Source organism: Streptomyces sp. NRRL S-1022 (assembly GCF_000720135.1).
Lineage (GTDB): Bacteria > Actinomycetota > Actinomycetes > Streptomycetales > Streptomycetaceae > Streptomyces.
This window is the reverse complement of sequence record NZ_JOIU01000003.1, coordinates 1-112,931: the sequence shown is the minus strand read 5'-3', so window position 1 is coordinate 112,931 and position 112,931 is coordinate 1. Positions and strand designations below refer to the sequence as shown.

General features: G+C 72.1%; 102 protein-coding genes, 2 tRNA genes, 1 pseudogene and 1 riboswitch (1 of these 106 running past the window's edge). Of the genes and pseudogenes, 46 read left to right on the top strand and 59 right to left on the bottom strand.

Going from position 1 to position 112,931, the window contains the following annotated elements:
* A protein-coding gene (locus tag IG05_RS0103945; protein WP_030339125.1) for a SpoIIE family protein phosphatase crosses the window boundary here: on the top strand, positions 1-1,739 show its 3' portion. 616 nt of this gene lie to the left of the window's left edge; 1,739 of the gene's 2,355 nt are visible here — the last part of the coding sequence; the start codon falls outside the window, past its left edge; the stop codon is at positions 1,737-1,739.
* Positions 1,740-1,851: 112 nt separating this feature from the next.
* Here the strand turns inward: IG05_RS0103945 and IG05_RS47640 are convergent, their stop codons facing one another.
* The 4 genes from IG05_RS47640 to IG05_RS0103925 all read right to left on the bottom strand — a co-directional run bounded on the left by IG05_RS47640 (position 1,852) and on the right by IG05_RS0103925 (position 6,701).
* A complete protein-coding gene (locus tag IG05_RS47640; protein ID WP_030339123.1) occupies positions 1,852-2,109 on the bottom strand; it encodes a hypothetical protein in 258 nt (85 codons plus the stop codon).
* Between the two features lie 148 nt (positions 2,110-2,257).
* Positions 2,258-3,265, bottom strand: coding sequence for a serine/threonine-protein kinase (locus IG05_RS0103935; protein WP_030339122.1), 1,008 nt, complete (start codon positions 3,263-3,265; stop codon positions 2,258-2,260).
* 123 nt (positions 3,266-3,388) lie between these two features.
* Positions 3,389-5,809 (bottom strand): endopeptidase La, encoded by a 2,421-nt coding sequence (gene lon / locus IG05_RS0103930; RefSeq protein ID WP_030339121.1) that lies wholly within the window; start codon positions 5,807-5,809, stop codon positions 3,389-3,391.
* 103 nt (positions 5,810-5,912) lie between these two features.
* On the bottom strand, positions 5,913-6,701 hold the full coding sequence (locus IG05_RS0103925; protein ID WP_030339120.1) for a rhomboid-like protein: 789 nt from the start codon (positions 6,699-6,701) through the stop codon (positions 5,913-5,915).
* Positions 6,702-6,897: 196 nt separating this feature from the next.
* Between IG05_RS0103925 and IG05_RS0103920 the strand changes: the two genes are divergently transcribed.
* The 4 genes from IG05_RS0103920 to IG05_RS0103905 all read left to right on the top strand — a co-directional run bounded on the left by IG05_RS0103920 (position 6,898) and on the right by IG05_RS0103905 (position 13,655).
* A complete protein-coding gene (locus tag IG05_RS0103920) occupies positions 6,898-7,575 on the top strand; it encodes a spermidine synthase (RefSeq protein ID WP_030339119.1) in 678 nt (225 codons plus the stop codon).
* Between the two features lie 112 nt (positions 7,576-7,687).
* Positions 7,688-8,428, top strand: a complete 741-nt coding sequence (locus IG05_RS0103915) for a response regulator transcription factor (RefSeq protein ID WP_030339118.1) — start codon at positions 7,688-7,690, stop codon at positions 8,426-8,428.
* Positions 8,425-9,549, top strand: coding sequence for a HAMP domain-containing sensor histidine kinase (locus IG05_RS0103910; protein WP_030339116.1), 1,125 nt, complete (start codon positions 8,425-8,427; stop codon positions 9,547-9,549). Before IG05_RS0103915 ends, IG05_RS0103910 begins: the two co-directional genes overlap by 4 nt.
* Before the next feature lie 302 nt (positions 9,550-9,851).
* Positions 9,852-13,655, top strand: a complete 3,804-nt coding sequence (locus tag IG05_RS0103905) for a multifunctional oxoglutarate decarboxylase/oxoglutarate dehydrogenase thiamine pyrophosphate-binding subunit/dihydrolipoyllysine-residue succinyltransferase subunit (protein ID WP_030339113.1) — start codon at positions 9,852-9,854, stop codon at positions 13,653-13,655.
* Between the two features lie 597 nt (positions 13,656-14,252).
* Here IG05_RS0103905 and IG05_RS0103900 read toward each other — a convergent pair.
* The gene (locus tag IG05_RS0103900) at positions 14,253-14,432 is read right to left on the bottom strand and encodes a DUF6104 family protein (protein ID WP_030049542.1); all 180 of its coding nucleotides are present in this window, start codon (positions 14,430-14,432) and stop codon (positions 14,253-14,255) included.
* Positions 14,433-14,653: 221 nt separating this feature from the next.
* On the opposite strand from IG05_RS0103900, the gene IG05_RS0103895 reads away from it, so the two are divergent.
* Together IG05_RS0103895 and IG05_RS0103890 are read left to right on the top strand one after the other, a co-directional pair.
* Positions 14,654-15,664: a DUF4097 family beta strand repeat-containing protein gene (locus tag IG05_RS0103895; protein WP_030339109.1), complete on the top strand. Its 1,011-nt coding sequence runs from the start codon at positions 14,654-14,656 to the stop codon at positions 15,662-15,664.
* 1 nt (position 15,665) lies between these two features.
* Positions 15,666-16,697 carry a PadR family transcriptional regulator gene (locus tag IG05_RS0103890; protein WP_030339107.1) on the top strand — a complete coding sequence of 344 codons (1,032 nt, stop codon included), beginning with the start codon at positions 15,666-15,668 and terminating at the stop codon, positions 16,695-16,697.
* A gap of 180 nt (positions 16,698-16,877) precedes the next feature.
* Here IG05_RS0103890 and IG05_RS0103885 read toward each other — a convergent pair whose 3' ends face one another.
* The 4 genes from IG05_RS0103885 to IG05_RS0103870 form a co-directional block, all read right to left on the bottom strand.
* On the bottom strand, positions 16,878-17,447 hold the full coding sequence (locus IG05_RS0103885) for a Clp protease N-terminal domain-containing protein (protein ID WP_030339105.1): 570 nt from the start codon (positions 17,445-17,447) through the stop codon (positions 16,878-16,880).
* Positions 17,447-17,656 (bottom strand): helix-turn-helix domain-containing protein, encoded by a 210-nt coding sequence (locus IG05_RS0103880; protein ID WP_030339104.1) that lies wholly within the window; start codon positions 17,654-17,656, stop codon positions 17,447-17,449. The genes IG05_RS0103885 and IG05_RS0103880 overlap by 1 nt, the downstream gene beginning before the upstream one ends.
* Positions 17,657-17,770: 114 nt before the next feature.
* On the bottom strand, positions 17,771-18,736 hold the full coding sequence (locus IG05_RS0103875) for a zinc-binding dehydrogenase (protein WP_030339101.1): 966 nt from the start codon (positions 18,734-18,736) through the stop codon (positions 17,771-17,773).
* 196 nt (positions 18,737-18,932) lie between these two features.
* The gene (locus IG05_RS0103870; RefSeq protein ID WP_030339099.1) at positions 18,933-20,156 is read right to left on the bottom strand and encodes an NAD(P)-dependent malic enzyme; all 1,224 of its coding nucleotides are present in this window, start codon (positions 20,154-20,156) and stop codon (positions 18,933-18,935) included.
* Between the two features lie 565 nt (positions 20,157-20,721).
* Here IG05_RS0103870 and IG05_RS0103865 point away from each other — a divergent pair.
* Genes IG05_RS0103865 through IG05_RS0103855 form a run of 3 tightly spaced genes read left to right on the top strand, consistent with a single transcriptional unit; the run spans position 20,722 to position 23,460 of the window.
* On the top strand, positions 20,722-21,681 hold the full coding sequence (locus IG05_RS0103865) for an ABC transporter substrate-binding protein (RefSeq protein WP_030339096.1): 960 nt from the start codon (positions 20,722-20,724) through the stop codon (positions 21,679-21,681).
* 37 nt (positions 21,682-21,718) lie between these two features.
* Entirely contained in the window at positions 21,719-22,657 is a 939-nt protein-coding gene (locus tag IG05_RS0103860; protein WP_030339094.1) for an amino acid ABC transporter permease, read from the top strand.
* Positions 22,654-23,460 carry an amino acid ABC transporter ATP-binding protein gene (locus tag IG05_RS0103855; protein ID WP_324604985.1) on the top strand — a complete coding sequence of 269 codons (807 nt, stop codon included), beginning with the start codon at positions 22,654-22,656 and terminating at the stop codon, positions 23,458-23,460. The genes IG05_RS0103860 and IG05_RS0103855 overlap by 4 nt, the downstream gene beginning before the upstream one ends.
* 95 nt (positions 23,461-23,555) lie before the next feature.
* On the opposite strand, the gene IG05_RS0103850 is transcribed toward IG05_RS0103855, so the two are convergent.
* Positions 23,556-24,314: a class I SAM-dependent methyltransferase gene (locus IG05_RS0103850; RefSeq protein ID WP_030339089.1), complete on the bottom strand. Its 759-nt coding sequence runs from the start codon at positions 24,312-24,314 to the stop codon at positions 23,556-23,558.
* 100 nt (positions 24,315-24,414) lie between these two features.
* On the opposite strand from IG05_RS0103850, the gene IG05_RS0103845 reads away from it, so the two are divergent.
* A complete protein-coding gene (locus IG05_RS0103845; RefSeq protein ID WP_030339087.1) occupies positions 24,415-25,044 on the top strand; it encodes a CGNR zinc finger domain-containing protein in 630 nt (209 codons plus the stop codon).
* Here the strand turns inward: IG05_RS0103845 and sodX are convergent.
* Entirely contained in the window at positions 24,948-25,382 is a 435-nt protein-coding gene (sodX, locus tag IG05_RS0103840) for a nickel-type superoxide dismutase maturation protease (RefSeq protein WP_037812952.1), read from the bottom strand. The genes IG05_RS0103845 and sodX overlap by 97 nt on opposite strands.
* 145 nt (positions 25,383-25,527) lie before the next feature.
* On the opposite strand from sodX, the gene sodN reads away from it, so the two are divergent.
* The 4 genes and pseudogenes from sodN to IG05_RS0103820 all read left to right on the top strand — a co-directional run.
* On the top strand, positions 25,528-25,923 hold the full coding sequence (gene sodN, locus IG05_RS0103835) for a superoxide dismutase, Ni (protein WP_030339082.1): 396 nt from the start codon (positions 25,528-25,530) through the stop codon (positions 25,921-25,923).
* Positions 25,924-26,093: 170 nt separating this feature from the next.
* Positions 26,094-26,495, top strand: coding sequence for a helix-turn-helix transcriptional regulator (locus tag IG05_RS0103830; RefSeq protein ID WP_030339080.1), 402 nt, complete (start codon positions 26,094-26,096; stop codon positions 26,493-26,495).
* 34 nt (positions 26,496-26,529) lie between these two features.
* Positions 26,530-26,946 (top strand): VOC family protein, encoded by a 417-nt coding sequence (locus tag IG05_RS0103825; protein WP_030339078.1) that lies wholly within the window; start codon positions 26,530-26,532, stop codon positions 26,944-26,946.
* 63 nt (positions 26,947-27,009) lie between these two features.
* A pseudogene (locus IG05_RS0103820) lies at positions 27,010-27,498 on the top strand (VOC family protein); the annotation flags it as partial.
* Between the two features lie 28 nt (positions 27,499-27,526).
* Here IG05_RS0103820 and IG05_RS0103815 read toward each other — a convergent pair.
* From IG05_RS0103815 to IG05_RS0103795, 5 genes are all read right to left on the bottom strand, one after another.
* On the bottom strand, positions 27,527-27,859 hold the full coding sequence (locus IG05_RS0103815; protein ID WP_030339074.1) for a DUF952 domain-containing protein: 333 nt from the start codon (positions 27,857-27,859) through the stop codon (positions 27,527-27,529).
* 9 nt (positions 27,860-27,868) lie between these two features.
* A complete protein-coding gene (locus IG05_RS0103810) occupies positions 27,869-28,144 on the bottom strand; it encodes a hypothetical protein (RefSeq protein ID WP_030339072.1) in 276 nt (91 codons plus the stop codon).
* Between the two features lie 26 nt (positions 28,145-28,170).
* Entirely contained in the window at positions 28,171-28,755 is a 585-nt protein-coding gene (locus IG05_RS0103805) for a dihydrofolate reductase family protein (protein WP_030339070.1), read from the bottom strand.
* Between the two features lie 329 nt (positions 28,756-29,084).
* On the bottom strand, positions 29,085-30,227 hold the full coding sequence (locus tag IG05_RS0103800) for a family 2 encapsulin nanocompartment cargo protein polyprenyl transferase (RefSeq protein WP_030339068.1): 1,143 nt from the start codon (positions 30,225-30,227) through the stop codon (positions 29,085-29,087).
* A 112-nt stretch (positions 30,228-30,339) separates the two neighbouring features.
* Positions 30,340-31,746 (bottom strand): family 2B encapsulin nanocompartment shell protein, encoded by a 1,407-nt coding sequence (locus IG05_RS0103795; protein WP_030339066.1) that lies wholly within the window; start codon positions 31,744-31,746, stop codon positions 30,340-30,342.
* Between the two features lie 316 nt (positions 31,747-32,062).
* Here IG05_RS0103795 and IG05_RS0103790 point away from each other — a divergent pair, with 316 nt between their 5' ends.
* Together IG05_RS0103790 and IG05_RS0103785 are read left to right on the top strand one after the other, a co-directional pair.
* The gene (locus IG05_RS0103790; protein WP_030339065.1) at positions 32,063-32,656 is read left to right on the top strand and encodes an N-acetylmuramoyl-L-alanine amidase; all 594 of its coding nucleotides are present in this window, start codon (positions 32,063-32,065) and stop codon (positions 32,654-32,656) included.
* Positions 32,657-32,723: 67 nt separating this feature from the next.
* On the top strand, positions 32,724-33,644 hold the full coding sequence (locus IG05_RS0103785; RefSeq protein ID WP_030339062.1) for a 1-aminocyclopropane-1-carboxylate deaminase/D-cysteine desulfhydrase: 921 nt from the start codon (positions 32,724-32,726) through the stop codon (positions 33,642-33,644).
* A gap of 16 nt (positions 33,645-33,660) precedes the next feature.
* On the opposite strand, the gene IG05_RS0103780 is transcribed toward IG05_RS0103785, so the two are convergent.
* Complete coding sequence (locus tag IG05_RS0103780; RefSeq protein WP_030339060.1) at positions 33,661-35,244, bottom strand: Na+/H+ antiporter; 1,584 nt, start codon at positions 35,242-35,244, stop codon at positions 33,661-33,663.
* Between the two features lie 61 nt (positions 35,245-35,305).
* Between IG05_RS0103780 and IG05_RS0103775 the strand changes: the two genes are divergently transcribed.
* The 3 genes from IG05_RS0103775 (at position 35,306) to IG05_RS0103765 (ending at position 37,405) form a co-directional block, all read left to right on the top strand.
* A complete protein-coding gene (locus IG05_RS0103775) occupies positions 35,306-35,566 on the top strand; it encodes a UBP-type zinc finger domain-containing protein (RefSeq protein ID WP_030339058.1) in 261 nt (86 codons plus the stop codon).
* Positions 35,567-35,858: 292 nt separating this feature from the next.
* On the top strand, positions 35,859-36,275 hold the full coding sequence (locus tag IG05_RS0103770) for an anti-sigma regulatory factor (RefSeq protein ID WP_009190566.1): 417 nt from the start codon (positions 35,859-35,861) through the stop codon (positions 36,273-36,275).
* 17 nt (positions 36,276-36,292) lie between these two features.
* Positions 36,293-37,405 carry an RNA polymerase sigma factor SigF gene (locus tag IG05_RS0103765; protein WP_234335758.1) on the top strand — a complete coding sequence of 371 codons (1,113 nt, stop codon included), beginning with the start codon at positions 36,293-36,295 and terminating at the stop codon, positions 37,403-37,405.
* 3 nt (positions 37,406-37,408) lie between these two features.
* Here the strand turns inward: IG05_RS0103765 and IG05_RS0103760 are convergent, their stop codons facing one another.
* A complete protein-coding gene (locus IG05_RS0103760) occupies positions 37,409-37,861 on the bottom strand; it encodes a hypothetical protein (RefSeq protein WP_030339054.1) in 453 nt (150 codons plus the stop codon).
* A gap of 136 nt (positions 37,862-37,997) precedes the next feature.
* Here IG05_RS0103760 and IG05_RS0103755 point away from each other — a divergent pair, with 136 nt between their 5' ends.
* Both IG05_RS0103755 and IG05_RS0103750 read left to right on the top strand, forming a co-directional pair.
* Positions 37,998-38,966, top strand: coding sequence for a diacylglycerol/lipid kinase family protein (locus tag IG05_RS0103755; protein ID WP_030339052.1), 969 nt, complete (start codon positions 37,998-38,000; stop codon positions 38,964-38,966).
* Positions 38,967-39,287: 321 nt separating this feature from the next.
* Positions 39,288-39,545 carry a WhiB family transcriptional regulator gene (locus IG05_RS0103750; RefSeq protein WP_003992873.1) on the top strand — a complete coding sequence of 86 codons (258 nt, stop codon included), beginning with the start codon at positions 39,288-39,290 and terminating at the stop codon, positions 39,543-39,545.
* A gap of 161 nt (positions 39,546-39,706) precedes the next feature.
* Here IG05_RS0103750 and IG05_RS0103745 read toward each other — a convergent pair whose 3' ends face one another.
* Complete coding sequence (locus IG05_RS0103745) at positions 39,707-41,182, bottom strand: sensor histidine kinase (protein ID WP_078893880.1); 1,476 nt, start codon at positions 41,180-41,182, stop codon at positions 39,707-39,709.
* Positions 41,183-41,728: 546 nt separating this feature from the next.
* On the opposite strand from IG05_RS0103745, the gene nagB reads away from it, so the two are divergent.
* The 6 genes from nagB (at position 41,729) to IG05_RS0103715 (ending at position 49,533) form a co-directional block, all read left to right on the top strand.
* Positions 41,729-42,514, top strand: coding sequence for a glucosamine-6-phosphate deaminase (gene nagB / locus IG05_RS0103740; protein ID WP_030339048.1), 786 nt, complete (start codon positions 41,729-41,731; stop codon positions 42,512-42,514).
* Positions 42,515-42,714: 200 nt separating this feature from the next.
* Positions 42,715-43,476, top strand: a complete 762-nt coding sequence (locus IG05_RS0103735; protein WP_030339046.1) for a GntR family transcriptional regulator — start codon at positions 42,715-42,717, stop codon at positions 43,474-43,476.
* Positions 43,477-43,599: 123 nt separating this feature from the next.
* The gene (locus tag IG05_RS0103730) at positions 43,600-43,863 is read left to right on the top strand and encodes a DUF3311 domain-containing protein (RefSeq protein WP_030339044.1); all 264 of its coding nucleotides are present in this window, start codon (positions 43,600-43,602) and stop codon (positions 43,861-43,863) included.
* The gene (mctP, locus tag IG05_RS0103725; protein WP_030339042.1) at positions 43,860-45,488 is read left to right on the top strand and encodes a monocarboxylate uptake permease MctP; all 1,629 of its coding nucleotides are present in this window, start codon (positions 43,860-43,862) and stop codon (positions 45,486-45,488) included. Before IG05_RS0103730 ends, mctP begins: the two co-directional genes overlap by 4 nt.
* A gap of 400 nt (positions 45,489-45,888) precedes the next feature.
* Positions 45,889-46,023: riboswitch (cobalamin riboswitch) on the top strand.
* A gap of 127 nt (positions 46,024-46,150) precedes the next feature.
* Entirely contained in the window at positions 46,151-48,520 is a 2,370-nt protein-coding gene (locus tag IG05_RS0103720; RefSeq protein ID WP_030339040.1) for a ribonucleoside-diphosphate reductase subunit alpha, read from the top strand.
* Positions 48,520-49,533, top strand: a complete 1,014-nt coding sequence (locus tag IG05_RS0103715; protein ID WP_030339038.1) for a ribonucleotide-diphosphate reductase subunit beta — start codon at positions 48,520-48,522, stop codon at positions 49,531-49,533. The genes IG05_RS0103720 and IG05_RS0103715 overlap by 1 nt, the downstream gene beginning before the upstream one ends.
* Before the next feature lie 99 nt (positions 49,534-49,632).
* Here the strand turns inward: IG05_RS0103715 and IG05_RS0103710 are convergent, their stop codons facing one another.
* A complete protein-coding gene (locus IG05_RS0103710; RefSeq protein WP_234335757.1) occupies positions 49,633-49,842 on the bottom strand; it encodes a hypothetical protein in 210 nt (69 codons plus the stop codon).
* A 93-nt stretch (positions 49,843-49,935) separates the two neighbouring features.
* Between IG05_RS0103710 and IG05_RS0103705 the strand changes: the two genes are divergently transcribed.
* On the top strand, positions 49,936-50,898 hold the full coding sequence (locus IG05_RS0103705) for a GlxA family transcriptional regulator (protein ID WP_030339034.1): 963 nt from the start codon (positions 49,936-49,938) through the stop codon (positions 50,896-50,898).
* Between the two features lie 19 nt (positions 50,899-50,917).
* On the opposite strand, the gene IG05_RS0103700 is transcribed toward IG05_RS0103705, so the two are convergent.
* The 10 genes from IG05_RS0103700 to IG05_RS0103655 all read right to left on the bottom strand — a co-directional run bounded on the left by IG05_RS0103700 (position 50,918) and on the right by IG05_RS0103655 (position 60,920).
* A complete protein-coding gene (locus IG05_RS0103700; RefSeq protein WP_030339032.1) occupies positions 50,918-52,297 on the bottom strand; it encodes a cytochrome P450 in 1,380 nt (459 codons plus the stop codon).
* Positions 52,294-53,379: an epi-isozizaene synthase gene (gene cyc1, locus IG05_RS0103695; RefSeq protein ID WP_030339030.1), complete on the bottom strand. Its 1,086-nt coding sequence runs from the start codon at positions 53,377-53,379 to the stop codon at positions 52,294-52,296. Before cyc1 ends, IG05_RS0103700 begins: the two co-directional genes overlap by 4 nt.
* Positions 53,380-53,670: 291 nt before the next feature.
* Positions 53,671-54,321 (bottom strand): peptide deformylase, encoded by a 651-nt coding sequence (gene def / locus IG05_RS0103690; protein WP_030339028.1) that lies wholly within the window; start codon positions 54,319-54,321, stop codon positions 53,671-53,673.
* Positions 54,322-54,385: 64 nt separating this feature from the next.
* Positions 54,386-55,366, bottom strand: a complete 981-nt coding sequence (locus IG05_RS0103685) for a hypothetical protein (protein ID WP_030339026.1) — start codon at positions 55,364-55,366, stop codon at positions 54,386-54,388.
* Between the two features lie 99 nt (positions 55,367-55,465).
* Positions 55,466-56,749, bottom strand: coding sequence for an HD-GYP domain-containing protein (locus tag IG05_RS0103680; protein WP_030339024.1), 1,284 nt, complete (start codon positions 56,747-56,749; stop codon positions 55,466-55,468).
* On the bottom strand, positions 56,746-58,050 hold the full coding sequence (locus tag IG05_RS0103675; RefSeq protein WP_030339022.1) for an HD-GYP domain-containing protein: 1,305 nt from the start codon (positions 58,048-58,050) through the stop codon (positions 56,746-56,748). Before IG05_RS0103675 ends, IG05_RS0103680 begins: the two co-directional genes overlap by 4 nt.
* 163 nt (positions 58,051-58,213) lie before the next feature.
* Positions 58,214-58,525 (bottom strand): mycothiol system anti-sigma-R factor, encoded by a 312-nt coding sequence (rsrA, locus tag IG05_RS0103670; RefSeq protein ID WP_030339020.1) that lies wholly within the window; start codon positions 58,523-58,525, stop codon positions 58,214-58,216.
* A complete protein-coding gene (gene sigR, locus IG05_RS0103665; protein ID WP_030339019.1) occupies positions 58,522-59,217 on the bottom strand; it encodes an RNA polymerase sigma factor SigR in 696 nt (231 codons plus the stop codon). Before sigR ends, rsrA begins: the two co-directional genes overlap by 4 nt.
* A gap of 256 nt (positions 59,218-59,473) precedes the next feature.
* Positions 59,474-60,103 carry an alpha/beta family hydrolase gene (locus IG05_RS0103660; RefSeq protein WP_030339017.1) on the bottom strand — a complete coding sequence of 210 codons (630 nt, stop codon included), beginning with the start codon at positions 60,101-60,103 and terminating at the stop codon, positions 59,474-59,476.
* A 1-nt stretch (position 60,104) separates the two neighbouring features.
* Positions 60,105-60,920, bottom strand: coding sequence for an SOS response-associated peptidase (locus IG05_RS0103655; RefSeq protein WP_030339016.1), 816 nt, complete (start codon positions 60,918-60,920; stop codon positions 60,105-60,107).
* Positions 60,921-60,970: 50 nt separating this feature from the next.
* Here IG05_RS0103655 and IG05_RS0103650 point away from each other — a divergent pair, with 50 nt between their 5' ends.
* From IG05_RS0103650 to IG05_RS0103635, 4 genes are all read left to right on the top strand, one after another.
* Entirely contained in the window at positions 60,971-61,693 is a 723-nt protein-coding gene (locus IG05_RS0103650; RefSeq protein WP_030339014.1) for a M50 family metallopeptidase, read from the top strand.
* Between the two features lie 28 nt (positions 61,694-61,721).
* Entirely contained in the window at positions 61,722-63,038 is a 1,317-nt protein-coding gene (gene aroA / locus IG05_RS0103645) for a 3-phosphoshikimate 1-carboxyvinyltransferase (protein WP_030339012.1), read from the top strand.
* 11 nt (positions 63,039-63,049) lie between these two features.
* Positions 63,050-64,060: a ribosome small subunit-dependent GTPase A gene (rsgA, locus tag IG05_RS0103640; RefSeq protein ID WP_030339011.1), complete on the top strand. Its 1,011-nt coding sequence runs from the start codon at positions 63,050-63,052 to the stop codon at positions 64,058-64,060.
* 85 nt (positions 64,061-64,145) lie between these two features.
* Positions 64,146-64,469 (top strand): DMT family transporter, encoded by a 324-nt coding sequence (locus tag IG05_RS0103635; RefSeq protein WP_030339009.1) that lies wholly within the window; start codon positions 64,146-64,148, stop codon positions 64,467-64,469.
* Positions 64,470-64,536: 67 nt separating this feature from the next.
* Here IG05_RS0103635 and IG05_RS0103630 read toward each other — a convergent pair whose 3' ends face one another.
* Positions 64,537-65,142 (bottom strand): TetR/AcrR family transcriptional regulator, encoded by a 606-nt coding sequence (locus tag IG05_RS0103630; protein ID WP_030339007.1) that lies wholly within the window; start codon positions 65,140-65,142, stop codon positions 64,537-64,539.
* 157 nt (positions 65,143-65,299) lie between these two features.
* On the opposite strand from IG05_RS0103630, the gene hisN reads away from it, so the two are divergent.
* On the top strand, positions 65,300-66,100 hold the full coding sequence (gene hisN / locus IG05_RS0103625) for a histidinol-phosphatase (protein WP_030339006.1): 801 nt from the start codon (positions 65,300-65,302) through the stop codon (positions 66,098-66,100).
* A 146-nt stretch (positions 66,101-66,246) separates the two neighbouring features.
* Entirely contained in the window at positions 66,247-66,642 is a 396-nt protein-coding gene (locus tag IG05_RS0103620) for a cyclic nucleotide-binding/CBS domain-containing protein (protein ID WP_030339004.1), read from the top strand.
* A gap of 67 nt (positions 66,643-66,709) precedes the next feature.
* On the opposite strand, the gene IG05_RS0103615 is transcribed toward IG05_RS0103620, so the two are convergent.
* Positions 66,710-68,164 (bottom strand): catalase, encoded by a 1,455-nt coding sequence (locus IG05_RS0103615; RefSeq protein WP_030339002.1) that lies wholly within the window; start codon positions 68,162-68,164, stop codon positions 66,710-66,712.
* A gap of 145 nt (positions 68,165-68,309) precedes the next feature.
* Between IG05_RS0103615 and IG05_RS0103610 the strand changes: the two genes are divergently transcribed.
* A complete protein-coding gene (locus IG05_RS0103610) occupies positions 68,310-68,726 on the top strand; it encodes a Fur family transcriptional regulator (protein ID WP_030339000.1) in 417 nt (138 codons plus the stop codon).
* A gap of 141 nt (positions 68,727-68,867) precedes the next feature.
* Here the strand turns inward: IG05_RS0103610 and IG05_RS0103605 are convergent.
* The 4 genes from IG05_RS0103605 to IG05_RS0103590 all read right to left on the bottom strand — a co-directional run bounded on the left by IG05_RS0103605 (position 68,868) and on the right by IG05_RS0103590 (position 74,004).
* Positions 68,868-68,941 (bottom strand) — tRNA-Met (locus IG05_RS0103605).
* Positions 68,942-69,000: 59 nt separating this feature from the next.
* Complete coding sequence (locus tag IG05_RS0103600) at positions 69,001-70,815, bottom strand: tetratricopeptide repeat protein (RefSeq protein WP_199808241.1); 1,815 nt, start codon at positions 70,813-70,815, stop codon at positions 69,001-69,003.
* A gap of 209 nt (positions 70,816-71,024) precedes the next feature.
* Positions 71,025-71,098: transfer RNA gene (locus IG05_RS0103595), tRNA-Met, on the bottom strand.
* A gap of 41 nt (positions 71,099-71,139) precedes the next feature.
* Complete coding sequence (locus tag IG05_RS0103590) at positions 71,140-74,004, bottom strand: UPF0182 family protein (RefSeq protein WP_234335762.1); 2,865 nt, start codon at positions 74,002-74,004, stop codon at positions 71,140-71,142.
* Between the two features lie 164 nt (positions 74,005-74,168).
* Here IG05_RS0103590 and IG05_RS0103585 point away from each other — a divergent pair, with 164 nt between their 5' ends.
* The gene (locus IG05_RS0103585) at positions 74,169-74,711 is read left to right on the top strand and encodes a PPA1309 family protein (protein WP_030338986.1); all 543 of its coding nucleotides are present in this window, start codon (positions 74,169-74,171) and stop codon (positions 74,709-74,711) included.
* Between the two features lie 72 nt (positions 74,712-74,783).
* Here IG05_RS0103585 and IG05_RS0103580 read toward each other — a convergent pair whose 3' ends face one another.
* From IG05_RS0103580 to IG05_RS0103565, 4 genes are all read right to left on the bottom strand, one after another.
* Positions 74,784-75,881, bottom strand: a complete 1,098-nt coding sequence (locus IG05_RS0103580) for a PDZ domain-containing protein (protein ID WP_030338982.1) — start codon at positions 75,879-75,881, stop codon at positions 74,784-74,786.
* 50 nt (positions 75,882-75,931) lie between these two features.
* Positions 75,932-76,105 (bottom strand): hypothetical protein, encoded by a 174-nt coding sequence (locus tag IG05_RS48255; protein WP_199808239.1) that lies wholly within the window; start codon positions 76,103-76,105, stop codon positions 75,932-75,934.
* 139 nt (positions 76,106-76,244) lie between these two features.
* Entirely contained in the window at positions 76,245-76,706 is a 462-nt protein-coding gene (locus IG05_RS0103570; RefSeq protein WP_030338981.1) for a molybdenum cofactor biosynthesis protein MoaE, read from the bottom strand.
* 123 nt (positions 76,707-76,829) lie between these two features.
* Positions 76,830-77,939: an SDR family oxidoreductase gene (locus IG05_RS0103565; protein WP_030338980.1), complete on the bottom strand. Its 1,110-nt coding sequence runs from the start codon at positions 77,937-77,939 to the stop codon at positions 76,830-76,832.
* 192 nt (positions 77,940-78,131) lie between these two features.
* Here IG05_RS0103565 and IG05_RS0103560 point away from each other — a divergent pair, with 192 nt between their 5' ends.
* Both IG05_RS0103560 and IG05_RS0103555 read left to right on the top strand, forming a co-directional pair.
* Complete coding sequence (locus tag IG05_RS0103560; protein WP_030338979.1) at positions 78,132-79,577, top strand: zinc-dependent metalloprotease; 1,446 nt, start codon at positions 78,132-78,134, stop codon at positions 79,575-79,577.
* A complete protein-coding gene (locus IG05_RS0103555; protein ID WP_030338976.1) occupies positions 79,574-80,095 on the top strand; it encodes an NUDIX hydrolase in 522 nt (173 codons plus the stop codon). The genes IG05_RS0103560 and IG05_RS0103555 overlap by 4 nt, the downstream gene beginning before the upstream one ends.
* A 60-nt stretch (positions 80,096-80,155) precedes the next feature.
* On the opposite strand, the gene IG05_RS0103550 is transcribed toward IG05_RS0103555, so the two are convergent.
* The 4 genes from IG05_RS0103550 to IG05_RS0103535 all read right to left on the bottom strand — a co-directional run bounded on the left by IG05_RS0103550 (position 80,156) and on the right by IG05_RS0103535 (position 84,053).
* Complete coding sequence (locus IG05_RS0103550; RefSeq protein ID WP_030338974.1) at positions 80,156-80,911, bottom strand: AIM24 family protein; 756 nt, start codon at positions 80,909-80,911, stop codon at positions 80,156-80,158.
* 17 nt (positions 80,912-80,928) lie between these two features.
* Positions 80,929-81,609 carry an AIM24 family protein gene (locus IG05_RS0103545; RefSeq protein ID WP_030338972.1) on the bottom strand — a complete coding sequence of 227 codons (681 nt, stop codon included), beginning with the start codon at positions 81,607-81,609 and terminating at the stop codon, positions 80,929-80,931.
* Between the two features lie 11 nt (positions 81,610-81,620).
* A complete protein-coding gene (locus IG05_RS0103540) occupies positions 81,621-83,300 on the bottom strand; it encodes a TerD family protein (protein WP_030338970.1) in 1,680 nt (559 codons plus the stop codon).
* A 147-nt stretch (positions 83,301-83,447) separates the two neighbouring features.
* The gene (locus IG05_RS0103535; RefSeq protein ID WP_063760067.1) at positions 83,448-84,053 is read right to left on the bottom strand and encodes a M48 family metallopeptidase; all 606 of its coding nucleotides are present in this window, start codon (positions 84,051-84,053) and stop codon (positions 83,448-83,450) included.
* Positions 84,054-84,372: 319 nt separating this feature from the next.
* Here IG05_RS0103535 and IG05_RS0103525 point away from each other — a divergent pair, with 319 nt between their 5' ends.
* Genes IG05_RS0103525 through IG05_RS0103515 form a run of 3 tightly spaced genes read left to right on the top strand, consistent with a single transcriptional unit; the run spans position 84,373 to position 87,484 of the window.
* Positions 84,373-85,587: a TOMM precursor leader peptide-binding protein gene (locus tag IG05_RS0103525; RefSeq protein WP_030338967.1), complete on the top strand. Its 1,215-nt coding sequence runs from the start codon at positions 84,373-84,375 to the stop codon at positions 85,585-85,587.
* Entirely contained in the window at positions 85,580-87,034 is a 1,455-nt protein-coding gene (locus IG05_RS0103520; protein ID WP_030338965.1) for an ABC1 kinase family protein, read from the top strand. The genes IG05_RS0103525 and IG05_RS0103520 overlap by 8 nt, the downstream gene beginning before the upstream one ends.
* A gap of 42 nt (positions 87,035-87,076) precedes the next feature.
* Positions 87,077-87,484: a HEAT repeat domain-containing protein gene (locus IG05_RS0103515; RefSeq protein WP_107051281.1), complete on the top strand. Its 408-nt coding sequence runs from the start codon at positions 87,077-87,079 to the stop codon at positions 87,482-87,484.
* Positions 87,485-87,544: 60 nt separating this feature from the next.
* Here IG05_RS0103515 and IG05_RS46640 read toward each other — a convergent pair whose 3' ends face one another.
* From IG05_RS46640 to IG05_RS0103490, 5 genes are all read right to left on the bottom strand, one after another.
* On the bottom strand, positions 87,545-87,757 hold the full coding sequence (locus IG05_RS46640; RefSeq protein WP_030338962.1) for a hypothetical protein: 213 nt from the start codon (positions 87,755-87,757) through the stop codon (positions 87,545-87,547).
* Positions 87,758-87,892: 135 nt separating this feature from the next.
* Complete coding sequence (locus IG05_RS0103505; protein ID WP_030338960.1) at positions 87,893-88,216, bottom strand: hypothetical protein; 324 nt, start codon at positions 88,214-88,216, stop codon at positions 87,893-87,895.
* Positions 88,213-88,581 (bottom strand): WhiB family transcriptional regulator, encoded by a 369-nt coding sequence (locus IG05_RS0103500; protein ID WP_030338959.1) that lies wholly within the window; start codon positions 88,579-88,581, stop codon positions 88,213-88,215. The genes IG05_RS0103505 and IG05_RS0103500 overlap by 4 nt, the downstream gene beginning before the upstream one ends.
* A 174-nt stretch (positions 88,582-88,755) precedes the next feature.
* Positions 88,756-89,079 carry a hypothetical protein gene (locus IG05_RS0103495; RefSeq protein ID WP_030338958.1) on the bottom strand — a complete coding sequence of 108 codons (324 nt, stop codon included), beginning with the start codon at positions 89,077-89,079 and terminating at the stop codon, positions 88,756-88,758.
* Between the two features lie 164 nt (positions 89,080-89,243).
* On the bottom strand, positions 89,244-91,466 hold the full coding sequence (locus tag IG05_RS0103490) for an ATP-dependent DNA helicase UvrD2 (RefSeq protein ID WP_420707557.1): 2,223 nt from the start codon (positions 91,464-91,466) through the stop codon (positions 89,244-89,246).
* A 234-nt stretch (positions 91,467-91,700) separates the two neighbouring features.
* On the opposite strand from IG05_RS0103490, the gene IG05_RS0103485 reads away from it, so the two are divergent.
* Positions 91,701-91,943, top strand: coding sequence for a mycoredoxin (locus IG05_RS0103485; protein ID WP_030338954.1), 243 nt, complete (start codon positions 91,701-91,703; stop codon positions 91,941-91,943).
* A gap of 64 nt (positions 91,944-92,007) precedes the next feature.
* Here IG05_RS0103485 and nudC read toward each other — a convergent pair whose 3' ends face one another.
* The 5 genes from nudC to IG05_RS0103460 all read right to left on the bottom strand — a co-directional run bounded on the left by nudC (position 92,008) and on the right by IG05_RS0103460 (position 102,404).
* Positions 92,008-92,955: an NAD(+) diphosphatase gene (nudC, locus tag IG05_RS0103480; protein ID WP_030338952.1), complete on the bottom strand. Its 948-nt coding sequence runs from the start codon at positions 92,953-92,955 to the stop codon at positions 92,008-92,010.
* A gap of 155 nt (positions 92,956-93,110) precedes the next feature.
* Complete coding sequence (locus tag IG05_RS0103475) at positions 93,111-94,514, bottom strand: dipeptidase (protein ID WP_030338950.1); 1,404 nt, start codon at positions 94,512-94,514, stop codon at positions 93,111-93,113.
* A 53-nt stretch (positions 94,515-94,567) separates the two neighbouring features.
* Positions 94,568-98,284, bottom strand: coding sequence for an ATP-dependent helicase (locus IG05_RS0103470; protein ID WP_037812865.1), 3,717 nt, complete (start codon positions 98,282-98,284; stop codon positions 94,568-94,570).
* A gap of 113 nt (positions 98,285-98,397) precedes the next feature.
* Positions 98,398-101,760 (bottom strand): ATP-dependent helicase, encoded by a 3,363-nt coding sequence (locus IG05_RS0103465; protein WP_078893874.1) that lies wholly within the window; start codon positions 101,758-101,760, stop codon positions 98,398-98,400.
* Positions 101,761-102,017: 257 nt separating this feature from the next.
* The gene (locus tag IG05_RS0103460; RefSeq protein ID WP_030338944.1) at positions 102,018-102,404 is read right to left on the bottom strand and encodes an MGMT family protein; all 387 of its coding nucleotides are present in this window, start codon (positions 102,402-102,404) and stop codon (positions 102,018-102,020) included.
* Positions 102,405-102,605: 201 nt separating this feature from the next.
* Here IG05_RS0103460 and IG05_RS0103455 point away from each other — a divergent pair, with 201 nt between their 5' ends.
* The 3 genes from IG05_RS0103455 (at position 102,606) to IG05_RS0103445 (ending at position 108,876) form a co-directional block, all read left to right on the top strand.
* Positions 102,606-105,533 carry a lysylphosphatidylglycerol synthetase family protein gene (locus IG05_RS0103455; protein ID WP_234335756.1) on the top strand — a complete coding sequence of 976 codons (2,928 nt, stop codon included), beginning with the start codon at positions 102,606-102,608 and terminating at the stop codon, positions 105,531-105,533.
* 78 nt (positions 105,534-105,611) lie between these two features.
* The gene (locus IG05_RS0103450) at positions 105,612-107,159 is read left to right on the top strand and encodes an alpha/beta hydrolase (RefSeq protein ID WP_030338941.1); all 1,548 of its coding nucleotides are present in this window, start codon (positions 105,612-105,614) and stop codon (positions 107,157-107,159) included.
* Positions 107,160-107,316: 157 nt separating this feature from the next.
* Positions 107,317-108,876, top strand: coding sequence for an alpha/beta hydrolase (locus IG05_RS0103445; RefSeq protein ID WP_030338939.1), 1,560 nt, complete (start codon positions 107,317-107,319; stop codon positions 108,874-108,876).
* Between the two features lie 121 nt (positions 108,877-108,997).
* Here the strand turns inward: IG05_RS0103445 and IG05_RS0103440 are convergent, their stop codons facing one another.
* The 5 genes from IG05_RS0103440 to IG05_RS0103420 all read right to left on the bottom strand — a co-directional run bounded on the left by IG05_RS0103440 (position 108,998) and on the right by IG05_RS0103420 (position 112,743).
* On the bottom strand, positions 108,998-110,233 hold the full coding sequence (locus IG05_RS0103440; protein ID WP_030338937.1) for a tyrosine-type recombinase/integrase: 1,236 nt from the start codon (positions 110,231-110,233) through the stop codon (positions 108,998-109,000).
* Positions 110,233-110,436, bottom strand: coding sequence for a helix-turn-helix transcriptional regulator (locus IG05_RS0103435; RefSeq protein WP_030338936.1), 204 nt, complete (start codon positions 110,434-110,436; stop codon positions 110,233-110,235). Before IG05_RS0103435 ends, IG05_RS0103440 begins: the two co-directional genes overlap by 1 nt.
* Before the next feature lie 2 nt (positions 110,437-110,438).
* The gene (gene repSA, locus IG05_RS0103430; RefSeq protein ID WP_420707559.1) at positions 110,439-111,788 is read right to left on the bottom strand and encodes a replication initiator protein RepSA; all 1,350 of its coding nucleotides are present in this window, start codon (positions 111,786-111,788) and stop codon (positions 110,439-110,441) included.
* A complete protein-coding gene (locus IG05_RS0103425) occupies positions 111,785-112,336 on the bottom strand; it encodes a GGDEF domain-containing protein (protein WP_030338933.1) in 552 nt (183 codons plus the stop codon). Before IG05_RS0103425 ends, repSA begins: the two co-directional genes overlap by 4 nt.
* Before the next feature lie 95 nt (positions 112,337-112,431).
* Entirely contained in the window at positions 112,432-112,743 is a 312-nt protein-coding gene (locus tag IG05_RS0103420) for a hypothetical protein (protein ID WP_030338931.1), read from the bottom strand.
* Positions 112,744-112,931: the final 188 nt, after the last annotated feature.

Here is a 112,931-nt window from a genome sequence, read left to right as displayed (position 1 = left end):
ACGGCCGGGTCCGGGCCGTCTGCCTGTCCGCGCCGCAGCCGTCCCAGGAGACCACCGCACCGCCGCGGCCCCCGGACGGTGCCGGCCCGCCCGCCGGGACACTCGCGGACCAGGCCCGCGCCGCGCAGGAGCTGGGCGAGGTCACGGTCCCCCGGCTGGCCGACGCCATGGCGGTCGACCTGCTCGACACCCCGCGGACCACCGCCGGGGCCGCCGTCCCGGAGCAGGTCGTGCTGCGCCGGGCCGCCCTGCGCGCGGTCCCGGACGGCGACCCGCCCGGCCACGGCACCGGCGTCGGCCAGACCGTCGTCTGCCCGGCCGGCTCGCCGGCCGCCCGCTGCCTGGCGGCGGCCCGCCCGCGGCTGTACGACACGGCGGACCCGGACATCGCCGAGTGGGCGGCGCTGGACCCGGGCGCCGCGTGGCTGCGCGCGTCCGGTGCCCGCTCCCTGCTGGCGGTGCCGCTGCTCGTGCCGGGCGGCACGCTCGGCGTGGCCCTGTTCGGCCGGCACCCGCAGCGGGGGCCCTTCGGCCCGGAGGAGCTGCGGCTCGCCGAGGAGTTCACCGCGAAGGCGGCCGGCGGCATCGAGCAGGCCCACGGCCAGTCCCGGTCCCGCACCACCACCATGGCCCTCCAGCGCAGCCTGCTGCCGCACACCTTGCCCGAGCAGGGGGCGCTGGAGATCGCCACCCGCTACCTGCCGGCCGCGACCCGGGCCGGCGTGGGCGGCGACTGGTTCGACGTGATCCCGCTGTCCGGGGCGCGGGTGGCACTCGTGGTGGGCGATGTGGTGGGCCACGGGATCCGGGCCTCCGCGACCATGGGCCGGCTGCGCACCGCCGTGCGCACCCTGGCCGACGTCGACCTGCCGGCCGACGAGCTGCTCACCCACCTGGACGACCTGGTGCTGCGGCTGGCCGCCGACGAGGGCAGCGCGGACCCGGGCGCCGACACCGCCGGCGGCATCGGCACCACCTGTCTGTACGCCGTCTACGACCCGGTCTCGCGCCGGTGCTCCGTGGCCCGGGCCGGGCACCCGCCGCCCGCCGTGGTGAGCCCGGAGGGCACGGTCCGCTTCCTCGACGTGCCCGCGGGGCCCCCGCTCGGGCTCGGCGGGCTGCCCTTCGAGGCGCTGGAGGCGGAACTGCCCGAGGGCAGCCTGCTGGCGCTGTACACCGACGGGCTGCTGGAGGCCCGCGACCACGACATCGACGTGGCGCTGGACAAGATGTTCGCCGCGCTCGGCCGCCCCGCGCAGTCCCTGGAGTCGGTGTGCGACCGGGTCCTCACCGAGCTGCTCAGCCACCGCCCCGACGACGACATCGCCCTGCTGGTGGCCCGTACCCGGGCCCTGCACGAGGACCTGGTCGCCTCCTGGCAGCTGGACGACCGGCCCAGCGTGGTGGCGCTGGCCCGCCGGTACGCCACCGACCAGCTGTCCGCCTGGGGACTGGACGAGGCCGCGTTCACCACCGAGCTGATGGTCAGCGAGCTGGTCACCAACGCGATCCGCTACGGCCGCCCGCCCATCCGGCTCCGGCTGATCCACCAGGGCACCAAGCTGATCAGCGAGGTCTACGACTCCAGCGGCACCACCCCGCACATGCGCCGGGCCCGGATCTTCGACGAGGGCGGCCGGGGCCTGCTGCTGGTCGCCCAGCTCGCCCAGCGCTGGGGCACCCGGCACGACCGGGTCGGCAAGACGGTGTGGGCGGAGCAGTCGCTGACCGCGCTCTGACCCGGCACCCCGGCCCGGCCCCACCCCGCCCCGCCGCGGACGGCGGCGGGGCGGGGCCGGGGCCTCGGGCGGGCCGGGTGGGTCCGGCACGCCCGGCACGCCCATCACACCGTCAGCAGGAGGAGTAGTAGACGTAGTAGTCGTAGTAGCCGTCGTGGTAACCGTCGTCGTAGTAGTCGTCGTGGTGGTGATGGTCGTGGTGTGCCGGGGCCTGGGCGACCGCCGGCGTCCGGGGCATCGGGGCCGCGCTCGCGGAGACGGCCGGCAGCATCACACCGGCGGCGACCGCACCGGCCGAGACGGCGAGCGCCGCCAGTCGCACGCCCCGCTTCGAGCGTCGGTTCCCGAGGTTGTCGTTGGTGCGCTTCATGGCTTTCTCCTTCTGGTTGCCGGGGCCTTGTCGGTGTCCGGTGGTTCCGGTGCGGCCCGTGCTTCCAGTAGGCCGGAGCGGCACACAGCGGTCATGTTCCGAGGACTCGGGACTTGACGGAGGGCCCCGGCGCGGGAGGATGCGCCGGCTAGCGGGGCGCGCGGAGCACGGGACCGGCCCAGGCGGGCGGCTCGGGCGCGGGCCCGGGTGCCTCGGCCGGGCCCGTCCGCAGCTCCGCGCGCGGGTCCGCGGGCAGCGCGGCCGGCGCCGGCGCGGGGCCCGGCGGGCCGGCCTCGGCGACGGCGCCGCGCAGGGCCGCCACGAACTCCAGACAGGTGCCGTAGCGGTCGTCGGGGATCTTCGCCAGGGCCCGGTGCAGCACCTCGTCGACGCCGGCGGGGACGTCCGGCCGCTCGCCGCCCACCGTGGGCGGCGGGTCGTACTGGTGGGCCCAGAGCAGCTCCAGCTGGTCCGTCCGGCGGAAGGGCGGGGCGCCCGACAGGGTCTCGTGGACCACGCAGGCGAGGCTGTACTGGTCGGACCGGCCGTCCACCGGGCGGCCGGCGATCCGCTCGGGCGCCACGTAGTCCAGCGTGCCGACGAACTCACCGGCCGTGGTGAACCCGGTGAGCGACAGCGACTTCTTCGCCAGCCCGAAGTCGGTGAGGTAGACGTGCTCGGGGTGGTCGCTGTCGATGCCCTTGGCGACCAGCACGTTGCCGGGTTTGACGTCCCGGTGCACCAGGTCGCGGGCGTGGGCCGCGTCGAGCGCGGAGGCCAGCTGGGCGGCGATGCGCAACGCGGCCGGCACCGGGAGCGGGCCCTCGCGGTCGAGCAGGGCGCGCAGGTCGAGGCCGCAGACGAAGCACATGGCGATGTACAGGATCCCGTCGGCCTCGCCGGCCTCGAAGACGGGCACGATGTTGGGGTGGTCGATGGCGGCGGCCACCCGGGACTCCTGGGCGAAGCGGCTGCGGAAGGCCTCGTTGCGGGTGTACTCGGGGGCGAGCAGCTTCAGTGCCACCGTGCGGCCCAGCCGCAGGTCCTTGGCGCAGTAGACGACGGCCATGCCGCCGCGGCCGAGTTCGCGCTCCACCCGGTAGCCCGCGATCTCGGCCCCGATCAGGCCGCAGGCGCGCTCGGCAGGCCGACTCACGTCTGAATTCTACCGAGTGATCCCCTGTCGGGCGGTACGGCGACGGCCCGGGCCTGCCTCACGGGACCCGGGCCTTCGCCCTGCCGTGCCCTGCCCGCGGAGCCCGCCGGCAGGGCACGGCGGTCACGCCGCGGCCGGCACCTCCGGCGCCGCGTCGCTCGTGGCGGGTGTGAGCGCCAGCTCCAGGGCCTGGCGGACGTCGGTCACGGCGTGGACGTCCAGCTTGTCCAGCACCTCGGCCGGGACGTCGTCCAGGTCGGGCTCGTTGCGCTTGGGGATGATCACGGTGGTCACCCCGGCGCGGTGGGCGGCGAGCAGCTTCTGCTTCAGCCCGCCGATCGGCAGCACCCGGCCGGTCAGCGAGACCTCGCCGGTCATGGCGACGTCCGTGCGGACCAGGCGGCCGGAGAGCAGCGAGGCGAGGGCCGTGGTCATCGTGACGCCCGCGCTCGGGCCGTCCTTGGGCACCGCACCCGCCGGGAAGTGGATGTGCACGCCCCGGTCCTTCAGGTCGGCCACCGGCAGCTCCAGTTCGGCGCCGTGGCTGCGCAGGAAGCTCAGCGCGATCTGCGCCGACTCCTTCATCACGTCACCCAGCTGCCCGGTGAGGGTCAGGCCCGCCGCGCCCGTCTCCGGGTCGGCCAGGGACGCCTCCACGAAGAGCACGTCACCGCCGGCGCCGGTGACCGCGAGACCGGTCGCCACACCGGGCACGGCCGTACGGCGCTCGGCCGGGTCCTGGGCGGACTCGGGCACGTGGTGCGGCCGGCCGATCAGGGCGCGCAGATCGCCGCCGGTGACGGTGAACGGCAGCTGCCGGTCGCCCAGTTCGTGCTGGGCGGCGATCTTCCGCAGCAGTCGCGCGATGGACCGCTCCAGAGTGCGCACGCCCGCCTCGCGGGTGTACTCGCCGGCGAGCTTGCGCAGCGCGCTCTCGTCGAGCGTGACCTCGTCCCTGTCCAGGCCGGCCCGCTCCAGCTGGCGCGGGAGCAGGTGGTCGCGGGCGATGACGACCTTCTCGTCCTCGGTGTAGCCGTCCAGGCGGACGATCTCCATACGGTCGGCGAGTGCCTCCGGGATGGCCTCCAGGACGTTGGCGGTGGCGAGGAAGACCACGTCGGACAGGTCCAGCTCGACCTCCAGGTAGTGGTCCCGGAAGGTGTGGTTCTGCGCCGGGTCGAGCACCTCCAGGAGGGCGGCGGCCGGGTCGCCCCGGAAGTCCGAGCCCACCTTGTCGATCTCGTCCAGCAGGACCACCGGGTTCATCGACCCGGCCTCCTTGATCGCGCGCACGATCCGGCCGGGCAGCGCGCCGACGTACGTACGGCGGTGACCGCGGATCTCGGCCTCGTCGCGGACGCCGCCGAGAGCGACCCGGACGAACGTGCGGCCCATGGCGTGCGCGACACTCTCCCCCAGACTGGTCTTTCCGACACCGGGCGGCCCCACCAGGGCGAGTACGGCACCGCCGCGCCGGCCGCCGATGACGCCGAGCCCGCGGCCGGTGCGCCGCTTGCGCACGGCCAGGTACTCGGTGATGCGCTCCTTCACGTCCTCCAGGCCGGCGTGCTCGGCGTCGAGGACCGCCTTGGCGCCCCGGATGTCGTACGCGTCCTCGGTGCGCTCGTTCCACGGCATCTCCAGGACGGTGTCCAGCCAGGTGCGGATCCAGGAGCCCTCGGGTGACTGGTCGGAGGCGCGCTCCAGCTTGTCGACCTCCTTGAGGGCGGCCTCGCGGACCTTCTCCGGCAGGTCGGCGGCCTCGACGCGGGCGCGGTAGTCGTCGGACTCCTCGCCCTCCTTCTCGCCGTTCAGCTCGCGCAACTCCTTGCGGACGGCCTCCAGCTGACGGCGCAGCAGGAACTCGCGCTGCTGCTTGTCGACGCCCTCCTGCACGTCCTTGGCGATGGTCTCGGCCACGTCCTGCTCCGCGAGGTGGTCGCGCAGCTGCTGCGTGGCGAGCCTGAGCCGGGCCACCGGGTCGGCGGTCTCCAGCAGTTCGACCTTCTGCTCGGTGGTGAGGAACGGCGAGTAGCCGGAGTTGTCGGCCAGTGCCGGCACGTCGTCGATGGCCTGGACGCGGTCCACGACCTGCCAGGCGCCCCGCTTCTTCAGCCAGGTGGTGGCGAGCGCCTTGTACTCCTTGACCAGCTCGGCGACCTGGCCCGGCAGCGGCTCCGGGACCTCCTCCTCGACGCGGGCGCCCTCGACCCAGAGCGCGGCGCCCGGGCCGGTGGTGCCGGCGCCGATGCGCACCCGGCTCCGGCCGCGGATCAGGGCCCCCGGGTCACCGTCGGCCAGCCGGCCGACCTGCTCCACCGTGCCGAGGACGCCGGTCCTGGCGTACGTGCCGTCGATGCGCGGCACCAGCAGCACCTTGGGCTTCCCGGGTTCCGAGCGGGCGGCGGCCTGCGCGGCCTCCACCGCGGCCCGTACCTCGGCGTCGCTCAGGTCCAGCGGAACCACCATCCCGGGCAGCACGACCTCGTCGTCGAGCGGCAGCACGGGCAGGGTCAGCGTGAACGCCAGTGACTCAGCAGCCATGATCTCCCCTTAGGCAGTCAACTTGAGCTATGCCGACTCAATGTTCTGGCGGGCCCGAATGTTCCCCAGGGGATGTTCGCCCTGAGCGATCTTTCCGTGTCCGTCAGGCCGGGCGGTGCCGGTGCCGGAGGAACGGCCAGGTCGAGACGCCTATGACCAGGGCGATCAGGTGGCCCCAGTCGGTCAGCGGGTCCGTGTAGGCGAGGAGGTCGGCCAGCAGGACCCCGGCCGTCAGCGCCAGGGCGGCCCGGCGGGGCCAGGGGCGCAGCAGGCCCGCCAGGGCGCCGATGCTGGCGGCCACGCCGAAGCTGATGCCGTAGTCGAGGCGGTGCAGCGAGGTGCCGGGCAGGTGGCCGGCGAGGACGGCGAGGCCCACCGGAACCTCGGTGGCGAGGGTGGCCAGCACGTGCCCGGCCAGGAAGACGCCGGCGGCCCGCACCCCGCCCGTCCGCCGCTCCAGCGCGCCCAGCACCAGCACGAACAGGGCCGCGTACGGCGAGAGGATCCCGCCCGCGATCCACAGCGCGCTCGCCACCAGCACCGTGCCGGGGGCGTGGACCAGGTGGGCCACGTCCGTGCTGGAGGCCTGGTGGAGCGCGTGCACCAGGGCGGGGTCGGCCAGCGCCGCGACCAGGGAGGTGACGGCCAGGACGGCCGCGTAGGCGAAGGTGAACGGGGTGCCGGCCGGGGTGGGCAGCAGGCGCCACAGGCGGGACGGGCGGAAGAGCCGGAGCGGCGGCGGGGCGGGAACGGCGGCGGGGGCCGGGTCCGGGGTGCCGGGGCGCTGGCGGGGCATGCCGTCCAGCAGGCCGGCGAGCACCGGGGGCGGGGCGGCGGCCGTACCGTCCGGGAGGGAGGCGTCCGGCGCCGGGCCCGTCGTGATGCGTTCCACGCTGAGGCGCTCCTTCCGTTCCCGCCCCACCCTTCGTCCTCGGCGTGCCGCTGTCTATGACCGGCGCCACGCGGGAGCCGATTCACGGCAACCTCTCACTCCCCGGGCCGCGTCCGGGCCCGGGCCGGCACCACACGTCCGTGGGTTCATCCGTAATTCCCGTGAACGCCGGGCCCCGTTCCAGCAGGATGGGCTCATGACTGCCGTGTACGACACTCCCGTGGTCCTGGACCGGCGTGACGGCCCGTACGGCGAGGTGGTGCTGCGCCGGCACGGAGCGCTGCTGCAGATCATCGCCAACGGCTGTTTCCTGATGGACACCTCCGACGGCCGCTCGGAGCGGCTGCTGGTCGACGCGGCCGGCGCCGCGCTGGACGGCCGGCCGGCGCCGGCGCTGCTGCTCGGCGGGCTGGGCGTGGGGTTCTCGCTCGCACACGCGGCCGCCGACCCCCGCTGGGGACGGATCACCGTGGTGGAGCGGGAGCCCGCCGTCATCGACTGGCACCGGGACGGCCCGCTGGCCGAGGTGTCGGCGGGCGCGTCGGCCGACCCGCGGACCTCGATCGTGGAAGCGGATCTCGTGACGTACGTCAATGAGACATCCGACACGTTCGACGCGCTGTGCCTCGACGTCGACAACGGCCCCGGCTGGACCGTCACGGAGGGCAACGACAGCCTCTACACACCGGCCGGACTCGCCGCGTGCGCACGGGTGTTGAGGCCCGGCGGGATACTCGCGGTGTGGTCGGCCGAACCCTCTCCGGAATTTGAAGGAAGCTTGCGGAATGCCGGGTTCCAGCAGGTGCGTACCGAAGAGGTGCCCGTTGCCCGGGGCGTTCCGGACGCCGTCCACCTCGGCGTCCGACCTGGATAGCGACAGCGCGGTGTGTCCCCGTAATGTGCTGCCCTGACGCCGATCATTCAAGCGTCAATAGCAGACATGGGATCACCCCACTGATTCCGGAAAGCAACAACAGGGGCGGGCGATGGAGCAGACACACACCTCCCAGAGCGGCGCGGCGACGACCACCCCGGGCGCACAGCGCCGGGTGCTGGTCGTCGAGGACGACCCCACGATCGTCGACGCCATCGCGGCCCGGCTCCGTGCCGAGGGATTTCTGGTGCAGACGGCGGCCGACGGTCCGGCCGCGGTCGACACGGCCGAGGCCTGGCAGCCCGACCTGCTGATCCTCGACATCATGCTGCCCGGCTTCGACGGGCTGGAGGTCTGCCGTCGGGTGCAGGCCCAGCGGCCGGTGCCGGTGCTGATGCTCACCGCGCGGGACGACGAGACGGACATGCTGGTCGGGCTCGGCGTCGGTGCCGACGACTACATGACCAAGCCGTTCTCGATGCGGGAGCTGGCGGCCCGCGTGCACGTGCTGCTGCGCCGGGTGGAGCGGGCCGCGCTGGCCGCCACCACCCCCCGCTCCGGCATACTGCGCCTCGGCGAGCTGGAGATCGACCACGCGCAGCGCAGGGTGCGGGTGAAGTCCGAGGACGTCCACCTCACGCCCACCGAGTTCGACCTGCTGGTGTGCCTGGCGAACACCCCGCGCGCGGTGCTCTCCCGGGAGCAGCTGCTGGCCGAGGTCTGGGACTGGGCGGACGCCTCCGGCACCCGCACGGTCGACAGCCACATCAAGGCGCTGCGGCGGAAGATCGGCGCCGAGCGGATCCGCACCGTGCACGGCGTGGGTTACGCGCTGGAGACACCGAACCCGTGAGCACCGACGGGCGCCAGGCCGCACGGAGGAGCCCCGGGACCCTCGCCGAGGAACCCTGGGGCGGCGTCCGCCCGTTCTCGATCAAGACCAAGCTGGGTGCGCTGGTCGTCATCTCGGTGCTCATCACCACCGGTCTGTCGATCGTCGCGGTGCACACCAAGACGGAGCTGCGCTTCATCACGGTCTTCTCGATGATCGCCACCCTGCTCATCACGCAGTTCGTGGCCCATTCGCTCACCATGCCGCTGGACGAGATGAACGCGGTGGCCCGCTCCATCTCCCAGGGCGACTACACGCGCCGGGTGCTGGAGAACCGCCGGGACGAACTCGGCGACCTGGCCCAGACGATCAACGTCATGGCCGACGAGCTGGAGGCCCAGGACAACCAGCGCAAGGAACTGGTCGCGAACGTCTCGCACGAGCTGCGCACCCCGATCGCCGGACTGCGCGCGGTGCTGGAGAACATCGTCGACGGGGTCACCCAGGCCGACCCGGAGACCATGCGCACCGCTCTGAAGCAGACCGAGCGGCTCGGCCGGCTGGTGGAGACCCTGCTGGACCTGTCCCGGCTGGACAACGGCGTCGTCCCGCTGAAGCTGCGCCGGTTCGAGGTGTGGCCGTACCTGTCGGGCGTGCTGAAGGAGGCCAACATGGTGGCCTCCGCGCGCGCGGGCATGGCCACCGGTTCCGGCAGCCACACGCGCACCGACGTCCACCTGCATCTCGACGTCTCGCCGCCGGAGCTGACCGCGCACGCCGACCCCGAGCGCATCCACCAGGTCGTCGCGAACCTGATCGACAACGCGGTCAAGCACAGCCCGCCGCACGGCCGGGTCACCGTACGGGCGCGGCGCGGGCCGCAGCCGGAGTCGCTGGAGCTGGAGGTCCTGGACGAGGGTCCCGGCATCCCCCGGTCCGAGTGGCACCGGGTGTTCGAGCGGTTCAACCGGGGTGCCGTCACCCGGCCGCACGGCCCGGGCAGCGACGGCGGCACGGGGCTGGGGCTGGCGATCGCCCGGTGGGCGGTGGATCTGCACGGCGGCCGGATCGGTGTGGCCGAATCCGAGCGGGGCTGTCGGATCATCGTCACTCTTCCGGGCCTGACTTCCATGCCAAGTTGACGTAAAGTCCGAACCGGAAGCACAAGATCCACGCCGGTCGCCGCCGCTCGCGCGCAGCCGGACACGTGTGATCGGGGCAGGCCCGCGCCACCCGTCGAACGAAGACGCGCCGGGCCCGGGCCCGCACACCCTCACACAGCCGGAACCACGCTTGTTTCCCGCCATTTCAAGCCCTGAAACAAGATTCTTGATGTGACTTACGCGACGATGACCTTGCCCGACCTGACCTTCCCCGCCCTGGGGGCGTAGCCTTTATTCCCGCTGTCCATCACCTTGTGAAGCGGAAGAGGGCGGTTGCCGCCGTGTCGCCACAGTCCCCCAGTAACTCGAGCATCTCCACCGACGACCAAGCCGGGAAGAACCCCGCTGCCGCGTTCGGTCCGAACGAGTGGCTCGTCGACGAGATCTATCAGCAGTACCTCCAGGACCCGAATTCGGTAGACCGTGCCTGGTGGGACTTCTTCGCCGATTACAAGCCGGGTGCACCTGCCACCCCGGCTCCGGCGGGTACTGCGGCCGCGGGGGCCGCAGAGACCACCACGGCCCCGCAGGCGCAGCCCGCGGCCCCGGCCCCCCAGGCCGCCGCCCCGGCTCCCGCGCAGCCCGCGGCCGCCGCTCCGGCGCCGGCCCCGGCTCCCGCGGCGAAGGCCGCTCCCGCCCCGGCCAAGCCGGCGCAGCCCGCACAGGCGCCCGCTCAGCCCAAGGCGACGGCCGCTCCCGCGGCGCAGGCCCCCGAGGGCCCGGAGCTGATCACGCTGCGCGGCCCGGCCGCCGCCGTCGCCAAGAACATGAACGCCTCCCTGGAACTGCCGACCGCCACCTCGGTCCGCGCCGTCCCGGTGAAGCTGCTGTTCGACAACCGCATCGTCATCAACAACCACCTGAAGCGCGCCCGGGGCGGGAAGATCTCCTTCACGCACCTGATCGGCTTCGCGATGGTGCAGGCCATCAAGGCCATGCCGTCGATGAACTGGTCGTTCGGCGAGAAGGACGGCAAGCCGACCCTCGTCAAGCCGCCGCACGTCAACCTCGGCTTGGCCATCGACCTGGTCAAGCCGAACGGTGACCGCCAGCTCGTCGTGGCCGCCATCAAGAAGGCCGAGACGCTGAACTTCTTCGAGTTCTGGCAGGCCTACGAGGACATCGTCCGCCGCGCCCGCGAGGGCAAGCTGACGATGGACGACTTCACCGGTGTCACGGTCTCGCTGACCAACCCCGGCGGCCTCGGCACCGTCCACTCCGTGCCGCGCCTGATGCCCGGCCAGTCGGTGATCATGGGCGTCGGTTCCATGGACTACCCCGCGGAGTTCCAGGGCACCAGCCAGGACACCCTGAACAAGCTCGGCATCTCCAAGGTCATGACGCTCACGTCGACCTACGACCACCGGGTCATCCAGGGCGCCGCCTCGGGCGAGTTCCTGCGCACCGTCGCGAACCTGCTGCTCGGCGAGAACGGCTTCTACGACGACATCTTCGAGGCCCTGCGGATCCCGTACGAGCCGGTCCGCTGGCTCAAGGACATCGACGCCAGCCACGACGACGACGTCACCAAGGCCGCCCGCGTCTTCGAGCTGATCCACTCCTACCGGGTCCGCGGCCACGTCATGGCCGACACCGACCCGCTGGAGTACAAGCAGCGCAAGCACCCCGACCTGGACATCACCGAGCACGGGCTCACCCTGTGGGACCTGGAGCGCGAGTTCGCCGTCGGCGGCTTCGCCGGCAAGTCGATGATGAAGCTGCGCGACATCCTCGGCGTGCTGCGCGACTCGTACTGCCGCACCACCGGCATCGAGTTCATGCACATCCAGGACCCCAAGCAGCGCAAGTGGATCCAGGACCGCGTGGAGCGCCCGCACTCCAAGATGGAGCGCGAGGAGCAGCTGCGCATCCTGCGCCGCCTGAACGCGGCGGAGGCCTTCGAGACCTTCCTGCAGACGAAGTACGTCGGCCAGAAGCGCTTCTCGCTGGAGGGCGGCGAGTCCGTCATCCCGCTGCTCGACGCGGTGATCGACTCCGCCGCCGAATCGCGGCTCGACGAGGTCGTCATCGGCATGGCCCACCGCGGCCGCCTGAACGTCCTCGCCAACATCGTCGGCAAGTCGTACGCGCAGATCTTCCGCGAGTTCGAGGGCAACCTCGACCCGAAGTCGATGCACGGCTCCGGCGACGTGAAGTACCACCTGGGCGCCGAGGGCACCTTCACCGGCCTGGACGGCGAGCAGATCAAGGTCTCGCTGGCCGCCAACCCGTCCCACCTGGAGACGGTCGACCCGGTCATCGAGGGCATCGCCCGCGCCAAGCAGGACATCATCAACAAGGGCGGCACGGACTTCACGGTCCTGCCCGTCGCGCTGCACGGCGACGCGGCCTTCGCGGGCCAGGGCGTGGTGGCCGAGACCCTGAACATGTCGCAGCTGCGCGGCTACCGCACCGGCGGCACGGTCCACATCGTCATCAACAACCAGGTCGGCTTCACCGCGGCCCCCGAGTCCTCGCGTTCCTCCATGTACGCGACGGACGTGGCCCGCATGATCGAGGCCCCGATCTTCCACGTGAACGGCGACGACCCGGAGGCCGTGGTCCGCGTCGCGCGGCTGGCCTTCGAGTTCCGCCAGGCGTTCAACAAGGACGTGGTGATCGACCTCATCTGCTACCGCCGCCGCGGTCACAACGAGTCGGACAACCCGGCCTTCACCCAGCCGCTGATGTACGACCTGATCGACAAGAAGCGCTCGGTGCGCAAGCTCTACACCGAGTCCCTGATCGGTCGCGGCGACATCACCCTGGAAGAGGCCGAGCAGGCCCTGCAGGACTACCAGGGCCAGCTGGAGAAGGTCTTCACCGAGGTCCGCGAGGCCGTCACGACCCAGCAGGCCACCGGCCCGGTGCCGGACCCGCAGGCCGAGTTCCCGGTCGCCGTGAACACCGCGATCTCCTCGGAGGTCGTCAAGCGCATCGCCGAGTCCCAGGTCAACATCCCGGATTCCTTCCACGTGCACCCGCGTCTGCTGCCCCAGCTGCAGCGCCGGGCGACGATGGTCGAGGACGGCACGATCGACTGGGGCATGGGCGAGACCCTCGCGGTCGGCTCGCTGCTGCTGGAGGGCACCCCGGTCCGGCTGTCCGGCCAGGACTCCCAGCGCGGCACCTTCGGCCAGCGCCACGCGGTCCTCATCGACCGCGAGACGGGCGAGGAGTACACCCCGCTCCAGTACCTCGCCGAGGAGCAGGCGCGCTACAACGTCTACAACTCCCTGCTGTCCGAGTACGCGGTCATGGGCTTCGAGTACGGCTACTCGCTGGCCCGCCCCGACGCGCTCGTGATGTGGGAGGCGCAGTTCGGTGACTTCGTCAACGGCGCCCAGACGGTGGTCGACGAGTACATCTCGGCGGCGGAGCAGAAGTGGGGCCAGACCTCCGGCGTCACCCTGCTGCTGCCGCACGGCTACGAGGGCCAGGGCCCGGACCACTCCTCGGCCCGGGTCGAGCGGTTCCTCCAGCTGTGCGCCCAGAACAACATGACGGTCGCCATGCCGACCCTGCCGTCGAACTACTTCCACCTCCTGCGGTGGCAGGTGCACAACCCGCACCACAAGCCGCTGGTGGTCTTCACCCCGAAGTCGATGCTCCGCCTGAAGGCCGCCGCGTCGAAGACGGAGGAGTTCACCTCGGGTCAGTTCCGTCCCGTCATCGGGGACGCCACGGTGGACCCGGCCGCGGTCCGCAAGGTCGTGTTCGTGGCCGGCAAGCTGTACTACGACCTGGAGGCCGAGCGGCAGAAGCGGGGCCTGACGGACACCGCGATCATCCGCATCGAGCGGCTGTACCCGCTGCCGGGTGCCGAGCTCCAGGCGGAGGTCAACAAGTACCCGAACGCCGAGAAGTACCTGTGGGCGCAGGAGGAGCCGGCGAACCAGGGTGCCTGGCCGTTCATCGCGCTCAACCTGATCGACCACCTGGACCTGGCGGTCGGCGCGGACATCCCGGCCGGCGAGCGGCTGCGGCGCATCTCGCGCCCGCACTCCTCGTCCCCGGCGGTGGGCTCCGCCAAGCGCCACCAGGCGGAGCAGGAGCAGCTGGTCCGTGAGGTGTTCGAGGCGTAAGCCTCCGGCGGTTCGCCAGTGTGAGGGCCCGGTGCCGAGTCTTGCTCGGCACCGGGCCCTTCGCCTGTCCGACGGGACGGCCGAGTAGGTGCGCGGCCGCGGGCCGTCCGTGACCGCTCGCGCCCGCGCGGCGCAGCCGCAGGTCGGTAAAGCCCCGCGCGCCTTTCGGGGCGCTTCAGCCCGGCCTGGAAGCTCCGGTACGGCCGCACCCGCCGGCGGGCCGACAGGGTGCGCGGGTGCCGGCGCCCAGGGTGCGGTGAGGGTCGGCAGGGCGTTCGGGGCGCGGCGCATCAGGCGGGCGGTGGACTCGGGGCGCAGGAACGCGGTGCCCTGCGGGAGCAGCGGGGTCACGCCGTCGGTGTCGCTCCCGACCGTCGAGGAGCAGCGGCCGGTTGGCGTGCCGGTTCGCCGCGGCGCGGGGCGGCGCGTCGCGGACCGCGTGGATGCGTTCGCCGGGCTCGCTGGGGGCCGGTGCGTCCGGACCGGGGCACGGGGAGCGTGCGACGCCCCCGGCCGTGCCGGTGGGGAGGGGAGGATGCGGAGGAGGGGGTCAGCCGGGAGTCACGGCCGACGATCACCTCCGGGGTCCGCCCGCCGTCAGTCGTCGTCCTCGTCGTCGAGCCGCGCGAGCCAGGTGGCCAGGCGCTCCACCGGCACCTCGAAGTCCGGGTTCAGGTCGACGAACGTCCGCAGCTGCTCCGCGAGCCACTCGAAGGTGACCTCCTCCTCGCCACGCCGCTTCTCCAACTCCTCGATACCGCGGTCGGTGAAGTACATAGGGCCACGTCTCCTGCACACATCCGGCAACCGACAACAACAACCAGCGTAAGCGTCCGGCCGGCGCACCCGTGCCCGCCCCGTCCGGCGCCGGCGCACCCGGCAGGAGCGCCCGCGCACCCACCCGAACGGGTCCCTTGACTTCTCCGAACCGCGATATATCGTGTTCTCAGGAGGACGCGATATGGCGTGTCGCGACCGTGCCCGGCCGAGGAGGCCCCATGTCGGAGTGGTCCGTCACCGAATCCCAGAAGCTGACCTTCGACGCCCCCGTGCGCGAGCTCCGGGTCCGCATCGTCAACGGCACGGTGAACGTGGTGGGCACGGACGACCCTGTCGCGCGCCTTGAGGTCTCGGAGCTCGAAGGCCCACCCCTGGTGGTCACCCGGACCCGCTCCACCCTGACCGTGGCCTACGACGACCTGCCCTGGCGGGGTTTCCTCAAGTGGTTCGACCGCAAGGGCTGGCGCCGCAGCGCCGTCGTCTCCCTCGCCGTCCCCGCCGACACCCGCGTGGAGGTCGGCGTGGTCGGCGCCGCCGCGGTCGTCTCCGGCATCCGCGGCCCCGCCGTGATCAAGGGCGTCACCGGCGACACCACGCTGGTCGGCGTCTCCGGTCCGGTCCGCGCGGACACCGTCTCGGGCAACCTGGAGGCCCAGGCGGTCACCGGCGACCTCCGGTTCCAGTCGGTCTCGGGCGACCTCACCGTGGTCGAGGGCTCCGGCACCTCCGTGCGGGCCGACTCCGTCAGCGGCTCCATGATCGTCGACCTGGATCCGGACGGCCCCACGGACATCGGGCTGACCAGTGTCTCGGGCGAGATCGCCGTCCGCCTGCCGCACCCGGCGGACACCAAGGTGGAGGCGAACACCGCGAGCGGCACGATCTCCAACGCCTTCGACGGACTGCGGGTCCACGGCCAGTGGGGCGCGCACAAGGTCACCGGCCGCCTCGGCGCGGGCACCGGCAGGCTGCGCGCCACCACGGTGTCCGGCTCGATCGCCCTGCTGAGCCGCCCGTCGCGGGACGACGAGGACGACACCCCCTGGGACGACACCGCCTGGGAGACCGAGCCCCCGAGGACCCCCGCCCCCGGCGCACCGCACCCGGGCGACCGTCCCCCGGCCGCCCCGCGGGAGAATGCCGTCTCCGGCCAGGACGCCACCGCCGCCGAAGCCCCCGGTACCGGCGGCACCCCGGCCGACGGCACGACCGACAAGAAGGTGCTCTGACATGCCTCCCGTCTTCGCCCACGGCCGCCTCCGCCTGTACCTGCTCAAGCTGCTCGACGAGGCCCCGCGCCACGGCTACGAGGTGATCAGGCTCCTTGAGGAACGCTTCCAGGGCCTCTACGCCCCGTCGGCGGGCACGGTCTACCCCCGCCTGGCCAAGCTGGAGGCGGAGGGCCTGGTCCGGCACACCACCGAGGGCGGTCGCAAGGTGTACGCGATCACGGACGCCGGCCGCGCCGAACTGGCCGACCGCAGCGGCGAGCTGGCCGACCTGGAGCTGGAGATCCGCGAGTCGGTCGCGGAACTGGCCGCCGAGATGAAGGCCGACGTGCGCGGCGCGGCCGGCGACCTGCGCCGCGAGATGCGCGCCGCCGCCTCGGAGGCCCGCCGGGGCGCGAAGACCTCCGCGGACGAGAGCCCCTACGGCGAGTACGTCGAGCTGGGCGACAACGAGGCCTGGAAGGCCGCCAAGGAGGAGATGCGCCGGGTCAAGCAGGAGTGGAAGGAACAGGCGCGGCGCGCCAAGGACGAGAGCCGCCGGGCCCGCGAGGAGGCCGAGCGGGCCCGCCGCCAGGCCCAGGAGGCGCAGGCGCGGGCGCGGGCCCAGGCGCAGGAGGAGGTCCAGCGCATCGCGCGCCGGGTCCAGGACCGCGTCCAGGACCACTTCACGCGCGGCGACTGGCCGAAGGGCGTCCGCGAGGGCCTGACGGAACTGGCCAAGGAGTTCGGCGAGTTCGGCAAGGAGGCCGGCCGGGACTGGGGCTCCCCCCGCACCACCGAGTCCGCCGCCTCCGCGGAGCCGCACTACACCGCTCCGCAGGAGGACTTCGCCGCCGGGTACGAACCCTCCTGGGCCCACGAGGAGGCCACCGGCGACCCGGCCCGCGACCTGGACCGCCTGCTGGACCGCTTCCGCGACGACATCCGCGACGCGGCCCGCGACCACGGAGTCACCCCCACCCAGCTCCACGAGACCCGCCACCACCTCGCCACGGCGGCGGCCCGCATCGCAGCACTCCTCCACGCCCCCTGACCCCAGGCCCCGCCGGCCGACCGGCCGAGCCCACCCGCCCCCTCACCAGCCGACCGAGCCGGGTGGGAAGGGGGCGGGTGGGCGAGCGCCTCGGGGTCCGGGGCGGGGCCCCGGGGCCCCTCCTCCAGCCGACCGGCACGGGTGGACTGGTGGGCAGGATCGGCCGAACGCCCGGAGGGATCACCCCTCGGCCGGCCGGCCCTCCCCGCAGACCCTCGACACCCCCGCGAAGGTCACACCGCTGTCGGCCAGCACCTCCCCCGCCACCCCCGGCACCACGGTGAGCGCCAGCAGCAGGTGCTCGTCGCCGATACTCCGGTCCCGCCGGGCGAGAGCGACCCGCAGCGACCGCTCCAGCACCCCCTTCGCTCCCCGGCTGAACCTCGGCCGGCGCCGGAGCCGCAGCCCCGCACCCTTCCGGTCACCGGACATCGCCCCGACGCCGTGCACCTCCTCCACCCGGGCCACGATCCGGGACACGTCGATCCCCAGCTCCGCCAGCGCATCCGTCTCGGCCCGGGTCAGCCCGGCCCGTCGCCGCGCCTCGCGCAGGGCCCGCCGTACCGCCTCGCGCTCGGGCGGCCCGGCGAGCCCGAGGGCGGCCAGGGCGGACGACCCCCGGCTGCCCTCCCGGTCGAGGAGCGCGAGCAGCAGGTGCTCGGTGTCCACCGAGTCCGATCCGTCCTCCTCCGCGTGGGCGTACGCCCCCTCGACCACCGCCCGGGCGTCCTTCGTGAACCGCTCGAACATCAACGCCTCCCGTACTTCTTGTGCACGGCCTGCCTGCTGACACCGAGCTCCGCGGCGATCTCCTGCCACGACCAGCCCTGATTGCGCGCGCTGCGCACCTGTACCGCCTCCAGCTGCTCCAGCAGCCGGCGCAGTGCGGCCACGGCCCGCAGTCCGACCCGGGGATCCCGGTCACCGGCGCGCTCGGCGAGATCGGTTGCCTCACTCATGCTGTCAATGTAGGTTGACGCTCCTCGGCAGTCAACCCAAGTTGACAAGAAGGCCATGCGAAAGGCGGGCCCGGCACCCGGACCCGCCTCTCGTCCCGGCCTCCGGCCGGCGCCTCAGGAGTTGGTGAGCACGATCTTCCCGAACTGCTCCCCGGACGCGAGCCGCTCGAAGCCCTCGCGGGCCCGGTCCAGCGGCAGCTCCTCGTCGATGACGGGCCGTACCCCCGTCGCGGCGCAGAAGGCGAGCAGGTCCTCCAGCTCGTCCTTGGTGCCCATGGTGGAGCCGACCACCTTCAGCTCCAGGAAGAAGATCCGGGTCAGCTCGGCGTGCGAGGGCCGGTCCCCGCTGGTGGCCCCGGAGATGACGAGCGTGCCCCCGGGCCGCAGGGACTTCACCGAGTGGGACCAGGTGGCCGCGCCCACGGTCTCGATGACGGCGTCCACCCGCTGCGGCAGCCGCGCCCCGGGCTCCACGGCCTCCACCGCTCCGAGCTCCAGGGCCCGCTTCCGCTTGGCCTCGTCCCGGCTGGTGGCGAAGACCCGCAGCCCGGCCGCCTTGCCGAGGACGATCGCGGCCGTGGCGACACCGCCGCCCGCCCCCTGCACGAGGACCGAGTCACCGGGCCGTACCCCGGCGTTGGTGAACAGCATCCGGTACGCCGTCAGCCAGGCGGTGGGCAGACAGGCGGCCTCGGCGAAGGACAGCTCCTTCGGCTTGGGCAGGATGTTCCAGGTCGGCACGGCGACCTGTTCGGCGAAGGTGCCCTGGTAGCGCTCGGTGAGGATGGAGCGCGGCTCGTCGGGTCCGACGCCGTGGCCGGTCTGGCCGATGACGGAGTGCAGGACGACCTCGTTGCCGTCCGCGTCGACACCGGCGGCGTCGCAGCCGAGGATCATCGGCAGCCGGTCCTCGGTGAGGCCGACGCCCCGCAGGGACCAGAGGTCGTGGTGGTTGAGGGAAGCGGCCCGCACGGTGACGGTGCTCCAGCCGGGACGGGCCTCGGGAGCCGGACGCTCCCCCAACTCAAGGCCGGTGAGCGGCTGGTCGCGGTCGATTCGGGCGGCGTAGACAGCGAACATGGTGCCGACGATAGGTGCGCGGCGCAGCCGACGGAACCAGGGCCCCCTGTGACACATGCCCTCTTGCGCAACGGCACCCTTGCGGCGCAGCACTGCCCCGGCGCCCCCGGACGGACGGGCGAACACACGGACGGGCAGGGCGGGCAGGCAAAGGGAAAGGGCCCCGCCCTGACGGACGGGGCCCTTCCGCGCGGCGTCAGCGACGGGCGACACCCTCGGCGCGGGCGGCGGCGGCGACCGCGGCGGTGACCGCGGGAGCGACGCGCTCGTCGAACGGCGAGGGGATCACGTAGTCGGCGGCGAGGTCGTCACCGACCACCGAGGCCAGCGCCTCGGCCGCGGCGATCTTCATCCCCTCGGTGATCCGCGTGGCCCGCACCTGGAGCGCGCCCGCGAAGATCCCGGGGAAGGCCAGCACGTTGTTGATCTGGTTGGGGAAGTCCGAGCGCCCGGTGGCGACGACCGCCGCGTACTTGTGCGCGACGTCCGGGTGCACCTCGGGGTTCGGGTTGGCCATGGCGAACACGAAGGCGCCCTCGGCCATGGAGGCTACGGCCTCCTCGGCGACCGTACCGCCGGAGACGCCGATGAAGACGTCCGCGCCCGCGAGGGCGGCCTCCAGCGAGCCGGTGAGGCCGGCCTTGTTGGTGAATCCGGCCAGCTCGCGCTTGACCGGCGTCAGGTCCTCCCGGTCGGCGGAGACGACGCCCTTGCGGTCCGCCACGGCCACGTCCCCGATGCCGGCCTCGACCAGCATCTTGGCGATGGCCACACCGGCCGCGCCGGCGCCCGAGATGACGGCCCGCAGCTGCCCGATCTCGCGCCGGCTCAGCCGCGCCGCGTTCCGCAGCGCCGCCAGCGTCACGACGGCCGTGCCGTGCTGGTCGTCGTGGAAGACCGGGATGTCCAGGCGCTCCTGGAGCCGGCGCTCGATCTCGAAGCACCGGGGCGCCGAGATGTCCTCCAGGTTCACTCCGCCGAAGGAGGGAGCGAGCCGGACGACGGTCTCGACGATGTCGTCCACGTCGGTGCAGTCGAGCGCGATCGGCACCGCGTCGACGCCGCCGAACTGCTTGAAGAGGATGGCCTTGCCCTCCATCACGGGGAGGGAGGCCTGGGGACCGATGTCCCCGAGTCCGAGCACGGCCGTACCGTCGGTGACGACGGCGACCACGTTGGACTTCCACGTGTAGTCGTTGACCAGCTCCGGCTGTTCCGCGATCGCGGTGCACACGCGAGCGACGCCGGGCGTGTACGCGAGGGAAAGGTCGTCCTTGTCACGGACCGGCACGGTGGCCTGCACGGCCATCTTGCCGCCGCGGTGCAGCGCGAACGCCGGATCGAAGGAATCGAGGGGCTCGGCCCCGCCGTCCTGGTCCGTACCGCTGTCGCTGCGAGGATTGACGATCTCCGCTGCCACTTTGTTTTACCCCTTAGCTATGCATGGTTTGAGGGTCGACCACTCCTGGTGAGGGGTGGGCGGGCACCGCGTACGGCTCGATTGCGGATACGTACGAGCTCATACGCGACGGGCGCGCCGCACACGCGCCCTGAGCCCCGGATGAGGGGTGTAAAGAACCTTCTTACCGGACGGACGGTGCCCGAGACGAGTCCATTAGGTGCAAGGTCACATCCGGGAACGGGCGGGCGACCCGCGGATGACGCGCGGGCGACGGCCCGGAACGGCGCGAATACGCCCAAGGCGGCCCATCGGGCTCGGCGAAGAGATGACCGCATCCTGAGACGCACTGAAGATTTTCCGGCCGGAACGTCGGATTCCCGCAGATGTTCGGCGGTGGCGCACCAGGGATGTACCGACCTGATGCGGTTCGGGGGTCACCCGTTATCCGATTTTGACATAGTGACGCCCCTGAATGGCGTAGTCCGAATGGCAAGATGCCGTAAACCCACGAGGTCGCGACACCCGAAGGTGTGTGTTTCCGTCGACCCATCGGCAACTCTTCCCATCCGCCGGAGGAACCACGATGACCGCAAGCTCCACCCGTCGTACGACCGCAGCGCGCTCCCGTCTGGCCGCGGCCGGTGCGATCGCGGTCGCAGGGGCCCTGCTGCTCACCGGCTGCGGTGACCAGACGAAGGACAAGAACCAGAACTCCGGCAGCGCGTCCACCAGCAGCGCACCGCTCGCCGACAAGCTCCCGCAGGAGATCCGCAGCAAGGGCACGATCAGGGTCGGCTCGGACATCGCGTACGCCCCGGTCGAGTACAAGGACTCCGCCGGCAAGGTCGTCGGACTCGACCCGGACCTGGCGGAGGCCCTGGGCAAGCAGCTCGGCGTGACGTTCGACTTCCAGAACGGCACCTTCGACGGCCTGCTCACCGGTCTGCGCTCGGACCGCTACGACATCGCGATGTCGGCGATGACGGACAACAAGAACCGTCAGCAGGGCGTCGACCCGGACACCGGCAAGAAGGTCGGCGAGGGCGTCGACTTCGTCGACTACCTGACCGCCGGTGTCTCGATCTACACCCGCAAGGGCGACACCAAGGGCATCACCACCTGGGACGACCTCTGCGGCAAGAAGCTCGCCGTCCAGCGCGGCACCACCTCCGAGGACCTGGCCAAGCAGCAGGCCAAGAAGTGTCCGTCCGGCAAGAAGCTCGCCATCGAGGCCTTCGACGACAACCAGCAGGCCCAGACCCGGCTGCGCTCGGGCGGCGCGGACGCCGTGTCCGCCGACTTCCCGGTCGCCGCGTACGCGGTGAAGACGTCCGGCGGCGGCAAGGACTTCGAGATCGTCGGCGACCAGGTCGAGGCGGCCCCGTACGGCATCGCGGTGTCCAAGCAGGAGACGCAGCTGCGCGACGCGCTGCAGGCCGCGATGGACGCGATCATCAAGAGCGGCGAGTACCAGAAGATCCTTGAGAAGTGGGGCGCCCAGGACGGCGCCGTCAAGCAGTCCGTGATCAACGGCGGCAAGTGACCCGCGGCAGCCGAGCGGCCACTGAAAGGCAATACCCGTGACTGACATCGACAAGACGGCAGGGGCCGAGTCCGCGCCCCCGGCCGGCGCGGAGGCCATCAAGGCCATCCCGGTCCGGCACTACGGACGCTACGTCTCCGCCGTCATCGCGATCGCGCTCCTCGTGGCGATCATCTACGCGTTCGGCCAGGGCAGGATCAACTGGCACGCGGTACCGGACTACTTCTTCGACGACCGGATCATGACCGGTGTCGGCAAGACCCTCCTGCTGACCGTGCTCTCGATGGTGATCGGCATCGTCGGCGGCATCGTCCTGGCGGTGATGCGGCTGTCGAAGAACCCGGTGACCTCGTCGATCGCCTGGTTCTACATCTGGTTCTTCCGCGGCACCCCGGTCCTGGTCCAGCTGTTCCTCTGGTTCAACCTGGGCCTGGTCTTCGAGTACATCAACCTGATGCCGTTCTACAAGGACTACTGGTCGAACTTCATGACGCCGCTGCTGACGGCGCTGCTCGGCCTGGGTCTGAACGAGGCGGCATACATGGCCGAGATCTGCCGGGCCGGTCTGCTCGCGGTGGACGAGGGCCAGACCGAGGCGGCCCACGCGCTCGGCATGAGCCACGGCAAGACCCTGCTCCGGGTGGTCATCCCGCAGGCGATGCGCGTGATCGTGCCGCCGACGGGCAACGAAGTGATCAACATGCTGAAGACGACCTCGCTCGTGGCGGCCGTCCAGTATCCCGAGCTGTTCCGCTACGCCCAGGACATCGGCCAGAACTCCGGTGCCCCGGTGGAGATGTACTTCCTCGCCGCGGCCTGGTACCTGATCATGACCTCGGTGCTGAGCGTCGGCCAGTACTACATCGAGCGGTACTACGCCCGCGGTTCCAGCCGTCAGCTGCCGGCCACACCGTGGCAGAAGGTGAAGGCGAACATGCTGTCGCTGGGTCGCCCGAGGGGAGCGGTGGGCGCATGACCGACAAGCTGAGCAAGACGCAGGCCACCCCGGCGAACGGCACCGTCCCGATGGTCAAGGCGGAGGGCGTCCACAAGTCCTTCGGCCACGTCGAGGTGCTCAAGGGCATCGACCTGGAGGTGAAGTCCGGCGAGGTGTTCTGCCTCATCGGCCCCTCCGGCTCCGGCAAGTCGACCTTCCTGCGGTGCATCAACCACCTGGAGAAGATCAACGCCGGGCGGCTGTACGTCGACGGCGAGCTGGTCGGTTACCGCCAGCAGGGCGAGAAGCTGTACGAGCTGCGCGACCGCGAGGTCGCCCTGAAGCGCCGGGACATCGGCATGGTCTTCCAGCGCTTCAACCTGTTCCCGCACATGACGGCCGTGGAGAACGTCATGGAGGCGCCGGTGCAGGTCAAGGGCGTGAACCGGGCGCAGGCCCGGGAGCGGGCCATGCAGCTGCTGGAGCGCGTGGGCCTGGCCGACCGGGCCGGGCACTACCCCTCCCAGCTCTCCGGCGGCCAGCAGCAGCGCGTGGCGATCGCCCGGGCCCTGGCGATGGAGCCGAAGCTGATGCTGTTCGACGAGCCGACCTCGGCCCTGGACCCGGAGCTGGTCGGTGACGTCCTGGACGTCATGCGGGACCTCGCCGAGTCCGGTATGACCATGGTCGTCGTCACCCACGAGATGGGCTTCGCCCGCGAGGTGGGCGACAGCCTGGTGTTCATGGACGACGGTGTGGTGGTGGAATCCGGCCACCCGCGGGACGTCCTGACGAACCCGCAGCACGAACGGACGCAGTCCTTCCTGTCGAAGGTGCTCTGACGCTCCGCACGGCGAAGGGCGGTACGGCTCCCCGTACCGCCCTTCGCCGTGTCACGCGCCGTCCGGACGAGGCCGCCCGTCCCGCCTGCGCGCCCCTACTTGAGGGCGAGCAGCAGGGTGTCGGAGGGCGAGCACCACACCGGCCTGGCCTCGGCGAACCCCTTCTCGCGCAGCACGCGCGCGTGCCAGGCGGCCGGCGGGGTGTCCCCGTCGGCGTGTTCGCCGTAGATCTCGAAGCGGCGGGCGGTCGGCCCGGCGAGGACCGGGTCCTGGGCCGCCAGCCGCCACCACTCGGCCCAGTCCAGGGCGCCGCCCAGCTTGGCCTGATCCATGCGGGCGTGGCGCTGGGCGCGCTCGGCCGCGTTGATCCGGGGCGTGGTGTCGTCGATCATGTGGTCCGCGTTCATGAAGACACCGCCGTCGCGGACCAGCCCCGCGACCTGACCGTAGAGGGCCGCGAGGGGTTCGCTGTGCAGCCAGTGGAGGGCCGTGGCGGTCAGGACGGCGTCGTAGGAGTCGTACGGCAGCTTCGCCGGCCAGTCGGGGTCCGTGAGGTCGGCGGTGACGAGGGTGACGCGGTCGTCGCCCGCGAAGGTGCCGTCCGCGATGGCGAGCAGCGCCGGGTCGAGGTCGACGCCGGTGCTGGTGGCCCCGGGGAAGCGGCGCAGCAGCCGGGCGGTGATGCTGCCGGTGCCGCAGGCGAGGTCGAGCACGCGCGGGGCGGTGCCCACGAGCGCCTCGACCATGTCGAGCATGACCCGGAAGCGTTCCTCGCGGTCCGGCATGTACCACTCCTGCTGCCGGTCCCAGCTCTCCTGCCACGCTGCCCAGTCGGTTCCGGCGGTTGTGGTCATGGAACCCCGACTCCCCTCGGTTCGCGTAATACCCTGGAAGCACGACCGGCTGTTACCCGACCGCAGACACGACGATAATGCGCCTCCGTAAGGACTACAAGTGGAACTGGCCTATTACTCGGATTACGCCGTCCGTCTCGTCAACAGCGAGGAACCGGCCCGGGGCAAGGACATCCTGACCACGGTCGAGGCCGTCCGCGATCTGTTCGGCGACAACGCGTCGGCGGCCCGCCGTGCCACCGACGCCGACGTCACGCGGTTCCGCTCGGTCCGGGCGCGGCTGCGCGGCGTCTTCGAGGCCGCCGACCAGGGCGACGAGACCCTCGCCGTGGACCTGCTGAACTCGCTCCTGCTGGAGTTCCCGGTCAGCCCGCAGATCTCCGGGCACGACCACCGCGACGAGGACGGCCGCCCGCTGTGGCACATGCACCTGGCCGACCACCCGTCCAACGCCACCGCCGGCTACGCGGCGATCGCGGCGATGGGCCTGGCCTTCCACCTCACCGAGTACGGCGTGGACCGACTCGGCCTGTGCCAGGCGCCCCCGTGCCGCAACGCCTACCTGGACACCTCCACCAACCGCTCCCGGCGCTACTGCTCGGACCGCTGCGCGACCCGTGCCAACGTGGCCGCCTACCGGGCCCGCAAACGCCTGGAGGCCGACCGGTCCGGCAGCAGCGGCCTCGCCGCGGAGAACGCCCAGCGCGCCAGCGCGAGCGGCGAGCGCTGACCGGACTTGACCGGCCGGAACCGGAACCACGCCTTCCCCAGGATCAGCTCCTCGGGCACCACCCCGTAGTCCGTGCTGTCGCCGCCGGCGTAGGGGTTGTCCCCGAGCACCCACCAGCCGCCCTCGCGCCGTTCCACGGCCCGCTTGACCACCAGCAGGTCCTGCTGGAACGGATGACGCAGGACCACCACGTCCCCGGGCCTGACCACACCCCCGTACCGCACCAGCAGCTGGTCCCCGTGGTGCAGCGTGGGCACCATCGACGGGCCGGTCACCTCGGCCAGCCCGAAGGGCGCCACGGCCCTCCCCCGCTCGGTCTCCTGCGACAGCTCCGGCATCCCCGGCACCTCCCCGGTCCGTTCCTCCACCAGTCTCAGTCTCACCCTGGACTTTTGTCCTAAGCCCTAGGGGGCACCCGAGAAATCGCCTTCCGCAGGGAGTAATGTCGCACCTGAGAAGACGATCACGAGGAAGGAATGCTCCATGCTTTCCCGCCTGTTTGCCCCCAAGGTCAAGGTCAGCGCCCACTGCGACCTGCCCTGCGGCGTGTACGACCCGGCCCAGGCCCGCATCGAGGCGGAGTCGGTGAAGGCCGTCCAGGAGAAGATGGCCGGCAACGACGACCCCCACTTCCAGGCGCGCGCCACCGTTATCAAGGAGCAGCGCGCGGAGCTGGCCAAGCACCACGTCTCCGTGCTCTGGAGCGACTACTTCAAGGCCCCGCACTTCGAGAAGTACCCGGAGCTGCACCAGCTGGTCAACGACGCCCTGAAGGCCCTCTCGGCCGCCAAGGCGTCCACCGACCCGGCGACGGGCCAGAAGGCGCTGGACTACATCGCCCAGATCGACAAGATCTTCTGGGAGACCAAGAAGGCCTGACCCGACGCCTTGCGGCTTCGAGTGCGGGAGCGGCCCGCCCGGGTGTCCGGGCGGCCCGTTCTCGTTCCCCGGCCGACGTGCCGTGGGCCCGGCCGCTCCGGCCGCGCAGGAGGGCGCGGAGCCCGGAGAACGCCCGGCACCCGCGCCTGGCGCTGTGCGAAGCTGATGCGGTGACCGCCCTGGAGGATCTGAGACGGCTGCTGCGGGTGCGCGACCGCATGGACCGCGAGTACGCCGAGCCGCTCGACATGACCGAGCTGGCCCGCGACGCCCTGATGTCCCCGGGCCACTTCCAGCGCAGCTTCCGCAAGGCGTTCGGGGAGACGCCGTACGGCTACCTGATGACCCGGCGCGTGGAGCGGGCCAAGGTGCTGCTGCGCCGGGGCGATCTGAGCGTGACCGAGGTGTGCCTCGCCGTCGGCTGCACCTCCCTCGGCTCCTTCAGCTCCCGCTTCACCGAGCTGGTCGGCGAGACGCCGAGCGCCTACCGGGCCCGCGACCACGCGGAGAGCGCGGTGATCCCGCCCTGTGTGGCCCGCCGGCTGACCCGGCCGCGGCGGCGCCCGTACTGAGGCGCGGTGCGCCCGCCGGTTCTAGGGTGAGGCCATGGACGTGAAACTCGCGCAGTGCTTCCTCGCCGTGGACGACCACGACAAGGCCATCGCCTTCTACCGCGACGTGCTCGGTCTGGAGATCCGCAACGACGTCGGCTTCGAGGGCATGCGCTGGGTGACCCTGGGCTCCCCGCTCCAGCCGGACGTCGAGATCGTCCTGGAGCCGCCGGACGCGAGCCCGGACGCCTCCCCCGCGGACAAGCAGGCGCTCAACGAACTGCTGGCCAAGGGCCTGCTGCGCGGGGTCATCTTCACCACGCCGGACTGCGACGCGCTGTACGAGCGGGTGCGGGAATCCGGCGGTGACGTCCTCCAGGAGCCGATGGACCAGCCGTACGGGGTCCGCGACTGTGCCTTCCGGGACCCGGCGGGCAACCAGCTCCGCTTCATCGAACGCCCCACCGGCTGAACTCCCCTCCCGCAGTGCCTCCTGCACTCGGCAGGTCGCCACGCTGGCCCGGCAGTTCGGCGCCTGGTGGCGGACCACGGCGACTGGGCCGTACTGCGCTCGCCCGCAGGGCGGTTGTTCTGTGCCGTGCCCTGGCAGGGGGAGGCGGTACGGCCGCCGGTGGTGTCCGGCAGCCGCCTGGACCAGGTGTGCCTCGACATCCCGCCGTCCCGGTACGACGCCGAGTCCGCGTTCTGGGCGGGGCTGACCGGGTGGGAGCAACGGGCCGCCTCCCGGCCGGAGTTCACCGTGCTGCGCCCGCCGGCGGGCCTCCCGGTACGGCTGCTGCTCCAGCGGCTCGGCGAGGAGCGCCCCGCCTCCGCCCGCCTCGACCTCGCCTGCGCGGACATCGCGGCCGTCCGCGCCCGGCACGAGGAGCTGGGCGCCGCGGTCGTGCGCGAGGGCGCCCACTGGACGGTGATGCGCGACCCGGCCGGCGGCACGTACTGCCTGACCGGCCGCGACCCGGAGACGGGCGGACTGCCGGCCGGCGGCGCCCGCACCGCGGGGTAGCCCGCGCGCCGGGGGACCTACGGCCGGGTCACCCCCAGCTCTCCACGTCCACCACGGCCTCGACCGGTACGGGTCCGTACACGTGCGGGAACTCCTCCCCGCCCGGTTCGGCGGACTCGTACTTCACCGGCACGCCGACCCGGGCCGGGTCCACCACCAGGACGACCAGTTCGTCGGGGCCGTCGTAGCCGCCGTAGAGGAAGCCGGCGACGGTCGGGAGCTGGTCACGGGTGGAGAAGTGGATGAAGCCCTCCTCCTGGAGGGTGCGGCCCCGGGTGGACGTCTCATAGGTGCCGCGCTCGCGCGCCGCTTCCCACAGGGAACGCTCGGTGATGTGGAGGATGTACGGAAGTTTCGGCATGCGCCCACGCTACGGCGTCCTCCCGGCCGCAGGCGGCTTCTCCGGGCCGCTGCGCTCCGGCGGGGCCGGCACACCGGCGGCCCGGTCGTCATGGGCGGGCCGGTCGCCGTGAGCGGGCCGGACGTCGTGGGCGGGGCGGCCGGTTGCGTCGTACCTCGCGCAGTCGGGGTTGCGGCACGGGCCGGAGCCCCAGACCGGCACCCAGGCGCCCAGGGTCTTGTGCCGCTTGACGACCGTGTCGACGGGCTGTCCGCAGACGGGACAGGCCTGTGCGTCGCTGTCCATGCCCTCAGGGTAGGCCGGTGCCGGCCTCAGCGCTTCCTGCCGTAGGTGCGCACCACCACGCCGTTGCCGAAGGTGCGCAGGGATTCCAGGGCGAACTCCTTGAGGTCCGGGCCGGTGCCGAACATCGGCATGCCCTTGCCGTAGACCAGGGGGTAGCTCTTGACGACGAGTTCGTCGATCTCGTCGAGCAGTTCTCCGGCGACCTGCGCGCCGCCGCACAGGTAGATGCCGAGCCCGCCGTCCTCCGCCTTCAGGGCGCGGACCCGGCCGGCCAGGTCGTCGGCGATGATCTCGACGTTCGGATCGGGCGAGGCACCGAGGCTGCGGGAGGCGACGTACTCGCGCAGGTGGCCGTAGGGGCTGGTGACGCCCTCCCGCAGGGCCAGCTCGTAGCTGGCCCTGCCCTGGACGACCGTGTCGAACCGCCTGTTCTCCAGGTGGTCGACACCGAGCGCCTTGCGGGCCTGGGTGGGCAGGGTCTCCGGCAGTTCCGCCGCGAGGAAGGCCGAGTACTCCTCGTCCAGGTAGCGGAACATCGCGGAGGCGTCACCGTGCTCGTCGCCGATGAATCCGTCGAGCGAACAGGCGATGACGTACGAGAGCTTGCGCAAGCGGGTCTCTTTCCACGGGACGACGGGGCGGGGAGCGGCCGGGACAGGCACCCAGGTAACCGCTCCGCATGTAGTGGTTCATTTGTAGTACTCCAACTGTCGTGGTGCAAGAGCTGTCCGAGATCTCTTTCCGAAGATCTGTCTCCGGGATCTGCCTCCGGGGTCCGTTGCCGATATCCGTTGCCGGGACTGGTTCGTGACAGGGCGCGGCCCCGCGCACCGTGGAGATGCGCGGGGCCGTCCGACCGGAGCCCCGGGGTCCGTGCGGGGTCAGGAGCCGCACGGGCCGGGGACTCCGGGGTCTGCGCGACCGCCGGAAGAGGCGGCCCTCAGCTGGTGCGTCGGGTGACGAACTCGGCGAGCGCCAGCAGCCCGCCCGCCGCCTCGGGTTCGGGGACCGCGCGGGCCAGCTCCTGCACGGCCCGGGCCATCCGGTCGGCCGCCTCGGCCTGCGCCCAGTCCCGGCCGCCGGCCCGCTCGACCGCCAGCGCGGTCCGCGCGATCTCCCCGGCCGCCGCCTCCCCCTGTAGGTACGGACTCCCGTAGAGGGCGGCGAGCTCGGCCGCCGCCGGGGTGCCGGAGGTCAGCGCCGCCACCACCGGCAGGGACTTCTTGCGGGCGGCGAGATCCGCGCCGGCCGGCTTGCCGGTGTGCCGCGGGTCGCCCCATATGCCGATGACGTCGTCGATCAGCTGGAAGGCGAGGCCGGCCTGGCGGCCGAAGGCGTCCAGCGCGGCCACCTCCTCCTCGCCCGCGCCCGCGTACAGCGCGCCGAGCGCGCAGGCGCAGCCCAGCAGGGCGCCGGTCTTCGCCTCCGCCATGACGAGCACCTCCTCCAGGGTGACCGCCTCCGGTGCGCGCCGCTCCAGGTCCGTGTCGGTGTGCTGGCCCTCGCACAGCTCCACGACACAGGCCGCGAGCCGGGCCGCGGCCGGGGCGGAGGCCGGGTGCGGGTCCTCGGCCAGCAGCCGGAGGGCCAGCGCCTGGAGGGCGTCACCGGCGAGGATCGCGTCGGGTACGCCGAACACGGTCCAGACCGTCGACCGGTGCCGGCGGGTGGTGTCCCGGTCCATCACGTCGTCGTGCACCAGCGTGAAGTTGTGGACCAGCTCGACCGCCGCTGCCGCCCGGACGGCCGCCGTCCGGGCCGCCGGCCCGCCGAGCGCGGCGGCGGCCGCCAGCACCAGCGCCGGCCTGATCGCCTTGCCCGCGTTGCCCGCCGCCGGACTGCCGTCGGCGTGCTGCCAGCCGAAGTGGTACAGCCCGGCCCGGCGCATGGCACCGGGCAGCGACTCCACGGCGGCGCGCAGTTCCGGGTCGACCAGCGCCCGGGTGCGCTCCAGCTGTACCACCGCCTCCTGGGCGTCGAGCGGGCCGCCGGTCTCCGAGGTCCTCTCCCGCGGTTCCTCCGCCGCGCCGGGACGCGGCACACCGGAGGAACGTTCTTCGGTCTCCGTCATGAACTCGGCCATGCCTCCCCCTCGCCGGGTCCGCGGAGGCCGGCGCCGCCGGCCCCGCCGGACGCATACCCCAGGGGCCTACCCGTGCCGGCGGGCGGGGACACGGCCGGTACGTGCGGAGACGTCACCTCCACCGGCCGATCTCGACGTTCTCCAGCACCCCGAGCGCGTCGGGCACCAGGACGGCGGCCGAGTAGTACGCCGTCACCAGGTACTTGATGATGGCCTGTTCGTTGATGCCCATGAAGCGGACCGAAAGGCTCGGCTCGATCTCGTCCGGGATGCCGGACTGCCTGAGGCCGATGACACCCTGGTCGGCCTCGCCGGTACGCATCGCGATGATGGAGGTCGTCCGGGCCTCGCTGACCGGGATCTTGTTGCACGGGTAGATCGGCACCCCGCGCCAGGTGGGGATGCGGTTGCCGGAGATGTCGATGGTCTCCGGGACCAGCCCCCGCTTGTTCAGCTCCCGCCCGATCGCGGCGATCGCACGCGGGTGGGCCAGGAGCAGCTTGGTGCCCCGGCGGCGGCTGAGCAGCTCGTCCAGGTCGTCCGGGCTGGGCACGCCGTCGTGCGGCTGGATCCGCTGGTCGTACTCGCAGTTGCTGAGCAGGCCGAACTCCGGGTTGTTGACCAGCTCGTGCTCCTGGCGCTCCTTCAGCGCCTCGACCGTGAGCCGCAGCTGCTGCTCGGTCTGGTTCATCGGCTGGTTGTACAGGTCGGCCACGCGCGAGTGGATGCGGAGCACGGTCTGGGCGATGCTGAGTTCGTACTCGCGGGGCCGCGGCTCGTAGTCCACGAAGGTGTGCGGGATGTCGGGCTCGCCGGAGTGGCCGGCCGCCAGCTCGACCTCCTTCTCGCCGTACTTGTTGGTCCGCTGCTCGGGGATCGAGCGCAGCTGTTCGAGGTGGGCGCGCAGCGAGTCGGCGCGCTCGGCGACCTGCTCGAAGTCCTGGCGGCTGAGGATCAGCACGGTGGTCGGGGTGTCCGCGCGGACGGTGTACTCCCAGATGGCCTCCGGGTCGAGCAGCGCCTGGTCGCCGAAGTAGGCGCCGTCCGCGAGGACGCCGAGCACCGCGTCGTCGCCGTAGGGCCCCGTGCCGACCTTCTCCACGCGGCCGTGGGCGAGCAGGTAGACCTCGTCCGTCCGGTTGCCGAAGTCGGCGATCACCTCACCGGCCGCGAAGTCGCGCTGCCGGCAGCGCCGGGCCAGCTCCGTCAGCACCTCCTCGTCCCCGTACGACCGCAGGACCGGCAGTTCGCCCAGTTCGGCCGGGATGACCTCCACCTGGTCACCCGTCTTCACGAAGGTGATCCGGCCGTCGCCGACGGCGTAGGTCAGCCGCCTGTTCACCCGGTAGGTACCGCCCTGGACGTCCACCCAGGGAAGCGTGCGCAGCAGCCAGCGGGAGCTGATCTCCTGCATCTGCGGAACGGACTTGGTGGTGGTGGCCAGGTTCCGCGCTGCCGCCGTCCCGAGGGACTGCTGCGGCTTGCCCTGATCCGTGCGGACCTCTTCGCCTACCGACATAAAGAAATGCCTCCCCATGTATGCCCGGTGCCTGATCGCACGGGCACCGGTCGCACCGTCGAGCGTTCCAGCACGCACCGTGAGCGCGCCATAACCCGAAAGAGCGGGAATGGATCATCGGATTACTGGGCACGAAGAGGGATCCCGTTCCGGCCCCCGGTCCCCTCCGGTTGTCCGGATCGGCTCGCACACCGTACGAACGGCGCGTCCCCCGGCGTCCGGCCTCGTTGAACAGGGCGACGTCCGGCCTCGTTGAACAGGGGAGGACACCCGGCCGCGATCAGCGGCCGGACGGTACGGCACGAAGGAGTCGGACATGGCCGCACCCATGTCGGCGAGCGGATTCCTGGACGCGCTCAGGGCTGAGGGCGTCACGGTCGTGGAGGTCGGCGACTGGCGGCACCACAACCGCAATCACAAGGGCCCCTGGGGGCCGGTGCACGGCGTGATGATCCACCACACGGTGACCCGGGGCAGCGCGCGGACGGTGGAGCTGTGCCGCGACGGCTACGAGGACCTGCCGGGGCCGCTGTGCCACGGTGTGATCACCAAGGACGGCACGGTTCACCTGGTCGGCTACGGCCGGGCCAACCACGCCGGGCTCGGCGACGACGAGGTGCTGCGCGCGGTGATCGCGGAGAAGGGGCTGCCCCCGGACAACGAGGCGAACACCGACGGCAACCGGCACTTCTACGGCTTCGAGTGCGAGAACCTCGGCGACGGGCAGGACCCCTGGCCGCCGGAGCAGCTGGAGGCGGTCGAACGGGTCGCCGCGGCGGTGTGCCGGCACCACGGGTGGACGGAGCGGTCGGTCATCGGCCACCGGGAGTGGCAGCCCGGGAAGGTGGATCCACGGGGCTTCACGATGGCGTGGCTGAGGGAACGGGTGCGGGAGCGGCTGAAGGACTAGCGCCTGCGGGGGTGGGCGTCGTACGTCCGCTGCCGGCCCAGCGCGCCCACCGGGCGACAATGGAGCGGTGACCGGACCGGACCCGCTCGACCCCCGCCTGCCCTCCCCGCTGCACGAGGTGCGGGACGGCCGGTTCGAACGCCACGGGCTCCGGCTGCTGCTCAAGCGCGACGACCTCATCCACCCCGACCTCGTCGGCAACAAGTGGCGCAAGCTCGCCCCGAACCTCGCGGCCGCCGACGGCCGCCCGCTGGTCACCTTCGGCGGGGCCTATTCCAACCACCTGCGGGCCACCGCCGCCGCGGGCCGCCTGCTGGGCCTGCCGACCACGGGCGTGGTCCGCGGCCAGGAGCTGGCCGGCCGCCCGCTGAACCCGTCCCTGGCCCGGTGCGCGGCCGACGGCATGCGGCTGCACTTCGTCGACAGATCGACCTACCGGCGCAAGGCCGAGCCGGAGGTCCTGGCCCGGATCCTGCGCGCGGCCGGTGCCGAGGGCGCGTACGTCGTGCCGGAAGGCGGCAGCAACGCCGAGGCGGTCCGCGGCTGCCGCGCCCTCGGCGCGGAACTGCGCGGCCACGCCGACGTCGTCGCGGTCGCCTGCGGCACCGGCGGCACCCTCGCGGGCCTCGCCGCCGGACTGGCGGCCGGCCAGCGCGCGCTGGGCGTACCGGTGCTGAAGGGCGGCTTCCTGGAAGCCGACGTACAGGCACTGCAGGAACGTGCCTTCGGCGCCCGCAGCGGCACCTGGTCCCTGGACGACCGCTTCCACTGCGGGGGTTACGCCCGTACAACCCCGGAACTGGAGCGGTTCGCACAGGACTTCGAGCAGCTCCACGGGCTGCCCGTGGAACGTCTCTATGTCGCCAAGTTGCTGTACGGGCTCGCCGTCCTGGCGCGGGAGGGCGCCTTCGCGCGCGGGACGACGATCGCCGCCGTCGTCACCGGGCGGCCGTTCCCGGAGCCGGGGACGCCAGCCCCGGAACACTGACCTGCCCCCCGGGACGCTAACCGGCCTCCCGGTAGGCCGCCGCCTCCTCCAGGTCCAGGCGTCGCAGCAGCGCGCGCAGCATCTCGTCGTCGATGTGGCGCAGGTCGCGCAGTTTGACGAAGACCTCGCGCTCGGCGCTGATCATCTCGCGGGACAGCCGGCGGTAGGTGTCGTCCACGGACTCGCCGGTGACCGGGTTGACCTGGCCGAGCCGCTCCCAGACGGCGTTGCGGCGGCGCTCCAGGACGTCGCGCAGCCGGTCGGCGAGCGGCGGCGGCAGGGCGTTGCGCTCGTCGGAGAGGAGTTCGTCGAGCCGGGCCTCCGCGGCCCGCGAGGCCTGCGCCTGGGCGTTGGCCTCGGCGAGCGTCTCGGCCTGCCGGTCGCGGCCGGGGAACCGCAGCAGCCGGATCAGCGGCGGCAGCGTCACGCCCTGGACGACGAGGGTGCCGATGACGGTGGTGAAGGTCAGGAAGAGGATCTGGTTGCGGGGGCCGTCAGGCATGCTCGACGGGATGGAGAAGGCGATGGCCAGCGAGACGACCCCGCGCATGCCGGCCCACGCGGTGACCATCGCGCCCCGCCAGGTGGGGTTCTCCTCGCGCTCCCGGATGCGCGCGGAGAGCAGTCTGGGCACGAAGGCGGCGGGATAGACCCAGACGAACCGGGCCACCACCACGACCAGGAAGACGGCGAGGGCGTACCAGGCGGCGGAGGCGCCCTCGTACTGGCCGAGCCGCTTGAGGACGATCGGCAGCTGGAGTCCGATCAGCGCGAACACCGCGGACTCCAGGACGAAGGCGACCATCTTCCACACCGCCTCCTCCTGGAGCCGGGTGGCGAAGTCGACCTCCCACGCGCGGTGGCCGAGGTAGAGGGCGACGACCACGACCGCGAGCACCCCGGAGGCGTGCGCCTGCTCGGCGACCCCGTAGGCGACGAACGGGATCAGCAGCGAGAGCGTGTTCTGCAGCAGGGGCTCGGTCAGGTGCGTGCGCAGCCAGTGCAGGGGCGCCATGAGGACGAGGCCGATGCCGACACCGCCGACCGCTGCGAGCGCGAACTCGCCGATGCCGCCCGCCCAGGTGGCCCCCTCGCCGACGGCGGCGCCGAGGGCCACCTTGTAGGCGGTGATCGCCGTGGCGTCGTTCAGCAGGGACTCGCCCTGGAGGATGGTGGTGATCCGGGAGGGCAGGCCGACCCGGCGCGCGACCGCCGTGGCGGCCACCGCGTCGGGCGGGGCCACCACCGCGCCCAGCACCAGCGCCGCGGGCAGCGACAGCCCGGGTACCAGCAGATAGGCGGCCCAGCCGACCACGACGGTCGCGAAGAGTACGTAGCCCACCGAGAGCAGCGCCACCGGCCGCAGCTGCGCCCGCAGGTCGAGGTAGGAGCTGTCGCTGGCCGAGGTGTACAGCAGCGGGGGCAGCAGCAGCGGCAGGACGACGTGCGGATCGAGGGTGTACGACGGCACCCCGGGGATGTACGAGACCGCCAGTCCGACCGCGACCAGCAGCAGCGGCGCCGGCGCGGGGGTGCGCCGGGCCGCGGCGGCCACCGCGGCACTGCCCGCCACCAGCAACAGCAGGGGCATCACGTCCATGGTCTTCGCCCACCCTCGTGTTCCGCGCGGCCACCCGCACACCCGTCGTAATCTGGCAATCATGAAACAGTGCACGCACGCCGACGCGCTGCCGCACCCGGACCCGGAGCCCCTCGACGAGACCTGCCCGGAGTGCCTGCGCGACGGCACGCACCCGGTACAGCTGCGGCTGTGCCTGACCTGCGGCCACGTCGGCTGCTGCGACTCCTCGCCGGGGCGGCACGCGACGGAGCACCACGCGGTCACCGGCCACCCGGTGATGCGGACCTTCGAGCCCGGCGAGGACTGGCGGTGGTGCTTCGTCGACCACGTGCTCGTCTGAGTGTTCCCGTCCGACCGCGTTCTCGTGTGACACTGCATGCGGCGGCTGCCGCACGACGGTTCGAGCGTTTGACGTCTGGGTACGTCAACCCGGCGCGCGCTCTTCCCTTTTGGGCCCGCAAACCCTCTAGACACGGAGCGTATCCACAGCTTTACTGTGAGTGACGCCAGGGGGTTGGGGTCCCGGGACAGGAACGTTCGGAGCGCGATAGCGTCACCGCTTGAACCACGTACGCGTTACCCCGGGGGGCGACCCTCGGCCCCGTAAAGCTTGTACCACCATGGAGGTGAGGGTGTCCCAGATCGCAGGCGAGCCCGCGGCGAACCAGGACTTCGTGGAAGTCCGGCTGCCGGCTGCGGGTGCCTACCTGTCGGTGCTGCGGACGGCCACGGCCGGTCTCGCGGCCCGCTTGGACTTCACCCTGGACGAGATCGAGGACCTGCGCATCGCCGTGGACGAGGCCTGCGCGATCCTGCTCCAGCAGGCCGTGCCCGGCTCGGTGCTCAGCTGTGTCTTCCGGCTCGTCGACGACTCGCTGGAAGTCACCGTGTCGGCGCCGACCACGGACGGCCACGCCCCCTCGCGGGACACCTTCGCCTGGACCGTGCTGTCGGCCCTGGCGGGCAAGGTCTCGTCCGCCGTCGACGAGGACAAGACGGTGTCGATCAGCCTCTACAAACAGCGTGGCGCCGGCCCCGGGCCGGCGTGAGGAACGGGGACGGGCCGGTGCGGGACGAAGAGCGCGGCACGCGCGAGCTGCCGACCGGGGACGGGGGTGCCCCCTGGTCGAGCAGCGCCGAGACCTCCGGGGCGGGCCCCCGGGAGGGTTCCCGGCGCATGGCGGACGGCATCGACGGCATCCCCGAGCAGGCCAGGCCGCACCCGGAGGACGACTCCGCGCGGGTCGACGGTGACGGTGCCGGAGAGGGCACGCCACCGGAGGCGCGCGACGGCGCCGGTCCCGGCGTCCGAGCGGGGGCCACGGCTCGGGGAAGGGCTACGGGCGGGACGATGAGCGAGCACGAGCGGTACGCCGAGGACGAGGCGCCGGGCGCGGAGGCCGTGCAGGCCGTGCAGCACGGCCCCCAGGACCGCAGCGGGGCACGGGCGAAGTTCGTGGAACTGCGCAAGCTGGACACGGGCAGCGCGGAGTACGCGGAGCTGCGCAACCAGCTGGTCCGTATGCACCTGCCGCTCGTGGAGCACCTGGCGCGCCGGTTCCGCAACCGCGGCGAGCCGCTGGACGACCTCACCCAGGTCGCCACGATCGGTCTGATCAAGTCCGTCGACCGGTTCGACCCCGAGCGCGGGGTGGAGTTCTCCACGTACGCCACCCCGACCGTGGTGGGCGAGATCAAGCGCCACTTCCGCGACAAGGGCTGGGCGGTCCGGGTGCCGCGCCGGCTGCAGGAGCTGCGGCTGTCGCTGACCACCGCCACGGCCGAGCTCTCCCAGCTGCACGGCCGCTCCCCGACGGTCCACGAGCTGGCCGAGAAGCTCGCCATCTCCGAGGAGGAGGTCCTGGAGGGCCTGGAGTCCGCGAACGCGTACTCCACGCTGTCCCTGGACGTCCCCGACACGGACGACGAGTCGCCGGCGGTCGCCGACACCCTGGGCGCCGAGGACGAGGCGCTGGAGGGCGTGGAGTACCGCGAGTCCCTCAAGCCGCTGCTGGAGGACCTCCCGCCGCGCGAGAAGCGGATCCTGCTGCTGCGCTTCTTCGGGAACATGACCCAGTCGCAGATCGCGCAGGAGGTCGGCATCTCGCAGATGCACGTCTCCCGGCTGCTGGCCCGCACACTGGCCCAGCTGCGGGAGAAGCTGCTCGTGGAGGAATGAGCCCTATTCGCCCCGGCCCGGTCCCTTGATCCCGAGGGCCCGGGTGGTCTCGCCGTTGACGAGGAGCACCAGCGCCGCCACGGCGACCACCGCGAGGGCGATACCGGCCGGAATGGCCATGCTGTCGGCCCGGAGCAGGTTGTAGGCCACCGGCAGCGCCATGAGCTGGGTGATCACCGCGGGGCCCCGGCTCCAGCCGCGGCGCAGCAGCAGACCGCGCGCGGCCAGCAGCGGCAGCAGCGCGAGCACGGCCAGGGTGATCCCGAGGGTCACGGCCTGCTGCCGGTCGTCCGGGGTGCCGGTGAGGCCGAGGACCAGCACCCACAGGCCGCCGGCCAGCAGGGCGGTGCCCTCCAGCGCGGCCAGCGCCGCCGCGTACGTCAGCCGGCGCGGGCGCGGTCCCGCGGCTGCGGCGGCTTCGGCGGTGTCCGGGGCGGGGGTCTGCTGACTGCTCACCCCAGCAGGGTAGCCCTCCCCCGCGGGCGCGCCGCCGCGCCCCGCGCCCCCGAGTGTCCAGGCTCACGCCCTGGCCTCTTACCGGATCCCTACCTCGGTCTGGGCCCGATACCCCCCAGTAGGTACGCTGCCATGCATGCGTGCACTCCTCGTGGTCAATCCGGCGGCAACCACCACAAGCGCACGCAGACGCGATGTGCTCATCCACGCGCTGGCGAGCGAGGTGAAACTGGAGGCGGTCACCACCGAGTACCGCGGCCACGCCCGCGACCTCGGCCGGCAGGCGGCGGAGAGCGACGACATCGACCTGGTGGTGGCCCTCGGCGGCGACGGCACGGTCAACGAGGTCGTCAACGGCCTCCTGCACGCCGGTCCCGCCCCGGACCGCCTCCCCGGTCTCGCCGTCGTCCCCGGCGGCTCCACGAACGTCTTCGCCCGCGCCCTGGGGCTGCCCAACGACCCCGTCGAGGCCACCGGCGCACTGCTGGACGCGCTGCGCGAGGGCAGCGAACGGGTCGTCGGCCTGGGGCTGACCTCGGGCACGCCGGGCACCGAGGACGAGGCGGTGCCGGCCCGCTGGTTCACGTTCAACGCCGGGCTCGGGTTCGACGCGGGCGTGGTGGGCCGGGTCGAACAGCAGCGCGAGCGCGGGAAGAAGTCGACGCACGCGCTCTACGTCCGTCAGGTGATCCGGCAGTTCCTCGGCGAGCAGCACCGCCGGCACGGCACGATCACGCTCGAACGGCCCGGCGCGGATCCGGTCGAGGATCTCGTCGTGGCCATAGTCTCGAACACGTCCCCGTGGACGTATCTCGGCAATCGCCCCATGTATACGTCGCCTAAGGCCTCGTTCGACACCGGTATCGACGTACTCGGTCTCAGCCGCCTGTCGAGCGCCGCGGTTGCCCGGTATGGCACCCAGTTGCTCACTTCGTCCCCCGAGCGGGGCCCGCAGGGCAAGCACGCCCTCTCCCTGCACGACCTGGACCAGTTCACCTTGCATTCGAAGGTGCCTCTGCCCCTGCAGATGGACGGTGACCACCTCGGGCTGCGTACGAGCGTGACGTTCACAGGCGTACGCCGTGCACTGCGTGTGATTGTGTGAGCGGAACGGGCGAAAGTCCTTTCACTCGAACGTTTAGGCCAGGATCCACCCCATGGAAGTACGGCTGTGACCTAGTCGACACCGAGGAATCAAAAAAAACTTTCCGGAAGGGGTTGTATCCGCCGCTGAGGTTTGCGAGTCTCTACGTGGCGATCGGGACGGCCCGCAAGACCGGCCTCCACTGATCACCGGAACCCCTCTTCAAACACAGGACCACGCCGGGTGAAGACTCGGCGGTCGGCCCTTCACTTGTTGAGGGATTCGTGAAAGCGTTCACATTCACAAGCAACTTGCACGTAATACCAAGGAGAGGTAGCAGCCATGGACTGGCGTCACAACGCCGTTTGCCGCGAGGAAGACCCCGAGCTCTTCTTCCCCATCGGCAACACCGGTCCTGCGCTGCTGCAGATCGAGGAAGCCAAGGCCGTCTGCCGTCGCTGCCCGGTGATCGAGCAGTGTCTGCAGTGGGCGCTTGAGTCCGGCCAGGACTCCGGCGTCTGGGGTGGTCTCAGCGAGGACGAGCGCCGCGCCATGAAGCGCCGCGCCGCTCGCAACCGGGCTCGTCAGGCCTCCGCCTGACATACCCACCCCTGCTGACAGCCTGAGCTTGGCGGCGCGCACAGCACGTACGCATCTCCCGCCCCCGAGCCGCAGCGCGCAGTACATCAACGAGCATCAGCCTCGGACCAACGGCGGTCCGGGGCTTTTTGCTGTGCCCGCTCCCCCGTCGAAGCGGCGGCTCACTTCTGGGCGCGCACCGGGATGTCGAGGATCACCCGGGTACCCCGCTCGGGCGCCGGCACCATGTCGAACGTGCCGCCCAACTCGCCCTCCACCAGCGTCCGTACGATCTGCAGGCCGAGGTTGCCCGAGCGGTGCGGGTCGAAGTCCGCGGGCAGGCCGACGCCGTCGTCCTGGACGGTGACCAGCAGCCTGGCCTCCTTGGTGGTGCCGCCCCGGACCGCCGAGACCTCGACCGTCCCGGTGTCGCCCTCGCGGAAACCGTGCTCCAGGGCGTTCTGCAGGATCTCGGTGAGGACCATGGACAGCGGGGTGGCGACCTCGGCGTCGAGTATGCCGAACCGTCCGCTGCGCCGGCCGGCCACCTTGCCCGGGGAGATCTCGGCGACCATGGCGAGCACCCGGTCGGCGATGTCGTCGAATTCCACCCGCTCGTCCAGGTTCTGGGACAGCGTCTCGTGGACGATGGCGATGGAGCCGACCCGGCGGACCGCCTCCTCCAGCGCCTCCCGGCCGCGCTCGGACTCGATGCGCCGGGCCTGGAGCCGGAGCAGCGCGGCGACCGTCTGGAGGTTGTTCTTCACCCGGTGGTGGATCTCCCGGATGGTGGCGTCCTTGGTGATCAACTCGCGTTCGCGGCGGCGCAGTTCGGTGACGTCCCGGAGCAGCACCAGCGAACCGATGCGCGTCCCCTTGGGCTTGAGCGGGATGGCGCGGAACTGGATGACGCCGTCGTGGGCCTCGATCTCGAACTCGCGCGGCGCCCAGCCGCTGGCCACCTTGGCGAGCGCCTCGTCCACCGGCCCCCGGGTGGGGGCGAGTTCGGCGGTGGTCCGGCCGAGGTGGTGGCCGACCAGGTCGGCGGCGAGGCCGAGCCGGTGGTAGGCGGACAGGGCGTTCGGCGAGGCGTACTGGACGATGCCGTCCGCGTCCAGCCGGATCAGGCCGTCGCCGACGCGCGGGGAGGCGTCCATGTCGACCTGCTGGTTCGGGAACGGGAAGGAGCCGGCCGCGATCATCTGCGCCAGGTCGGAGGCGCTCTGGAGGTAGGTCAGCTCCAGGCGGCTCGGGGTGCGCACGGTGAGCAGGTTGGTGTTCCGGGCGATCACACCGAGGACGCGGCCCTCACGCCGTACGGGGATGGACTCGACCCGTACGGGGACCTCTTCGCGCCACTCCGGATCGCCCTCGCGCACGATCCGGCCCTCGTCCAGGGCCGCGTCCAGCATGGGCCGCCGGCCGCGTGGGACGAGGTGGCCGACCATGTCGTCCTGGTAGGAGGTCGGGCCGGTGTTGGGCCGCATCTGGGCGACCGAGACGTACCGGGTGCCGTCCCGGGTGGGGACCCAGAGCACCAGGTCGGCGAAGGACAGGTCGGAGAGCAGCTGCCACTCCGAGACCAGCAGGTGCAGCCACTCGAGGTCGGAGTCGTCGAGGGCGGTGTGCTGGCGTACGAGTTCGTTCATGGAGGGCACGTCTGCGAGCGTACCCGGGGCCTCTCGGATGGCCGAAAAACACCCGCGGGCCGCGGCGCCTGGAAGGGACCCTCAACCCTCCCGGCACCGCAGCCCGGAGCATCATCGGCCGCGGGGTGTGCGGTCCCGGTCGGCCGAAGGTCGAGGAGCCGGGGCAGTCAGGGCAGAGAGCGCCGGTTCCTCGATCCGTCTTCCTGTGCGGGGAAGACGGAGGCTTGTCGTACTCGATTGTGGACTAGACCACGAACGCGTGTCCATGGTGCGGAGGCGTCCCGCGCACAGGGAGCGACGGCACGCGATGCCACGCAGCCTAGCCCGCCCGGGTCAGTCATGGGGCCAGATGGTCACGGCAAATTCCGCGAGCGCCGTCGAGGACACGCTCCGTCACCGCCCGGACGCGACGGGAGGGCTCCCACGGCCCCGGAGTTCCCCCGTTCTTCCCTTTCTCTTCCCGTGCATTCCCCCGCTCCCGCAAGGCCGGTTCTGTTAGATTGGTCTAAACCACATGGAGACGCACAGAGCCCACTTCAGAACGGCAGGCCCAGCGTGGAAGTTGTCATCGTTCCGGACGCCGCTGCGGGCGGCGAGCTGATCGCCGAGGCCATGGCCCAGCTGCTGCGACGCAGGCCCGACGCCCTGCTCGGCGTGGCCACCGGCTCCACCCCGCTGCCCGTCTACCAGGCACTGACCGCCAAGGTCCGCGCCGGTGCCGTGGACGCCTCGCGGGCGCGGATAGCGCAGCTCGACGAGTACGTGGGGCTGCCCGCGGAGCACCCCGAGTCCTACCGTTCGGTGCTGCGCCGCGAGGTACTGGAACCGCTCGGGATCGGCATGGACGCGTTCATGGGGCCGGACGGGACGGCCGAGGACGTCCAGGCGGCGTGCGCGGCGTACGACCAGGCGCTCGCCGGGGCCGGCGGGGTCGACCTCCAGCTGCTCGGCATCGGGACCGACGGGCACATCGGGTTCAACGAGCCGTGCTCCTCGCTCGCCTCCCGCACCCGGATCAAGACGCTGACCGAGCAGACCCGGATCGACAACGCCCGCTTCTTCGACGGCGACGTCGAGCAGGTCCCGCACCACGTCATCACCCAGGGCATCGGCACCATCCTGGAGGCCCGCCACCTGGTGCTGCTGGCGACCGGCGAGGGCAAGGCGGACGCGGTCGCCGCGACCGTCGAGGGTCCGGTCGCCGCCGTCTGCCCCGCCTCCGCGCTCCAGCTGCACCCGCACGCCACGGTGGTCGTCGACGAGGCCGCCGCGGCCAAGCTGAGGCTGGCCGACTACTTCCGCCACACCTACGCGCACAAGCCGGAGTGGCAGGGCATCTAGCCCCGGACGGCGCCGCCCGCGGGAGAGCGGGTGGCGCTCACCCTCCTTATGGACTAGACCAGCAGCGGGTGCGACGGTATATAGAGGAGATCACGGAGCGTGCGGGGTGGAGTGCTGGGACGACAACCCGTGCCACGATGTGAGCCGTGGCCGACGGGGATGTCGGTCGCTTTCGGCATCCGGAGCCGGGAAGGCAGAGCATGAGCACCGACGTCAGCAGTGCGGAGAACGAGGCCGGCACCACCCGTACCGCGCGCGTGCCCAAGTACTACCGCTTGAAGAAGCACCTGCTCGACATGACGGAGACCCAGGCGCCGGGCACGCCGGTCCCGCCGGAGCGCACGCTGGCCGCCGAGTTCGACACCTCCCGCACCACCGTGCGCCAGGCCTTGCAGGAGCTGGTGGTGGAGGGCCGGCTGGAACGCATCCAGGGCAAGGGCACCTTCGTGGCCAAGCCCAAGGTCTCCCAGGCCCTCCAGCTCACCTCCTACACCGAGGACATGCGCGCCCAGGGCCTGGAGCCGACCTCGCAGCTGCTGGACATCGGGTACGTCACCGCCGACGACCGGCTCGCCGAGCTGCTCGACATCACCCCCGGCGGGCGCGTGCTGCGCATCGAGCGGCTGCGCATGGCCAACGCCGAGCCGATGGCCATCGAGACCACCCACCTGTCCGCCAAGCGCTTCCCCGCGCTCCGGCGCTCGCTGGCGAAGTACACCTCCCTGTACACCGCGCTCGCCGAGGTCTACGACGTCCACCTCGCCGAGGCCGAGGAGACCATCGAGACCTCGCTGGCCACCCCGCGCGAGGCGGGCCTGCTCGGCACCGACGTGGGCCTGCCGATGCTGATGCTCTCCCGTCACTCGCTGGACCGCGACGGCCAGCCGGTGGAGTGGGTGCGCTCGGTGTACCGCGGTGACCGGTACAAGTTCGTGGCCCGGCTGAAGCGGCCCGCGGAGTAACCGCCGGGCACGTTCGCTGAATCGATATACCGATATACGGACGAGGTCTTCCACTCCCACGACGGCGTCACCTAGATTGCCTGCGCATTACACAGGTGATCAGCGAGGGGACGGAGCCGTGGCATGTCCGAAACGCCTGAAGTGAGACCGCCGGTGGTGACACCGGTCAGGGTGATCATCGCCCTGTGTCTCGTCGCGCCCTTCGTGGCGATGCTGTGGGTCGGCTCGTACGCCAAGACGGATCCCGCGTTCATCGGGATCCCGTTCTTCTACTGGTACCAGATGCTGTGGGTGCTGATCTCGACCGCGCTCACCATGCTGGCGTACCGGCTCTGGCAGCGTGACCAGCGCTCCCGCCGGGGCGCGAACGGGGGTGCGGCGAAGTGAAGGACGGCGTCAACGGCGTCGCGCTCGGCGTCTTCATCTTCTTCTTCCTGGCCGTCACGGTCATGGGCTTCCTGGCCGCGCGCTGGCGCAGGGCCGAGAACGATCAGTCCCTGGACGAGTGGGGTCTGGGCGGCCGGTCCTTCGGCACCTGGATCACCTGGTTCCTGCTCGGCGGCGACCTGTACACGGCGTACACCTTCGTCGCCGTACCGGCGGCGATCTACGCGGCGGGCGCGTCCGGCTTCTTCGCGGTGCCGTACACGATCCTGGTCTACCCGCTGGTCTTCACCTTCCTGCCGCGCCTGTGGTCGGTCTCGCACCGGCACGGGTACGTCACCACCTCCGACTTCGTGCGCGGCCGGTTCGGCTCGAAGGGCCTGTCGCTGGCCGTGGCGGTGACCGGCATCCTGGCGACCATGCCGTACATCGCGCTCCAGCTGGTCGGCATCCAGGCGGTGCTGGACGTGATGGGCATCGGCGGCGGCGAGGACACCAACTGGTTCGTGAAGGACCTGCCGTTGCTCATCGCCTTCGGCGTGCTGGCCGCGTACACGTACTCCTCCGGCCTGCGCGCCCCCGCGCTGATCGCGTTCGTCAAGGACGCGCTGATCTACCTCGTCATCGTGGTGGCGATCATCTACATCCCGATCAAGCTGGGCGGGTTCGACGACATCTTCGCCAAGGCGGGCCACGCGTTCAGCCAGGTCAATCCGGCCACCGGCAAACCGCGCGGCGCGCTGGCGCCGGGGGACGCGAACCAGTGGACGTACGCCACGCTGGCCCTCGGCTCCGCGCTGGCGCTGTTCATGTACCCGCACTCGATCACCGCGACCCTGTCGTCCAAGAGCCGTGAGGTGATCCGCCGCAACACCACGATCCTGCCGCTGTACTCCCTCATGCTGGGTCTGCTGGCCCTGCTGGGCTTCATGGCGATCGCGGCCGGGGTGAAGGTCACCAACGGCCAGCTGGCCATCCCGCAGCTGTTCGAGGACATGTTCCCGGACTGGTTCACCGGCGTGGCCTTCGCGGCGATCGGCATCGGCGCCCTGGTCCCGGCGGCGATCATGTCCATCGCGGCGGCCAACCTCTTCACCCGCAACATCTACAAGGACTTCATCAAGCCCGACGCCACGGCCGAGCAGGAGACCAAGGTCTCCAAGCTGGTCTCGCTGCTGGTGAAGGTCGGCGCGCTGGTCTTCGTCCTCACCATGGACAAGACCGTCGCGATCAACTTCCAGCTGCTGGGCGGCATCTGGATCCTGCAGACCTTCCCGGCCCTGGTCGGCGGCCTGTTCACCCGCTGGTTCCACCGCTGGGCACTGCTCGCCGGCTGGGCGGCCGGCATGATCTACGGCACTCTCGCCGCGTACGGCATCGCCTCGCCCACCCAGAAGCACTTCGGCGGCAACGCCAAGGAGATCCCGGGCATCGGCGAGATCGGCTACATCGGCCTGACGGCGTTCGTCCTGAACGTCGTGGTGACCGTGGTCCTGACCGCCGTCCTGCGGGCCGTGAAGGCCCCCGACGGCATCGACGAGACCAGGCCGGAGGACTACACGGCCGACGCCGGCGACCCCGGGGTGCAGGTGGAGCTGCCGTCGGCCACCGCGGGCAGCACGCACTAGCCCACGTCCCGGCCGGGCGCCCTCCGGAAGTGTCTTCCGGAGGGCGCCCGTTCGCGTCCCGGCAGCCGTCCGGTTCGCGGACCCGCATGCTCACCCACGAGGGTGTCTTCCCGTGCAGGTTCCGGGGAACTCGCGGCGTACGGGTCCGGGCGGCACGGCCTGCTGCTGACGGCAGCAGGGCTCACGGATCCCGCCCCGGGGCGGGCACGGGCAGAGCCGGAACCAGCGGTCGGGCAGGCAGGCGCTGCCCGGCGGGGGCTGGTCAAGGGTGCCGGGCCATCCGCTCCTCGGCCTCGTCCGGGTGCCCCTCCCGCTGAACACGCGCCGTCCGCCGCGCGTCCCGGCAAGCGGCCTCCGACACCGGACCGGCACAACATCTGGGGGTGCCACGAGAACCCGGCACTAGATGTATGCTCGTGATCGCTGTCGCCGCAGGGGAATCCGGTGCGAGTCCGGAACTGTCCCGCAACGGTGTACCTGCGTGCATCCGCACGCCTGTTGAGTCCGAGGACCTGTCGGCAGCGCACCCGGGCGTCCGGTCCGGGTGGGTTCTGTAACGTCCGGGCCTCGTGGAGTGGGCCGGTGGACGCGGCGCCGTGTGCGCTCGTGGCTGCCCCCTGCCCTCCGCCGGGGCCCCCGTGCCGAGCGAGGGAGAGCCCCACGTGACCATCGCGCCAGCCGACCCGGCTTCAGTCAGCGAGCTGGAGACCGACGGTCCCGGTACCGCACTGCTGCGGACCCTGACCGAGCTGACCGCCGACCTGCCCGACGCCGACCCGGGCCGGATCGCCGCCGCCGCGCTGCGCGGCCGGTCCGCCCGGGCCGACGAGGCGGAGCTGCGTGAACTGGCCACGGAGGCGGCCGCCGGCCAGATCTCCGAGGACCCCGCCTACTCGAAGCTGGCCGCCCGGCTGCTGACGCTCACCATCCGGGACGAGGCCGCCTCGCAGGGCGTGACGTCCTTCACCGATTCCCTCACGGTCGGGCACCGCGAGGGTCTCATCGCCGACCGCACCGCCGAGTTCGCGCGGCTGCACGCCGAGCGGCTCGACGCGCTGGTCGACGCCTCCGCCGACGACCGCTTCGGCTACTTCGGCCTGCGCACCCTCTACAGCCGCTACCTGCTGCGCCACCCGATCACCCGCAAGGTGATCGAGACGCCCCAGCACTTCATGCTGCGCGTGGCGAGCGGCCTCGCCGAGGACGACACGACCCGCTCGGTGGACGAAGTCGCGGCCCTGTACGGCCTGATGAGCCGCCTGGACTACCTGCCGTCCTCCCCCACCCTGTTCAACTCCGGCACCCGCCACCCGCAGATGTCGTCCTGCTACCTGCTGGACTCGCCGCTGGACGAGCTGGACTCCATCTACGACCGCTACCACCAGGTGGCCCGGCTGTCGAAGCACGCCGGCGGCATCGGCCTGTCGTACTCCCGGATCCGTTCGCGGGGTTCGCTGATCCGGGGCACGAACGGGCACTCCAACGGCATCGTGCCGTTCCTGAAGACCCTGGACGCGTCCGTGGCCGCGGTGAACCAGGGCGGCCGGCGCAAGGGCGCGGCCGCGGTCTACCTGGAGACCTGGCACTCCGACATCGAGGAGTTCCTGGAGCTGCGGGACAACACCGGCGAGGACGCCCGCCGCACCCACAACCTCAACCTGGCGCACTGGGTCCCGGACGAGTTCATGCGCCGGGTCAACGCCGACGAGCAGTGGTCGCTGTTCTCCCCCGCCGACGTCCCCGAGCTGGTCGACCTGTGGGGCGAGGAGTTCGACGCCGCCTACCGCAAGGCCGAGGCCGCCGGACTGGCCAGGAAGACGCTGCCCGCGCGGGAGCTGTACGGCCGGATGATGCGCACCCTGGCCCAGACCGGCAACGGCTGGATGACCTTCAAGGACGCCGCCAACCGCACCGCCAACCAGACCGCCCTGCCCGGCAACGTCATCCACTCCTCCAACCTCTGCACCGAGATCCTGGAGGTCACCGACGACGGCGAGACGGCCGTCTGCAACCTCGGCTCCATCAACCTCGGCGCCTTCGTGCAGGGCGAGGACATCGACTGGCAGCGCCTGGACGAGACCGTCCGCACGGCCGTCACCTTCCTCGACCGCGTGGTGGACATCAACTTCTACCCCACCGAGCAGGCGGGCCGCTCCAACGCCAAGTGGCGCCCGGTCGGCCTCGGCGCGATGGGCCTGCAGGACGTCTTCTTCAAGCTCCGCCTGCCCTTCGACTCCCCCCAGGCCAAGGCCCTCTCCACGCGGATCGCCGAGCGGATCATGCTCGCCGCCTACGAGGCCTCCACCGACCTCGCCGAACGCAACGGCCCCCTGCCCGCCTGGGAGCAGACCCGTGCCGCCCGCGGAGTCCTCCACCCCGACCACTACGACACCGACCTGGCCTGGCCGGAGCGCTGGGAGGCCCTCCGCGCGCGCATCGCGGAGACCGGCATGCGCAACTCGCTGCTCCTCGCGATCGCGCCGACGGCCACCATCGCGTCCATCGCGGGCGTGTACGAGTGCATCGAGCCGCAGGTCTCCAACCTGTTCAAGCGCGAGACACTCTCCGGCGAGTTCCTCCAGGTCAACTCCTACCTGGTGCAGGACCTGAAGGACCTCGGCGTCTGGGACGCCCGCACCCGCGAGGCCCTGCGTGACGCCAACGGCTCCGTCCAGGACTTCCTCTGGATCCCCGAGGAGGTGCGTGAGCTGTACCGCACGGCCTGGGAGATCCCCCAGCGCGGACTGATCGACATGGCCGCCGCGCGGACCCCGTTCCTGGACCAGGCGCAGTCCCTGAACCTGTTCCTGGAGACGCCGACGATCGGCAAGCTCTCCTCGATGTACGCCTACGCCTGGAAGTCCGGCCTGAAGACGACGTACTACCTGCGCTCGCGCCCCGCGACGCGCATCGCCCGCGCCGCCCAGGGCCAGGCGCAGGCCGCCAAGCCCATCCCCGTGCAGCAGGTCGCCGAGCCCGACGCGATCGCCTGCTCCCTGGAAAACCCCGAGTCCTGCGAGGCCTGCCAGTAATGACCAGCCGAAACACCAACCTGCTCGACCCCGGCTTCGAGTTGACTCTGCGGCCCATGCGCTACCCCGACTTCTACGAGCGCTACCGGGACGCCATCAAGAACACCTGGACCGTCGAGGAGGTCGACCTCCACTCCGACGTCGCCGACCTGGCCAAGCTCACTGCCGAGGAGCAGCACCTCATCGGCCGTCTCGTGGCGTTCTTCGCCACCGGCGACTCGATCGTCGCGAACAACCTGGTGCTCACGCTCTACAAGCACATCAACTCCCCCGAGGCCCGGCTCTACCTCAGCCGGCAGCTCTTCGAGGAAGCCGTCCACGTCCAGTTCTACCTGACCCTGCTGGACACCTACCTGCCCGACCCGGACGACCGTGCCGCCGCCTTCGACGCCGTGGAGAACATCCCCTCCATCCGCGAGAAGGCCGAGTTCTGCTTCAAGTGGATCAACGAGGTCGAGAAGATCGACCGGCTGGAGTCCAGGGCCGACCGCCGCCGCTTCCTGCTCAACCTCATCTGCTTCGCCGCCTGCATCGAGGGACTCTTCTTCTACGGCGCGTTCGCCTACGTCTACTGGTTCCGCAGCCGCGGCCTGCTGCACGGCCTCGCCACCGGCACCAACTGGGTCTTCCGCGACGAGACCATGCACATGAGCTTCGCCTTCGACGTCGTCGACACGGTCCGCAAGGAAGAGCCCGGCCTCTTCGACGACCAGCTCCAGCAGCAGGTCACCGACATGCTCGCCGAAGCCGTCGAGGCCGAGCTGCAGTTCGCCCGCGACCTGTGCGGCGACGGCCTGCCCGGCATGAACACCGACTCCATGCGGCAGTACCTGGAGTGCGTCGCCGACCAGCGCCTCACCCGCCTCGGCTTCGCGCCCGTCTACGGCTCCGAGAACCCCTTCTCCTTCATGGAGCTCCAGGGCGTCCAGGAGCTGACGAACTTCTTCGAGCGCCGTCCGTCGGCGTACCAGGTCGCCGTGGAGGGCACGGTCGACCTGGACGAGGACTTCTGAGCGACCGCCGCCTCCGGCTTCCCGGCGCCGCCTGTCCGTACGGCCTCGACCGTGCGGTACCGGGCGGCGCCGTCCGCTGTGCCGGGGGCTCCGGCGCCGTCAGGCGGGGCGGGCCGTGCCGTGGCGCCTCCCGTGGTGCCGGGCCTCCGGCGCCGGCCCGGTGTGCGGCTCCGGCTGCCGGGCCTGCCTGAGCTGCCGGTCTATGCGCCTGTCGCGCAGGACTCCGAGCGCGGAGGGCAGGACCAGGAGGACCAGGATCCCGAGGGTGGCGAGCATTCCGATCAGGCCTTCGATCTGGTTTCCGTTCATGGACACCACTGTCGCGCCGGACGCTCCTTACCGGCAGTGGCAGGACTGCCGTAGATCCTCGAATTACTGCCACCGAGGAGGCACACTGGCAGCATGCTGAAGAACGTGGCCGCCGTGCTGCTGAACGGGGTGCACCCCTTCGAGCTGGGTGTCGTGTGCGAGGTGTTCGGCATCGACCGCAGCGACGAGGGGCTGCCCGGGTACGACTTCGCCGTGGTGTCGGCGGAGGGCCCCGAGCTGGGCACGCACTGCGGGTTCACCGTGTCCACGCCGTACGGCCTGGAGCGGCTGGAGGAGGCCGATCTGATCGCCGTACCGGCCGGTGAGGCCTATACGGAGCGCGAGTATCCGCCGGAGCTGCTGGCGGCGCTGCGGCGGGCCGTGGACCGCGGCACACGGGTGCTGAGCGTCTGCTCCGGGGTGTTCCTGCTGGCCGCGGCCGGGCTGCTGGACGGGCGCCGGTGCGCGGTGCACTGGCACCATGCCGAGCAGCTCTCCCGGCGCTTCCCCCGGCTCACCGTCGAGCCGGACGTGCTGTACGTGGACGAGGACCCCGTCATCACCTCCGCCGGCACCGCCGCCGGGATCGACGCCTGTCTGCACCTCGTGCGCAAGGAGCAGGGTCCGGAGGTGGCCAACAAGATCGCCCGCCGGATGGTGGTGCCGCCGCACCGGGACGGCGGGCAGGCGCAGTTCATCGAGCGGCCGCTGCCGAAGGCACCCTGCGACACGGTCGGTGAGGTGCTGGCCTGGATGGAGGCCCACCTCGACCAGGAGGTCACGGTCGAGCAGCTCGCCGCCCGCGCCCACATGGCGCCGCGCACCTTCGCGCGGCGTTTCCAGCAGGAGACGGGAACCACCCCCTACCGCTGGATCCTGCGCCAACGGGTGCTGCTGGCACAGGAGTTGCTGGAGAGAACGGACGAGACGATGGACGCCGTCGCCTGGCGCACCGGGTTCGGTACGGCCGCGGCGCTGCGCCACCAGTTCCTGCGGGCGCTGGGCACGACCCCGAACGCCTACCGGCGCGCGTTCCGGGGCCCGCGGGCCGCCTGAGCGCGCGCCGGTACCGGGCCTACCAGGGGATCGCCCGCAGGAGCAGGTCGTGCGGGCGGAGCGTGATGCCCACGCGGGTGGTGTCGTCGGACCCGCCGGCCTGCTCGAAGCGGTACTTCGCCGAGAGCGCCGCGGTGATCAGGCTGAGCTGGGTCATGGAGAAGTGGTCGCTGGGGCACTTTCGGTTGCCCACGCTGAACGGGCTCATGGCGTACTTCGGCACGTCCACGGCCCGCTCGGGCAGCCAGCGGTCGGGGTCGAAGTCGAGGTGCCGGGCGTAGGAGCGGCCGTCGCGCTGGATGGCGTACGGGCTGTAGACGATGTCCGCCCCGGCCGGGATGCGATAGCCGCCGAGTGCGGTGTCGCGCACCGCGCGCCGCGTCAATATCCATACGGCGGGCCTGAGCCGCATGGCCTCGACGACGACATTGTTGGTGTGCGTGAGTGAGCGGACGTGCTCGAATCCGACGGGTCGGCCACCGGTCACGGATTCCACCTCGGTCCGTACCTTCTCCGCGTGTTCCGGGTGTTCGGCGAGGACCTGGAGCAGCCACATGATCGTGGACGCGACTGTTTCGCTGCCGGGGGTGAGTATCGCGACGACCTGATCGTGGATCTCCTGTTCCCCGATGGGATCGCCATTGTCGTCCTTCGCCTCCAGCAATGCCGTCAGCAAATCGTCCGGCTTTTGACCAGATGCCCTCCGCTCGGCGACGATCTCGTCCACCAGCACATGCAAATCGGCCAGCGCCCGGTTGAATTCGCGGTTGGCCGGGAACGGCAGCCGGTAGAGCGGCCCGAGCGGGATCACCATCCTGCGGTACATACCGCGGAAGACGGTGGCGAGGTCGATGCTGAGCCGTTCCGCGCGCTCGTCCATGTACTCGCCGCGCAGCAGGCAGCGGGCGGCGATGCGGACGGCGACCCGGAAGGACTCGGAGGTGCACTCGACGGTCTCGCCGGGCCGCCAGCGCTCGGTCAGCGCGTGCGCCTCCTCCTCCATCACCGGGCCGTAACGGGGTATGGCGTCGAGGCGGAACGCGGGCTGGATGGTGCGCCGCTGCCGACGGTGCCGGGGCCCGTTCGCGGTGGCCACGCCCTCCTTGCCGAGCAGGCCCTCCAGGGACTCCCACAGCGGGCCGGCGATCTCGAAGCCGGGGCTGAGGGCCAGGGCTCCGGTGAGGTCCGGCGTGGTGACGGCGTACACCGTCTTGGGGCCCAGTTTCAGACGTACGACGTCTCCGTGGTCGCGTAGCCCGGACATGAAGGCGAGCGGGTCGCGGACCAGTTTCAGGCCGTGGCCGAGGACCGGCACGGCACCTCCGGCCAGCGGTGGTTCGCGCAGTTCGGGCGTCCCTGGGGTGGCGGGGGTGCGGGGGCTCACCGACTCGACGGTCATTTCTCACCTGCCGTTTCGTTCGCTACGTACGGGGGCGTGGACCGGTCGTCCCAGCTGTCGACCATGTACCGGCCGGACTCGTGGTGGAACCAGTAGACGGAGCTGAACCAGTTGCGCATGGCGCCGACGCAGGACCGGACGGCGGCGCTCAGTTCCTTGCCGCGGACCGTGCCGTCGTCGAGGTCGTGGGCGAATGCCAGGGCTTTCCGTTCGGCGCCGAGGAATTCACCGATGCATTCCTCCACGCGCCGCCTGATGTCGTCCACCGCTTCTTCGAGGGTCAGCCCGGCATGGGTGACGAGACTGATTCCGAGATTGTGCACCTCGTCGCCCGCTATTTCCTTCGGCAGCGAGCAGAGGTCGTTGTACCAGGCGGCGAATTCCTGACTGAGGAATGCCGCCCTGCGGTACGCCGGATTTCTCCTCACCGTGTCGGGAAGTTCACATCCGGCACTCGGTTCGAGCAGGTCCGTCCATATCCAGTGCGCGAAGGTGAGGCGGCGCAGGGCGAGGTACTCCTCGACGCCGGGTATGTGTCCCCGGGTGCGGTTGCGGAATTCCCGGTCGTAGGCCTCGATCACCGCGTGGAAATGCCGGGCGAACCGCTGGTTCCAGGTGTGCGGCAGGAAGCCGTACAGCCGCAGCACGCTGTCCGCGAAGCCCGCCACCAGCGGGTCGGGGTGGTGCAGGTGGTGCCTGGGCGCGTCGAGAGCCGCGTGCAGCCGGTGCCGCAGCCGCCGCCAGTCGCCCGCCCGGCCGTGCACGATGTCACGGTCGTGGCGGTCGTCCCAGACGAAGAACCAGGCGCTGTAGTCCGCTATGGCCTGCAGGACCTCGTCGGAGGCGTCGGTGTAGTACCCCGCCATGAGGTCCGTGTAGCACAGTCCATCGGCATATTCCTGCACCTTGGCCGGCGACATGAGCTGTTTTTCCAGGAGCCACAGGCGTGTTGTCTCCTGCAGTCGTGGCCAATACGGGTGCAGTTGCCGGGGAAAGGCGGACTCGATCACCGGGAGGGCCAGTGAGGGTGGGACTACGACCGCCGTCGGCGTCGCTGTGGTGCTGTGTGGGAAAGCTTGCACAGAACAAACCCCTCTCAGCCGCCAGGAAGCGCACACCCCTCCTGTTGTGCCGGGCGTGCGCCGTTGCGTATCCCCGCACTTCCATTCAGCACCACAACTGACCGCCGTGGGAACGGATTTGCTTCACTCACTACCCCACGATGCCGAGAATCCCCCCTTCGTGACTGATTAAGGATCACTAGGGGCATGGAAGGGATCGGCTGTGCGACGCACGGGCGAGCGAACCGCGGCAGCACGAAGGCGCCCGGCCGGGGAAGGTCCCGGCCGGGCGCCTCAAGTGCGCGGTGCTGGTCAGTCGTTGGCGACGACGGGGTAGCGGGGCTCGTTCTCGGCCATCTGCCGCAGGGCGTCCTTGCGGTCCCGCTTCGACAGCCGGTCGATGTACAGGGAGCCGTAGAGGTGGTCGGTCTCGTGCTGCAAACAGCGCGCGAAGTAGCCGGTGCCACGCACCTTGACCGGGTTGCCCTGCTCGTCCTGCCCGGTCACCTCGGCGTAGTCGGGGCGCGGGAGCGAGGCGTAGGCCGTGGGCACGGACAGGCAGCCCTCGTTGCTGTCGTCCAGCCGGCGCCGCTCGGCGGGCAGGTCGACCAGCTTCGGGTTGCACACCACGCCGACGTGCCGGACGCCCTCGTCGTCCTGGCAGTCGTAGACGAAGACCTTCAGGTCGACACCGATCTGGTTGGCGGCCAGGCCCACGCCCTCGGCGGTGCGCTGGCTGGCGAACATGTCGGCGACCAGCTGCTGCAGCTCCTCGCCGAACTCGGTGACGTCCTTGCACTCCTTGTGCAGCACCGGGTTGCCGACGACCGTGATCGGCCGCGAGGTGCCGCGCTCGCGCCAGGCCTGCTCGCGCTCCTCGCAGTCCTCCGTGTCGACCACATAGCCCTCGTCGTCGACGGGGAGCACGCCCGCGTGCTGCTGATCGGTGTCCTGCTGCGCCATGACCGACGTACGCCTTCCTCAAAGAACTGGGGGAGATGTTGCTGATACAGGGTACGGCGCCCGCTCAGCAGACCTCTTCCAGATCGCGCCAGTCCCGCGAGTCCGGGCTGTCCGCGACCCAGCCGTCCAGCAGCCCCCGGACCAGCGAGGCCGGCGCGGCCACCCCGCACTCCCGCTCCGGCACCCACAGCTGCCCGGCCGTGCGGTGTCCCAGCGGCCCGGGGTGCCCCGGCTCGCTGTGGTCGTGCGGGTCGAGGTGGACGCCCTCGCCCTCGTCGGACGGCATCCGGGACTCGCTGCACATCCGGCACAGCAGCCGCACCGAGGACGACCAGTCCTCCGCGGCGAACCCCGCGTCGGCGGCCAGCTGCTCCAGCGCGTCCCGGTCGGCCTCGGTGGCCGCCTCCAGCAGCACCACCCAGGTGGGCACGGGCGACGGCGCCCACAGCTCGATCTCGTCGAAGACCGGGTAGGAGTGCCCGGTGGAGGTGGTGCGCTCGCCGTGCGGGACCCCGTCGTGCAGCACGACCTCGCCCCAGCGCCGCCCGGACGAGGGAAGCGGGATGGAGAGCACCTCCAGCCGGGCCGGGTCCAGGCGGCGGCCCCAGACCACCTCGGCCTCGCCCTCCGGGGAGAGCCGTACGGCCGCGCTGCCCAGCTCCATGCCGACGGGTTCCGCGGTTGCCGCGGCGCCGCCGGGCACCTTCAGCCCGTACGCCTGCCAGGCGCGCCGGGCCAGCGGCCAGTCCTGGAGAGCGGTCGCGGCGATGCCGACGTTCCACCAGTCGGGCGCCCCGGCCTCCCGGTCGAGCAGCGCGACCGCGCGCAGTCCGGCCGCGCGGGCCTGCTCCCAGTCGTGCCGGAACTTGTGCAGCAGGGCCAGGTTGAACCAGGACTCCGACAGCCAGGGTTCCAGATCGGCGGCGCGTGTCAGCAGCTCGCCCGCGTCCTCGTACCGGCCGTCGCCGATGAGTGTGAACGCCCGGTCGGTGGCCTGCCGCCACGAGGCGGAGGGCCGGTGCCGTTGCTTGCCGAAGATCCTCACGATTCCCGCCTGCCAGTTCCATTTCCCGCTGTGGGCTGGCTTGTGCCCCCGGACACCCTCTCCCTCGCATCCAACCACGTACGGCGGGAAAGGCGCTCATTACCCATGGGTTACCCAGTCGGGCACGGGGTCAGACAGCCCCGTTCTCCGGGGCGGCACCCGTTCACGGCCGACGGGGGGCCGGGTCAGCACCCGGGCGAGCGACTCCACGACCTCGGGAGCGTAGTCCCCGGCGGTGCCGAGGCGCAGCTCCTCCAGCGCCCGCAGGGGGACCTCGGGGCCGGCGTCCCGGGTCATCTCGTCGTAGGCGTTGACGGCCCGGACGATCCGGGCGGCCGGCGGCTGCTCCGGGTAGGGGTCGGCCTGCCGCTCCACGACGACGGCGACGGCCGCGTCCACCCCGGTCTGCCGGACGACGGCCCCGCCGAGCAGCGCGATGCGCCGCTGCTCCGCGGCGGGCAGGGCCGCGGTGGCGCCGCCCGGGACCGGGTCGACCAGGCTGAGCTGGCCGATGTCGTGCATCAGGGCCGCGTACTCCAGGACGGTCAGTTCGGGGCCGCTCAAACCGAGGTCCCGGCCGACGGCCTGGCTGAGCGCGGCGACGCGGCGGGCGTGCCCGGCGGGGGTGCAGCCGGCGATCTCGGTGGCGCGGGCGAGGGAGGCGATGGTCTGCCGGTAGGTGGCCCGCACGGCCGTGTACCGGCGCAGGGACAGCTGGACGAGCAGCATGGGCAGGCAGAACACGGGCAGCGCCCACAGGCCGACGACGGCGACCGCCAGCGCCATCACCGCGCCGGTCGCGCAGACGGTGGAGCCGATGCCGAGCAGTCCGCGCAGTTCCTCGCGCAGCAGCGGGCCGAACGGCCAGCGGGTGCGGCTGTGGGAGAGCGCGGCGGCCAGGACGGCACCGCACAGGGAGGTGAGGGCGAGCAGGGTGAGCAGCAGGAGAGCGTAGGCGGGGCCGCCCCACGAGGCGAAGACGCCCTGGCTGTAGAGGGGTTGGAAGCAGACGGCGGCGAAGCCGACGGTGAGGAGGCGGCGGGCCAGGTGGTCGACGGTGGGGCTGGCGCCGGACCAGATGTGCGGGACGGCGCCGAGCACGGTGGCGACGAGGACGACGGTGACGACCTGTGCGGCGTCCTGGTGGCCGGGCCGCCCGGCGTCGGCGCCCAGCAGGGCGTACGCCAGCGAGCCGGCGGCGCCGAGGGGCGCGGCCTGCCGCCGGGCCTGCGCGTCGCTCCACCGGGTCAGCTCGCCGAGGGTGACGAGCAGGCCGAAGGCGAGCGCGACACCCCGGTCGTCCAGGCCGGTCCACAGGGTGACGGCGAGGGAGCCGGCCGCGACGAGGGCGGCGGCGCCGTGGATGAGCCGCAGGGGGGTCACCGGGGCGCCCCGGTGCCGGCGGCCCGGTCGGCGGCCGGGGTGTCGTGGTCCGGTTCGTCGGCGGTGACCGCCGGGTGCCAGCCGGAGCGGGCCAGGGCACGGACGAGCGCGCCGACCATGCGGGGGTCGAAGTGCTTCCCGGCGCAGCGCTCCAGTTCGGCGACGGCGGTCTCGACCGGTCGGGCCCGGCTGTAGCAGCGGGTGGAGGTCATGGCGTCGAAGGCGTCCGCGACGGCGACGATCCGCGCGCACTCGGGGATCCGGTCGCCGGCCAGGCCGTACGGGTAGCCGCTGCCGTCGAGCCGTTCGTGGTGGTGGAGGATGGCCGCGCGGGCCTCGCCGAGGAAGGAGATGCCGCGGACCATCTCGTGGCCGTACTCGGGGTGCAGCTCGATGATCCGCCGTTCCTCCGGGGTGAGCGGGCCGTTCTTGCGCAGCAGCCGGGTGGGCACGCCCAGCTTGCCGACGTCGTGCAGGATGCCCGCGAAGCGCAGCACCTCCACGCGTTCGTCGTCCATGCCGAGTTCGCGGGCGATGAGGACGGAGGCGTGTCCGACGCGTTCGCTGTGGCCGCGGGTGTAGCCGTCCTTGATGTCGACGGCCTGCACGAGGGCGCGGATGGTGGCCTGGTGGGCCGCGCGTTCGCGGTGGTACTGGGCGAACACCCACCACGAGACGCACATCGGCAGCAGCACGAGCAGCGCGGCGACCGGGCCGTACGGGCTGCGCCACAGCACGGCCATCATCAGTCCGGCGAGTCCGTGCACCGCGACGGGCGCGAGGGAGCGGGTCAGCAGCCCGCGCCAGGCCCGGCGCGGCGGCACCAGGCCCACCGCCGCGCGCAGTCCGCCGTCGAGCGCGGTGAGCACCAGGCAGAAGGCGAGCACGGCCGCGCCGGCGGGCAGCAGGGCGTGCGGGAAGTCGGAGCCGGCGACGGCGTCCCGGCCGCCGAGCGCGCCGTGCACCCGGGCGGCGGCCCACACGGCGAGCGCGGGCTGCGCGGCGCGCCACGCCCGGCGGGGCAGGGCGGCCCGGTGCTCGACCGGGGAGAGCAGGCCCGCGGGCACCGGGACGAGCGCGGCGGCGGCCGGGGGCAGCAGGAAGGCGCCGGCGAGCAGGACGGGGTAGACGGTGCCGCCGAAGCGGCGGCGTACGGCGTGCTCGCAGGCCGCGCAGAGCGCGGCGAGCAGACCGAGCGCCCACCAGGGGGTGTGCTCGGCCGGCAGGGGCAGCAGGCAGAGGACGGCCAGGAGGGCGACGGCGGCCACGTAGCCGCGTGCCCTCGCCGGTACCGCGTCCATCACGCCCCTCCCCGATCGCCCGCCGTGGCTGTCCAGGCTCGGAGCGTAGGGCGGGAGCGGGGGGTTCGGGGCTTATGACCTGAGGATTAGCACGTTCGGGTGATACGACCCTTCCGTGCGCATTCCGTGCGCCTTCGACCGGGCCCGGGCGGGCCGGGGCGGCTCAGGACTCCTGCGGTGCCGCCGGGGCCTTGGTCACGTCGTGCTCCGGCACGGTCTGCCCGGAGCGGATCAGGTCGATCCGGCCCATGACCTTGGCCCGCAGGTCGGAGGGCACGTCGTCATGGCCGCAGCACCGCTTGACCAGCTTCTTCACGGCCTGTTCCAGGCCGTACTTCTCCAGGCACGGCGAGCATTCCTCGAAGTGGTGCTGGAACTTGTCGCGGTCGACGACCGGCATCTCACTGTCGAGGAACTCGTACAGGTGGTCGAGGACCTCACTGCAGTCCGTCTCGTGCGGCTCTCCGCAGCTCATGAGCCCGAGCCTTTCGCTTCGTTCGACTCTCCGGCGCCGGCCGGGACCAGGCCGCGCTCACGGGCGTAGTCCTCCAGCATCCCGCGCAGCTGACGGCGGCCCCGGTGCAGCCGGGACATCACCGTACCGATGGGTGTCCCCATGATGTCCGCGATCTCCTTGTACGCAAAGCCCTCGACATCGGCGAGGTAGACGGCGATGCGGAACTCCTCGGGGATCGCCTGCAGCGCTGCCTTCACGTCCGAGTCGGGCAGGTGGTCGAGCGCCTGCGACTCGGCGGAGCGCAGACCCGTCGACATGTGCGACTCGGCGCGGGCGAGCTGCCAGTCCTCGATCTCCTCCGCGGCGGAGCGCTGGGGCTCGCGCTGCTTCTTGCGGTAGGAGTTGATGAAGGTGTTGGTCAGGATCCGGTACAGCCAGGCCTTGAGGTTGGTGCCCTCGCGGAACTGGTGGAAGGACGCGTACGCCTTGGCGTACGTCTCCTGCACCAGGTCCTCGGCGTCGGCCGGGTTGCGCGTCATGCGCAGGGCGGCCGAGTACATCTGGTCGAGGAATTCGAGCGCGTCCCGCTCGAAGCGCGCGCTGCGCTCCGCGGTCGTCTCATCGGACGCGTCCGCGCTGGCGCCCTGGCCCTCGGGCAGCTCCGCCTGGCCGTTGTCGGTCCCTGCGTCGGTCCCAGTGACCGGACCCACCTCCTCAAGATCCCGGGCGGGACCGAAACCGGCCCCACTCGTTTCGGAGGATAGAACACGACCCGTGCCTGCCGCCCCTCGAATAGGTGCGGTCTTCGCCGCGTGCAGCACCGTCCAGTCCAGGTCAGCGCTACGCGTACGGCTCGGGCATGTGGTCGAACCCATGCGGCGGACTTCCTCTCCTACGACGTCGGTGCCGAGGCCTCCAGCACTATCTGTGGGCCACAACAGCGCGCCGCCGCCCGGCATTCCCGCGTCACCGCAGTGACACGACCCACTCCCGCACCGCGCCGGTGACGATCTCCAGCGCCCGCTCCTGGGTGAGCTGCGCGCGCTTGGGCACGGCGAAGCCGTGATCGCCATAGGGCACCTCGACCAGTCCGAAGTCGCCCGGCGGGAACTCCGCCGGCCTGCCGAAGGGGTCGTTCCCGCCCTGCACGACCAGCGTGGGCACCCCGGCGCCCAGCAGTTCCCCGGCCCGGGACTTCTCCGGCCTGCCCGGCGGGTGCAGCGGGAAGCTCAGGGCGAGCACGGCGTGCGCGCCCAGCTCGGCGGCCGTACGGCAGGCGACCCGGGCGCCCGCGCTCCGGCCGCCGGAGATCACCGGCAGGCCCGGCTCGGCCAGCGCGGGCCACACCCCGCGCCACCCGGTGTCCAGGGTCTTCGGCGCGGGCGCGACCTTCTTGCCGGCCACCCGCCACGGCTGCTCGACGAGGGCGACGGTGACGCCGTGCGCGGGCAGTGCGGCCGCGAGGGCCTGCAGGTCGCGGGCCTCGATGCCGCCGCCCGCGCCGTGGCCGACGGCCAGCACCAGCCGTGCCCCGCTCGCCGTGTGCCAGGTGATCCGGGCGTCCCCGGCGTCCGTACCGACCGTCTGTGTAGTCACGTCAGAAGAGTGTGCCCTCTTCCGGTGCCTCCAGTTCCTTCAGCAGCTCCGGGCCGTTGTTGCGGACGTTGCTGACGGCGGTGGAGACCGGGTAGGCGCGCATCAGGCCGGCCGGCGGCGGGGCGAGCAGCTCGCGCAGCGCGTCCGGTTCGGTGCGGGAGGGGTCGAGCCAGGCGTCCCAGCGGTCCGGGGTGAGCATGAGCGGCATCCGGGGATGGATGTCGGCGAGGGAGCGCGGGCCCTCGGCGGGGGCGACGGCCAGCGGGGTCCGCTCCGCCTCGGTGGTGATCACCGAGCAGGTGGCCCACCAGGCCAGCGGGTGGTCGTCGGGCAGGGTCCGGTCGCGCCAGAACTCGTACAGCCCGGCCATCGCGAACACCGAGCCGTCGGCGGGCAGCACGAAGTACGGCTGCTTGCGCGGCCGCTTCTTCCTGCCCTCCACCTCCAGCTCGCGCTCCTGGGTGCCGGTGACCCACTCGTAGTAGCCGTCGGCCGGCAGGATGCAGCGGCGGGCGGCGAAGGCGCGCCGGTAGGAGGGCTTCTCGTGCACCGTCTCGGCGCGCGCGTTGATCATCCGGGCGCCGCCCTCCGGCGTCTTGGCCCAGGACGGGACCAGGCCCCACTTCAGCCTGCGCAGCTGACGAACCGGACGCGGGGAGTCCGCGTCTTTCAGGGGGCGGTCCAGGACGGCGTAGACCTCCTTGGTCGGCGCCACGTTGTAGTCGGGCTCCAGGGTCTCCTCGGGCTCCCACTTCCCGATCTCGAAGATTCCTGCGAGATCCTCGGGCCCACGACTCGATGCATACCGTCCGCACATACGTGCAACACTGCCAGATTCCGCAGACCGAAACGGAGCCACCCGCACACATGGACAGCCTCGCCGCGACCGCGCTGCCCGGCCTCTGGGACCGGCTCACCGGCACCCAGCCCGATCCCGGCCTGTGGGTGGTGCTGGCCACCCTGGCCGCGGCACTCGCCGTGGTCCTCCCGCACCCGGTGTGGCGGATATCCCGCAACGCGGTCACCATCGCGCACGAGGGCGGCCACGGTCTGATCGCCCTGCTCACCGGCCGGCAGCTCACCGGCATCCGGCTGCACTCCGACACCAGCGGGCTCACCGTGAGCCGGGGCAAGCCGTACGGGCTCGGCATGATCCTGACGGCCGCCGCCGGGTACACCGCGCCCTCGCTGCTGGGTCTCGGCGGGGCCGCGCTGCTGGCCACCGGGCGCATCACCCTGCTGCTGTGGGCGGCCACCGCCCTGCTGGTGGCGATGCTGGTGATGATCCGCAACGCGTACGGCGTGCTGACCGTGGTCCTCGCGGGCGGGGCGTTCCTGCTGGTGTCCTGGCTGGCGGGGCCGCAGGTGCAGGCGGCGTTCGCGTACGCGGTGGTGTGGTTCCTGCTGTTCGGCGGGGTGCGGCCGCCGTTCGAGCTGCAGGCCAAGCGGTCCCGGGGCGGGGCCGGGGACTCGGACGCCGACCAGCTGTCCCGGCTGACGCACGTACCGGCGGGCCTGTGGCTGTTCCTGTTCCACGCGGTGTCCCTGTGCTCGCTGATCGGCGGAGGACGCTGGCTGCTGGAAGGTTGAGAGCGGGCCCTCCTTATAAAGTGGCCCCATGGCCCCGAACACCTCCTCCACCGCCCTCTGGCCCGCCCCGCACGCGAGCGGAGCCGTCGACGCGACGGTCCACGTGCCGGGGTCCAAGTCGGTCACCAACCGCGCCCTGGTCCTGGCCGCCCTGGCCTCCGAGCCGGGCTGGCTGCGCCGCCCGCTGCGGTCCCGCGACACCCTGCTGATGGCCGGGGCCCTCAGGACCCTGGGCGTCGAGATCGAGGAGGGGGTCGGCCCGGACGGCACCGGCGAGGCCTGGCGGGTGCTGCCCACGGAGCTGCGCGGCCCGGCCACGGTCGACGTCGGCAACGCGGGCACGGTGATGCGGTTCCTGCCGCCGGTGGCCGCGCTGGCCGACGGTCCCATCCGGTTCGACGGCGACCCGCGGTCGTACGAGCGGCCGCTCGACGGGGTGATCGACGCGCTGCGGGTGCTCGGCGCCCGGATCGACGACGACGGCCGGGGCGCGCTGCCGCTGACCGTGCACGGCGGCGGGGCCCTGGACGGCGGCCCGGTGTCGGTCGACGCCTCGTCCTCGTCCCAGTTCGTCTCCGCGCTGCTGCTGTCCGGCCCGCGCTTCAACCAGGGGGTGGAGGTCCGGCACACCGGGGCGACGCTGCCCTCGATGCCGCACATCCGGATGACGGTGGACATGCTGCGCGCGGTCGGCGCCCAGGTGGACACCCCGGAGTCGGGCGGCGAGCCGAACGTGTGGCGGGTGACGCCGGGCGCGCTGCTCGGCCGGGACCTGACGATCGAGCCGGACCTGTCCAACGCGCAGCCGTTCCTGGCGGCGGCCCTGGTCACCGGCGGCAGGGTGCTGATCCCGGACTGGCCGGCCCGCACCACCCAGCCGGGTGACCGGCTGCGGGAGATCTTCACCGAGATGGGCGGTTCCTGCGAACTCACCGAGTACGGGCTGGAGTTCAGCGGTTCGGGGGCGATCCACGGCATCGACGTGGACCTGGGCGACGTGGGCGAGCTGACCCCGGGGATCGCGGCGGTGGCCGCGCTCGCCGACTCACCGTCGACCCTGCGGGGCGTGGCCCACCTGCGGCTGCACGAGACGGACCGGCTGGCCGCGCTCACCAAGGAGATCAACGAGCTGGGCGGTGACGTCACGGAGACGGCCGACGGCCTGCACATCCGCCCGCGCCCGCTGCACGGCGGCGTCTTCCACACCTACGAGGACCACCGCATGGCGACCGCCGGCGCGGTCATCGGCCTCGCGGTGCCGGGGGTGCGGATCGAGAACGTGGCGACGACGGCGAAGACCCTGCCGGACTTCCCCGAGCTGTGGACCGGGATGCTCGGGCAGTAGGGACTTGAGTCATGCGCCGTTACGGCAAGCACACCGACGAGGACGACATCCGCAGCCGCCCCAACCGCAAGGGCAACCGGCCGCGGACGAACATCCGGCCCAAGCACGAGGACGCGGCCGAGGGCATGGTCCTCACCGTCGACCGGGGGCGGCTGACCTGCCTGGTGGAGGACCGGGCCGTCATGGCGATGAAGGCCCGCGAGCTGGGCCGCAAGGCGGCCGTGGTGGGCGACCGGGTGGCCCTGGTCGGTGATCTGTCCGGCGCGAAGGACACCCTCGCGCGGATCGTCCGCATCGAAGGGCGGTCGTCGGTGCTGCGCCGCACCGCCGACGACGACGATCCCTACGAGCGGGTCGTCGTCGCCAACGCCGACCAGCTGGCGATCGTGACGGCCCTGGCCGACCCCGAGCCACGGCCCCGGCTCATCGACCGCTGCCTGGTCGCGGCCTACGACGGCGGTCTGGAGCCGCTGCTGGTGCTGACCAAGTCGGACCTGGCCCCGCCGGACAAGCTGCTGGAGCTGTACGGCGACCTGGACATCCCCTACGTCGTCACCAGCCAGGAGGAGCTGGAGGGCGGCGGCGCGGCGGACCGGGTGCGCGAGCAGCTGGCCGGCAAGATCACCGCGTTCGTGGGGCACTCCGGTGTCGGCAAGACGACGCTGGTGAACGCGCTGGTGCCGCAGGAGCGCCGGCGCCTGACGGGCCATGTGAACGCGGTGACGGGCCGCGGCCGGCACACCACCACCTCGGCCCTGGCGCTGCCGCTGGCCGGCGCGGACGGCTGGGTCGTCGACACCCCGGGGATCCGTTCGTTCGGTCTGGCGCACATCGATCCGGGCCGGGTGATCCACGCCTTCCCGGACCTCCAACCGGGCACCGCGGGCTGCCCCCGCGCGTGCAGCCACGACGAGCCGGACTGCGCGCTGGACGCGTGGGTCGCGGAGGGTCACGCGGACCCGGCGCGGCTGTACTCGCTGCGCCGGCTGCTGGCCACCCGGGAGCGCACGGAAGGCGACTGAGGCTGGCGTTGTTTGGGGTGGGCCGGGTTCGGTAAGTGCATAATCGCACCGAGCCGGAGATCCGGACCCAACGGGAGGACCGCACATGGCGTGGCTGCTGGTCATAGTGGCCGGGATTCTGGAGACCGGCTTCGCCGTGTGCCTGAAGCTCTCGCACGGGTTCACGCGCCTGTGGCCGACGATCGCCTTCGCGTCGTTCGCTCTCGGCAGCTTCGGTCTGCTCACCCTCTCCCTGAGGAAACTCGACGTCGGCCCCGCCTACGCCGTGTGGACCGGCATCGGCGCGGCGGGCACCGCGATCTACGGGATGATCTTCCTCGGTGACCTGGTCTCCACCCTGAAGATCGTCTCCATCAGCCTGGTCATCGTCGGGGTGATCGGGCTGCAGCTGTCGGGGTCGGCGCACTGAGCGCCCCCTGAGCGGCGCCGCCCCCCTGTGCTGCTCCGGCGCCTCGTGCGGCCCGGTCCGGCGGCCGTCACACCAGGTGCCGCGGGAGTACCGCCCGTACCAGTTCCTCCATCCCGCCGCTGCCCGGCGGTGCCGCCACGCAGGACAGGGCGAGGCGGACGACCAGTTCGCAGGAGCGCAGCAGCTCCGCGGTGTCGGCCGGGGCGGCGCCGGGACCGGCCAGCGCGGTCGCCGCGCGGTCCCGCACGATCCGCACGAAGTCCCGGGGCGCCGGCAGCGGCCCGTCCGCCCGGCGCTGCGCCGGCACCGGGGAGGCGGATGGTACGGCGGTGAGCGGCGGGCTCGGCAGCCGCTCGGTCCAGCAGCCGGTGAGGATCGCCCGGACCAGCGCGTTGTCCCGGGCGGCGGCGGCCGTCCACTCGGCGGTGGCCGTCAGCCGGGCGGGCGCCCCGGCGGATCCGGCCAGGGCCCGCTCGACCCCGGCGAGGTACCCGTCGGCCTCCCGCCGCACCAGCGCCCGGGCCAGGCCGTCCTTGCTGCCGAACTCGTTGTACAGGGTCTGCCGGGACACGCCCGCCGACGCCGCCACGTCCACCATCCGCACCGCCGACCACGGCCGGCGCGTCAGCGCCGAGTAGGCGGCGTCCAACAGCGATTCCCGGGCAGCAGGCATCCACGCCTCCCTGGACCACAGCGACAGTGCGCCCAGATTTGACGCCCTTGTACGCACTGTCAAGGGTTCGCGGTGGAGTACGGGGGTTGTTCGGCCCCGGCCGTGTCACCCGGCCCCCTGTGGCCCCGTACCGGCCGCGGCGGATACCGTTCATCGCATGCCCGACTACCTGGACGACCTCCGCCTCGCCCACGTCCTCGCGGACGCGGCCGACGCCGCCACCACGGCCCGTTTCAAGGCTCTCGACCTGAAGGTGGAGACGAAGCCGGACATGACCCCGGTGAGCGAAGCGGACAAGGCGGCGGAAGAACTGATCCGCGGTCAGCTCCAGCGCGCCCGCCCCAGGGACGCCGTCCTCGGCGAGGAGTACGGCATCGAGGGCAGCGGCCCCCGCCGCTGGGTGGTCGACCCGATCGACGGCACCAAGAACTACGTCCGCGGCGTGCCCGTGTGGGCGACGCTGATCTCCCTGATGGAGGCGGGTGAGAGCGGCTACGAGCCCGTCGTCGGCCTCGTCTCCGCCCCCGCCCTCGGCCGCCGCTGGTGGGCCGCGAAGGGCCACGGCGCCTTCACGGGCCGCAACCTCACCTCCGCGACCCGCATCCACACCTCCCGCGTCGGCAGGCTCGCGGACGCCTCCTTCGCGTACTCCTCGCTGTCCGGCTGGGAGGAGCAGGGCCGGCTGGACGGCTTCCTGGACCTCACCCGCCAGGTGTGGCGCACGCGCGCGTACGGCGACTTCTGGCCGTACATGATGGTCGCCGAGGGATCCGTCGACATGTGCGCGGAGCCCGAGCTGTCCCTGTGGGACATGGCCGCGAACGCGATCATCGTGACGGAGGCGGGCGGCACCTTCACCGGCCTCGACGGCCGCCCGGGTCCGCACAGCGGCAACGCGGCCGCGTCCAACGGCCTGCTGCACGACGAGTTGCTGGGGTATCTCAAGCAGCGCCAGTGAGACACGGGAGGAGCCCGCACACGCCCTCGACTCGCGTCGCGCTCCCCCTTGTTGACCCTTCCTTTGCCTGGCACTCTGGACCCACCCCCACTTGTGAAATTGTGAACCCGTGAACCAAGCGCGGGTTCCAAGGAGGTGGCCCATCCATGCTCGTCCGTGACGCCATGAGCTCGGTGATCCTCACCCTCGGCCCCGCCCACACCCTCCGCCAGGCAGCAGCCCTGATGTCCGCCCGCCGCGTCGGCGCGGCCGTGGTCCTCGACCCGGACGCCGGCGGCATCGGCATCCTCACCGAACGCGACATCCTCAACTCCGTGGGCCTGGGCCAGAACCCGGACACGGAACGCACCCACGCCCACACCACCACCGACGTCGTCTTCGCCGCCCCCACCTGGACCCTGGAGGAGGCGGCCCGTGCCATGGCGCACGGCGGCTTCCGCCACCTCGTCGTCCTCGACCGCGGCGACGTAGCCGGGATCGTCTCGGTCCGCGACGTCATCCGCAGCTGGGCGCCTGCCCGCGAGCCCGCCCCCGTGCCCTGAACGCACGAGCGGGCCGGACCCCGGAGCACCGTGGGGTCCGGCCCGCCCGGCCGCGAGGGCGGCCGGCTCAGCCGCGCAGCGCCTGCACCGCCGCCTCCAGCCGCTTGCCGAAGTCGGCGTCGGCGTTGCGGAAGTTGCCGATCGCGCGGTCGGCGATGTCCGCGCGGGAGACCTGCGAGATCGCACCGGCGAGGTTGGTGACCAGGCGCTCCTGCTCCGCCTCCGTCATCAGCCGGTAGAGATTGCCGGCCTGCACGAAGTCGTTGTCCTCGGCGTGCACCGGCGTCGGGTGGTTGCCGGTACCGCCGGCGAGGCCGTCGAGCGGCTGCCACAGCGGGCGGCCGGTCTGCTGCGGTCCGCCGAAGCTGTTCGGCTCGTAGTTCTTCTCGCCGCCGTGCCGGCCGTCGTAGAGGAAGCCGTCCCGGGAGTTGGTGCGCGCCTCGGTGGCGTGCGGGCGGTTCACCGGCAGGTGGTCGGCGTTGATGCCGACGCGGTAGCGGTGCGCGTCGCCGTACGCGAAGAGCCGGCCCTGGAGCATCTTGTCCGGGGACGGGCCGATGCCGGGCACGAAGTGCGCCGGGGAGAAGACCGACTGCTCGACCTCGGCGAAGATGTTGCGCGGGTTGCGGTTCAGCTCCAGCTTGCCGATCTCGATGACCGGGTAGTCCGCGTGCGGCCACACCTTGGTCAGGTCGAACGGGTTGAAGCGGTACGTCGCCGCCTCCGCCGCCGGCATGATCTGCACGCCCACGGTCCAGCTCGGGAACTCGCCGCGCTCGATCGCCTCGCGCAGGTCGCGCTGGTGGGAGTCGGGGTCCTTGCCGGCGAGGACGTCGGCCTCCTCGGCGGTGAGGTTCCTGATCCCCTGGTCGGTCTTGAAGTGGTACTTGACCCAGAAGACCTCACCGGCCGCGTTGTTCCACTGGAAGGTGTGCGAGCCGAAGCCGTCCATGTGCCGGTAGGACGCCGGGATGCCGCGGTCGCCGAAGAGCCAGGTCACCTGGTGGGTCGACTCCGGCGACAGCGACCAGAAGTCCCACACGTTGTCGGCTTCCGTGGAGCCGGTGTACGGGTCGCGCTTCTGGGTGTGGATGAAGTCCGGGAACTTGATCGCGTCCCGGATGAAGAAGACCGGGGTGTTGTTGCCGACGAGGTCGTAGTTGCCCTCCTCGGTGTAGAACTTCAGCGCGAAGCCCCGCGGGTCACGGACGGCGTCCGCCGCGCCGAGGTTGCCGGCCACGGTCGAGAAGCGCAGGAAGACCTCGGTCTGCTTGCCGACCTCGGAGAGGAAGGCCGCCCGCGTGTACGGGGTGACGTCGGCGGTCACGGTGAAGGTGCCGTACGCGCCGGCGCCGCGGGCGTGCACCACGCGCTCCGGGATCCGCTCCCGGTTGAAGTGGGCCAGCTTCTCCAGCAGCAGCTGGTCCTGGACCAGGACCGGCCCGCCGACGCCCGCCGTCTCGCTGTTCTGGTTGTCGGCGACCGGAGCCCCGGCCTCCGTGGTGAGCGGTCCCTGCGTCACGTGCGCCTCCTGCGTCATCACTGACTAGTCCTGTCCTGTGGCCAAAGCCGTTCTCGATCCTACAATGGACTTTGTCTAAGTCAAACGCCGGTCCAAAGTCACACCTGTTCCCGATCTGGGGACTCCTCCTGTTAGGCTGGTGGTCATGAGCGACCTTCTGGAACGGCTGCGCGGACGCGGATGGCGGATGACCGCGCAGCGGCGCGTGGTGGCCGAGGTCCTGAACGGCGAGCACGTCCACCTGACGGCGGACGAGGTCCATGCACGGGCCGTGGCGAAGCTGCCCGAGATCTCCCGGGCGACCGTCTACAACACCCTGGGCGAGCTGGTCTCGCTCGGCGAGGTGCTGGAAGTCAGCACGGACAAGCGCGCCAAGCGGTACGACCCGAACGCGCACCGCCCGCACCACCACCTGGTGTGCGCCCGGTGCGGCGCGATCCGCGACGTCCACCCCACCGGCAACCCGCTCGCCGACCTCCCCGACACCGAGCGCTTCGGCTTCACGGTCTCGGACGTCGAGGTGACGTACCGGGGGCTGTGCCCGAACTGCGCGAGCGCGTAGCTCCCCGCTTCCCCTGGAGCCCCGGCCACCGCCGGGGCTCTTCTCGTGCGCCCACGCGGGCCCCGCACGCGCCAACCGGCGTCGCACGCACAAAAACCGAGGGCCGGAACCCATTTCTGGATTCCGGCCCTCGGCCTTCAGTAGCGGGGACAGGATTTGAACCTGCGACCTCTGGGTTATGAGCCCAGCGAGCTACCGAGCTGCTCCACCCCGCGTCGATGAATAAGACACTACGTGACGTGGGCGCCGGGACGCAAATCGCTTCCCCGGCGGTTCACGCCGAGAGCTCCTCCCGCAGCGCGTCCCGCAGCCGCCCGGCCCGCTCGGCCACCTCCGGCGGCCCCAGCGCCACCGCACGGTCGGCCCACCGCTGCCCCTCGGCCAGCTCGCCGCGACGCGCGTAGACCAGGGCCAGCCGCAGCGCCGCCCGCCCGTGCCCGGCGTCCGCGGCGCGGGTCCACCACACCGCCGCCTCCGGCTCACTGCCCTCGCGGGCGAGCAGCAGCCCGAGGTTGAAGGCGCCGTTGCGCGAGCCGGCCTCGGCCGCCGCCCGGTACCACCGCGCCGCCTCCACCACATCACCCCGTGCCGCCGCGAGCATGCCGACCCGGACCTGCGCCCGCCGGTGCCCCTGCGAGGCGGCACGCTCGTACCACTCCTCGCACTCGGTCTTCTCCTGCACGGTCTCACCCAGCTCGTGCGCGGGCTCCGGGGGCCGGCGCGCGTCGAGCAGGGCGGCCAGCCGGTATGCGCCCTCCGCGCTGCCGCCGCCCGCCGCGCAGCGCAGGTGCCGCTCGGCCTCCTGCTCGTCGCCCTCGCGCAGCCGGGCGATGCCGACCTGCAGCGCCGCCTCGGCGTGTCCCGCGGCGGCCGCCCGCTCGTACCAGCGCAGCGCCGTCTCGTCCTCGCCGCGCCCGGCGTAGAGGATGCCGAGGTTGAAGGCGGCGTCCACGCTGCCGGCCTCGGCGGCCTTGGAGAACCACGGCTCGGCGCCGGTGGTGTCGCCGCCCTGGAGCAGCAGGATGGCCAGCGCGTTGGCGGCCTCGCGGTGCCCGGCGTAGGCCGCCCGCCGGTACCACTGCTCGGCCTGGGCGGTGCGGCCCTGTTCGGCGCAGAGCAGCCCGAGGTTGTAGGCGCCGTTGTCGTCGCCGGCGTCCAGCGCGGCCCGGTACCAGCGTTCGGCGGTCTGGGTCTCGCCGCGCTCGGCGTGCAGGGCACCGAGCGCGTTGGCCGCGTTGCCGTCGCCCTCCTGGGCGGCGCGCAGCCACCACACGGCCGCGCTCTCGCTGTCGCCGGCGTCGCGCAGCAGGAACCCCAGGGCGCAGGCGGCCCGCGGCTCGCCGTCCTTGGCGGAGGTCAGGTACCAGCGCCCTGCCTCCTTCAGCTCGCCGCGCTTCTCCAGGATCGCCCCGAGGTGCAGGGCGGCCCGCCGGTGGCCGCGCGCGGCGGCCTGCCGGTACCACTGCTCGGCCTCCGCGACAGCGTTGTCGGGCGCGGCCTCCTCCCCCGGTCCGGCCGTACGGTCCAGGGCGCGCGCCAGCCGGTAGGCGGCCTCGCGGTGCCCGCGCTCGGCGGCGGCCCGCATCCAGTGCTCGGCGCCGACGTCCCCGCGGTGCTCCAGCAGGTCGGCGAGCGCGTAGGCACCCAGGACGTGGCCCTGCTCGGCGGACTGGCGCAGCCAGTACTCGGCGGCCGGCTCGTCCCCGCGCTCGCGGTGGTGGCGGCCCAGCGCGTGCGCGGCGGCGGCGGAACCGGCCACGGCGGCGATCCGCCACCAGCCGGCCGCCTCCTCGGGGTAGCCGCGCTGGTGCAGCAGGACGCCCAGGTTGTTGGCGGCGGCGCGGTCACCGGCCGCGGTGGCCGCGCGCAGGTGGGGTTCGGCTCCGTCGAGGTCGCCGCGGCGCAGCAGCATGGCCCCGAGGACGCTCGCCGCCTCGGCGTCGCCGCTCTGCGCGGCGAGCGCGAGGCGCATCTCCTCCTCGGCTGCCTCCCCCAGGTCAACCATCTCCTCACGGGCCGGCTCCGTGCCGGAAGACTGCACAAATCGCCCTGTCCCGAACAGAGTTGCCTTGTCCCCCATAACGTCCATCGTCGCACCACCTGCAACCTGGGTACACCCGGTATACCGCAGCCCGTGAGGTCACTTCAGCGTTTTGTCGACATGCCCACAGGGAGACAAGTCAAACACACACCACCCGACTACCCACGGCGGCGCGGCCGACCCACCCCCCAGGACATGAGTTCGTTCGCACACCACGAAGGCCCGGATCCTTGTTGGATCCGGGCCTTCGACTTCAGTAGCGGGGACAGGATTTGAACCTGCGACCTCTGGGTTATGAGCCCAGCGAGCTACCGAGCTGCTCCACCCCGCGCCGTTGCAGGTCAACCGTACCACGGCGCGGAGGCGCAGTGATCAGCCCCTGGACTTGGACTGTGCGTCCTCGGCGCGCTTCAGCGCGTCCTGGAGGTCCTTCTGGGCCTTGGCGTACGCGTCCCAGTCGGGCCCGTCCTTCAGCGCCTGCTGTCCGGCGTCGAAGGCCTTCTGGGCGTCCTCCAGCGCCTGCCTGACGGTCGGGTTGGCGGTGTTGGGCGGGTTCTTGGTGCCGGTCTCCGGTGGTGTGGTGGCCGGGCCCTTGGTGCCGAAGACCTTGTCGAGCGCCTCGCCGAGCGTGTTCTCGAACGCGGTCCGGCCCTCGTAGGTGACCAGAACCTTGCGCAGCAACGGGTACTTCAGTCCACCGCCGCGTACGTAGACAGGCTCCACGTACAGCAGTCCGCCGTCCAGCGGCACGGTCAGCAGGTTGCCGTACTCGATGTCGGAGTCGCCGCCCTTGAGGAGTTTGATCGCGGCGGCGATGTCCTGTTCGGAGTTGAACTGGCTCTGGACCTGCTTGGGACCGTCGACCGTCGTGCTGGTCGGCAGCTTCAGGATTCTGATCTTGCCGTAGTCGCCGGTGCCGGCCTCGGCGTCGACCGTCATGAACGCGCTCAGGTTGTCGCGGCCGTTGGGCGTGAACGTCGTCGACAGCGAGAACGCCTGCGTGCTCTGGTCGGGCATCTTCATGCTCAGGTAGTACGGCGGAACCGCGTTGCCCGACTTGTTGGTCGGGTCGTCCGGCACCTGCCACACCTCGCTGCCGGTGAGGAACGTCTGCGCGTCCGTCACGTGGTAGCGGGTGAGCAGTTCGCGCTGCACCTTGAACAGGTCCTGCGGGTAGCGCAGATGGGACATCAGGTCCCCGGAGATGGCGCTGCGCGGCTGCACCGTGTCGGGGAAGGCCTTCATCCAGGTCTTCAGCACCGGGTCCCGGGTGTCCCACTGGTAGAGCTTGACCTCGCCGGTGTACGCGTCGACGGTCGCCTTCACCGAGTTGCGGATGTAGTTGACCTGGTTCTGCTGGGCCACCACCGCGCGCGAGTTGTTCGTCGCGGTCAGCGAGTCGGCCGTGGTGTCACCGAGGGTCGTGCGCGAGGAGTACGGGTAGCCGTTCGACGTCGTGTAGGCGTCGACGATCCACTGGATGCGGTGGTCGACGACCGCCGGGTACGCGTCGCCGTCGATGGTCAGCCAGGGGGCGACCGCCTCCACGCGCTCCTTGGGGGTGCGGTTGTACAGGATCCGCGAGCCCTTGCCGATCGCGCCCGAGTAGAGGATCTGCGGCTCGTTGAACGCCACCGCGTACGCGGCCCGGTTGACCGGGTTGTCGAGGTTGACCCCGCTCCCGCCCTGGTAGCTGGTGGCCTTCTCCCCGTTGTCGTCGGAGTAGTCGATCTCCTTCTGGGGACCGCCGACGATGGAGTAGGTGGATGTCTTCTCGCCGTAGTAGATCCGCTGCTCGTACGTGCCGAGGTCGCCGCGGGAGGGCAGGTCGTACTCGGTGAAGACCGGCTGGCCCTGGGAGTCGGCCTCGGTGCCCTTGGCGGCGACCGCGCCGTAGCCGTGCGTGTAGCGGAAGTGGTCGTTGATCCAGTTGTTCTTCGGGATGCCGGCCAGGTTCAGCTCGCGCAGGCCGATGACCGTGTCCTGGTCCTTGCCGTCCGTGGTGGGGTAGCGGTCGACGTCCAGGTTGGTCGGGAACCCGTAGTAGTTCTTCATCTGCTGGAGCTGCTGGAACGTCGGCGAGACGATGTTCGGGTCCATGATCCGGATGCTCGCCGCGTCGTTCGCGTCGCCGCGCAGCGTGGTCTTGTCCGAGGTCGTGGACTTGCCCGCGTACTCGGTGACCTTGGCGTCGTCGATGCCGTACGCCTGGCGGGTCGCCTTCAGGTTCTTCTGGACGTACGGCGCCTCCTTCGCCTGCTCGTTCGGCTGGACCTGGAACTTCTGCACGATGGCCGGGTACAGGCCGCCGATCAGGATCGCCGACAGCACCATCAGGCCGAAGCCGATGACGGGCAGCTGCCAGGTGCGCCGCCACAGGGTGGCGAAGAACAGCAGCGCGCAGATGACGGCGATGCAGAACAGGATGGTCTTGGCCGGCAGGTAGGCGTTGGCGTCGACGTAGCGCAGGCCGGTCCAGTTGTCGGTCGCCTTGAAGTCGCTGGACTTGACCGCGAGGCCGTACCGGTCGAGCCAGTAGGCGACCGCCTTGAGGGCGACGAAGATGCCGAGCAGCACCGAGAGGTGTCCGGTCGCGGCGGCGGTGGCGCGCGCGCCCGGGCTGGTGACGCGCAGCCCGCCGTACAGGTAGTGGGTGAGCGCGGCGGCGATCAGGCACAGGATGGCGGCGGCGAAGCCGAAGCCCAGCAGGAAGCGGTACCAGGGCAGGTCGAACGCGTAGAAGGAGACGTCCAGGTGGAACTGCGGGTCCTTCTCGTGGAAGGGCACGCCGTTCACCCACATCAGCCAGGTCCGCCACTGGCTGGACGCGGAGGCGCCCGCGATCAGCCCGACCAGCGCGGTGACGGCGAGCAGCAGCCACTTCTTGTACGGCGCGATGGCCATGCGGTAGCGGTCGAGGCTCTGCTGCTCCATGGACATGGCGCTCAGCGGTGGCCGCAGCCGGTGCGCGAGCCAGATGTTGAGGCCGACCGCGGCCGCCATCAGCAGGCCGAAGACGAAGAACAGCCCGATCTTGGTCGACAGGGTGGTGGTGAACACGGACGAGTAGTGCACCGACCGGTACCACAGCCAGTCCGTCCAGAAGCCCGCGAACATGGTGAACGCCATGCCGAGGACGGCGAGGACGCCCAGTGTCACGAGCAGGGTCCTCACCCTCCGGGACGGGCGGCCCGCTCTGATCCGTGGCCCCGTCGGGCCTCCGCCACGGTCCGGCATCTGGAAAGCCAAGGTGCGCACCTCGAAGTTCGCTGTCGATCCGTCAGACCCCCGGGTTCGCGGGCCCGCCGTGGCCCCCCGTGATCGCGGGCCCACACCTATGCAACTTACTCACGGTTTACTCGGTTCCCGATTCCGGCCCTGAACGAGGCAGGATTGTGACCATGTCCAACACTCCCATGGCAGCGAGCCCGCTCACCCGGGCCGTACTAGAGATCGACGAGTACGTCTCCGGCCTCGGCTGGGACCAGCCAGCTCGCCTTTTCGCCCTCGTAGACACCGCACGGCTGCGGGTTCAGGAACCGTCGCTCGCGGCCCAGCTGGGCCTGCAGGACGAGTCCGAGACCGTCGGTCTCACCCCGATCGAGCAGGACGAGATCCCGTCCGGCAAACCGCTCGACGAGTTCCTCGGCACCATCGCCTGGCCCGACGCGGTGACCGGCTGCGCGCTCGCCGTGGAGCGCCTGATGCTGCCGCCGTCCGCCGAGGCGCAGGTCCCCTCGGGTCTGGACGAGGCCGGGCTGGCGAGGTGGGTGGCCGAGCACCCCGAGCGCCAGGAGGTCCGGATGACGGTGGCCGTGCTGCGCGACGGCAGCCGCGAGTCGGCGCTGCGGCTGCGCGAGAAGGACTCCCCGACGGAGGTCCTGACCGGCCCCGATCTGGTGCCGGGCCTTGCGGAGGCCCTGGTGGCGACCTTCGCGGACTGATCCCGTCCCGCGGTACGACGACGGGGGCGCCCCTGGTGGTCAGGGAGCGCCCCCCGCCGTGTCAGGGCCGGTTCAGCCCTTGGTGGTGCACGTGGGCAGGGCGGCGGTGTCGCCGCTGCGGATGTCCTTCAGCGCGCCGAGCGCGTCACCGATGGTCCTGACCTTGACCAGGGTGAGTCCGCCCGGGGTGTCCTTGGCGGCCGCGGCGCAGTTGTCGGCGGGGGTCAGGAAGTACCGGGCGCCCTTGTCGCGCGCGCCGACGGTCTTCATCTCGATGCCGCCGATCGGGCCGACGGTGCCGTTGTCGTCGATGGTGCCGGTGCCGGCGACGAAGGTGCCGCCGGTGAGGTCGCCCGGGGAGAGCTTGTCGTAGATCCCGAGGGCGAACATCAGGCCGGCGCTGGGCCCGCCGACGTCGGCGAGCTTGATGTCGATGGCGAACGGGAAGGTGTGGTCGGTCCCGGCGGAGATGCCGACGATGGCCCGCTTGGCTCCGCTGTCGCCGGAGGTCGCGGTGGTGATCGTGACGTCCTGCGTCCGGGTCGCCGTCCTGCCGGCCTTCTCGGCGGCGGCCTGCTCCTTGGCCGGGACGACGGTGAAGACGACCTTCTGTCCGGGCTTGTGCTTGGTCACCAGCTTGGCGACGTCGGCCGGCTGCCTGACGGCCGCGCCGTCGACGGCCTTGATCACGTCACCGGCGTGCAGCCGGCCCTCGGCCGGGGAGCCCTTGACGACCGTGGAGACGATCACCCAGGACCGCACCGGGATACCCAGTTCCTTCAGGGCGGCGACCTTGGCGCTCTCCTGGGACTGGCTGAACTCCTCGGCGTTCTCCTGGGTGGACTGCTCCTCCGTCTTGCCGTCCGGGTACAGCGTGTCGTGCGGGACGATCTTGCTGTCGTGCGCGAGCCAGCCGTAGACGGCCTCGACCAGGTTCAACCGGTAGTCGGCGCTGGTGACCCGGACGGTGGTCATGTTGAGGTGGCCGTCCGCCGGGTAGGTCTTGTGGCCGGAGATCTGCAGCACCGGCTCGCCGTCGTGCTCCCCGAGCGTGTTCACGGTGGGGCCGGGGGACATCTCCGCGTACGGCACGGGGATGAGCACTCCCGCGCACAGGAGCGCGATCAGCATCAGGGTCGAGGCGAGCATCGTCGCGGTGCGGCGTGGCATGGCACGACAGTACGGGACGCCCCTGTCGGCGCACCGTCAGGGCACCCCCGTCAGGCGCCGCGCGCGCCCGTGCGGGACTTCTCCATGACTTCCCGGAACCGGGCGTATCCGTCCAGCTCTGGACCGTCGCTGCGGGCCTTGCGGGTCCGGTTGGCCCAACTGCCCCACAGTCCGCCACCGACCGCGGCCACCAGCGGGATCGACAGCCAGACAAGCACCCCCATGCCGACCTCCCTCAAACCATGAGCGTCCGCAACTGACTGATGAGCAGATTAACCATCCGCATGGACAACGCTCACGCGAGGGTGCCGGTTACGCAACCGCAGGGGTTCGTGCGCCGTGTGTGACCCGTTCGGGTCGGCCTCAGCAGGCGCCGACCCATTCGTCGGTGCCGTCGGAGAACCTCTGGTGCTTCCAGATGGGCACCTCGTGCTTGAGGTCGTCGATCAGCATGCGGCAGGCGTCGAAGGCCTCCGCGCGGTGCGGGCAGGCCACGGCGACGACGACGGCGAGGTCCCCCACCCGCAGGTCGCCCACCCGGTGGACGGCGGCCAGCGCCCGCACGGGGTGGCCGGCGACGACCTTCTCGGCGATCCGCCGCATCTCGGCCTCGGCGCTGGGATGGCACGAGTACCCGAGCGCGTCCACGTCGGCGCCCTCGTCGTGGTTGCGCACCGTGCCCACGAACAGCGCGACGCCGCCGGCCGCGTCGTCCCCCACGGCCCGGAACACCTCGTCCACGGAGAGCGGTGTCTCGCGGACGGCGATCAGCTTGATGGGATCCTGGGCCGCCCGCTCACCGGGGTGGTCGTTCGTGAGTGCCATGCGTCCATCGTGCCGTACGCCTCGGACACCGGGGAATGCGAGATTCACCCGGCACGCGCGCGGGATGCCTTGGAGTGTCCTACGACGCGCGTGCGGTCCCTTTCCGGCCCTGGGCCGGTCGCGTCAGCGCCGGCGGGCCTTGCGGGCCCGCCGTACGACGGCCGCGGCGCCCAGCAGGGCGACCGTCGCGCCGGCCGCGCCGGCCGCCGTCGCGTCCTTGCGCCCCAGCCGCCGGCCGGCCACCGTGTGCCGCCCGGACACCTCCTCCAGCAGCTCGGCGAGGACCTCCTCGTTGGTCCACTTCGGCCGCCACCCGGCGTCGTGCAGCCGGCTCCCGCTGACCACCCAGGGGTACATCGTGTACGCGAGGTCGCCCGCCGGGGACGGGGTGAGGCCGATGCGGTGCAGCCGGGCCGCCGCGCCGAGCGCGACCGCGGAGGGCAGCTCCATCCGCCGGATGCCGCTGAGCTCCTCGACCTCCTCCTGCTCCAGCCAGCCGTCGCAGCCGACGGCCAGCTCCCCCTCGACCTTCTCCAGGACGGCGTACTCCAGGGCGCTGCACAGGTCCTCGACGTGGCAGAACTGCCACGCGGGCCGCGACCCGGCCACGACCAGCAGCCGTGGCGACTCGAAGTACCTGGTCAGCGCGGTGTCGGTGCCGCCGACGAGGACGGCCGGGCGGACCACGGTGACGTTGAGGCCCGGATGCGCGCGCGGCGCCCGGCGCGCCAGCCGCTCGATCTCCAGCAGGTCGCCGACCCCGGTCGCCTCGGCGGTGGCGTTCAGCTCGGCGTCCTCCGACAGGGGCAGCTCGTTGTCCGGGAGCGCGCCGTAGACCATCGCGGAGGTGCACAGCACCACGCGGTGCACCCCGGCCGCCGCGGCGGCGGTCAGGACGGTCTGCGTCCCCCGGACGTTGTAAGCGGTGCGTGCCGCCGGATCGGTCTCCAGGTCGAGGTCGAGCGCCAGGTGGACGACGACGTCGGCGCCGCGCAGCTTGTCCGCGATGGCGGGGTCGCGGACGTCGAGGATGTGCCACTGGGCACCGGCGCACTCGCCGCGCCGCTCGTCGATGGCGAGGACCTGTCTGACCTCCTCGGAGGCGGCGAGCCGCTCGGTGAGCAGGGCGCCGACCCCGGTGGCGGCGCCGGTCACCGCGACGACGGGCCCGCGCACGGCGGGAGGGGTTGAGGGGTTTCGCGCTGCGCGAACCTGCGGATCTGGGGAACTCACCGGGCGTCTCCAGCGGTTGTCTTCAGTACGGGCGCGGGTGACGCGTACGTACCAGGTGCATCCATCCTGCCGCAGGCCTTCCGCAGGCGAAGCACCGAGGCCCGATCGGGTCCGGGTGTCTACGCTGGGTGGTGTTGTCGGGCAGCCGCGCCGCCGGATCGCAACCGGTGGCCTTACCAGCCGAGGAATCCCGTGAGTGACACCCCATTCGGTTTCGGCCTTCCGCCGGAGGAGCCGGAAGACGGCGACGAGGGCAAGAAGAAGGACCAGCAGAGCGGTGGTGGGCAGGGACCGGCCAATCCGTTCGGTTTCGGCGGCCTGCCCGGAGCCGGCGGCTTTGGCGGCCCCGGCGCCGACAATCCGCTCGCAGCCATGTTCGGTTCCCTGAACCCCACCGACCTGGGCGCCGCGTTCCAGCAGCTCGGGCAGATGCTCTCGTACGAGGGCGGGCCGGTGAACTGGGACATGGCCAAGCAGATCGCCCGCCAGACGGTCGCGCAGGGCGCCCAGGACGGTTCGAAGGACGCCAGTGTCGGTCCGGCCGAGCGCAAGGCGGTCGAGGAGGCCGTCCGCCTGGCCGACCTGTGGCTGGACGACGCGACGTCCCTGCCGTCGGGCTCCGGCTCGGCGGTGGCCTGGTCGCGTGCGGAGTGGGTCGAGGCGACCCTGCCCGCCTGGCAGGAGCTGGTCGACCCGGTCGCCGAGCGGGTCGGCGCGGCCATGGGCGACGTCCTGCCGGAGGAGATGCAGGCCATGGCGGGCCCGCTGATCGGCATGATGCGCTCGATGGGCGGTGCCATGTTCGGCACGCAGATCGGGCAGGCCGTGGGCGTGCTCGCGGGCGAGGTCGTCGGCTCCACCGACGTCGGCCTGCCGCTGGGCCCGGCCGGGAAGGCCGCGCTGCTGCCGGCCAACGTCGAGGCGTTCGGCAAGGACCTGGGCGTGCCCCAGGAGGAGGTGCGGCTCTACCTGGCCCTGCGCGAGGCCGCCCACCAGCGCCTGTTCGCGCACGTGCCGTGGCTGCGCTCGCACCTGTTCGGCGCGGTCGACGGCTACGCGCGCGGGATCAAGGTCGACACGGCCAAGCTGGAGGACGTGGTCGGCCAGTTCGACCCGCAGAACCCCGAGCAGCTGCAGGACGCGCTCCAGCAGGGCATGTTCCAGCCGGAGGACACGCCCGAGCAGAAGGCCGCCCTGGCCCGTCTGGAGACCGCTCTGGCGCTCGTGGAGGGCTGGGTGGACGCGGTGGTCCACGCCGCCGCGAAGCCGCGTCTGGGGTCCGCCGACGCCCTGCGCGAGACGCTGCGGCGCCGCCGGGCCACCGGTGGCCCGGCGGAGCAGACGTTCGCCACGCTGATCGGCCTGGAGCTGCGGCCGCGCCGGCTGCGGGACGCCTCCCGCCTGTGGGCGTCGCTGACGGACGCGCGCGGGGTGGACGGCCGGGACGGCCTGTGGGCCCACCCGGACATGCTGCCGACCGCGACCGACCTGGACGACCCGGACGGGTTCGTCCACCGCGAGCAGCTGGACTTCTCCGAGCTGGACAAGATGCTCGGCGAGGCGGCGAACGGCTCCCACGGCAAGCCGGACCTGCGCAAGAAGGACGACGGCGAGACCGAGGACGACGACACCGAGTGAGCCTGTACGACGACGCGGTCCTCGTCCTGAAGGGGTACGAGGGCCAGCCGGAACTGCGCCAGGCCTACCTGGACCACCTGGCCGCCCACCCGGACGGTATGTGGAAGGCCTGCCACGCGGGGCACGTCACGGCCAGCGCGCTGGTGATCGACCCGGAGCGCGGCCGGGTGCTGCTCACCCTGCACCGGAAGCTGCGGATGTGGCTTCAGATGGGCGGCCACTGCGAGCCGGGCGACCCGACGCTGGCGGCGGCGGCCCTGCGTGAGGCGACGGAGGAGTCCGGCATCCCCGGGCTGACGCTGCTGCCCGGCGGACCGGTACGGCTGGACCGGCATCCGATCCCGGCGCCGTGCCACTGGCACTTCGACGTCCAGTACGCGGTCCTGGCCCCGCCCGGCGCGGTGCAGGAGATCAGCGACGAGTCCCTCGACCTGCGCTGGTACGCGTACGACGAGGTGGCCGGCGTGGCCGACGAGTCCGTCGTACGCCTGCTGCAGGCCACGCACGCGAGGCTCTGACGAGGTAAGGGGTGACCGCCCATGCGGTCACCCCTTACACGTCGTCGGTCCCGGCGGGGCTCAGCTCCAGACGTTGCCCTGGTTCTGGCCGCGCGCGCCCTGCTGGCCCATGCCGAACTGGGCGGCCAGGCCCTGTCCGATCACGGCGTTCTGCGGCGGCAGCAGCTCGCTGGGCTGCACGAGCGCGAACCCGGAGCCCATGAAGCTCAGCTCCCAGCCCTCACCGGTGGTGCCGCGCCGCCGCCACACGCCGGAGGAGTGCGTCTGGGCCTGCATCTGCACGCGCAGCCCGGTGGACCAGGCCACGATCGCGTCGGCGTCGCAGTTGACGTACCGGTCGGGCGTGACCTGCATCAGCAGCGGCGCGCCGGAGGTCATCAGGGCCACCTTGCCGCGCCCGGTGATGTTGAGCTGGTACTTCCCGGAGCCGGAGACACCGTGGAGGCTGTCGACGGCGATGACCTCGTGGTGCAGCGAGGAGTCCATGGCGAGGACGTAGGAGCTGTCGACGGTCAGCCCGTCCTGCTCGACGTCCATGATGTGCACGTGCTGGGCCAGGTTGGCGAGGTAGACGGTGCCCTGGCCGTGGCAGCGCATCAGGTCCAGGCCCTCCCCGGTGAGGGCACGCGCGCGTGCCTGGTTGTTGCTGCGGTACTCGGCGTCGAACTCGACCAGGCCCTGGTAGGCGACCATGGTGCCCTTGCGGGCGAGGAGGTCGTCGTGGCCCTCCAGAGTGATCCGGAGCATCTGCGCGTTCTGCAGGCTCCAGCGTTCCTGGGTCTGGACGTCGTTGTGCGCGAAAAGCGGGCTCTGCATGGTGGTCTGGCTCCCCCTCAGCCCCGGAACCGGAGGCGGTCGGTGCTGTCCTCGCTGGGCTGGACGACGACGATGCCCTGGCCGGAGAAGGCCATCTGGTAGGCCTCGCCGCTGCCCCGGCCGATCAGCGACTGCGCCTTGAAGCTGCGCTTGCCCTTCACCTTCAGGTTGGGCGACCAGGCGACGAGGGCGTCCGGGTCGACGTACGTCTCGTCCTCGCCGCCGCCGCAGTCCACGACGATCGGCTTGCCCCGGGAGGTCAGCGCGACCCAGCCCTGCCCGGAGATCTTCGTGTTCCACAGGCCCTGCCCGGCGAACTTCGCGAGCCCCTTCACGCGCTCGACGCCCCATGTCAGGTGCGCGTCGAAGGCGAGGAGGTTGGTGGCGTTGACGGAGATGCCGTCGCCGTTGAGGTTGATGACGACGACGTCGGCTCCGTAGTCGGCGAGGTAGAGCAGGCCGTCGCCGGTGCACTTCATCAGCGGCGCGCCCTCGCCGGTGACCCAGTCGCGGGCGATCTGGCGGACGGCCGGCGGGTTCGGCTCGTACTGGATGAAGCCTTCGTAGGCGACCATCGACCCCACGCGCGCGAGGAGGTCGTTCCCGGTCTGCAGGGCGACCTTCAGCATGTGGCTGCCGTGGTTCTCCATGCGGGCGGTGACGGGTGCGGGGGCGAAGCCCGCGAGCGGCTGGTTCATGACGGGCTCCCTCAGACCTCGTACGGCTGGACGACGATGAAGTTGCCGGGCGCGCCCCGGAACTGGAGGTTGACGCTCTCGCCGGTGTCGCCCGGGTAGGCGTTGCGGCGCATCCGGACCTGGCTGGAGACGATCACCTGGGAGGCGGCCGACCAGGCGACGACGGCGTTGCAGTCGGCGAAGGTGGTCGGCGTGACCGGCAGCACCACGGGCGTGCCGTGGGTCTTGACGACGATCGTGCCGGTGCCCTGGAACTGCATGGTGAACAGCGCGCCGCCCGGGATGCCGTGCCCCTCGATCCGGCGGACCTCGTACTGGAGGCTCTCGTCGAAGGCGAGGACGTTCTCGGCGGACACGCAGATCGCGTCGCCCTGCAGCTCGACCGGGTGCAGGTGGGTGGAGTTCTCCGCGAGGAACACCTGGCCCTGGCCGGTGCAGCGCATCAGCTGCATCTCCTGGCCGGTGGCGTTGCCGACGATGCGCCCGGCGAACCCGGCGCCCTTGTAGCTGAAGTCGACCTTGCCCTGGTAGAGCACCATGCTGCCCTGCTTGGCCAGCACGGGCTGGCCGCCGGCGCCGAGGTCGACGCGGATCAGCTTCTTGTTCTGCTGGGTCCAGCGCTGACCGGTCGGCGTCTCCTTGAACGCCTGGAGCGCGGCCGTCACACCGGCACCGCCCTGGGGCGCGCCCTGCGGCACTCCGTACGGGGCGGGCTGCTGGCCGGGAACCTGCCCGTAGCCCGGGGGCATGGGCGGGGCCGGCTGGGCTCCGTAGGGGGCGGGCTGCCGGCCGTAGCCCGGGGGCAGCGGCGCGCCGGGGTGGCCGCCGTACGACGGCTGCTGAGGCGGCTGGCCGTAGGGCGCGGGGGCCGGGGCGGCCGGCGGCGGGACGGGGCCGCCGGGGGGCGCGGTCAGGGGGCCGACGACCGTCGGTGCGGCGTGCACGTTCGGCGCGGGGGCGGGGGGCGGAGGCGTGTGGCCGGGCGGCGGCGCGAAGCCCTGCGGGGCGGGCTGCGGGGCCGGGGCGGGGGCGGCCGGTGCGGGTACGGGAGCGACCGTGGCGGGTCCGGGGGTGGCCGGGGCGCCGAACGCGGGCGGGGCGAACCCGGGGGCCGCGCCCTGCTGCGGTTGCGGCTGCTGCTGCGGGGCGGCGGGCGCCTCCTCCTCCAGCACCTCGCCGCCGAAGTGCTTCAGCAGCGCCTCCAGACCACCGTCGAAGCCCTGCCCGACGGCGGCGAACCGCCACCCGTCCTTGACGTAGAAGTCACCGAGCATCACGGCCCGCTCGGTGGAGAACTCCGCGCCGCTGAAGGAGTACCGCGCGACCTCCTCGCCGCCCGCCACGATGCGCAGGTACCCGGGAGCGATCTGCGACATCTGCCCGGCGCCGTCGAGGGTCGCCGTGAAGGACAGCTTGCGGATGTGCGAGGGGATCCGGTCGAGCGTGACCCGGAACGACTCCGTGTCACCCGCCTGTGCGCCCAGCAGCTGGACGGACTCCTCCGGGGACTTCGGCTGGTTGAAGAAGACGAAGTACCGGTCGTCCGAGAGACGCTCGTCGGCGTCCAGACCGAAGCAGCTGATGTCGAAGGTCAGTCCGGGGGCGGAGATCTGCACGCCTACGTACAGATCCGTGCCCGCCGTGAGGTCACTGATCCTGGCCTTGTGGCCGCGTTGGAATTCCCTGGCCATGCGTTACGACCGTCCCCCATCCCGAATGTGAGTGCGTCGCGCCAGGCTAACGGCAAAGACCGGCCACGGCCCCGAAGGGTCGTCGTCGGTACAGACCCGGTACACAACCGCTCCCGGCCGCTGACGTGACCGCCCGCGCGGGGGGTGTCAGGAGCCCTGGTCGTCCCGCGCGCCCGGCACGTGCGGCAGCCGCGCGGCGGCGACCACCCCTTCCAGGTAGCCGCGGGCCCGCTCGGTGCGCGGATAGGCCTCCAGCAGGCGCCAGAAGTCGGGGCCGTGACCGGGCACCAGCAGATGCGCCAGCTCGTGGCAGAGCACGTAGTCCACGACGTACTCCGGCATGCCCTGCAGGCGGTGCGAGAGCCGGATGCTGCCCTCGGCCGGGGTGCACGACCCCCAGCGGGTGTTCTGGTTGGTGACCCAGCGCACGGAGGCGGGCCGGGCCCGGCCGTCGAAGTACTGGGCGGACAGCCGCTCGGCACGCTCGGTCAGCGCGGCATCGCCCAGCACCCGCCGGCTCTCCTGGGCGGCGAGTTTGTCGAGCATGACGGTCACCCAGCGCTGCTCCTCCGCCTTCGACATCCGGGCGGGGATCAGCACGACGGTGCGATCGCCCTCGCGGTACGCGGAGACCGTCCGGCGGCGCCGGGCACTCCTGCGGACCTCGATCGCGCTCGCCCCCGAGCCGCCGGGCGGCTGGCTCGTCGTACTGCGCTGTGGTTGACCGGCGCGGTGCAGTGGGTCGGCGGGCACGCCCCGACGTTACCCGGTGGGCGCGGGCAAAGTCCCGGCCGTGGGACGGTTGGCCGCCGATCCCCCACCATGTGCTTGATTCGTACGACCGATCCGCGCATCCGGTTTGCACGACTTCGCCCCGGCTGATCAGTATGACGAACATCCCCCGCCTGTGGATAACTCCCGACGCCCGGGCCCCGGACCCGGCATCCTGGCAGACGTCGGCGGACCGCGACCGATCCCGCCGCCGACGGATACATCCGGCACAACGGATGTACCGGACATGACGGACGCGGCGGAAACTGGAAACGACGGACACAGGCAACGGGGGACAGTCATGCATCCGGTGGTGAAGCCCGCACTGCGGCGCGGCTGGCGCGATCTCGACACCGTGCAGTTCGGGATGACCCCGGCGCACGCCGTCACGCTCGGCCCGGTGGACACGGCGACCGGCAGCTTCCTCGACCTGCTCGACGGCACCCGCGGGCTGCCGCTGCTGCGCGAGGAGGGCCGCCGCGCGGACGTACCGCCCCGCCAGGTCGACGCCCTGGTCGAACGGCTGGCCCGCGCGGGCCTGGTAGACGACGCGCGCGGCGGCGGCCCGGCCGCGCAGGCGCTGCGCGAGAAGACCGACGTCCTGGAGCGGCTGCGCCCCGACCTGGCCTCGCTGTCCCTCCTCACTCCCGAGCCCGGCGGCGGCCCGGCCCGGCTCGCGGCCCGGCGCGCCCTGCGGGTGCGGGTGCGGGGAGCGGGCCGGGTCGGCGCCCTGCTGGCATCGGTCCTGTCCGGCGCCGGCGTCGGCGAGGTCGACGTACGCGACGTGGGCCGCGTCGAGCCGTGGGACGTGGCACCGGGCGGACTGCCCGCCGAATCGCTCGGCGAGCGCCGGGACGCGGCGGCGCGGGCCGCCGTCCGCCGCGCCGCACCCGACCGCCCGCCCCGCCACGCCCACTCCCCCGGATCCGGCAGCGAGGACCCCGGCCTCTCGCTGGTGATCTTCGCGCCGCGGGACGACGTCGCCGTGCACGCCCCGGACCCGTTCACCGCCGAACCGCTCATGACCTCCGGCACACCCCATCTGTACGCCGGTGTGGTGGAGGGCACGGGCGTCGTCGGCCCGCTCGTGCTGCCCGGCGAGTCGGCCTGCGCCGGCTGTCTGCACCGGGACCGCGCGGACCGCGACCCGGCCTGGCCCCGGCTGGTCGCCCAGTGGCGGTCCGGCCGGGCCCGCCGCGTCGGGGCCTGCGACCTGACCCTGGCCACGGCGGTGGCCGGACTCGCGGCGGCCCACGCGCTGGCCTTCCTCGACGGAGGAACACCGTCCGGCGCGGGCACCCGCTGGGAGGTGTCCCTGCCCGGTCTGAGCTGGCGCGCCCGGCCGGTCCGGCCGCATCCGGAATGCGACTGCGGGGCAGCGCAGCGAGGTAATCGGGAGTACTCCGCAGCCGGCGGGCAGCCGCGCGCGACAATGGCGGTGCAACGGCCGTCGACGGAGCGGCGACGCGAAGCGGGCGCGGCACGGCCGACTGGGACCTGGAGGGCGCATGTCTGATCTTCCCCGGAAGGCGGTCACCCGGACCGCCAAGCTCGCCGCGCTCCCGCTCGGCTTCGCCGGCCGGGCGACCTGGGGGCTGGGCAAGCGGATCGTGGGCGAGTCCGCGGAGATCGTCGGCCGCGAGCTGCAACAGCGCACGGCGGAGCAACTGTTCAAGGTGCTCGGCGAGCTGAAGGGCGGCGCGATGAAGTTCGGACAGGCACTGTCCGTCTTCGAGTCGGCGCTGCCCGAGGAGGTCGCCGGTCCCTACCGCGCGGCCCTGACCAAGCTGCAGGACGCGGCCCCGCCGATGCCGACCCGCACGGTGCACTCCGTCCTGGAGCAACGGCTCGGGCCGGACTGGCGCGACCTGTTCGAGGAGTTCGAGGACAAACCGGCCGCCGCGGCCTCGATCGGCCAGGTGCACCGGGCGGTGTGGCACGACGGCCGTGAGGTGGCGGTCAAGGTGCAGTACCCGGGAGCCGGCGAGGCACTCCTCTCCGACCTCGGCCAACTGAGCCGCTTCGCCCGGCTGTTGGGCCCGCTCATCCCGGGCATGGACATCAAGCCGCTGATCGCGGAGCTGCGGGACCGCGTCTCCGAGGAACTCGACTACGCCCTGGAGGCCCAGGCCCAGGCCGCGCACGCGGAGGAGTTCGCCGACGACCCGGACGTGGTCGTCCCGGCCGTGGTGCACCAGAGCGAGCAGGTCCTGGTGACCGAGTGGATCGACGGCATCCCGCTGTCCGAGATCATCGCGGACGGCACCGAGCGGCAGCGCGACCGGGCCGGCCAGCTCCTGGCCCGCTTCCTCTTCTCCGGACCGGCCCGCACCGGCCTGCTGCACGCCGATCCGCACCCGGGCAACTTCCGGCTGCTGCCCGGCGGCCCGAACGGCGCGGACGACTGGCGCCTCGGCGTCCTCGACTTCGGCACGGTCGACCGGCTCCCGGGCGGCCTGCCGGACCCGATCGGCACCTCCCTGCGGATGACGCTGGACGGCGACGCCGAGACGGTCTACGAGCTGCTCCGTGCCGAGGGGTTCGTCAAGGAGAACATCACACTGGACCCCGACGCGGTCCTGGACTACCTGATGCCGATCATCGAACCGGCCCGGGTGGAGGCGTTCACCTTCACCCGCTCCTGGATGCGCGGCCAGGCCGCCCGCATCGCCGACCCCCGCTCCCCCGCCTACCAGCTCGGCAAGCAGCTCAACCTGCCGCCGGCCTACCTGCTGATACACCGGGTGACCCTCAGCACCATCGGGGTCCTGTGCCAACTGGGCGCCACGGTGCGGCTGCGCGAGGAACTGGCGGAGTGGCTGCCGGGCTTCGCGACGGAGGCGGCCGAGGAGGACGTGGCCGAGGACGGCCCGGTCGGGGATGATCCGATGGAAGAAGGCCCGGTTGATGACGGCGTGGCCGAGGACGACTCGGGCGAGGAGGAGCGGGCCGCGGGGACTTGATCCGGCGTGCCCGGGGTTCGGTGCTGTCCGGTGGTGCCAGAGATGACGGGTGGGTGGGAGGCGGCATTGGCTGAGGCGTCGTCTCCTTCATGGACGCAACGTGTCCGTGCCGGGCGGGATCTTGCTTCCTTCGCTGATGTTCCCGAGGCCGCGGAAGCGCTGGTGGGGCTGCTGCTGGACGTCGAGGACACGGCGGTGACCCGACAGACGGCGCAGGCCCTGGCCCGGGTGGGAACGCCGGCCGCCGTCAGGCTCATCGCTCTGGCGGTCGCCGAAGCCGACGACAACCAGGCTGACTGGCTGCGGACCGGGGTGCACGACGCGCTCGTGGGGCCGGACGGTCTGCCGGGCGTCGCAGCGGCCTGCGGAAGGCTCGCCCGGGACCCGGAAGAAGCCGTCCGTCGGGGCGCCGCACATGTCTCGATGTGGACGGACGGCACACGGTGTTGATCTGAATCGATGCGGGCGAGGCGGAGGAGGGCAGCACTGAGGGCCCCCGGAGAAGCGTTCTCACCACCAGGCCGAGTCCAGCCGCCCCTCGATGGCCCGAAGGTTCTCCCGCGAGCACGCGGCGCAGAAGTACTGCCGGATGCCGTTCTCCACGGAGCAGGTCCAGGTGGCCGGTGGGGGGCCGTCGGCGGGGGTGCCGCAGCGGGCACACGCGAGGCGACGGCGCCCCGCGGCGGAGCCGTCCTGATCACTTCCGCCGGGAGGACTCGTCACCCGGTGACGATAACCCCGGGGTCGGCGGACCGCCCGCGCAACGCACCGCGGGGGCCGGTCCGTTCTGCCGGACCGGCCCCCGCGGGGTAGCTTCGCCTCCCTGTCCGGGAGGCCACCGCTGCTCAGGTGTGTTCTCTACTGCATGACGGCCATGGCGAGCGCGCGGCGGGCGCGCAGCGAGGCACGCTCGGCCCGGCGCTGCATCCGCCGGGCGGCGGCCAGGCGTATGGCCCGGCGTTCGCTCACCGCGTCATGGAGCCGGTCGTGCATATGCGCACGAGCCAGGGCTTCTTGCATGAGTTGCATCTCGTGGTTCCTGTTCTGGCGCACTTCGGTCGCGCCGGTGATGGTGAAGTCTGGGGTCGCGGAGCCGGCGGGCTCGCTGGTGGACGGCTTCATCGGGGCCTGCTTCTTGGGGTCGTGCGTGAGGGGGCGATCGATCGTTCCTGCGGTGTTCATGCCGTGACCGGGTTCTTCCGCGGGCGGCCGCGCGGCCGCTTCCGGGCGACGACGACGCCCTGGACGAAGAGCTCGCCGCCCCAGACGCCCCAGGGCTCGCGCCGCTCCTTGGCGCCGGCGAGGCAGGCCTCCATCAGCGGGCAGGTGCGGCAGAGGGACTTGGCGTACTCCACGTCCGCCGGCGACTCGGCGAAGAAGACCTCCGGGTCGTAGGAGCGGCAGGGGACGGGTACGCCGAGGTTCTCGATGGCGTCGTCGAGCGCGGTGAGCGCGGTGAGGGGGATCAAGGTGGGGTCCTCCGTGAGGCCGGGCGGGGGGATCGTTTGCGAAGGCGGTACGGACGGGGCGTGCGCTTCGAGTTGCACGATTGGTCTTCCTCGTCTGGTCGTTCCGGCCGGTTGACCGGGTGTCGGCGTGGTACCGGGTTCTTTCCTTGTCCCGAGGCCCCTTCGCTCCGTCGTCCCCGTTCGGGACAAACAGAAGGGCCGCGGATCCCGGATGGGGTTCCGCGGCCCTGAAGGCGCCGGCCTGATCGACGATCAGGCCGGATCACTCCAGGGTTCTGGCCCACGGAAGGCCCACATCAGGTGGTGCTGCGTCGTCTGCTTCCGGAATCCGGCACCGGCCGCCGCAAAGGCATAGGCGTGTGCCTGTGCCGCTACCGCTTCCAGTGCCTTGGTCGGTCGCTCGTTGCGCTCACGGATGGGAAGACCCGCGAGGGCAACGGAGGACGCCGGACGCACGGCACGGATGCCGGACAGACCGGTGCCCTGGTTCGAGGCGCCGAGCATGCACGTGGAGACGGTCGAGCGATCGGTCAGTTTGGCCGCGCTGACGGTGTTGCTGATGTTGATGCTGATCACTGGACTCGCCTCCTCTCGGCGTCTCTGGGACTGGGGTGAGCCAGTCCGTTCGGATATGCAAGTACAACACGGAACCGGGCCTTCGAGAAGGCCCGCCGTTTCCGTGCCTAGAACCTATGGGGATTGCTGGCGCATGCGCAAACTATTTTTTCGACGAGTTGGCATCAGTCGCCGCCGTCGTCCTGGCCGGGCTCCTGGCCTGCGCAGATGGCCAGAACGTCGGCTCCGTAGCTGCGCAGCTTGCGGCTGAGGACGCCGGGGATGCGGGAGAGCTCGGCGGGACTTTCCGGGCATGCTTCGGCGATGGCCATCAAGGTCCGGTCGGTGAAGACGCAGAAGTCCGGCTGGCCGCTGCGCTCGGCCTGGACCGCGCGCCACTCACGGAGCCGTTCGTAGAGTCCTTCGTCCATGTCCGAGGGGCAGTCGGCGCAGCGCATCAGTTTCATCTCGCCCGCGTCGGTGAGGGTGCGGCCGCAGACCCTGCAGCGGGCCGGGGTGCGCTGGACGCGCCGGGGGGCTGTGGCGGTGCTTGCGGGGATGCCGCGCTCGACGCCCGCGCCCACGCCGGCGCCGGTGTGTCCGACGGTGGGGGTGGTGCCGGGGCGCAGTCCGTCGAGGAACCGGCTGGGCCGGCGGTTGGGGCGTCCGCCCGGTGAGCGGGACAGGGCCCAGGAGAGGTGGAGGCGTTCCCGGGCGCGGGTGACGCCGACGTAGAGGAGGCGGCGTTCCTCCTCGATCTGTTCGTCGGTGCGGGCGTAGGTGATGGGCAGCATGCCCTCCGCGATGCCGACGAGGAAGACGACGTCCCATTCCAGGCCCTTGGCGGCGTGCAGGGAGGCGAGGGTGACGCCTTGGACGGTGGGGGCGTGCTGGGCGTTGGCCCGCTCCTCCAGTTCCGTCACGAAGTCGGCGAGGGTGGCCCGGGGCCGGGCGGCGGCGAGGTCGTGGGCGAGGTTGACGAGCGCGGCCAGGGATTCCCAGCGTTCCCTGACGGCGCCGGAGCCGGCCGGGGGTTCGCTGGTCCAGCCTTCGCCGGAGAGGACGGCGCGCACCTGACCGGGCAGGTCGACGACGTCGTCGAGGAGGGAGTCGTTGCCGCCGAAGCGGGCGGCGCCGCGCAGGGCGATGCCGGCCTTGCGGATCTCGGGCCGGTCGAAGAAGCGTTCGGCGCCGCGCAGCTGGTAGGGGACGCCGACGTCGGCGAGTGCCTGTTCGTAGGTCTCGGACTGGGAGTTCGTGCGGAACAGGACGGCGATCTCGGCGGCGGGGACGCCGGCGTCGATCAGTTCGCGGATGCGGCGGGCGGCGCCTTCGGCCTCGGCGGGTTCGTCGGTGTATTCGGTGTAGACGGGTTCGGGGCCGGGGGAGCGCTGGGAGACGAGTTCCAGCCGGTGGTCGGCGGCGCGGCCTCGGGCCTGGGTGAGCAGGGCGTTGGCGAGGTGGACGACCTGGGGGGTGGAGCGGTAGTCGCGGACCAGTTTGACGACGGTGGCTCCGGGGTGGCGCAGACGGAAATCGAGGAGATGGTCGGGCGTTGCTCCTGTGAAGGAGTAGATGGTCTGGCTGGCGTCTCCGACGACGCACAGGTTGTCACGGTCGCCCAGCCATAGGTCCAGCAGCCGCTGCTGGAGCGGGCTGACGTCCTGGTATTCGTCGACGACGAAGTGCTGGTACTGGGCACGGACCTGTTCGGCGATGTCGTTGCGGTCCTGGAGGATGGCGACGGTGAGCAGCAGGACGTCTTCGAAGTCGATGACGGCGCGGTCGCGCTTGAGGTCTTCGTAGGCGGTGTAGAGATGGGCGATCTCGGCCGGGTCGCGGGGGGTTTCACGGCCGGCCTTCGCAGCCGCGTACGGGTAGTCGGCGGGGACGGTCTGGGTGACCTTGCACCATTCGATCTCGGCGGTCACGTCGCGCAGCTCGTTGCGGTCGAGCCGGGTGCCGAGGGTGGCGGCGGCGTCGGCGACGAGTTGGATCTTGCGGTCGACGATGCGGGGCAGGGAGCCGCCGATCGCTTTCGGCCAGAAGTACTGGAGCTGGCGGAGGGCGGCGGAGTGGAAGGTGCGGGCCTGGACGCCCTGGGCACCGAGCTGGCGCAGCCGGCCGCGCATCTCTCCGGCGGCGCGGTTGGTGAAGGTGACGGCGAGCACGCTGGAGGGGGGCAGGATGCCGGCGCGGACTCCGTAGGCGATGCGGTGGGTGATGGCCCGGGTCTTGCCCGTGCCGGCTCCGGCCAGGACGCACACCGGTCCGTGCAGGGCGGTGGCCACCTCGCGCTGCTCGGGGTCGAGCCCCTGGAGCACCGCGTCGGCGTCACTCGGCGGCCCCGGCTGCGGGGAGTCACCGGTGCCCTGCGGGAAGAGAGTGGAGTGCGTTGCTGCTGTCACACAGCCATGCTGCCAGGTCGCCCGGGGCGGCTGCGCCGGTTGTCCACAGGCAGGGGCTCGCGGTCGTATTAATCACGGGACACCCGATGACGGCCGCGTGATCGCGGTCTTTCGACGACTGCCTCTTGAGCAGGGACTCGCCGGGGCGGATCCCGGCCGGGAATGGCGGGCCGGTCGCTTACGTTCTCACCCTGCACGACCTTTTCCGAGCTGGCTGAGGAGAGCGAGAGAGAGATGCAGGGCACTGTCACGATGTACAGCACGACTTGGTGCGGTTACTGCCGGCGGCTGAAGAGCCAGATGGACCGGGAGGGCATCGCCTACACCGAGATCAACATCGAGCAGGACCCGGAGTCCGCCGCTTTCGTGGAGAAGGCGAACGGCGGAAACCAGACCGTCCCGACCGTGCTCTTCGCGGACGGCTCCACGCTGACGAACCCGTCGCTGGCCCAGGTCAAGCAGAAGCTCGCCGCGTAAGCCCGAGCTGCGCCGAACGGCGGCTCCCGAGTCCTCACCAGGCTCAGGGGCCGCCGTTCGCGTCTCAGACGAAGCTGCGGGTCGGCAGGGGCTTGCCGTACCACATCTCGATCAGGCGGGCCGCGATGGAGATGCCGTACGGCGGCAGGACCTCGCCGGACTCGAAGGCCGCGTGCAGTTCCTCGCGGGAGAACCAGCGGGCCTCGTGGATCTCGTCGCCGTCGACGTCGATCTCGGTGGAGGTGGCGCGGGCCATGAAGCCGAGCATCAGGCTGGACGGGAAGGGCCAGGGCTGGCTGGCGACGTACTCGACCTGGCCGACGGTGACCCCGACCTCCTCGGCGACCTCGCGGCGCACCGCCTGCTCGATGGACTCGCCGGGCTCGACGAATCCGGCGAGCGTGGAGAAGCGGCCCTCGGGCCAGTGGACCTGGCGGCCGAGCAGGATGCGGTCGTCCTCGTCGGTGACCGCCATGATCACGGCCGGGTCGGTGCGCGGGTAGTGCTCGGCGCCGCAGGCCTGGCAGCGGCGGATGTGGCCGGCCGCCGCGATGACCGTGCGCTCGCCGCAGCGGGAGCAGAAGCGGTGGGTGCGCTGCCAGTTCTCCAGCCCGACCGCGTGGACCATGAGACCGGTGTCGCGCGGGGAGAGCAGCAGGCCGGCTTCGCGGAGCCCCGCCGGGCGGGCGGACTGGTCGATGCGGCCGGGCAGCGAGTCCTTCTGGAGCGCGAAGTAGCTGACGCCGTCCTCGTCGATGCCGAGGAAGTAGCGGTGCGCCTCGGTCAGGGGGGCCTCGAAGGACGGGGTCATGACGAGTTCCGTCCGGCCGTCCGGGGTCTCGTCGATGAGCACCTGGCCGCCGGAGACCACGAAGCAGCGGGTCGTGGGGTGGCTCCATGCCGCCGCGAGCCAGGCCTCGTCCAGCCGGTGGTGGGCGGCGCGGTCGATGCCGCTCGGGGCGGTCAGCGAGATGGGTCGGTCGGCTGTGTCGTCGGTCCAGGTGGTGGTCACGGGTGCTTCCAACTCCCCCAGTGCAGCGGATCTTTCGGCGGGCGGTTCGGCGGGATGTAGGGCGGGAGGGCACCGGTCCGGGCGTGGCCGGGGCGGGGCGGGCGGTCCTTCAAGTGTGCCCCGCGCGCGCTGACCTTCCGTACGGCGCCGGCCGGTCAGGGTGCGGTACGCCAGTTGCCGGCCAGGTCACCCCACAGGTAGGCGCTGGTCTCGACGCCCTTGAGGAGGAGGTCCAGCTCGACCTTCTCGTTGGGCGCGTGCCAGCCGTCGGACGGGACGGAGATGCCCAGGAAGAGGACGGGGGCGCCGAGGACTTCCTGGAGGTCGGCGGCGGGTCCGGAGCCGCCTTCCCGGGTGAAGCGGACGGGCTGCTGGAAGGCGCGGCCCATGGCGCGGACCACGGACTGCAGCGCGGGGTGGTCGAGCGGGGTCAGGCACGGGCGCGTGGCGGAGCCGAAGTCGGTCTCGCAGCGGATGCCGGCGGGCACCTGGCCGGCGGCCCAGGCGCGGACGGCCCGCTCGATGTGGTCGGGGTCCTGGCCGGCGACCAGCCGGAAGGACAGCTTCACCGTGGCCGTGGCGGGGATGATCGTCTTGCTGCCGGGGCCCTGGTAGCCGCCGCCGATGCCGTTGACCTCGGCGGTGGGGCGGGCCCAGATGCGCTCCAGGGTGGTGTGCCCGGCCTCGCCGTGGGCGGCGTGGGACTTGGCGGTGCGCAGCCAGCGCTGCTCGTCGAAGGGCAGCTCGGCGAACAGCTCGCGCTCGCGATCGGTCAGCTCGACGATGCCGTCGTAGAAGCCGGGGATCGCCACGCGCGCGTGGTCGTCGTGGAGGGCGGCGACCAGGCGGGCGGCGGCGGCGGCCGGGTTGGGGACGGCGCCGCCGAAGGAGCCGGAGTGGATGTCCTGGTCGGGGCCGTACAGCCGGATCTCGCACTCGGCGAGGCCGCGCATGCCGGTGCACACGGTCGGGGTGTCCTCGGACCACATGCCGGTGTCGGAGACGATCACGGCGTCGGCGGCGAGCCGTCCCGCCTGTTCCTCGACCAGGGCCCGGAAGTGCGGGGAGCCGGACTCCTCCTCGCCCTCGATCAGGAGCTTGAGGTGGACGGCGGGTGTGGTGCGGCCGGTGGCGGCGAGGTGGGCGCGGACACCGAGTGTGTGGAAGAACACCTGGCCCTTGTCGTCGGCCGCCCCGCGCGCGTAGAGGCGGTTGTCGCGGACGACCGGTTCGAAGGGGTCGCTGTCCCAGCCGTCCTCGCGGGCGGCGGGCTGCACGTCGTGGTGACCGTAGACCAGGACGGTGGGTGCGTCCGGATCGTCCGAGGGCCACTCGGCGAAGACGGCGGGGGCGCCGGGGGTCTGCCAGACCTCGGCGGTGGGGAAGCCGGTCTCCTTGAGCTTGGCGGCGAGCCAGTCCGCGCTGTGCCGTACGTCGGTCGCGTGGTCGGGCTGGGCCGACACGGAGGGGATGCGCAGCCATGCGGAGAGGTCGTCGAGGAAGGCGGCGCGGTGCTGCTCGATGTACGTGCGGACGGCACTGTCCGGGGTCTGGCTCATGCTCCCGAGCCTATCGGCCCGCACCGGCATCCTCGGCGGGCGGTTGGTCACACTCAGGTCGCCTCCTGTGTGCTCTCCGTCTCACCGGTGAGGAGTCGTTCGAGTGCGGCCCGGTCCGGCAGCTGCCGGGGGCGTACGACCTCTCCGGTGCGTACGTACAGGAAGGCGGCCGTGACCGACTCGGGCGGTACGCCCTGCTGCTCGGCCCAGGCGAGCCGGTACACGGCGAGCTGGAGGGGGTCGGCGGTGCCGGTACGGCCGGTCTTCCAGTCGAGGATCTCGTACGTCGTCTCCTCGCCGTCGCCGTGTCTGTAGACGGCGTCGATGCGCCCCCGGACGACGCGGCCGGCGAGGGTGAGCTGGAAGGGGGCCTCGACCCGGTACGGGGTGCGCCGGGCGTACTCGGTGCGTTCGAAGGCTTCCTTCAGGGTTTCCAGGTCGCGTTCGTCGGCGATCTCTGCGTCGCTGCCGGGCAGCTCGTCCGGTTCCAGCAGGGGCAGCGTCAGTTCCTCGAAGCGCGTTTCCACCCATGCGTGGAACCGGGTGCCCCGGCGTGCGGCCGGTTGCGGGGGGCGCGGCATGGGGCGCGCGAGTTCCTGTGCGAGCCCGTCGGGGTCCTCGGCGAGCCGTAGCAGCTGGGTGGCGGTGAGGGTGGCGGGCAGCGGGACGTCGGTGACGGTACGCCGGGCACGCAGCAGCTCCCCGGTGAGGGCGTCCAGGTCGCGGTCCCAGGAGGCGACGGTGCGGGCCTCCTCGGGGGTGAGCGCGGTGGGCTCGGGGTGCGGCTCGGGGCGGTGCTGCGGGGCGGTGGCCTGGTGGGGGACGACGGGCCGGCCGGCGTTCCGGGAGTCCCGGCCGCCGGGGGTGCCCGGGGCGGGCTCGCCGACCGGGGACGCCTCGCCCGGGGCGGGGTCGTCGTAGGGCGGCAGGCCCTCCGCGTAGCCCTCGAAGGCCGAGTCCCCGAAGGCGGAGTCATCGAAGACCGAGTCCTTATAGGCGGCGTCCTCGTGGGCGGAGTCCTCGTGGGCGGAGTCCTCGTGGGCGGAGTCCTCGTGGGCAAAGTCCCCCTCGTAGGGGAAGTCCTCGTACGGCTCTTCGCCGTACGGGTCCGGGTACGGCTCCTCGTAGGGGTCGTCGTCCGGTGGCGCGGGCCAGTCCGGATGCTCGTCGCCGGCGGGGTCGTGCAGGGCCGGGCGGTGGCCGGCGGGCTGGGCGGCGAGGGTGTCCAGGTGGGCGAGGACGGTCTCGGCGGCGGCACGGCGGCGGGCCAGGGCGGCGGCGTCCAGCGGGAGCGGCCACACCTGGTCGGCGCCGGCCGTGTGCAGCGCCGGGTTCTCCTCGTCCTCGGCGGGCTCGTCCGCCCATGCCTCGATCTCGCCGTGTCCGGCCGCGCAGTGGTCGTACAGGGCCCGGAGGAAGTCGGAGGGGCCGCGCGGCTTCTTCTGGCTGGGCCCCCACCAGTGGCCGGAACCGAGCAGCAGCGAGCGGGGGCGGGTGAAGGTGACGTAGCCGAGGCGGAGCTCCTCGGTGTGCTGGTGGTCCTTCATGGCCTCGTGGAAGGCCTTCATCCCGCGCGCGTCCCAGCTGTCGACGTCGGGCAGGGTGTCGGTGTCGCCGCGCAGGGCGTGCGGGAGCACCTTGGCCTGGGCGGTCCACTTCTCGCGGCCCTGGGCGCTGGGGAAGGTGCCGGTGACCAGTCCGGGGACGGCCACGACGTCCCATTCCAGGCCCTTGGACTTGTGGGCGGTGAGCACCTTGACGGTGTTCTCGCCGCCGGGCAGGGCGTTGTCGAGGCCCTTCTCGTACTGGGCGGCGGTGCGCAGGAAGCCGAGGAAGGCGAGCAGGGTGGCCTCGCCGTCGCCCGCGGCGAAGGAGGCGGCGGTGTCCAGGAAGTTGGACAGGGTCTCGCGGCGGCGGGCGGCGAGCGCGTGCGGGGAGGCCGACAGCTCCACCTCCAGGCCGGTGACGGCGAGGACGCGGTGCAGGACGTCCATCAGCGGGTCGGACAGCGAGCGGCGCAGGTCGCGCAGTTCGGCGGCGAGCCGGGCGAAGCGCACGCGCGCGTCCGGCGAGAACGGCAGCCCGTCGTCGTCGCCGTCCTCCAGGGGCGTTTCGAGGAAGGTGTCCAGGGCGTCCGCGAGCGAGATCACCTCGGACGGGTCGACGCCCTCGACGGCCTCGGCGAGCCGGCGGTCCGGGTCGTCGCCGCCGTCCACGCGCGCGTGGGCGACCAGCAGGCGGGCCCGGCGGCCGAGCAGGGCGAGGTCGCGGGGGCCGATGCGCCAGCGCGGCCCGGTCAGCAGTCGCACGAGGGAGGCGTTGGCGCCGGGGTCCTGCAGGACCTCGCAGACGGCGACGAGGTCGGCGATCTCGGGCAGGTGCAGCAGCCCGGACAGGCCGACGACCTCGACGGGGATGTCGCGGGCGACGAGGGCGCCCTGGATCTCGGCGAAGTCGGTGGCGGTGCGGCACAGTACGGCGATCTCGCCGGGCGGGGTGCCGGTGCGCACGAGGTGGGCGAGGGAGTCGGCGATCCAGTCGATCTCCTCGGCGTGGGTGGGCAGCAGGGCGCAGCGGACCGTGCCGTCGTGTTCGGCGCCCGGAGCCGGGCGGAGGGCCTCCACGCCCGCGTGCATGGCGCGCAAGGGCGTGGCGAGGCCGTTGGCGAGGTTGAGCAGGCGCCCGCCGCTGCGCCGGTTCTCGCTCAGCGCCTGCCGGGCGGCGGGCCGGCCGTCGGCGTGGGCGAAGTGGTCGGGGAAGTCGTCCAGGTTGGCGACGGAGGCGCCGCGCCAGCCGTAGATGGCCTGGCAGGGGTCGCCGACGGCGGTCACCGGGTGGCCGGTGCCGTCGCCGAAGAGGCCCGCGAGCAGAACGCGCTGGGCGACGGAGGTGTCCTGGTACTCGTCGAGGAGGACCACACGGAACTCCTCGCGCAGCAGGCGGCCCACTTCGGGGATGCCGGCGAGGCGGGCGGACAGGGCGATCTGGTCGCCGAAGTCGAGCAGGTCCCGCTGCCGTTTCGCGGCCCGGTAGCGCTGGACGAGGGCGGCGAGTTCCCGGCGGGCCGCGGCCGTCTCGGGGACCTTGCGCAGGTCGGCGTTGGTGAGCTTGGCGCCTTCGAGGGTGCGCAGCAGGCGGGCGTCCCAGGCGCGCAGGTCCTCGGGTTCGACGAGGTGTTCGGCGAGTTCGGAGTCGAGGGTGAGCAGGTCGCTGACCAGGTCGGCGAAGGAGCGGGTCAGCGCCGGGTACGGGCCGGGGGCCTCGCGCAGCACGCGCGCGGCGAGCTGGTAGCGGGTGGCGTCGGCCAGCAGCCGCGAGCTGGGTTCCAGGCCGATGCGCAGGCCGTGGTCGGTGAGCAGGCGGCCGGCGAAGGCGTGGTACGTCGAGATGACGGGCTCGCCCGGCGGGTTGTCGGGGTCCCACCAGAGGGTGTCGGCGCGAAGCGCCGTCGTCGAGGGGTGGCGGTCGGGTGACGGGAGGGCGTCGGGGTCGGTGACGCCGGCCTTGATCAGTGCCGTGCGGACGCGTTCGGCCAGCTCGCCGGCGGCCTTGTTGGTGAAGGTCAGGCCGAGGACCTGTTCGGGGGCGACCTGACCGGTGCCGACCAGCCAGACCACGCGGGCCGCCATGACGGTGGTCTTGCCCGACCCGGCGCCGGCCACGATCACCTGCGGGGCGGGCGGCGCGGTGATGCAGGCCGTCTGCTCCGGGGTGAAGGGGATGCCGAGGAGCTCCTTGAGCTGCTCGGGGTCGGTGATACGGGCGGACATGTCGAAAGAGGCTAGCGGCGGGCGCTGACAGTCGAGGACGCAGTGGCCACCCGGAACGGAAGAAGCGCAGGTCAGCCCCTGTGGTGCCGTACGTCACGCCGGTCGCGGGGCGGTCACTCCACCACGTGCCGTCCCTCCGGGCGCGCGCTGCAGGAGGCGCGGAACGCGCAGTGCGTGCAGTGCTGGCCGGTGCTCGGTGTGAACCGCTCGTCGAGGACCTTTCCGGCGGCGGAGGCCAGCAGCTCGCCGACCCACTCCCCCGCGAGCGGCTCCTGGGTCTGCACCTTGGGCAGGTCCTCGCCGCCGTCGCGCTTGGCGGCGCCCTGCCTGAGGTGGACCAGCTCGGCGCCGCCGGGTTCGGGGCGTACGCCGTCGAAGGCGCTGTCGACGGCGCCTTCGCGGACGGCGAGCTGGTAGACGGCGAGCTGGGGGTGCCGGTCCACCTCGCGCGCGGTGGGCGCCTGCTTGCCGGTCTTGAAGTCGACCACGTAGGCCCGGCCCTCGGCGTCCGTCTCCACGCGGTCCATCTGGCCGCGGATGCGGACCTGGTAGCCGCCCGCTTCGAGGGTCACGTCGAAGTCCTGCTCGCTGACCACCGGGGTGCGGCCGGTCCGGTCCAGCACGTGCCAGTTCAGGAAGCGTTCGAGCGCCACGCGCGCGTTGTCCTTCTCCTGCTGCGACTTCCAGGGCGCGTCGAAGGCGAGCGCGTTCCACACGGAGTCCAGGCGTTCCATGAGGACGTCGAGGTCGGCGGGGGTGCGTCCGGAGGCGACCTCGTCGGCGAGGACGTGGACGACGTTGCCGAAGCCCTGCGCGGCGGTGGCGGGTGCGTCGGCCTTCACCTCGCGGCCCAGGAACCACTGCAGGGCGCAGGTGTTGGCGAGCTGGTCCAGGGCGCTGCCGGACAGCACCACGGGCTGGTCGCGGTGGCGCAGCGGCACCTTGCTCTCGGTCGGCTCGAACATGCCCCACCAGCGGTAGGGGTGTGCGGACGGCACCAGCGGGCGGCCGTCCTCGTCGGCGAGTGCGGCGAGGCGGGCGAGCCGGCGGGCGGCGGCCTCCCGCAGCGCGGCGGAGACGCGCGGGTCGACGGTGGTGGCGCGCAGTTCGGCGACGAGCGCGGCGACGGACAGCGGGCGGCGGGGGCGCACGGTGACGTCCTTGGGTTCGACGCCCAGCTCGGTGAGGAACCGGGACGGCTGGTCGCCGTCGTCGGCCGGTGCCTTCACGGCGGTGACGACGAGCCGGTCCCGCGCGCGCGTGGCGGCGACGTAGAACAGGCGGCGCTCCTCGGCGAGCAGCGCGCCCGGGGTCAGCGGCTCGGCGAGTCCGTCGCGGCCGATGCGGTCGGCCTCCAGCAGCGAGCCGCGGCGCCGCAGGTCCGGCCACAGGCCCTCCTGGACGCCGGCGACGACGACCAGCCGCCACTCCAGGCCCTTGGCCCGGTGCGCGGTCATCACGCGGACGGCGTCGGGCCGTACCGCGCGGCGGGTGAGCGTGTCGGCGGCTATGTCCTCGGCCTCGATCTCGGCCAGGAAGTTCAGCGCGCCGCGGCCTCCGGTGCGCTCCTCCGCGCGCGCGGCGGTGGCGAACAGCGCGCAGACGGCGTCCAGGTCCCGGTCGGCGTTGCGGCCGGCCGCGCCGCCGCGCCGGGCGGCCCGCTCCAGACGCCCGGGCCAGGGCGTGCCCTCCCACAGGTCCCACAGGGCTTCCTCCGCCGTCCCGCCGCCCGCGAGGCGCTCACGGGCCTTGCGGAGCAGCGCGCCCAGGCGCTGCGCCCCGCGCGCGTACACCGGGTCGTGCACGGCCAGGCGCTCCGGTTCGGCGAGCGCCCGGGCGAGGAGTTCGTCGGACGGGGGCGGCAGCGGGTTCCCGGCGGCCCGCTCCTCCTCCCGCAGGGCTCGGCCGAGGCGGCGCAGGTCGGCGGCGTCCATGCCGGCCAGCGGCGAGGTGAGCAGGGTGAGGGCGGTCTCGGTGTCCAGCCAGCAGGCGTCCGGGGCCTGCGGTCCGGTGTCGGCGGCTTCCGCCGGGGAGGCGCCGGCGGCCGGCGTGGCGTCCTGCGGCGCGGGGTCCTCGCGGCGCGGTGCTTTCGCCGTGGCCACCGCGCGCAGCGCCGTGAGCAGCGGCGCGACCGCGGGCTCGTGCCGCAGGGGCAGGTCGTCGCCGTCGATGTCCAGCGGGACGCCGGCGGCGGTGAGGGCGCGGCGCAGGGTGGGCAGGCGGGAGCCGGCGCGCACCAGGACCGCCATGTCGCTCCAGGCGACGCCGTCCTCCAGGTGGGCGCGGCGCAGCAGGTCCGCGATGTTGTCCAGTTCCGCGCCGGACGTCGGGTAGGTGTGCGCCTCGACCCGGCCGCCGTCGCGTACGGCGGCCGGCTCCCGGTGGGCGCGGACGTTCTCGGCGGGCAGCCGGGGCAGCGGCATGCGCCGGGTGATCAGGCGGGTCGCGGCCAGCAGGGCGGCGCCGGAGCGGCGGGAGGTGCGCAGCACCTCGACGGGGGCGGGGCGGCCGTCCGGGCGCGGGAAGGCGGCCGGGAAGTCGAGGATGCCGTTCACGTCGGCGCCCCGGAACGCGTAGATCGACTGGTCGGGGTCGCCGAAGGCGACGAGGGTGCGGCCCCCTCCGGCCAGGGCGTGCAGGAGCCGGACCTGGGCGGGGTCGGTGTCCTGGTACTCGTCGACGTACACCGCGTCGTACTGGGCGGCGAGGCGTGCGGCGGTCTCGGGGCGGCGGGCGACGAGGACCGCGCGGTGGACCAGGTCCGCGTAGTCGATCACGCCCTGGAGGTCGAGGGTGTCGAGGTACTCGGCGAGGAACGCGGCTGCCGCCCGCCAGTCGGGGCGGCCGATGCGGCGCGCGAAGGCGTCCAGGGCGTCCGGACCGAGGCCCAGTTCGCGGCTGCGGGCGAGGACGGCGCGGACCTCGTCGGCGAACCCGCGCGTGGTCAGGCAGGCGCGCAGGTCGTCGGGCCAGCGCACGTGGGTCAGACCGAGCCGTTCCAGTTCGGGCTGGCCGGCGAGCAGGTCGCGGACGGCGACGTCCTGCTCGGGACCGGAGAGCAGGCGCAGCGGCTGGGTGAACCGGTCGCTGTCCTGGTGGGCGCGGACCAGCGCGTAGCAGTACGAGTGGAAGGTGGTCGCCCTGGGCGCGCGGGCGGCTCCCATGCGCAGGGCCATGCGGTCGCGCAGCTCGACGGCGGCCTTGCGGCTGAAGGTCAGCACGAGGATCCGCTCGGGGTCGCCGCCCCGGGCGATCCGCGCGGCCACGGATTCGACCAGGGTGGTGGTCTTGCCGGTGCCGGGGCCGGCGAGGACCAGCAGCGGTCCGCTCCGGTGGTCAACCACAGCGCGCTGTGCCGCGTCCAGAGGAGGGGGGTCCGCGACGGCCGGCGGGGTACGGACCAGTCGGTAAGCGCCACGGCTCCCCTGCCGTACCGGGGGGTGCGGCAGGCGCCTGGTGGAGGAAGAGGAGCTCACGTGGTTGGCCGGTCCTGGTGGGTGTGCTGGCGGGCGTGCGGTCAGGCGCACGAGGCGGTGACCGCGGGGTGAGGGGGACACGTGCCGCCGACGTTACGCCGCCGCTCCGGCCAGAAGCAGGGCTTCCGGTTGTTCCCTCGGGGCGCTCGGACCACGCGTGTCCCACACCCCTCGAACGTACGGCATGCCACGGACGTCCCCCGTGTCACCCGAACGGACCATCGGTCCGGCCCTGCGGAATCCGATGGCGGAAGCTGTCAGATGTGACCCTCCGTGCCCGCGTCGCCGTCCCAACGCGCCCGCCGCATGTCGAGCCGCGGCAGATGCCCCTCGGTGCTCGGGCCGGCCTGCTTCAGCGGCGTGCCCTCCTCGCGGTAGCGGGCGAGCGCGCGCAGCTCGTTTCCGGGCAGCAGCACACCGTCGCTGCGCACCACACGCCACCACGGGACGGCACTGCCGTAGAGGGCCATCACCCGGCCCACCTGACGGGGGCCTCCCTCCGCGAGCCACTCGGCGACATCGCCGTACGTCATGACCCGGCCCGGCGGGATCCGCTCGGCGACGTCGAGGACCCGCTCGGCGTACTCCGGCAGCGCGTCCGCGTACCCCGCGCGGGCGTCTTCGGAAGGGCTCTGCTCGCTCATTCCCCCCATCCTGCCGCACCGCGCAGCCGTTCCGGCGGGGTACGCGGACAACGGTCCTCTCGCCCCCGGACGCTCCTTCGGGCAGACTGTGCGCCCGCGCATCCGGACCCTGATGCCCGTGTGTGCCGGTGGGGCATGCCACCATCGTGCGGGCGGTGACTGGTGATACGAGACCGAGAAGAGACCACGAAGGAGCAGGGCGTGCACCCCGATGGAGCGGCGGGCACCCCTGACGCCTCCGCGCGCCCCGGCCCCGCCCGTGCGGACGGGGGCGGCACCGGCGCGCATCACGAAGACACCGGCCCGCGCGGGGACGACGGCACGCGCGCACGGGAAGGCGAACCCGAGGCCCGGGAGAACGACGCGCGAGAGAACGACGCGCAGGAGAACGACGGCTCACGCGCGCGCGAGGACGAAGCCGAGGCGCGCAAGGACGACGGCACTCACGCGCGCGGCAGTGGCGATGATGCCTCCGCAGAGGCGCCCGGCCGCGAGACCGCGCCCCCGGACAGCCCCGCGTGCGCCGAGGACGACCCCCACGCCGAGGAGGTGGAGGGCGACGAACCGCTGCTCCCCGCGCGCGTGCACCGGCCCTCCGACCTCATGCGGCTCCTGGTGGGCGTGCTCGCCATCGTGGTGCTGCTGGCGATCGCCGCGTTCGCGCACGGCACCACCTCGGGCCTCGAACAGGACATCAACAAGGGCACCGGGCAGGCCCCGGACCTGCTGATCAAGATCGCGGGGCTGGCGTCCAGCATCGCGATCCTGCTGGTGCCGGTCGCCTTCGCGATCGAGCGGCTGATCAAACGGGACGGCCTGCGCATCGCCGACGGCGTCCTCGCGGCCGTCCTGGCCCACGGAGTGACGCTCGCCACCGACCTGTGGGTCGCCCGGGCCGCCCCGGACTCCATCCAGGAGGCGCTCACCCAGCCCTCGCCGGGCGACATCCACGCGCTGACCGACCCGGTGCACGGCTATCTGGCACCCGTGATCGCGTACATGACGGCCGTCGGCATGTCCCGCAGACCCAGATGGCGCGCGGTGCTGTGGATCGTGCTGCTCCTCGACGCGTTCTCGATGCTGGTCACCGGCTACACGACCCCCTTCTCGATCATCCTGACGATCCTGATCGGCTGGACCATCGCCTACGGCACCCTGTACGCGGTCGGCTCCCCCAACGTGCGCCCCACCGGCCAGACCCTGATGGCCGGCCTCCGGCACGTCGGTTTCCACCCCGTCAGCACGGCCCGTGAGGAGGCCGTGGAGACGGAGAACGGCGACCGGGGCCGGCGCTACTTCGTCACCCTGGAGGACGGCCCGCCGCTGGACGTCACGGTCGTCGACCGGGAACAGCAGGCGCAGGGCTTCTTCTACCGCGCGTGGCGCAATCTGACCCTGCGCGGCTTCGCCACCCGCTCCAGCCTCCAGTCGCTGCGCCAGGCCCTGGAGCAGGAGGCGCTGCTGGCGTACGCGGCGATCGCGGCCGGCGCCAACGCGCCCAAGCTGATCGCCACCTCCGAGCTCGGCCCCGACGCGGTCATGCTCGTCTACGAGCACACCGGCGGGCGCACCCTGGACTCGCTGGCCGACGAGGACATCACCGACGAGCTGCTGCGCAACACCTGGCACCAGGTGCGGGCGCTGCAGTCCCGGCGCATCGCCCACCGCAGGCTGGCCGGAGACGCGATCCTGGTGGATCGTTCCGGCAGGGTGATCCTCACCGAGCTGCGCGGCGGCGAGATCGCGGCCGGCGACCTGCTGCTGCGCATGGACGTCGCCCAGCTGGTCACCACGCTCGGCCTGCGGGTCGGTGCCGAGCGGGCGGTGGCCTCGGCGGTCGGGGTGCTCGGCCCGGACGCGGTCGCCGACTGCCTGCCCATGCTCCAGCCGATCGCGCTGACGCGTTCCACGCGCGCGACGCTGCGCCGGCTGGCCCGGGAGCGGGCCCAACGCGAACGTGAGGCGGTCCTGGAGGCCTCCCGCCAGGCCAAACTGGCCCGCGCGGAGGAGGCCGCCGAGGCGGCCCCGCCCGTCCTGGACAAGCCCGACAAGAAGATGGTCCGCGCCGAGCAGCGCGCGGAGAAGCGGGCCATCGACGAAGCCCTCGAAGAGGCCCGCGAGGAGGATCTGCTCACCCAGATCCGGCACCAGGTGCTGCTCATCCGGCCCCAGGCACCCGTGGAACCGGCCCGGCTGGAGAGGGTCCGGCCGCGCACCCTGATCAGCTTCATCGCCGGTGCGATCGGCGCGTACTACCTGCTGACGCAGCTCACCCACATCGAATTCGGCACGCTGTTCGCGCAGGCCCAGTGGGGCTGGGTGATCGCCGCGGTGCTGTTCTCCGCGCTCAGTTACGTGGCCGCGGCGATGGCCCTGCTGGGCTTCGTGCCGGAGCGGGTGCCGTTCCCGCGGACCGTGGGGGCGCAGGTCGCCGGGTCGTTCGTGAAGATCGTGGCACCGGCCGCGGTCGGCGGTGTGGCCCTGAACACCCGCTTCCTCCAGCGCGCCGGGGTGCGTCCGGGGCTCGCGGTGGCGAGCGTCGGCGCCTCGCAGCTGTTCGGGCTCGGCTGCCACATCCTGATGCTGCTGTCGTTCGGCTACCTGACCGGCACCGAGAAGACCCCGTCGCTGTCGCCGTCGCGCACGGTCATCGCGGGCCTGCTGACCGTGGCCGTCCTCGTCCTCGTGGTCACCTCGGTGCCGTTCCTGCGCAAATTCGTCGTCACGCGCGTGAGGTCGCTGTTCGCCGGTGTCGTACCCCGCATGCTCGACGTGCTGCAGCGGCCCCAGAAGCTCGTCACCGGCATCGGCGGCATGCTCCTGCTGACCGCCTGCTTCGTGATGTGCCTGGACGCCTCCATCCGGGCCTTCGGCGACGGATCGGTGTCGCTCAGCATCGCCAGCGTCGCCGTCGTCTTCCTCGCCGGCAACGCGCTCGGTTCCGCGGCGCCCACCCCCGGCGGCGTCGGCGCGGTCGAGGCGACCCTCACCGTCGGTCTGATCGCCGTGGGCCTGCCCAAGGAGGTCGCCGCCCCGGCCGTGCTGCTGTTCCGGCTGCTGACCCTGTGGCTGCCGGTCCTGCCGGGCTGGCTGGCCTTCAACCACCTCAGCCGCAAGGGAGCCCTCTAGGCGCCCTTGCCGGGTGCCGTAGCTCGTACGGACCGCGCCCGGCGCGCGCCCTGGCGTGCACGCCCCCACGATGGGGGTATGGCGAACCCCTCCCGGCTGCTGGCCGCCGTGCTGGCCACCACCGCCGCGCTGCTCACCACCGCGCTGGCCGGCTGCGGCGGCGGCAGCACGAAGGACGGGGATCTCACCGCTCAGAAGCTGGACTGGCAGGACTGCCCGGCCCCCTCGGAGGCGGAGGGCGGCGGGAGCGCCCCGTCGCCGCTGCCGAACGGCGCCAAGTGGCAGTGCGCGACCATGAAGGCACCGCTGGACTGGAGCCGGCCCAAGGGCGACACGATCGACATCGCCCTGATCCGCGCGCAGGCCACCGGGCCCGCGAGCCGGCGGATCGGCTCGCTCGTGTTCAACTTCGGCGGCCCGGGCGGCAGCGGCGTCACCACCCTGCCCGCGTTCGGCTCCGACTACACCACCCTGGGCACCCGCTACGACCTGGTCAGCTTCGACCCGCGCGGGGTCGGCCGCAGCTCGCCGGTGACGTGCGAGAGCGACGCCCAGCTCGACGACTACTTCCAGCAGGACGCCACCCCGGACGACAGCGCCGAACGCACCCAGTTCCTGGCACGCACCCGGCAGTTCAACGCGGCCTGCGAGAAGAACTCCAAGAAGATCCTGCCGCACGTGCGCACCACGGACGCGGCCCGCGACATGGACCTGATGCGCCAGGTCCTCGGCGACGACAAGCTGCACTACTTCGGCATCTCCTACGGCACCGAACTCGGCGGCGTCTACGCCCACCTCTTCCCCCGGCACGTCGGCCGGGCCGTCCTCGACGCCGTCGTGGACCCCACCCAGTCCCCGGAGCAGGGCGCCCTCGGCCAGACCCAGGGCTTCCAGCTCGCTCTCGACAACTTCGCGAAGGACTGCACCTCGAAGGCAACGGAATGCCCGATCGGCAGCACCGAGCAGGAGGTCAAGGACCGCATCGCGAAACTCCTCGCCGACCTGGAGAAGAAGCCGATCCCGGGCATCTTCCCGCGCCAGCTGACCCAGACCGCCGCCACCAACGGCATCGCCCAGTCCCTGTACTCGAAGGACTTCTGGGAGTACCTCACCGAAGGGCTGGAGCAGGCCTACGACGGCGACGGCAAGATCCTCATGCTGCTGTCCGACTCCATGAACGGCCGCAGCGAGAACGGCGAGTACAGCAACCTCACCGCGGCCAACATCGCCATCAACTGCTCCGACGAGAAGCAGCGCTACGACACGGCCTACGTCCAGCAGAAGCTGCCCGAGTTCCGCGCCGCATCCCCGCTGTTCGGCGACTACCTGGCCTGGGGCATGCTGAGCTGCACCGACTGGGCGGTGCCGGGCGCCGCCAACCATCCCGACGTCAGCGCACCGGGATCGGCGCCCGTCCTCGTCATCGGCAACACCGGCGACCCGGCCACGCCGTACGAGGGCGCGAGGAAGATGGTGGACGCGCTCGGCAAGGGCGTCGGCGTCGAGCTGACGTACAAGGGCCAGGGGCACGGCGCGTACGACAGCAAGAACAAGTGCGTGCAGAGCGCGGTGAACGCCTACCTGCTGGACGGGAAGGTACCGAAAGCCGGCACGGTCTGCTCGTGAGAGACCTCCCGGCAGTCACCGCCGACCAGCAGAAGCAGCCGGTAAAGCGCCAGGTCAGAGGGTTATCCACAGGCTGCGACGGGCCCGGCCCGGTGCGCCTACGATGGCCTGAACGCCCGGCGCGGCACGATGCGGCGGGCCTGTCAGGGGGGTGCGCATGATGCGATTCGTGCGGTGGACGGCCGCGCTGGCGGCAGGGCTGCTGCTGGCCGGCTGCGGCGGCTCGTCCGGCGGGGACGGCGACAGGGACGAGGGCAAGGGAACCGGCCCGGCTCCCCCGTCGGCGACGCGCTCCCCGGCCACGGCGTCCTCGACGGCCCTTCCGTCCTCCCTCACCTCCCAGCACCTCGACTGGCGCCCCTGCAAGGCCACCGGGAACTCCTCCGCGCCGGGCGCCAGCTGGCGGTGCGCGACCCTCCAGGTGCCGCTGGACTGGTCGAAGCCGGACGGCAGGACGATCGGTCTCGCCCTCATCCGCGCGCGGGCCACCGGCGGTGACCGCATCGGCTCGCTGCTGTTCAACTTCGGCGGCCCCGGCGGCTCCGGTGTGTCGACGATGCCGTACTTCGCGGACTCCGTCTCCGCCCTCCACGCGCGCTACGACCTGGTGAGCTGGGACCCGCGCGGGGTCGGCGCGAGCCAGGGCGTCCGCTGCCGCGGCGACCGGGAGATCCAGGCCGCCGAGTCGGTGGACGCCACACCGGACACCCCGGCCGAGGAGCAGGCCTACTTCCAGGACGCCACCGACTTCGGCAAGGGCTGCCGCAAGGCCGCCGGAGCGCTGCTGGCCCATGTGTCCACCACCGACACCGCACGCGACATGGACCTGATGCGGCAGGTCCTCGGCGACGACAGGATGCACTACTTCGGCATCTCCTACGGCACCGAACTCGGCGGTGTCTACGCCCACCTGTTCCCGCGGCGGGTGGGCCGGCTGGTCCTCGACGCGGTGGTCGACCCGACCGCGGACACGGTGGGCCACGCCGAGAACCAGGCCCGCGGCTTCCAGCGGGCCCTGGACGACTACCTCAAGTCCACCGGCCAGGACACCGAGCGGGGCTCCCGGCAGATAGCCGAGCTGCTGACCCGGCTCGACGCCGAGCCGCTGCCGACGTCCTCCGGTCGCAAACTGACCCAGACGCTGGCGGTCACCGGGATCATCCTGCCGCTGTACAGCGAGTCGATGTGGCCGAGGCTGACCGACGCCCTCAAGTCGGCACGGGAGGGCGACGGTTCGGCGCTGCTGGCGCTCGCCGACCAGTACAACGACCGGGAAGCCTCGGGCCGTTACGGCACGACGTCCCACTCCCAGCGGGTCATATCGTGCCTGGACGACAGGCAGCGGCCGACACTCGCCGAGACGCGGCGGCGGCTGGCCGAGTTCGAGCGGATCTCACCGGTGTTCGGGGACTACCTGGGCTGGGACACGGCCGGCTGGTGCCACGACTGGCCGGTGCCGGGCCAGTACGACACCCCGGAGGTCAGCGCGCCGGGATCGGCACCGGTCCTGCTGGTCGGCACCACCGGCGACCCGGCCACCCCGTACGAGGGCACCCGCAGAATGGCCGGCGAACTGGGCCGGGGCGTGGGCGTCGAACTCACCTGGAAGGGCGAGGGACACGGCGCGTACGGCAACGGCAGCGACTGCGTCGACTCGGCGGTGGACGCCTACCTGCTGAAGGGAGCGGTCCCGAAGGACGGCACGACCTGCTCCTGACGCGAACGGGGGCTCCGGGCACCACAGGCACCCGAAGCCCCCGCCGCACAGACCGGGGAACCGGCTCAGTAGACCGGCAAGTCAGACGATCTTCCCCGTAACCTGCCGGTTTCCCGCGTCATCACTCCCCCTGGGCCGTCGTGGGGCCGTCATCGGTGTCCGGGCCGTCCAAGAAGGCTCGGTTCACCGCTTCACGGGTCCGCTTCTCGCTGCTGGGCATCAGGTGCGTGTACGTCCTAAGGGTGAAGCCCGGGTCGTGGTGCCCCAGGTACTCGGAGAGGGCCTTGATGCTCTCCCCCGCGTCGAGGAGGACGGAGGCGTAGAAGTGCCTCAGGGCGTGCATGCCGCTCGCTCGGCCGAGAGGGACGCCCACGGTCTCAAGAGCTGGGCGCCAGACTCCACGGTTGAAGTCGTTGCGATTGATCGGGCGGCCCTGGTCCCGGTGGAAGAGCAGAGAAGCAGTCACCGGGGCTCCGTCGACAGTGCGCCAAGGCAGGGCGACGGAGGCCGGCGGATGTTGGCTGATGTGCTCCTCGATCGACCGAGCGACGCTCTCGGGCAGCGGGACCGTCCGCTCCTTGGCTCCCTTGGGCGGTGCGAACACCGGCCGGTTGCGGATCAGCTTGACCTGCCGCACGACGTGAACCACGCCGTCGATGAAGTCCACGTCTTCCACCGCCAGGCCCAGGACCTCACCCTGACGTAGACCGCATCCACCAGCGAGGTCCACCATGGGCCGGTACTGCTCGGACAGCGCCGAGCGGACCGCGAGAACATGCTCGCGCTGCCAAGGAACGATCCGACGAGGGTCGAGCTTCGGCGCGCGGACAGACGACGACCGGCAGGGGTTCTCCGGGATCAGACGGTCGTCCACGGCCGCTGTCAGCATGGTGGAGAGGTTGGCGAAGATCACCCGCTGATAGGCAGGAGCCACTCCCCCGTCGTGCAGCTTCCGCAGCCACTCGCGGATGTGCGTCGGCCGGAGCGAGCCCAGCGTGCGGCTGCCCAGGTAGGGCAGTACGTGTAGGCGGATGCGCTGCTCTGTCCCCACAAAGGTGCCGGGGTCCATGGTGAGCGACGCCAGCCACCGTTCGGCGTGCTGCCGCACAGTGAGGCGGCCGGCCTGCGGATCGATGTACTGCCCGCGCGCCATGTCAGTCTCGATCTGCGAGAGCCACTGCTCAGCCAGCCGCTTCTGGCGGTCGGGGAAGCTCTTCGACTTCTCGGTGCCGTCGGGGCCGACGTAGCGGGCGCGGTAGCGCAGGCCCACGCCGTATCGCTCGGTCTTGACCTTGACGACCTTGCCCGTGGGCCCAAGCTCGGTCTTGTACCAACGGTCTTGAATGTGTCCGGCCATTAGGCAGCCTCAGCCTTCCCAAGCTGGGAATTCACCCAGGCTCGTACGTCGTTCGGGTCGAAGCGCAGGTGCCGGCCGACGCGGAAGCCGCGGGGGCCGGTGTGCTTGCGGCGCCACTGGTAGACCGTCTCGACGCTGGGCAGCTCGAACATCTCGACCAGGTCCTCAGGGGTCAGGAACCGGTTCGGCAGCTCTGAGGCCATGGTCAGTACTCCCTTTCGTTGATGAGTTGGTCACGTAGGGCTTCGCGGGCGGTCTCGCGGTTGAGCTGGAGATCGCGGGCGATCGTGGCGGCGAGGGCGGATTCACCGGGGGTGTGGCCGTGTCCCGCGTACTGCCAGTCGGCCAGGACGAGCACCGTGTCCGGCTCGACGTCGTCCAGGCCGAGGGCTTGGCGTTCCTGGGCGGCGCGGTAGTCCGCGCGTTCCTGACGGAGGGCGCCCAGGGTGGTGGAGTAGCAGCGGGACTTGGATGAGAAGTGGCCGCGGAAGCCGAGCATGTGAGCCCAGGCCCACAGGCGCCGATCCGGGTACAGCGGGTCGAGCTGCTTGCAGGCTTCGATGAGGCGGCGGATGTGGTCGGGGACGCCGTGGCGGTCAAGTTCGGAGAGTTCGCCGATGCGGCGGTCGAGGGTGCCGGTGTTCTCGGCGGCTTTGGTGGCGTATTTGGCGACGTAGGAGGCGACGGCCTGTTCGGTGATGTCGGAGCCGTCCCCGAAGGCCTTGACCGGCCGGACGTCGAGCTGGGTGCCCCAGCGGAAGGTGCGGGCGGGTTGGTCGGCGGCGGCTGGGACGGAGACCGAGGTGTACGAGTGGCCGGCGGCGGCCCGGATGGCGTCGGTGAGGAGGTCGACCGTGGCCCAGCTCGGGGGCGGGGTGCCAGGGCCGTCCGGTCCGTCGAGGCGGATCACGGCATGGAAGTGCAGTGCGCCCCGCTTCTGGAATTCGGCGACCTTGCCGTAGGAGAGCCGGGCCGCTTCCTTCAGCTCCCGCTGCGAGAGGCCGGCGCGAGCGGCGACTTCCCGGCGGAGCCGGTTGGTGAAGCGCTGCCAGAGCTGTCCGGCGTGGTTGTTGAAGAGCACCGCGCCCGCATAGTCGTACGTCTCCGGGTCGAGGGCCGTGCCGAGTGCGGGGTCGTCGGCGGCGTGGCGGGTGCCGCAGCGGCAGACGCCCCGGTCGGGCCGGTTGTGTACCCGGCCGAAGGAGGGGGCGGTGAGGGTGGCGAAGACGCGGGGATGGTCGCGGACGGTGGCGGGGATGTCGCGGCGGTCGTCCCCGGCGAGGCCGGCGCGGATGAGGTGGTAGGTGTCGCCCGCGTAGGTCCAGGCGCAAGACGGGCAGCGGGAGGCGCGGCGGTTGCCGCATGCGAGTCGGAGCCGTCCGCCGGGTTCACCCTCGGTGGAGTAGTGGTGCAGGGTCTCGCCGGTCGTTTTGTCTTTGTGCAGGACCCAGCCAGTCAGGTGGCATGATGGTGGTTCCTTTCGATTGCGGTTGGAAGGAACGGCCCCGGGTGGCGGCGTGCTTGGCGGCTTGTGCGCCACCCGGTGGCCTTTCAGCGAGTGGCGCGAGAGCCCCGGCGCGTGCGGCCCTTGGTCGCGTACATGGCCGCGTCGGCGGCGGCGAGGGCGTCCGTGAGGAGCGGCATCGCCAGCTCCGCGACGGGGCAGACGCCGACCGAAGCGGCCAGCAGGAGCGACGTACCGGCGTAGGACAGCGGCTGGTGAAGTGCGGCGGTCAGCGCGTCGAGGTCGACGGCGGCCAGGTCCCGGATCACGGCGACGAACTCGTCGCCGCCCAGGCGGCCGGCGGTGCCGTTACGTCCGCACCAGGCGCGCAGCCGAGCGGCGATCTCCACGAGGGCGGCGTCACCGGCGGCGTGGCCGTGGGTGTCGTTGAGGGTCTTGAAGTAGTCGAGGTCGACCAGGAGGACCGCAGCGGTCGGGTGCCGGCGGATGCAGTGTTCGGCGCGGGTGGTCCATCCGGCGCGGGTGAGCAGGCCGGTGAGCGGGTCGCGGCGGGCGGAGACGAGGCGGCGGGTGAGGATGCCGCCGTGCACGGCCCAGCCGAGTAACGGCACGATGCTCGCGGCTATCTGCAGGTCCATGTCTTTGTCCCTTTGGCGATGGCGGTTGGCTTGGCGGAACCCGGTCCCAGGAGCGGCGGCGTGCTTGGCGGCTTGTGCGTCGCCCCCGGGACCGTTCAGCGGCGGTGCTGCGAGGAGACGAGCGAGCGGATCACCACGGCGCAGACGGCGACGGACGCGCCGGTGACGGCGACGGCCAGGAGCATCGAGACCAGGACGGCACCGACGACCAGGACCACGGCCGTACCGCCACCGACGAGGGCGAGGACGACTCCCGGGGTGAGCTGGACGGTGCGCCGGGAGGGGACCTGGGCGACCGCGGCCGGGGCGGGCGTCGGCTGGTGCTGGACCACGCTGGTCGGCTCGATGACAGCGGGCGAGACGCGTCCGGTCGGGGTGGGCATGGTGGGGATCTTCGGGCGGAGCATGGCGGTTCTCCCTTCGCTACTTGGTGAGAGCGGTGTCGATGGCGGGGGCGAGGACGCTGTCGGCGAGGAGGTAGCCGCCGAGGAGGAGTACGGCGATGAGCCAGGCGGGCGGGCGGATGAGCTTGACGCCGAGGTAGCCGACGACGGCCAGGGCGAACCAGAGCGGGACCTGCATGGCGGTGGGTCTC

Bases quoted from the DNA above. Each gene is read 5' to 3' on its own strand.
- IG05_RS47640 (WP_030339123.1), bottom strand. From the start codon at position 2,109: ATGAAGCGCACCAACGACAACCTCGGGAACCGACGCTCGAAGCGGGGC.
- lon (WP_030339121.1), bottom strand. From the start codon at position 5,809: ATGGCTGCTGAGTCACTGGCGTTCACGCTGACCCTGCCCGTGCTGCCG.
- IG05_RS0103920 (WP_030339119.1), top strand. From the start codon at position 6,898: ATGACTGCCGTGTACGACACTCCCGTGGTCCTGGACCGGCGTGACGGC.
- IG05_RS0103915 (WP_030339118.1), top strand. From the start codon at position 7,688: ATGGAGCAGACACACACCTCCCAGAGCGGCGCGGCGACGACCACCCCG.
- IG05_RS0103900 (WP_030049542.1), bottom strand. From the start codon at position 14,432: ATGTACTTCACCGACCGCGGTATCGAGGAGTTGGAGAAGCGGCGTGGC.
- IG05_RS0103895 (WP_030339109.1), top strand. From the start codon at position 14,654: ATGTCGGAGTGGTCCGTCACCGAATCCCAGAAGCTGACCTTCGACGCC.
- IG05_RS0103890 (WP_030339107.1), top strand. From the start codon at position 15,666: ATGCCTCCCGTCTTCGCCCACGGCCGCCTCCGCCTGTACCTGCTCAAG.
- IG05_RS0103885 (WP_030339105.1), bottom strand. From the start codon at position 17,447: ATGTTCGAGCGGTTCACGAAGGACGCCCGGGCGGTGGTCGAGGGGGCG.
- IG05_RS0103880 (WP_030339104.1), bottom strand. From the start codon at position 17,656: ATGAGTGAGGCAACCGATCTCGCCGAGCGCGCCGGTGACCGGGATCCC.
- IG05_RS0103875 (WP_030339101.1), bottom strand. From the start codon at position 18,736: ATGTTCGCTGTCTACGCCGCCCGAATCGACCGCGACCAGCCGCTCACC.
- IG05_RS0103865 (WP_030339096.1), top strand. From the start codon at position 20,722: ATGACCGCAAGCTCCACCCGTCGTACGACCGCAGCGCGCTCCCGTCTG.
- IG05_RS0103855 (WP_324604985.1), top strand. From the start codon at position 22,654: ATGACCGACAAGCTGAGCAAGACGCAGGCCACCCCGGCGAACGGCACC.
- IG05_RS0103850 (WP_030339089.1), bottom strand. From the start codon at position 24,314: ATGACCACAACCGCCGGAACCGACTGGGCAGCGTGGCAGGAGAGCTGG.
- sodX (WP_037812952.1), bottom strand. From the start codon at position 25,382: ATGCCGGAGCTGTCGCAGGAGACCGAGCGGGGGAGGGCCGTGGCGCCC.
- sodN (WP_030339082.1), top strand. From the start codon at position 25,528: ATGCTTTCCCGCCTGTTTGCCCCCAAGGTCAAGGTCAGCGCCCACTGC.
- IG05_RS0103825 (WP_030339078.1), top strand. From the start codon at position 26,530: ATGGACGTGAAACTCGCGCAGTGCTTCCTCGCCGTGGACGACCACGAC.
- IG05_RS0103815 (WP_030339074.1), bottom strand. From the start codon at position 27,859: ATGCCGAAACTTCCGTACATCCTCCACATCACCGAGCGTTCCCTGTGG.
- IG05_RS0103810 (WP_030339072.1), bottom strand. From the start codon at position 28,144: ATGGACAGCGACGCACAGGCCTGTCCCGTCTGCGGACAGCCCGTCGAC.
- IG05_RS0103800 (WP_030339068.1), bottom strand. From the start codon at position 30,227: ATGGCCGAGTTCATGACGGAGACCGAAGAACGTTCCTCCGGTGTGCCG.
- IG05_RS0103795 (WP_030339066.1), bottom strand. From the start codon at position 31,746: ATGTCGGTAGGCGAAGAGGTCCGCACGGATCAGGGCAAGCCGCAGCAG.
- IG05_RS0103790 (WP_030339065.1), top strand. From the start codon at position 32,063: ATGGCCGCACCCATGTCGGCGAGCGGATTCCTGGACGCGCTCAGGGCT.
- IG05_RS0103780 (WP_030339060.1), bottom strand. From the start codon at position 35,244: ATGGACGTGATGCCCCTGCTGTTGCTGGTGGCGGGCAGTGCCGCGGTG.
- IG05_RS0103775 (WP_030339058.1), top strand. From the start codon at position 35,306: ATGAAACAGTGCACGCACGCCGACGCGCTGCCGCACCCGGACCCGGAG.
- IG05_RS0103755 (WP_030339052.1), top strand. From the start codon at position 37,998: ATGCGTGCACTCCTCGTGGTCAATCCGGCGGCAACCACCACAAGCGCA.
- IG05_RS0103750 (WP_003992873.1), top strand. From the start codon at position 39,288: ATGGACTGGCGTCACAACGCCGTTTGCCGCGAGGAAGACCCCGAGCTC.
- IG05_RS0103735 (WP_030339046.1), top strand. From the start codon at position 42,715: ATGAGCACCGACGTCAGCAGTGCGGAGAACGAGGCCGGCACCACCCGT.
- IG05_RS0103730 (WP_030339044.1), top strand. From the start codon at position 43,600: ATGTCCGAAACGCCTGAAGTGAGACCGCCGGTGGTGACACCGGTCAGG.
- IG05_RS0103715 (WP_030339038.1), top strand. From the start codon at position 48,520: ATGACCAGCCGAAACACCAACCTGCTCGACCCCGGCTTCGAGTTGACT.
- IG05_RS0103710 (WP_234335757.1), bottom strand. From the start codon at position 49,842: ATGAACGGAAACCAGATCGAAGGCCTGATCGGAATGCTCGCCACCCTC.
- IG05_RS0103705 (WP_030339034.1), top strand. From the start codon at position 49,936: ATGCTGAAGAACGTGGCCGCCGTGCTGCTGAACGGGGTGCACCCCTTC.
- IG05_RS0103700 (WP_030339032.1), bottom strand. From the start codon at position 52,297: ATGACCGTCGAGTCGGTGAGCCCCCGCACCCCCGCCACCCCAGGGACG.
- def (WP_030339028.1), bottom strand. From the start codon at position 54,321: ATGGCGCAGCAGGACACCGATCAGCAGCACGCGGGCGTGCTCCCCGTC.
- IG05_RS0103675 (WP_030339022.1), bottom strand. From the start codon at position 58,050: ATGGACGCGGTACCGGCGAGGGCACGCGGCTACGTGGCCGCCGTCGCC.
- rsrA (WP_030339020.1), bottom strand. From the start codon at position 58,525: ATGAGCTGCGGAGAGCCGCACGAGACGGACTGCAGTGAGGTCCTCGAC.
- IG05_RS0103655 (WP_030339016.1), bottom strand. From the start codon at position 60,920: ATGTGCGGACGGTATGCATCGAGTCGTGGGCCCGAGGATCTCGCAGGA.
- IG05_RS0103650 (WP_030339014.1), top strand. From the start codon at position 60,971: ATGGACAGCCTCGCCGCGACCGCGCTGCCCGGCCTCTGGGACCGGCTC.
- aroA (WP_030339012.1), top strand. From the start codon at position 61,722: ATGGCCCCGAACACCTCCTCCACCGCCCTCTGGCCCGCCCCGCACGCG.
- rsgA (WP_030339011.1), top strand. From the start codon at position 63,050: ATGCGCCGTTACGGCAAGCACACCGACGAGGACGACATCCGCAGCCGC.
- IG05_RS0103635 (WP_030339009.1), top strand. From the start codon at position 64,146: ATGGCGTGGCTGCTGGTCATAGTGGCCGGGATTCTGGAGACCGGCTTC.
- IG05_RS0103630 (WP_030339007.1), bottom strand. From the start codon at position 65,142: ATGCCTGCTGCCCGGGAATCGCTGTTGGACGCCGCCTACTCGGCGCTG.
- hisN (WP_030339006.1), top strand. From the start codon at position 65,300: ATGCCCGACTACCTGGACGACCTCCGCCTCGCCCACGTCCTCGCGGAC.
- IG05_RS0103620 (WP_030339004.1), top strand. From the start codon at position 66,247: ATGCTCGTCCGTGACGCCATGAGCTCGGTGATCCTCACCCTCGGCCCC.
- IG05_RS0103610 (WP_030339000.1), top strand. From the start codon at position 68,310: ATGAGCGACCTTCTGGAACGGCTGCGCGGACGCGGATGGCGGATGACC.
- IG05_RS0103600 (WP_199808241.1), bottom strand. From the start codon at position 70,815: ATGGACGTTATGGGGGACAAGGCAACTCTGTTCGGGACAGGGCGATTT.
- IG05_RS0103590 (WP_234335762.1), bottom strand. From the start codon at position 74,004: ATGCCGGACCGTGGCGGAGGCCCGACGGGGCCACGGATCAGAGCGGGC.
- IG05_RS0103585 (WP_030338986.1), top strand. From the start codon at position 74,169: ATGTCCAACACTCCCATGGCAGCGAGCCCGCTCACCCGGGCCGTACTA.
- IG05_RS0103580 (WP_030338982.1), bottom strand. From the start codon at position 75,881: ATGCCACGCCGCACCGCGACGATGCTCGCCTCGACCCTGATGCTGATC.
- IG05_RS48255 (WP_199808239.1), bottom strand. From the start codon at position 76,105: ATGGGGGTGCTTGTCTGGCTGTCGATCCCGCTGGTGGCCGCGGTCGGT.
- IG05_RS0103570 (WP_030338981.1), bottom strand. From the start codon at position 76,706: ATGGCACTCACGAACGACCACCCCGGTGAGCGGGCGGCCCAGGATCCC.
- IG05_RS0103550 (WP_030338974.1), bottom strand. From the start codon at position 80,911: ATGCAGAGCCCGCTTTTCGCGCACAACGACGTCCAGACCCAGGAACGC.
- IG05_RS0103545 (WP_030338972.1), bottom strand. From the start codon at position 81,609: ATGAACCAGCCGCTCGCGGGCTTCGCCCCCGCACCCGTCACCGCCCGC.
- IG05_RS0103540 (WP_030338970.1), bottom strand. From the start codon at position 83,300: ATGGCCAGGGAATTCCAACGCGGCCACAAGGCCAGGATCAGTGACCTC.
- IG05_RS0103525 (WP_030338967.1), top strand. From the start codon at position 84,373: ATGCATCCGGTGGTGAAGCCCGCACTGCGGCGCGGCTGGCGCGATCTC.
- IG05_RS0103520 (WP_030338965.1), top strand. From the start codon at position 85,580: ATGTCTGATCTTCCCCGGAAGGCGGTCACCCGGACCGCCAAGCTCGCC.
- IG05_RS0103515 (WP_107051281.1), top strand. From the start codon at position 87,077: ATGACGGGTGGGTGGGAGGCGGCATTGGCTGAGGCGTCGTCTCCTTCA.
- IG05_RS0103505 (WP_030338960.1), bottom strand. From the start codon at position 88,216: ATGAACACCGCAGGAACGATCGATCGCCCCCTCACGCACGACCCCAAG.
- IG05_RS0103485 (WP_030338954.1), top strand. From the start codon at position 91,701: ATGCAGGGCACTGTCACGATGTACAGCACGACTTGGTGCGGTTACTGC.
- IG05_RS0103475 (WP_030338950.1), bottom strand. From the start codon at position 94,514: ATGAGCCAGACCCCGGACAGTGCCGTCCGCACGTACATCGAGCAGCAC.
- IG05_RS0103470 (WP_037812865.1), bottom strand. From the start codon at position 98,284: ATGTCCGCCCGTATCACCGACCCCGAGCAGCTCAAGGAGCTCCTCGGC.
- IG05_RS0103460 (WP_030338944.1), bottom strand. From the start codon at position 102,404: ATGAGCGAGCAGAGCCCTTCCGAAGACGCCCGCGCGGGGTACGCGGAC.
- IG05_RS0103450 (WP_030338941.1), top strand. From the start codon at position 105,612: ATGGCGAACCCCTCCCGGCTGCTGGCCGCCGTGCTGGCCACCACCGCC.
- IG05_RS0103445 (WP_030338939.1), top strand. From the start codon at position 107,317: ATGATGCGATTCGTGCGGTGGACGGCCGCGCTGGCGGCAGGGCTGCTG.
- IG05_RS0103440 (WP_030338937.1), bottom strand. From the start codon at position 110,233: ATGGCCGGACACATTCAAGACCGTTGGTACAAGACCGAGCTTGGGCCC.
- IG05_RS0103435 (WP_030338936.1), bottom strand. From the start codon at position 110,436: ATGGCCTCAGAGCTGCCGAACCGGTTCCTGACCCCTGAGGACCTGGTC.
- IG05_RS0103425 (WP_030338933.1), bottom strand. From the start codon at position 112,336: ATGGACCTGCAGATAGCCGCGAGCATCGTGCCGTTACTCGGCTGGGCC.
- IG05_RS0103420 (WP_030338931.1), bottom strand. From the start codon at position 112,743: ATGCTCCGCCCGAAGATCCCCACCATGCCCACCCCGACCGGACGCGTC.